This is a genomic window from Yersinia sp. Marseille-Q3913 (assembly GCF_963892745.1).
GTDB lineage: Bacteria > Pseudomonadota > Gammaproteobacteria > Enterobacterales > Enterobacteriaceae > Yersinia > Yersinia bercovieri.
Genome location: NZ_CAWQAF010000009.1, coordinates 1 through 95034 on the forward strand (window position 1 = coordinate 1; position 95034 = coordinate 95034).

The window sequence follows — 95034 nt, forward strand, 5'->3', positions numbered from 1 at the left end:
ACTTTTACACCATAATTCCCCGATCCCTTGGTCTACTTTTGCACAATATTTAACACATATGGTACGTAACAGCCTGAAATACGCGTCCTGGAAGGACTACAAAGCCGTCACCAGCGGACTGAAAGCGGTTTATCAGGCCCCGACCGAAGAGGCGGCGCTGATGGCGCTGGATGCGTTTGCGAGTGAGTGGGACGACAAGTATCCACAAATCAGCAAAAGCTGGCGTGCGCACTGGGAAAACCTGAATACGTTCTTCGGCTACCCTCCGGATATCCGCAAGGCCATCTACACCACGAATGCCATAGAATCGCTGAACAGCGTGATCCGTGCGGCCATAAAGAAACGCAAAGTGTTCCCGACGGACGACTCGGTACGGAAAGTTGTTTATCTGGCGATCAAAGATGCGTCAAAAAAATGGAGTATGCCGATCCAGAACTGGCGACTGGCGATGAGCCGTTTTATTATCGAGTTCGGTGACCGTCTGAGCGATCACCTTTAATACGATGGCAGTTACACAGAATTACGGACAGGCTCGACGAATATTATCTGCTCCGAATTAACCTTTTTTAGTTTTCTCCCATTTTTATCGTCCCCACCACAGAAAATAACCTTTATTTCTTTAAAATCATTCAATCTTAAATTGGAACGATGTTTTGATTGTGAGGTTTGAATGAATGCAGGTCTCTTCGTACGCACTCTCGCACTATCAGCGTTGCTTGCTGCTACAGCTGTGCAGGCAAGTTCAGTGACACATCAAAAAGAAGCCATTACCGAAAATAATCTTCCTGTCTTCTACCCGCAGTTAAAAAAACAGATGACATACCAAAGCTCATGGCTCGCCGGGAAATATACAGATTTCGCGCTATGGAAAAGTGATACACAAAAAATCCTCCGACAAGCATTGCTCACCCCAGACTCAACAATTGCGTTTGCCGCAGAGAAGATAGATCAGCAAGATCGTGGGAGTTATGTCGCTGAAAAAATAGTATTCAACATCACTGACGAAAGTCGTGTTCAGGGATTGCTATTAACCCCTAAACGGCAAGGCCCTCATCCGGCGATTGTTCTTTTGCATGATCACGGCTCTAAGTTTGATATTGGTAAAGAGAAAATGATCCGCCCTTGGGGGGATAGCGCACAACTGGCCTCGGCGCAGGCGTGGTCAGATAAATTCTTTAGCGGCAGGTTTATCGGCGATGAGTTGGCAAAACGTGGCTATGTGGTGCTCTCTATTGATGCTATTGGCTGGGGTGATAGAGGCCCTATGAGTTATGAACAGCAGCAGGCTTTAGCCAGCAATTTCTTTAACCTCGGCCGCTCATTAGCCGGCAATATGGCATATGAAGATATGCGGACTGTTGATTTTCTGGCGACACTCCCGTCAGTTGATCGCCAGCGTATTGGGGCGCTCGGTTTTTCTATGGGAGCATACCGTGCATGGCAACTGGCGGCACTGTCAGATAAGGTGGCCGCAACCGCAGCTGTATCCTGGTTTGGCAACTATCAAGGTCTGATGACGCCGAGCAACAATGTGCTGCGCGGGCAGTCAGCTTTCTACATGCTTCATCCCGGTATCGCCAATAAGTTGGATTTCCCTGATATTGCCAGTTTAGCTGCGCCAAAGCCGATGCTACTTTTTAATGGTGGCAAAGATAAATTATTCCCGTCAGCGGCAGTCGAGCAGGCCTACAGCAAAGTGCATGCCATCTGGTGTTCGCAAAATGCGGAGTCGCGGCTGGTCACTCGCAGTTGGCCGGATCTCGGACATGTATTTTATCAAGAGCAGCAAGACGTGGTTTTTCCGTGGTTAGATCGTTGGTTAAAACCATAAAAAAAGGCCCCGAGGGGCCTTGTCGCGATAAAACTTTATCAGTGAGAGCTACTTTGTGATGCGCCCAAGCCCGTTTGTGAGCGGACAAACTGAGCTTTGAAGAGCAGGCGCTCTTGCTGACCTGCTTCTGAAGTATCGGTGATGGAGAAGAACCAGATGCCGACGAACGCCACTATCATTGAGAACAGTGCAGGGTATTCATACGGATAGATTGGTTTTGCATGTCCCAGAATCGTTACCCAGATGGTGGGGCCTAAAATCATCAGAATAACCGCAGTCAATAGCCCCAACCAGCCGCCAATCATGGCACCACGGGTGGTCAGTTTTTCCCAATACATAGAGATGAAAATAATAGGGAAGTTACAGCTGGCGGCAATGGAGAATGCCAAACCTACCATGAAGGCAATGTTCTGTTTTTCAAACAGAATCCCCAAACCAATAGCTACGAACCCTAACACCACGACCGTGATTTTTGAGACTTTCAGCTCATCGCGCTCATTTGCTTTACCGTTCTTAATCACACTCGCGTAAAGGTCATGGGAGACCGCCGATGCACCCGCTAATGTCAGTCCGGCGACGACGGCGAGAATGGTTGCAAAGGCAACTGCTGAGATAAAGCCTAAGAAGAAGCTACCACCAACGGCATCAGCCAGATGGACTGCCGCCATGTTGTTACCACCCAGCAATGCTCCTGCTGCATCTTTAAATGCGGGATTCGGGCCAACTAATAGGATCGCGCCAAACCCAATAATGAAGGTCAAGATGTAGAAGTAGCCGATAAAGCCAGTGGCGTAGAACACACTTTTACGGGCCTCTTTCGCATCACTTACCGTAAAGAAGCGCATCAGAATGTGGGGTAAACCCGCAGTACCAAACATCAATGCCAGACCAAGCGATAGCGCTGATATTGGGTCAGAGACCAATCCGCCTGGGCTCATGATTGCCAAGCCTTTAGGGTGAACTTTGACAGCCTCGCTAAATAGCGTATTAAAGTTAAAGTTAACTGATTTCATGACCATTAGGGCCATAAATGATGCACCGGCCAGCAACATGACCGCTTTAATAATCTGCACCCATGTGGTTGCCAACATGCCGCCAAACAGCACATACAGCACCATCAAGATACCGACCAGCACCACTGCGACGTGGTAGTTCAAGCCAAATAGCAGCTGAATCAACTTACCTGCACCCACCATTTGGGCGATCAGATACAGGGCAACTACCACTAATGAACCACAGGCGGATAAAGTTCGAATGGGTTTTTGCTTCAATCGATAGGAAGCAACATCGGCAAAGGTATAGCGCCCCAGATTACGCAGACGTTCCGCGATTAAAAACAGAATGATCGGCCAGCCGATTAAGAACCCGATGGAGTAAATCAAACCATCGTAGCCGGAGGTATAAACCAGTGCAGAAATGCCGAGGAAGGATGCTGCCGACATAAAATCACCGGCGATCGCCAGGCCATTTTGAAAGCCGGTAATCCGCCCACCTGCGGTGTAATAGTCCTGTCGGGAGCGGGTCCGTTTTGACGCCCAGTAGGTGATATACAGTGTTGCGCCGACAAACAGAAGGAACATCACGATCGCCTGGATGTTCAGCGGTTGGCGATGAACTTCGCCAGTTATTGCATCTGCCTGTGACAGCGCAGGCAGAGCCAGTAAGGAAAGTGCAGACCAATGGCGGATCTTCATTGCTTCACCTCGCGAAGAATTTCTGCCGTCAGACGGTCAAACTCGCCATTAGCACGAATTACGTAAATACCGGTAAGAACAAAAGAAATAACAATCAGCCCCACACCAACGGGAATGCCGCGAGTAATGCTGGAACCGGCGTAGAGCGGGGTGCCGAGCCATTGTGGTTCGAAAGCAATAAGGAAAATAAAGCCGACATACAGCGCCAAAGTAATTAGCGACAGTAGCCAGGCAAAGCGACCACGCTTTTGCACCAACTCTTTGAAACGCGGGTTATTTTCAATCTCTTGATAAATGCTGTCATTCATCAGAGTTTCTCCTTTGAGGCATTAATTAAGGTTGCCGCCCGCAGGCGACACAATTTACGACGGTGTTTGCATTGATTGTTTTTCTTCCAGTAATTTGTCCACAACACCCGGATCGGCCAGCGTAGAGGTATCCCCTAAGTTGCTGGTGTCCCCCGCCGCAATCTTACGCAGAATTCGGCGCATGATTTTGCCTGAGCGGGTTTTTGGCAGCGAATCCGTCCAGTGCAGAATATCCGGTGTGGCGATCGGGCCGATCTCTTTGCGCACCCAGTTACGAACCTCGGTATAGAGCTCTGGTGTTGGCTCTTCACCGTGATTCAATGTGATGTAGGCGTAGATAGCTTGCCCTTTAATGTTGTGCGGAACCCCAACAACCGCTGCTTCGGCAATTTTTGGGTGAGAGACTAAGGCTGATTCAATCTCGGCAGTGCCTAAGCGGTGGCCTGAAACGTTCAACACATCATCGACTCGGCCAGTTATCCAGTAGTAGCCATCTTCGTCACGGCGGGCACCATCACCACTGAAATACATGCCCTTAAAGGTGGAAAAGTAGGTTTGTTCGAAACGATCATGATCGCCAAACAGTGTTCTGGCCTGACCCGGCCAAGAATCCGTGATGACCAGATTGCCTTCTGCCGAACCTTCCAGCGGATTGCCCAGATTGTCGACGATCGCGGGTTGTACGCCAAAGAATGGGCGAGTTGCGGAACCTGCTTTCAACTCAGTCGCCCCCGGCAGCGGGGTTATCATGAAGCCGCCGGTTTCCGTCTGCCACCAGGTGTCGACAATCGGACATTTGCTATTACCAATCTTGTTGTAGTACCACTCCCAAGCTTCTGGGTTGATGGGTTCACCTACCGAGCCCATGATGCGCAGTGAATCGCGCTTAGTCCCTTCGATGGCCTTATCACCCTCGGCCATTAGGGCGCGGATCGCGGTTGGGGCGGTATACAGAATATTAACCTGATGTTTATCGATAACCTGGCCCAATCGATTGACGCCCGGATAGTTCGGCACACCTTCAAACATCAGTGTAATTGCGCCGCAAGCCAGTGGGCCGTAGAGCAGATAACTGTGGCCAGTCACCCAGCCGACGTCGGCGGTACACCAGTAGATATCGCCGGGGTGGTAATCGAAAACATACTTAAAGGTTAGCGCGGCATAAACCAGATAGCCGCCAGTGGTATGTAATACCCCTTTCGGTTTACCCGTGGAGCCGGAGGTATAAAGGATAAACAGCGGGTCTTCTGCACCCATCTCTTCCGCAGGGCAGTCAGCGGAGGCTTCGTTAATCAGATCATGCCACCACAAATCCCGCCCATCTTGCCAATAACTGGCATTACCGGTGCGCTGGAATACGACCACATTTTTGATACTGGTGATGCCTGGGTTTTTCAGTGCTTCGTCGACATTTTTTTTCAGTGGAATAGCGCGACCAGCACGGATGCCCTCGTCGGCAGTAATCACCAATTTTGAGTTAGAGTCGATGATGCGGCCAGCAACGGCATCTGGTGAGAATCCACCAAAAATAACAGAGTGAACCGCGCCAATACGTGCGCAAGCCAGCATGGCAACAGCGGCTTCTGGCACCATCGGCATATAGATAGCCACCACATCACCTTTTTTGATACCCAGTTTTTTCAGCACATTGGCAAACTGGCAGACATCATGGTGAAGTTGCTTATAAGTGACGGTTTTTGACTGGTTAGGATCATCACCTTCCCAGATAATCGCGGTTTGATCACCACGTTCAGCCAAATGGCGGTCAAGGCAGTTGGCGGCAAGATTCAGCGTACCATCTTCGAACCAGCGGATGCTCACATGGCCGGGATCAAAGGAGGTATTTTTAACGGTGGTATACGGCTTAATCCAATCAATAATCTTGCCATGTTCACCCCAGAATTGATCCGGGTTCTGCACCGATTGTTGATAGTATTGATGATATTGTTCTGGGTTTATCAGGGCATGCGCTGCAATTGCAGTTGGAATAGGGTGCTTATGTATTTGGCTCATAATAGTTCTCCTTGAGATTGTTAATAATATGTCAATCAAAGGTTAATTATAGTGCGAAGGAACGTTTTGTTTCTTTTTTGGGCGACAGATCACGCATAAAGGATGTTGATTTAGAGACTTACTTAACGTGCTGCGTGGTGAATCGATATCTTAATGGTAGGAGAAGGAATTTGAGGCCATGCTATAAAGGAAAGAAATGTGCTAATCAGCTCATTTTTGCTGTGAAAGGGAGATATTTAAGCGCATGTATCATCTAGGGCATTAACGTAGCGTGATTAATGCAATTCAATGCAACTGGTTAACCAAAAAACAGGAATTAAATTTACAATAGCTGAGTCATACTATTTTAATATCGGATGGTAATTAAAGTGAGATATATATTCCAGAGAGAAATATAGATATGGAAATAAAAAATCGAATAGAATAATTATGCATTTCTATATTTCCCTATTTTGGGTCAATTTCAGTCTATGCTTTAAAAAATTATGATTCTAGTTGTAGAATATCTAAAATAAGCGGAGACTTGTGATAGTTGAATTTAACATTAAAGAAACATAACGCGTCAAAAAATAAAACATAAATAGGATTTTTCTTGTTATTTAATTTAGTTTGTTTTTTATACTGACGCACCAAGCTATTATTTGCTATCAAGCTATTTTACTTTTTTAATAACAATTGTTTACTGCATATTGACCGTTTTTTGGGCTGATATTATATCTCGACGCGATGTCGGCTTTGTGTAAACAAGGCTTGCAGAAGCGTGCCCAAAAATGATACTGATTTATAACGTGGACGGCTGGCGGGAGGCCGTACCATAAGCTCCATCAACTATAGCCCCGTATTTAATGATTAAGTATTCCATTTGAAATGCTTGGTAACTTGCATTTCATGGCATTCTTTGAGGGATTTTTAGGGTATGAAAAGTGTAAAAATAGGTCTGGCCTGGCAAATACTCATTGCGCTGGTATTAGGTATTTTGGTTGGTGCGATTCTGCATAATCAAATTGAGTCCAGAGAGTGGTTAGTTAGTAACGTTTTAAGTCCGGCGGGCGATATATTTATCCGCTTAATTAAAATGATTGTTGTGCCCATTGTTATTTCAACCCTGATCGTAGGGATTGCTGGTGTGGGTGATGCGAAGAAACTCGGGCGCATTGGCCTGAAAACCATCATCTATTTTGAAGTTATTACGACCGTCGCTATTATTGTCGGGATCACCTTAGCGAATGTATTCCAGCCGGGGCATGGCATTGATATGTCGGCACTGACCGTGGTGGATATCTCCCAGTATGAAAAAACCACCGAACAAGTACAAAGTGGTAGTCACAGTCTGGTAAGCACTATTTTGTCGCTGATCCCAGCGAACGTCTTTGCTTCCATGGCAAAAGGCGATATGTTGCCGATTATTTTCTTTTCAGTGTTGTTTGGTTTAGGGCTATCTTCACTGCCAAAAGAAACCAAAGAACCACTGTTGAATGTGTTCAAAGCTGTTTCAGAAAGCATGTTCAAAGTCACACACATGATAATGCGTTATGCGCCTATCGGGGTGTTTGGTTTGATCTCGGTGACTGTGGCCAATTTTGGTTTTGCCTCACTCATTCCTCTCGCCAAATTGGTTATTCTGGTTTACGCCGCCATTCTCTTCTTTGCTTTAGTGGTGCTGGGCACCGTAGCAAGATTGTGTAAATTGCGTATTTGGACCTTAATTCGAATTCTTAAAGATGAACTGATTCTAGCCTATTCTACCGCCAGCTCTGAAACCGTGTTGCCGCGAATTATTGAGAAAATGGAAGCCTATGGCGCACCTAAATCCATCACCAGTTTTGTGGTGCCGACAGGCTATTCATTTAATCTCGATGGCTCTACGCTATACCAAAGTATTGCGGCCATCTTTATTGCCCAGCTATACGGTATTGAACTCTCCATCGGACAAGAAATTATTTTGGTACTGACCTTAATGGTGACGTCAAAAGGCATTGCCGGTGTTCCTGGCGTATCTTTCGTTGTCTTACTGGCAACATTAGGCAGCGTGGGGATCCCATTGGAAGGTTTGGCCTTTATTGCCGGTGTGGACCGTATTTTGGATATGGCTCGAACGGCGCTGAACGTGGTGGGTAATGCGCTAGCGGTACTGGTTATTGCTAAGTGGGAACACCAGTTTGACCATAAGAAAGCCAAGGCATATGAAAAAGCGCTGTTTGCTCCGAAGCAGACACCTGTTAGCCAAGACTAATATCAGGCGCGCATCAGTTAGCGAAACATTGATTCATTAAGATTCGCACGATACTGCTCGGCAATGAAACCCCCTATCAGAGTAATACTGATAGGGGGCTTTTGATTACTGTTTATCATCCTACTGCGCAAGTTAAGTTGCTGTGACTATGCATTTAATCCTAAGCGATATGACCAATGAATAAGTTCGGCCACTTTGTGCACATCCAGTTTTTTCATCATATTAAGCCGATGAGTCTCAACTGTTTTTTGGCTGATAGAAAGTCGGTCTGCAATAATACGGTTACAGGCACCTTCGGTAATCAGTTTTAGAATTTGCCGTTCTCGTGGCGTGAGAATGGGTTGGTTGTTCTCGGTATCTTGCGACAGCTTATTTACCAACGTGCTATTTAGCGCAGGATCAATATAGCGCTTACCAGCCGACACGGTTTGAATCGCGGCCATTAGAATCTGCTGCGGGCTTTTCTTTAAAACATAACCTAACGCTCCACTGCTTAATGTTCTGCTGGCGTAATGCTCCTCATGACGTGCCGTTAATGCCAAAATCTTCATGGTTGGCCAGCGGCGAAGAAGCTGGATAATCACGTCAAGACCATCCATACCGGGCAGACCTAAATCAATAATTGCCATATCTGGCTCGGTCTGACGACATAAATTATAGACGTCTAGCCCATTTTCCGCCTGGCCGACAATATGATAGCGCGGATAAGGCGTGAGCATATTTTTAATCCCATTAATAATCAGTTCATGATCATCAACGATCAGTAATTTCGTTTTCATAAAGTCCTTCCTTTTACCTGATGATTAAAATGGAGTTGCAGGAACTCTCATTTCAAAATAGCGAATGAATCATCTCGTCAAGGCGAGTGATATCTTGCTGTGTAATGGTGTTCTGGGCCTCAATGGCTATTTCCAGTTGAATGGCTGCGTCTTGTAATTCAATAAGCCCCGCTTGACCGGCACAGCCTTTTAGCGTGTGGATGATGTGCGATAGGCTGGGAATATGAGTGAGTGATTCGCTTGCCTGCTGCACTAGCACTTTTAGAGACTGAGATAATTTCAGACGAAGTAAGTCATCATCCACATTTAATAGCGGTCTGGGGATTGAGATATGGGGAGAGAGACTGATATCGCGCTCAAGCTGAAATTGTGCTGCCAAATCGAGCACTTCTGCCAATTGGCAAAAAGTGATGGGTTTAGAGAGATAGTGATTCATCCCCGCTTGATAGGCCTTTATTTTTTCGTCAGGGTTAGTATTGGCACTCAGTGCCGTTATCATGCAGCGATTATCACGATTAATCATATCCTCACGCCAACAGCGGGTGGTTGTTAGTCCATCCATACCCGGCATACGAATATCCATTAATACCAGATCAAAACGTTGAGTTTGGCCAAGATGCAGTGCCACTTCGCCACTCTCGGCCAATGTGACTTGGTGCCCCAACTGCCGCAGCATCATACCGGTAATATCACGATTCGTTTCTGCATCATCGACCAACAATATAGACATATGCCAAGGTTGAAGTGGAATGTTTTGCTGTATCTCATGCGCAGATAATTCGGGAGAATTATTATTGCTCAGGTACTTTTCTACTTTGGTATATAAGCGGCCTGGTAGATAGTTCAGCTCTTTATCGGTAAATGGCCCCGACGACGAGAGTAAAGACTCATTATTTTCGGGTAAGCAGAGAATACCCCAGGCAGATAATTGCGGGTGTAATGACGGTGGTGCGCATAATTCGCCTTTAAAAGGCTTGGCTAGGACTATCCCTTGATACGGCAAGCTTAATGTGAAACAGCTACCCTGACCTAATTGACTGAGCAACGTAATCTTTCCACCCATCATTCTTGCCAGATTATCTGCAATTGTTAGCCCTAAACCAGTACCATGTCGATGGTCACACGTTTGGACAAAAGGACTGAATATCGCTTGTTGATGCTGCGGATTAATGCCACAACCGGTATCTTTAACTGTGAAACAGAGATGTTTATCTTGGCGTTCGATATTAAGACTAATATGACCCTGTTGAGTAAATTTAACGGCATTACCCAATAAATTAATCAGAATCTGTTTTAATCGTTGGCTGTCTAATTCAAGTGATAAAGGAACGTCTGAGCTGACATAGGTAGAGAGAATTAGTGATTGACTCAAGACTTGGCTATGAACCGTTAGCATGGCTTGATCCAATAGAGGTAATAGCGCAGTTTTCTCCTGAGACAAGGTCATTTGGCCCGACTCAATGCGAGAGAAATCCAAGAGATTATTGATTATTGCCAGTAGTGATTGTGAACACTGGCGAGCTGTCTCCGCCAACCGATATTGTTCAATGGTTAACGTAGTATTTTGCAATAATTCAACCGCGCCTAAAGCCCCATTTAAGGGGGTACGAATTTCATGGCTAATGGTGGTCAGATGCACGCGCTTGCGGCGATTAGCTTGCTCGGCAGCCTGTTTTGATTTTGCCAGCGCCAGTGTGCGTTTCTTGACTTTCATTTCCAGAGTGTCGTATTGCTCATTCAATGCATCTAGTAACTTATTGTAAGCACAAGCAATTTTACCTAACTCATCCATGCGCTTAACGGGCAAACGCGGTTCCATGGTTTTTGGACCCGTGGCAGCCATAATATTAACGAAGTTCCAAAGGGGGATTGCCAGGTAATAACGCAGCAATAATGAAAGCACTAACGTGAGTAACAGCAAAATAGCGAAGGCAAATGGCAGTTGATGTAAGGCGGGCTTGGCCGCTTCCCAGGCAAAACCAACTCTGGGATATATCACTAATTGCTGCCAACCAGGGCCTTTTAACTGAGTTCTCAAGACCAAATAATCTGACGTCTGTTGCCAGCCATCATGTAACTGACTATTTTTTAGCTGACGAACAATATCATGCAATTGACTTAACGGTATATTCTGTTGGGATATTGGTAATAACTCGCCATTTTTATCCAGCCACATATTAATGTCCCGCTGTCCTATTGGTTGATTATCAGTAAATAATTCATTTAGTTTTAATGAAAAACCGGCTAAGGAGCCTTTTTGATCACATGCGGCAACAGAAACATGCCAGCCATTTTGCGCAGAATAAGTCGGCATACCCCAGAAAATATTGTCGTGACTCGGAAATATTGGCAGTAGAAGCAATTCTTTCCGTCGCTGACTCAAATAATCATTGGATACTGACTGTGGTCGGAATAGAGTGATTCCGTCTTTACGATTAATGGTAAAACTGTCGAGATAATAGGTTTGACCGGAATTGCCGTAAGCTTGAGTGATGGGGAGATTATGCCTGGATTGGATGACACTACAGTTCCCTGAGCTAAAAGGGACACTGTTATCTGCATCACTTTCTAAGTGAGAAATCGGGAGCCGCCAGATCGACTGATAACTTGTCTGGTGCTGGATTAACGACGCCGCATCACGTTCGGCCCCTTCAAATTGGTAATTGCTTAAATCTGCACGTAATGACGCCATATGTGTTAATTCATTCACTAGCCGCTGACGTGTATCCTCATATGAGAAAAATGCCGTAGCCGAAATCGAGATTAACCAAATGGCCATTAATGTGATGCCCAGTATGAGTGTCAATCGAGTGACTAGTGATGATGAATTGTCCATGATGATGAATTGTCCATAAAGTCACCTAACTGTTTTTTTTAGTACGCCACAGTCAAAATTTGATATCAAGAATTACACTGAATTCATCATTACTCGTTATAGATTCATTTAATTATAAAAAAATAAATTCAGGTTTTCGCCTTGTGGCGAATAGTGATATACAACGGATAATAGAACTGTAGTAATGCAGGAGTTATTGTCGATGCTGGAAATTTTGAAAATGCAGCCTTTAATTAATGATATCGACTTATCAGATATTAATATTATTCACTTTACCTTACGAGACATTCCATCTAAGGCAATGGACTATAATCACTCAATTTGTATTGGTGTTTTCTTTATAGACAGAAAAATGATATCTGATGCGATTATTCGATATATCGCCCTTATGTTGGCGTCTCTTGAGGAGTTGCAAGACTTTGCCTTGCAGCTTAGTGATGGTTATTGGTGGCTATGGGGTCGATATACTGTCGATGAACGCGGCACCCTTGATGAGAAGCATCAGGCACTATCGATAAAGTTAGAACAAATTCATTCAATTATTCAGCATCTTAACTCTTTGGTCACCAAAGTTAACTCACCCAAAATAGACGTTCCACTGAAGCCGATAAGAAAAATATGAGGGTGAATTTATGAAAGGAGTAGCAGGTTCAATATTACTTCTGTTCGCGTCACTGGCCAATGGACAAGAGATCCCTTGGCAAGGTGAGCCTTTCTTTATTTATAGCCGGGGTATTGCCGTTTCTGACCTGCTAAAAGATTTAGGGATAAATTATGGTATTCCAGTGGTGGTGAGCCAGGAAATAAGTGAACACTTTAGTGGGAAAATCCGTGATAAAACTCCAGAGGAAATACTGTCTGAGCTTGCCGGGTTGTATAACATAATTTGGTACTACGACGGGGACATTCTCTACTTTTACAAAGCCCAGTCCATTCGACGGGAATTTATATCGCCCGATGGGTTATCGACCACCACGCTCATGAAGTATCTACAAAGCAGTGGTGTTCCGGTGGCTAAAAATTGTGTTGTCAAAGCCGTCTCTCGCCTTGGCGCCATTGAAGTGACGGGGGTTCCTATCTGTATTGAGCGCGTGACCACATTGAGCAAAATGCTTTCTGCACAAATTCGTAGCCAAAATGAAAATAAAGAAACGGTGTCCGTCTTCCAATTAAAATATGCCTCTGCGGCGGATTCAAATTATCAGTATCGTGATCAACAAGTTAAATTACCGGGTTTGGTTAGTGTGTTACGGGAAATGACGATGGGCAATAATTTGCCGCTGGTAGGTGGAAAAGGACAAGAAAATACGCCGACCAGTACGCCACTCTTCTCGGCAGATCCTCGGCAAAATGCCATCATTATTCGAGATCGTCAGGTTAATATGCCGATCTACCGCAGTTTGATTGCACAGTTGGATCAGCGGCCAATTCAAATAGAGATCTCAGTGACCATTATTGATGTTGATGCTGGGGATATCAGCCAACTAGGTATCGATTGGTCAGCGTCTACGTCTATTGGTGGGGCGGGAATTTCACTTAATAGTGGCGCGGGGAGTAGTGGCACAGGCAAAAATAGTGCTGATGGATTCTCTACTGTTATTGGTGATACCAGTAACTTTATGGTGCGGCTGAATGCCTTACAAAAAAACTCCCGCGCCAGAGTTTTATCACAGCCTTCAGTGGTGACCCTGAATAATATTCAAGCGGTTTTAGATAAAAACGTCACCTTTTATACCAAGCTGCAAGGTGACAAAGTCGCCAAGCTTGAATCAATTACATCGGGATCATTATTGCGGGTAACGCCGAGAATGATCGATGCAGACGGTGAAAAAGAGGTGCTACTCAACCTGAATATTCAGGATGGGCAACAACAGGCACCGATCAGCAGCAGTGAGCCGTTACCAGAAATACAAAACTCAGATATCTCGACCCAGGCCACGTTACGTGTCGGGCAAAGTTTACTCTTGGGTGGCTTTATTCAAGACAAGCAAATTGAATCGCAAAATAAGATCCCTTTGTTGGGTGATATCCCGTTATTAGGCGGATTGTTCCGCAGTACGGATAAGCAATCTCACAGCGTTGTTAGGTTATTTTTGATTAAAGCGGTGCCAGTTAACACGGGGGAGTTACATGACCGTAAGCTATAAACTCCGTCTGTTAAGCGGTGAACTTAAGGGGCGTGAACTGAGACTCCCTGAGGGGGAATTTACACTGGGTGAACAGGACTGTGATGTACTATTGCCCCTACCTCAGGGAGAAATATTGACGTTGGTCATCAGCGAACACCAAATAATGATGCAGGTCGCTGGCGAGGTGTGGGTTAATGGTTTACGACATGATTTGCAGCAGGCACTCCCGCTAAAACAGGCGATTGAAACCTCCGGATTGATATTAGTTCTCGGCGAGGAAAATGACGTCTTATGTGGTGTTAAAATTACGTCTCGGGCCGGTTCGCGCTTATTGCTATGGTTATCGGTGGTGACATTGATCCTATTGTCACTACTATTCATATTGATATTTTGGGCTATGCAGCAACCTAAAGCCTTGCAGGCTTATTTTCCCCCCGATATGCCGACACGACTCTCTGAACAGCTGAAAAAACCTGTTTTACAGGGAGTAAAAGGAAGTTGGCTATCGGATGGTAGCCTGATATTGAGTGGCTACTGTACATCTTCTCCCGCGATTATTAATTTGCAGAATTTCTTGGTGTTAAATCATATTGTTTTTCAGAATCAGTTAGTTTGTGATGACCACTTAATCACCAGTATCAACGATGTATTACATCAGTACGGCTACCAAGATATTGACGTTAAAATAGGAGGGGAGCCTGGCAATATTATTCTCTATGGCGCGATTGAAATGGGGGGGCAATGGCTAGAAGTCCAGAAAGCGCTGGCCAGTGTTGCAGGATTAAAAAGCTGGAAAGTTGTTAATACTCACGATGGACAAATTTCGCAATTAGTTGAACGCTTAAGGGAGCAAGGACTGTTAGGTTATCTCAGCATGATGCAAAGTAATAAGGAGGTGATCATCAGTGGAGTATTGTCGCCTGATCAACAGCAGCAATTGATGGGAATGCTGGCAACCTTGGCTCAACAGCAACCGGATTACCTTACGGTGAGCTATCAGAATATCCCCATTTCAGATCAAACCGAGCAGCTACTCCCTGCGGGGATTGTCAGTTATGGCGGGAATCACCATTCAGGTTTTGTGCAGTTGGCAAACGGCTTACGTTTACAGCAAGGAACCGTGCTGGCAAATGGTTATAAAGTGATTTTTATTGGCGAACAGGGTATTTCATTGCTTAAAACTAACAAATTAGTTCATATACCGATGAGCTTTTAAGAATAAGGCGCTGAGCGAATGCAACATATTACTGAGTTGGAAGATGACATTAAGTCTAAATCTAAAAACATTCAGCAGAAGAGAGAGTTACTGAGGAAGGAAAAATTAATTATTGAGTATCAATTATCTCTACAGCAAATACCTGATAACTATAAATATCTTAATGATATAAAATTGGCACTGAGTAGTGTCGAAAAAATTATTGAAACCTTAGTTATTCGTTATGGTCACTAAAATTAATTTACATGTTTGTTTCTTAAAGTAAGTATGTAAATACAAAAGACAGGAGGGAGTGGATAGGTAAGAATGTGTTCAATGGTTAGAAACTATCAAAAGGTGCGTATTATGAATGAAAACGATCCTATTCAATATATGCTAGCTGATCTTCAAGGAAGATATAATAAATTATCTTCTGACTTTAGTAAACTAAAAGATTATCAGCAGCAAATTGAGCTATTAAAAGAACGAGTTAATAATGATATTAGCGCACAGGAAATATTATGCCGCCTAGATGCTGCTTTCCCTAATGGATTGACGCAAGAAAAAGCTAAAATGACGGCCTGTATTTCACAAATGACAATGCAATTTAAGCAACTGGAGACGCAGTTTAAAAATATCAATTCAGGTGAAAACCTGTAGTTAATAGCCCAACCGCAGCGATTTATTCTTTGAATATTGGAGAGTATATATGTCAACCAGTATATATAAAACGCCTATCCCAGAACATTTTTCAACTCATCCAACCAAGTCATCTGGCTATGACGTAGGGAAAAGTTCCTCTCCTGATGCCAGTAATGATGCTGACGATATTTTTAGTCAGGGTTTGAGCGTCCTTTACTCATTTCTTGATGTACTTAAAAACCTTGCCGCGACTGATTTTAAAGGGATGCAGTCCCGCTCAAAATATGCTCGTGATGTACAAGATAATGCCAATCAGGTCGATGAAGTGATTGCTAAAGCCTCGAAAGGTGATGATAAAACCAGAGAGCCACTACCTGATTCAGTTATCAAGTTTATGCGAGAAAATGGCATTAAAGTTGATGGCATGAGTATTGATGATTATTTAAAGAAAAATGGCCCAACATTGGGTAAAGGGGAATTAGAGGCAGTGAAGGGGGCATTAGATAATGCGAAAACCAGTGCGACCGACTCTATGACTCAGGATCAGTTGCAATTACAGAAATTGATGCAGAGTTATAACGTTTGTGCCAATAACATCAGCACATTGCAATCTGGCTTAAAAGATTTACTGATGACTATTTCCCGGAATTTCTGCTAATTAAGACTGTTGTTGTAAGGATCATAGCTATAGGGATCATAGTTTTAAGGACGGTATAAATGAATATTCAACCCACTGATGTAGTGCTTAATTTTATGAGGCGTGGAGGTTCGCTGCATATGCTGGCCAACATGGCCCCAGAGGATCTGGCGTTACTTTATGAATATACCGTACAACTTTGTCAGGGAGGGGAGTACGACAGTGCCAAACGATTATTAAATTTGCTGGTACGGTTTGACCATTGGAATTTCGCTTATTGGATGACATTAGGTTTGTGCTATCAACAAACCGCTGATTTTCATCAGGCGATTTATTGTTTCAGCCGTGCAGGGCAGATTCAGATAGATAATCCACGCCCATCATGTTCGGCAGGAGAGTGCTATTTAGCCTGTGGTAATGCCGCTTATGCTGAAAAAGCTTTCCGAACAGCATTAAATTGGTGCCATACCAATCCAGAACTGGCGCATATAAAGCAACAAGCTGAACGAGGCTTGGCCGCTTTATTACTGGAGGTGCGACATGTCTAACCCTATTTCATTAAAAATAGCTCCGACGGTTAATGGGGCCATGGCAATAGCAGGGAAAACTACAGCTGTATCACTGGCTACAATGCCAGATTGGCGAGCGATCGCGGGGCTACCGCCATCGGTGGATTGCAATATAACGTCACCCAAAGTTACGCAACAAAAAGCCCAGGCCGCATTGGATCGTTTGCTGGTTTCTTTGCCGCAGTCTGGTGCAAAAAAGGGAGGGGATGACCGATTACACCTCGATCGACTCGCGAGCACCGATATGCAACTCATCATTGCGATGGCGGGTAACCTGAATCTGGGCGTTTTTTCTGATTTGTGTCAATCAATTAGCAAGCAGATGGAACGCGCCGCAGAGGTGCAAACTTTTCTGCGTGATAAGCGTGTTGCCGACTATCAACAACAGATTGATAAAGCTGTTGAGCAGGCAGATAAGGCCAAAAAAGCCGGCATTTTCAATGCAGTATGCGATTGGTTTATCGGCGCGGTTGAGGTGATTTATGGTGCAATCAAGGTTGCCGAAGGGGTATTAACCGGTAACCCGGTGGCATTGGCTTCTGGTGCTGCCTATCTGGCGGCGGGCACTGCCGGGCTGGTCAAAGCGGCAGCAGAAACGGCGATGCTATTAGGGGCATCGAAAGAGAAATGCCAGGAAGTGATTGATGTTGCAGGAAAGGTTCAGCTGGGTTGTGAATGTTTTGCGATGGCGGTTGATCTGTTTCAAGCTGGCCGCGCAATTAATGCGGCCCGCGTAGTCACCAAAGGGGCGGGTGATGTACTGAAAGCGGGTAGCAGTGAAGTGCTGCTCGATGCGATTAAGAGTGGTGTTGGCGAAGAGATAGAGCCTTTGATCGAACAGTTTGCCAAGGATGTCAGCAAGCAGGTTAGCACCGAGGTGGCCATGCAAGGGGGGGAGATTGAGATGGTTGAGGCCAGAGATATGGCTTCTGCGGCGGCTAAACAGGCGATTGAAACGGAAATGACCTTGGCGCGCAATATCACCAAATCTTTTACTCACGCAGGTGTAGAGAGGTTGGTAAAAGATGCCACCAAAACATTGGTGCAGGAGGTGATGAAGAAGGGTATCACATTGACAGCAGAAGAGTTTGAACAGCAATGTACCAAAGCCATTATGAAAAAAATGATCAAACAAATAATAAAAGATATCGCGACTTCACCATTACTGATCCTGCAAAAATGTACTCAAGGTGTCAGCCAAATCAATAGTGGGCAGTTGTCTATTCAAAAGTCGGGTCTGCAAAAAGAGATTGAACAGTTACTGCTTAATCAGGAGTTCACCCAATTTATGGATGAGTGGGTAGAAAAAAATAAGCAGCAGCAAACGACACAACTAAAAGATATTTCTCATGATGCACAAGAAACAGTGGGTCAGCTAAACGATAACATTCATCAGAATGGTATGTTGCAGACAAAAATTGCCAACTCATTAATTTAGCGGAGGTAGTTATGGGGATTTCAGTCAGTCACGGAATAAAAGCACTTGAGCAAAATACGCCATCAGTTGATGGGAAGAGTTATCGCGAGAGTAATATTGACGATGTTCTATCCTCTTTATCTGATGTTATTTTTAAGATGTTTGAATTGTTTAAAAAAATGCGGGATTTACTGAGCGCCTATAACCAGAAACAGCAAGAGTTAGGTTGGGATCTACAAGTAAATTCAATGAATCAGAAGCGCGAATCCATTGCCGACACGTACCAGGCATCCATACTTAGTGGGAGCAGTGCTCTACTTTCTGGTTCAGTCGGTATTGCCGGCGGCGTAGCCAGCCTCTCCCCCCTCGGCGAATTAGCCAGCCACGCAGGCACTGGTGCTGGGAAAATCAGTGAAGGTGGCTTTAAAATTGGGGAGGGGGGGTGGACACGCGATGCAGAATTATCCCGCATGACCGGTGATCTACAAAACAGTAACTCACAATCTTATGCCAAAAGCATCAGTGCATTACAAAATAGTCTGAGTGAAAGCCGACAAAGTTCGAAGGAGCTAAGTAAAGACGTCACCAATATCATTAATCAAATCGCCATGGCCGTGAAGTTATAATGTATGGATGCAATGACACTCGCGTTACGTAATAAAGGTTGTAAGATTAAAACTGCCTATTTTGAAAGAAGTGCCATCAAGATAGGCAGTGAGTTTTCTCTTTATGGCTATCGGGTTATTTATCGTATTGAGCATAACGAGCTTATTATTTGTTATCTGGAGGCCATGAATAACGATAAATTTCCCGGTGATTTTTTAAAACTCTTTAATTTCTTATATCATTTAGGTAAAGGGATAACCGAACTTTCAACCATCAGAATGTTAGTGATTGATAATATCGCCAATCCAGCACTGCAACTCATCCGACATCGATTAGTTAAGGTTTTAAGGGCTAAAGGTGCATTCATTAGAAACATCGAGGGTAATGATTGGCTACTATTTGATGTCAGCACCAGGAAATAGAGTATGGGGGCAAAATGGGTGATGTCAGTATCGGCGACTTACAAGCTATCTGTAGCCAAATAAATAGCGTGTTGAAAGAACAAGGTATTATTAACTCAGATATGATGGAGACTCAGCAGCCCGTTAACCAACAGGAGGTGCAGGAGATATATGCGCGCGGTTATCAGGCCTGGCTCGCGGATGACTATATCGCGGCGATGGCTGATTTTTCCTGGCTCACATTACACTGCCCGTTAGAGCCACGATTCCATCTGGCATTAGCGGGAGCACTGCAAATGCAGCAGGAGTATGGGTTAGCGCTGAGTGCCTATGCTTGCGCCCTGTTGTTGGAGGCAAAAGACCCTGATCCTGTTTACCAGATGGCTATCTGTTTGCAGGCCCAGGGAAAGGGGGCCGATGCTAGAGAAGCGCTACAAACGGCCATTGAAATGAGTTATCTGAATCCGGAATACGCCCCTACTGCTGAAAAAGCCTTACAACTATTGGATAGAATATAAAACAGACTCTCAGTCGGTATGGTTAATATTGAAGGAGCAAAATATGAGCGGGGCTTGTAGCGTTAACGTTCAACTAAATATTGCCCAATCTATAATGACAGAAGAGAGTGTGGATAATAATACAAAGCCAAATATCTCATCTCCTAGTAAATTTGAAATTGCTAATGAATCCGCAACAGAAATTAATTATCTTCTTGATATTCAGGAAAATAAATCAGCTGAATTATGCTGTGCCAGAGTTAAGCTGGCCAAAAAACAATTTTTTATTAATATCATTGAGATGACTGCTTCCTTAATTGCTTTTACTGTCAGTGTCGGGATGACGGTTTGTAGTGGGGGGACTACAGCCCCTCTCGCGGTACTGACAGGATTGAATCTTGTGTCATCACTTGCAAATTTAGCCTGTGCTTATCATAACTGGGATTGTGCCAGCAAAGGTAAACCGGAACTGACAATGGGCAATGACGCACTACAACAGCTCGTTTTTATTTTAGCTAAAAATGCCCAGGTATCGCCCTCAAATGCAAAAAAAATTGCTCGCATCACTTCGTATTTGATTAAAACGGGAATATTTGTTGCTTTAGGTGCTGTTGGTTTTGTTATCCATCCAATGATTAATAGTAGCGTATGTTTACTCGCCAGGAATTATGCACCCATATTGACATCTATGCTGAGTACTGCCGCTACGGGTGTACTCAGCACTTGGATAGGTAATAATAATGATGAAATAGAAAGTGCCTTAGATAAGCTAATTGAGAATGAAAAGGAGGTCGTCCATCAAATAGCCTTATTGGAGGGTAAGTTAACTACTATCGTTGGATAATAAAGTTAATCATTTTATTTAAAAATAATCGGTAGAAATGGCTTTGTTAAGAGTTCAGGTCTAAACCGGATACCTGTTTATTCTAATATTTGTCAATCTTGTCTAAGGCTAGCAACATCCTAAGGAATATAATGAAAACAATACAATTCATTCTATTTAGGCAAGAGGGAATATTACGGCGCGAAGGTGAGTGTCACACTGTGTCTGCAGGTAATCTGGTTGTTGCTGATGAGCAGACAACGGTATCTGTTTTTTCGCAAAGTGCTTTTATCTCAATAGTGTGCCACTCCATTGATCTTTTACCCATATATCAAGATCTCGCGAGCCAAATGGTGTCGTCGAATAAGTTCCGTTTGCCCAGTAAGATGTCTGATCACCACAAAATATTGCCAGTAAGCCACGATATTATTGAGGCGGCTGAGCAATTGCTTAATATCGAACGAACCACCGCATTAAGATTTATTTACCTTTACTGTTTAGGTTTGGATTCCGTCTATTTCTCCCGATTATTAGAATCAATCGTAGGGACAAATAATGAATTATTGGAGTTCTTTGAGAAGAATCGCCTCAATCCATGGACAGTTTCACGTTATGCCGATGAATTAGGGATTTCGACCCGTAAATTGAATTTTCTGTTCTACGAGAAGTTCGGAATGTCAGCCAAACAGTGGCTACTGGATCAACGGCTGAAAAAAGGTTGCGAACTGCTGCTCTCAACACGATTACGGGTGGCAGATATTGCCATGGAGTGTGGGTTTAGCAATCACGCCCATTTTTCTGATAGTTTCCGTCGCCGTTTTCAGCAGTGCCCGTCCCATATGCGCTCGCTAATGGAGTAAGGGGGTTGGATGGATATAAACGCGCTAGTTAATGAATTGACACAGAGTATCAATAAGATAGGCCAGGATTTCCAAAGCCAGATGGCCTCAGGCAACCCTTCTGATCCTGAGCATATGTTGAAAATGCAATTTGCCATGCAGCAGTATTCGTCTTACATCAACTTTAGTAGTGCCTTGATGAAGGGGATTAAAGATATGACCAGCGGAATTATTGCCAAAATATGATTTTACTTTCAGCAGCTTGTCGCCAATTAGTGGTTGAAGCCGCCCTGGCTGGAGTGAATCACAGCTTACTGGACGAGGCCCGCAATATCCTTAATGTCCTGCCTCAATTGATACCCGACCCCTCGGTACGTCTGGTCTGTGAGGCGATGCTGCTATTCGGGCTACATCAACAGGATGACGCCCTGGCATTACTGGCAACGTCTCGGTCAGAGGATGCACAGGCGATGCTGGTTTTACTGCAACAAGGTATGACAATGGGCAAGAAGTGACGGGTGCTGACAACAGTGCCGAGTCGTAACATTTTGATCAACAGGAGATTATTGCATGGAAATTGATGCTATTCAGGCTGCGACAACACTGAGTACCTCGTTGCAGCCGCCTGCTAATACCCAACAAATAGCCAAATTTGCGCAGTTGATGCAACAAGCTGAACCCACGGCTCCCATGCTGTCGCCTGATCAATTGCTGGTGATGCAGTCACAATGGACGCACGCCACATTAGCTGTTGATTTAACAGCCAAAGTAGCCGGAGTTGTCGGACAAAACATCAACAAATTGGTCAATATGCAATGAAACAGCTGCGGCGTATGGTCGCGACATGGCTGGTTGTGGTCTCCCTCTCTGGCTGTGGTATGGAGCTGTATAGCGGGCTTTCGGAGGGAGAAGCGAATCAGATGCTGGCGTTACTGATGCTGCACCAAATTAAGGCCGAAAAACAGTCGGATAAAGGGGGGGCGGTCAGTTTGAGTGTTGATAAGAGCCAGTTTATTAACGCGGTTGAACTGTTGCGGCAAAATGGTTTTCCTCGTCAGCAATTCACCACGGTGGATGAGTTATTTCCTTCGAATCAACTGGTGACCTCACCCGGTCAGGAACAGGCCAAAATGGTCTATTTGAAAGAGCAGCAACTGGAGAGCATGTTGAGCCATATGGATGGGGTGATCCATGCCGATGTGACTATCGCCATGCCCGCACCAACTGACGGAAAAAGCAGCGTTCCTCATGCCGCCTCAGTGTTTATCAAGTATTCACCTGAAGTCAATTTGCTGATCTATCAGCCGCAAATCAAAAACCTGATCCGCGATGCCGTGCCGGGCATTGATTACGCCCAGATTAGCCTGGTGATGCAGCCTGCCAATTATCGATTTAGTGCCACCCCGCCGCCGCAAAGTGGCATGGGGAGGGGGCTGCAATGGTTGCTCCGCCATGGCGAAATGGTGCAGATGGTTTTAGGTGCGTTGCTGATTTTGTTGGTGGGGCTGTCGACGGCCGGTTTGGTGCGCTATTTGCGCCGATAAGTGGCTAATGGAGGGAATAAACGATGATATTGCCGCTAACGACTGATATCCGACATCTACATCAGTTAGCCTGGCAACCGGCTAAATTTGCCCACCCTTTATGGCTGGAAAAAATGGGCGTCAAGGCAGAATATTACCACTATGGTCGCAATCACGTGCTGGATAACGCCCTAAATCACGCGCTAATTCGGCAGCGAAAATTTCCCGAACATCCATTGCCTGCCACATTGAGCCAGCAGCAACAGTACCAAATGGCCGGGCATCAACAGTTATTATCTCGCTGTATGGCGCTGGGGTTAGTGCACCTGCAATGTGATGAGTATCTGCGCCTGCGCCACTACCGTGAGGGGTTTTTACCGCTGTTGAATGAGGGAAACATTCGGCAGCTGATGGGGCTGGGCTATCGCGGCCATCTTCCGGCCAGATTAAGCCCCCAACTGCTGCCCAGTGCCGCATTGCGCTTTGGGCATAGTCTCGCGCATCAGGTTCGTCATGACGAAGTGGTCTGGCGGGCCATCTCTATTCAGTTACCGCCCCAGCCCCGTGCACTCTCACTCCCTGCGGCGTTATTGCTCTCGGCTGAACATTGGTTAGCCCGACTGGAGCGTTTGCTGTGAATCCTTTTCATCTCAGGGTCGAGGTGCTCGATTACCCACTGCCGGCGGGCGTGATTATCCCCGCCGCACAGTTGCAAGAAATGGCGCAGTGTCGCGATATTTTGTCTGACGCCCACAGGCAGGCGGCGGAGATACTACAGGCAGCTCGCGCCGAGAAAGCGCAACTATTGGCGCAGGCAGAGCAGCAGGCGGAGCAGTTGATTGATCAGACCCGTAGCCAGATCGAAGCTGATGTGCTGGCGCGGCATATTCGTTGGTTAGTGACCGCCGACCAATTGGCCTCTTCGCTGGTGACTCAGGCTCGTCAGCAGATCTTAACGGCGATCACTTCGGTGGTTACCGCGTGGGCCGGTCAACAAGCCGTGGATCAGATTCTGATCCAGCATCTGCGGGGGCAAGTGGAGGCGCTGGGGCACCAGGATGGCCTGGTTTTGCGGGTTCACCCACAGCACCTTTCGGCGGTAACCGTCGCGCTTGGGGGGCGAGTGCCTTGTCTCGGGGATGAGTGCCTGGCTGAGGATGAAGCGCAATTATCCTCACCTCTACTGCAAATCAGCTTCTCGCTTCGCCGCCACTTAGCGCAACTCTTTCTTTGGCTACAGCTAGCACCCCCACCCCAGCAGGAGCCGACTCATGATCACTGCGAATAATGTCTCAACTGCCACGGTTGCCGAACATTCGCCGGAAAACGGGGCCTTACCGGGGGAGGTCACCCCCGCTAACTCGGTGGTGACCTTAGCCAGCCAGGAGTTGCTTGAGATCCGCCAGGCGGTGTTGGGTGAGAGCATGGAGGAGACGCTGGAGGAGATAGGGCTGAGTCTGGGGTCGCGGCTGAAAGATCAAAAATCGGTTGAGGCCGAGGAGCGCAATCAGCGCCGCCAACAGTTACTGGTGAAGTTGATAGCCCAGCTATCCGACAGCGCCAGCGCCCTGTTGCAGCAGAACATTCCGCCGGATCTGGATATTGCCTTGCTGGTCAGCAAACTCCAGCAAGGGGGGTTATCGGCAGGGCAGCAAATTTTACTTCTCGCCACCCTGCTGGCGAATTGCAAAGGCAATCCGTTACGCCGCCGCAGTTTATCGCAATTACTGGGGCCGCTACTGGAGAGTGAGGGCTGGGAGATAGAGCTATTTGGTTTGCTGGAGTTGGGCAGCGCAGGCAGCCGCTCACTGGGCGCGCTAAAGCAGCTGTTTCAGCAAAGTATTCATCAGAGCGGAGTGTCGGTCACGGAGTGGTTCGAGCGGGTCAGCCGCTGGCCGCAGCGCCAACAACGTGTCCGCGTTTTGATGCGCGCCGTGGCCTTTGATTTAGCCAGCCAGCCACCGCCCAAACAGGGTGAGCGTCTGGCTGCCACCCTAGACCAATTACGCCGCTTGCTGATGTTTCTTGGGCTGGAAGATCACTGCAACTGTGTGGGAAGTAGCTGCGGGGTGGCGGGGGATACCATCCTCAGCGAAGTGCTGGCAGTGGTGGGGCAGCCCTGGCTATTTAATAGCTGGCTAGCGCCACGGGTGGCGATGATAACTGGCCCGGATGCCAACTTGCGGCGGGGATTTATTCGCCGGTTTTATGAGCTGTTCAAGCTGATGCCGGTCGAGTGTTTCAACGATGAGGAGCAGCAAGCACAAATTCTGGCGGTACTGCTGGAGATCTGATTTTACACTTCAGGCGAACGCCCGATAGCCGTAAACCTGTGAGCCTCGTATCTTGTCATTACTCTACTTATCAATAAATTAAGCTAATTACTGACATTGGGTATTAATGGGACACTGGTTATGGAGATGGATTTAGTTGTTACCCGTAACCTACAGCTATTTACCCGCATGACAGAGCTGCCCTGCTCGGTCATCACCACTCGTATGCAGTGGCAGTTAGCGCAGCGGGTGGTTTTTCTTGAGTGGCGATCATCCGCCCTACTGCTGAGTTGCGGTCTACAACATCGGCGCTATAACAGTGATGATCTACTGCGGCTTCAGCAGTGCTGGCGGCTCGAACGATTTAATGGTGTGCCACAGCGCATCTACTTATTGAAAACGGGCATCATGGTCAGTTGCTCGCCGCCCCCACAGACGGGGGCCGAATTTTGGTATCAACTTTATCGCCAACAGTGTGCCTTGTTGCGCCAACTGCCGGGAGAGTGCCCATGAGGGAGTCCGCACTCAAGCGCGGTTTGATGATGATCACTGCGCGGCAGGATATTTTTCTGGCGGTGATGTTATTGGTGGCGATCTTTATGATGATCCTGCCACTGCCCACGGTGATGGTCGATGTGTTGATCGCCATAAATCTGGCCTTCTCAGTCATCCTGCTGATGATCTCCATCTATCTGCGCGATCCGCTCGAATTCTCGGTCTTCCCCTCGCTGTTACTGATCACCACCCTATACCGGCTGGCGCTAACCATCAGTACCACGCGCCTGGTGCTGTTGCAGCATGATGCCGGGCAAATCGTCGAAGCATTTGGTCAGTTTGTGGTCGGCGGTAATCTGGCGGTGGGATTGATCATTTTTACCATCATCACCGTGGTCCAGTTTATCGTGATCACCAAAGGTTCAGAGCGGGTGGCGGAGGTCAGCGCCCGCTTCTCGCTTGATGGTATGCCGGGCAAACAGATGAGTATTGATGGCGATATGCGCGCTGGCGTGATCGACTCTGCCGAGGCGGGTCGGTTGCGGGAGCGAGTACAAAAAGAGAGCCGCCTGTTTGGTGCTATGGACGGGGCGATGAAATTCGTCAAAGGAGATGCGATTGCCGGGATCATTGTCATTCTGGTGAATATCTTTGGCGGCATCACTATTGGTGTACTGCAACATAATATGTCGGCGGAACAGGCGATGCTCACCTATGCGGTGCTCTCCGTGGGGGATGGCCTGTGCGCCCAGATCCCGTCATTGCTTATCTCGATCACCGCCGGGATTATTGTGACCCGCGTCCCCGGTGCTAATAAGCAGAGTCTGGCGAAAGACTTGGCGGTGCAGGTAGGGCGTCAACCTGATGCCCTATGGCTAGCCGCGGGCATCCTGACGGTATTTGCCCTGCTACCCGGTTTCCCCTTCCTGATTTTTATCACACTGGCGCTGCTGGTGGCGGCCCCCGCATTTTTACTCTATCGCAAAAATCACGCCACCCGGCGCACTCATGGGGCTGATAGTGCCGAAGAGAGCGGGGCGGCACCCGCCGATAAAATGACCCCCGGTGCGGTGCCGCTAATACTCTGTTGCGCCCCCAATTTGTACTATCCCCAACTGGGGCTAGATATTGACGGCTTGCGCTGGCGCTGGTTTGAGCACCTTGGCGTACCGCTGCCGGAGGTGATGATCCGTCGTGATCCGGCATTGGCTGAAAATACCTTATCGATCCGCCTCTATCAGGAGTCGGTTTTGACCCTGACACTCCCCTCCGATGAGCTGTTACTGGTTCAACCCACCAGCCAATTAGCAACGCGCAGCCAGAAGTTGGGGGCAAAAATGGGCAGCTTTGAGTGGCTGGCCGCCGAACAGGGCAGTCACGCCAGTACCCTGGGTATCCCTTACGCGCAAGGGGATCAGCGCACCCTTTACTGCCTGACGCGGGTGCTTGAGCGCCATACGGCTGAGTTTATCGGCGTGCAGGAGACCCGCTATCTGATGGATGCCATGGAGGGGCGCTACGGTGAATTAGTCAAAGAGTTACAGCGCCAGATGCCGGTGGGGAAAGTGGCTGAAATACTGCAACGGCTGGTGGAAGAGGATGTGTCGATCCGCGATTTACGCACTATTTTCGGTGCGCTGGTCGCATGGGCACCGAAAGAGAAGGACAGTGTGATGCTGACCGAATATGTCCGCATCGCCCTACGCCGCCACGTGTGTGCCCGCTTTAGTAAAAACAGCGCCTGGTTACCGGTATTGCGGCTGGGGGAGGGGGCAGAGAACTTGATCCGCGAGTCGATTCGCCAGACATCAGCAGGCACCTACTCCGCGCTGGACAATAAACACTCGCGGCTGATCCTCGGCAAAATAACCGCCGCCTTCGCTGAAAACAGTGATGCGGTGCTGCTGACCTCCATCGATATACGGCGTTTTCTGCGCAAAATTGTTGAGCGGGATATTTTCACGCTGCCGGTGCTCTCCTGGCAGGAGCTGGGGGATGAGATGAATATCAGGGTGGTGGATACCATTGAGCTTATCGGCGATGAGCTTGATGAGGGGCCAGGAGGTGAAATTGCTGCAACTACCTGATATCGCAAATTTAAGCGCCCAGTTACAACAACAGTTGCACCTGGCACCCTCTCCGCCAGAGGGCATGGTGTATCGCGGGCCAATACTGGATGTCGGCCCGACTCTGGTCCGCGCCCATCTTCCCGGCGTGGCATTAGGGGAGCTGTGCCAAATCGAATCGCCGGATATGCTAGCGGAAGTGGTCGCCATTGAGCAACAAACGGCGCTGCTCTCCCCCTTTGCCCCCCCTGCGGGCTTGCGCTGCGGCCAGTGGGTGCGCCCACTTGGGCATAGCCATCGTATCCGTACCGGGCCGGATTTGCTTGGGCGAATTCTGGATGGCTTGGGTGTGCCGATCGATAGCGGTCCGCCACTGCGCGGGCATTGGTGTGAGCTGGATAGCGCGCCGCCCGATCCGCTGGCCCGCCAGCCAATAGATCACCTGCTCACTACCGGGATCCGCGCGCTGGATGGCCTCCTGAGCTGCGGTGAAGGGCAGCGGGTCGGCATTTTTGCCGCTGCGGGCGTCGGAAAAAGCACCTTGCTGAGTATGCTATGTGCTGGCAGCAGCGCGGAGGTGATGGTGCTGGCGCTGATTGGTGAGCGCGGCCGCGAAGTGCGGGAGTTTCTGGATCAAGTGCTGACACCCGAAGCGCGCGCCCGCACGGTAGTGGTGGTGGCGACCTCCGATCGTCCGGCACTGGAGCGGCTAAAAGGTATCTATACCGCCACTCGAGTCGCCGAATATTTCCGCGATCGCGGGCTAAAAGTGCTGCTGATGGCGGATTCGCTAACGCGCTATGCCCGCGCGGCCCGCGAGATTGGTCTGGCGGCGGGGGAGCTACCGGCAGCGGGCAGTTTCCCCCCCAGTGTTTTTGCCGCGTTACCCCGGCTTTTAGAGCGGGCAGGCAATAGCGCACAGGGCAGCATTACCGCGTTTTACACTGTGCTGGTGGAGGGGGATGACATGAATGAGCCGGTGGCTGATGAGGTGCGCTCATTATTGGATGGGCACATTGTGCTCTCGCGGAAACTGGCGGGGGCGGGCCACTATCCGGCGATTGATATTGCTGCCAGTGTCAGCCGCATCATGCCGCACATTGTCACTGACGAACATTTGGCACTGGCGCAAAAACTGCGGCGAATGCAGGCCTGCTATCAGGAGATAGAACTGCTGGTGCGGGTAGGTGAATATCAGGCCGGAGATGACCCGCAGGCCGATGAGGCACTCGCGCGCTACCCCACCATCTGTGCCTTTTTGCAACAGGAGAACCGCCTATCGTGCAATCCCGACGCCGTCAGCCTCAGCAGCACACTCGCGCAACTCGCACAGGCGCTGGGCTAAAAAATCCGCAGTTAGTGATGTTGCAGCGCCTGCTAGTGCTGCGGCAACACAAAGAGCGGCGATTGCGCCAGCAATTGGTCCAGCTGCGGCAGGTGTATCAGCAGCGGGAACAGCAATTAGCGGATTGTCGCCGCGAACGGCAGCAGCTATGTCAGCAGCTACAAAAACTGGCGCAGTGGCGCGGTAACTTACTGCCCGCGCAAGCCAGTGCGCAGCGAGAGCGGCAACATGAGTTGTATCAGGCGGAGCGGCAGCGGCAAAAACAGATTGGCGAATGGGTGCTGCTGGGGCAGCAACAACTGGCTGCAATTGAGGCACAACAGGTGCTGTTACGGCGTAATCAACGTGAACAAGAGAAGTTAGGGATGCTAATTAACCATGAGTCGAATCGATATTGAAGGCGCACTATCACTGCTCAGCACGGACCATTTTAGGGGCGATCAGCCGCGTTTAGGCAGTGAGCGGCAACAGCAGCAGTTTGCTCGCTATCTGCCACCACGATTGCGATCCTCGCAAACGATGGCCAATGCCATTGCTTCGGCGAGGGGCGGCAACCCGATGCAGGCAGAGTACGGCATTGTCAGCGGGCCACTCTCCGGCACTCGGGTTAGCGTCACTCTGGCTACCCACGGCCTGAACATTGTGCTCAGCCACACCAATCCTGACCTTGTTGCACGTTTACAGCGGATGCAGGCGCGCTGGCAGCGACAGCTACATACCTTGGGTTTCCCCTGCTTGCTGGAGGTCACTGATGCTGGCGTGTCTGACGGCTGAGTTGCGCCAACTGAGCGCGATGATTGGTCGCGGGCGACAGAGTGCTGGGGTGACGGCCACCTTGATGCTGACCGAGGGCGAGGGGGTCTATCTGCCGCTGAACTATGGTGACCAAGCCTGCGGTATTTGGCTCTCTCGCGCCTGCTGGCAAAACTGGCTGGCCTCGTCACTGGCGACGGATGATCCCCAGCTTCTGGCAAGCGAACTGGTGGTTGCCATGGCGAATTGGGCGCTCAACCCGCTGTTGACCCCACTGCCGGAGCTGGTTATCCACAGCCAACTCCCACAGCCAATGACGCTGTTAAGCCAATGGGCGGTGACACTGGCGTTCGAGCTGGAGGGAGAGCCACTGAGTGCGGTGCTGCTTGATTGGCCGCTGACGGCATTGGCTGACACTTTATCTGAGTGGCAGGGCGAGCAGGCTCCACCGCAAGATATGCAGTGGCAGGCCAGTTTGCTGGTGGGCTGGTGCCGCTTATCACTGAGCCAATTGCAGCAACTCAAACCCGGTGATGGGGTGCGGGTTGCCGCCGCCGCCGCGTTAGAACAAGGAAACTGCTGGTTATGGCAAATGGCCTCGCCGCAGATTTATATCAAGCTGGAGGAGGGGAACCAAATGACCATTCAGCAGATTAATGACGATATCGACCACATGCTGGCACTCGATACCACCGCGCTACCTAAGGAGCCGCAAACCCTGGTGCTCGACCATTTACCGCAAACTCTGGTAATGGAAATTGGGCGGATAGCAGTGCCGCTAGGAGAGATAAAACAGCTGGCTGTCGGGCAAACACTAAATTGCCAGGCCAGCGTCTACGGGGAGGTCAATATTCGCCTCAATGGGCAGCCAGTCGGGAGTGGGAGTTTGTTGCGTTGTGGTGAGGATTTGGTGGTTAGGATCGATCAATGGCACCTTACCCTGCGGCCTTGACGCTACAGCGGTGTTAGCGGCATTCACGCGCCCGAATCACTTACTGGAGTAAGCTCATCGGGACTTGTTCATTTGCTGCCTTGCTGTAACGCCAATGACTTTGGGTACTTCCTGCGGCCTTGACGTTACAGCGGTGTTTTCAGGTCATGACCTGATTCCTGGGAGGATAGACAACAATAATACTGTGGGAACTCATTTTTAACTCAACAGGCCAGCTTCAGCGGAACAGACTATGGAGTTACTGAATTCGTCCTCTCAATTGATTCTGCTGCTTTTTTTTCTATCACTGCTCCCCCTGCTGGTGGTGATGGGGACGTCGTTTCTCAAGTTATCAATCGTCTTTTCATTGCTGCGCAATGCATTGGGGGTGCAGCAGGTTCCCCCCAATATCGCCATTTACGGTCTGGCGCTGGTATTGACCATATTTATCATGGCGCCGGTGGGATTAGATGTACATGCCCGCCTTCAGGATGAGCCGCTACCCAACGACATCGGCGCGTTACTCAAACATATTGATGAACATGCGCTGGGGCCATATCGTGATTTTTTGCAGCGCAATACTGATGCTGAGCAAGTCACTTTTTTTAACGATATCGTCCAAACCAAGTGGCCAGAACGTTTTCGCGATACCGTAAAACCCAGCTCACTGCTGATATTAATGCCCGCCTTTACCCTAAGCCAACTGACGGAAGCATTCAAAATCGGCCTGTTGCTCTACCTGCCCTTTGTGGCGATAGATCTGATAGTTTCCAATATTTTACTGGCGATGGGCATGATGATGGTGTCACCCATCACCATTTCACTGCCATTTAAACTATTGATATTTATACTCGTTAATGGATGGGGGCTGCTGATGGGCCAGTTGGTAGGATCCTACTTATGACCCTCCTCCAGAGACGGTCGCAATGAGCAATGCCATTGTTATTCATCTGGCGACCCAGCTGTTATGGATAGTGCTGCTGCTGTCGATGCCGGTGGTGGTGGTGGCCTCCGTGGTCGGGTTAGTTGTCAGTTTGTTGCAGGCACTCACCCAAATTCAGGATCAGACTTTACAGTTTTTGATTAAGTTGCTGGCGGTATCCGCCACGTTACTGCTTACCTATCACTGGATGGGGTCGACATTGCTCAATTATACCCAGCAGACTTTTTTACAAATCACCAGTATGCGGACCTAATATGCATGATTTCGTGTATTGGCTCGGGGCGCTGGGGTTGGCGATGATGCGCCCCTATGGCATGTTGCTGATCTTGCCACTCTTTACCGCCCGCAGTTTGGGCAGTGCTTTATTGCGCAATGCCTTGATTTTCACCATCGCCCTGCCCATTACCCCCCTCTTTTTTAGCCCATCACTCATGACTCACGAAAGTCTTAGCGCGTGGTTTTGGCTGGTCTGCGCTGAGTTACTGATTGGAGTGATGATTGGCTTTGTGGCCGCCTTACCTTTCTGGGCCATCGACATGGCGGGTTTCCTGATTGATACCTTGCGCGGCGCGACGATGTCGACCCTGTTCAACCCCAGCATGGGCATGGAGTCCTCCATTTTTGGCGTGCTATTTACCCAGCTATTGACTGTGCTGTTTTTGATCTCCGGCGGGTTCAATCTAGTGCTGGGCGCGCTCTATGGCTCCTATGACACCCTGCCGATAGGCAGTGGTATTCATCCCTCATCGGCCATGCTGCCATTTCTACAAAGTGAGTGGCAACTGATGTATGAGCTGTGCCTGAGCTTTGCACTACCCGCGATGATGGTGATGGTGTTAGCGGATTTATCCTTGGGGCTAATTAATCGTTCGGCACAGCAATTGAATGTTTTCTTCCTGGCGATGCCGATTAAGAGTGCACTGGCACTGTTGTTGCTACTCATTAGCCTCCCTTACGCGCTACATCACTACTTGATCGGCATTAACCACACCGAACAGAAATTAAGCACACTGGTGCCACTGATAAGTCAGGCCGCCGATGAGCGGTGAGAGCAGCGAGAAGAACGAAAAGCCGACGGCTAAGCGCCTAAGAGAGGCGCGAGAAAAAGGGCAGGTGATTAAGAGTGTTGAGATCACCTCCGGCGTACAGTTGGTGGTGCTGGTCACTTACTTTCTGCTGACGGGTTACACCTTGGTGGAACAGGCCAAGGTGCTTATTCGCGACACCATCGAGCAGTTACATCAGCCACTGATCATGGCGCTTTCCCATATTGGCAGTGAATGTCTGGCGGTGCTGCTCCACATTATGGGAATACTTGGTGGCGCGCTGGTTTTAGTCACCATCCTCTCTGGTTTGGCGCAGGTTGGGCCGCTATTGGCGACCAAAGCGGTGGAGTTTAAAGGCGAACATATCAATCCCATCAATAACGCCAAGCAGCTTTTTTCACTGCGCAGCCTGTTTGAGTTAACCAAATCACTGCTGAAAGTGGGCGTCCTCACCCTGATTTTCGGCTATTTATTGATGCACTATGCCCCCTCATTGGGTTATCTGGCTTACTGCGGTAGTCAATGTGCCATCCCTGTATTCGCCACATTGATGAGTTGGCTATTGGGCGCACTGATTGCTTGTTACGTGGTTTTCTCTTTGATGGATTATGCTTTTCAGCGCTACAACACCATGAAACAGCTGAAAATGTCTCTAGAGGAGGTCAAGCGGGAGTATAAAGAGAGTGACGGCGATCCGCACATTAAGCAGAAACGTCGGCAGTTGCAGCAAGAGGTGCAAAGTGGCAGTTTCGCAAAAAATGTTCAGCGCGCCACGGCGGTGGTACGTAACCCCACCCATTTTGCCGTCTGTCTGCTTTATCACCCTGAGGACGCGCCGCTGCCGGTGGTGATTGAGAAGGGCCATGGTGAGCGGGCGGCCTTAATTATCAAACTGGCAGAGCAGCAAGGGATCCCGGTGGTGGAAAATATTGCCTTGGCGCGGGCGCTGCATCACGGTGTGACCTGTGGCGAGACCATCCCCGAGCAATTTTTCGAGCCGGTAGCCGCCATTTTACGCATGGCTTTGGCATTGGAGTATCAACCGCCGCAGGACGATGCGCCCTGATCCGCGCGGCATTGTTTCACGTTAGCTCACTCGTTACGTCAGCTCAATTCTTCACGTTATAAGCAATGGGCGCTATCAACTCAATTACCCCATTTTTCAGTAGCTCGACGGGGGGAATGGGCAGCGGCTGGGCGCGTGAAATCAGCACCATGGCTTCGCGATCCAAAATCCTGGCCCCCGAGCTGGAGAATAGCTCGGCGGTTAACACTTTTCCTTGGTGATCAACCACAAAACGGATGTGACTAATCCCCTCCAGACGATAGCGCAATGCCTCGCGTGGGTATCGCTTATAGCGTGAAAGATGCGCCAGTACATCACTTTGCCACGAAGCTTTGCCGCTTATGGCGGCGGCGGCTTCACTGGAGAATGTGGCGGCATTTTTCTGGCTCTCACCCGATAGTGGGGCGCTGGTGGTCGGGGCGGCTTTTTCAGCCACCACTGGCAACGGCGCGTCTGTCCGTGGTTTGACCGGCGTTATTTTCCTCTTCTGCACCACCTTTTCCGGCTTGATGGCATGGGTGCCATTGGGGGCGGCAGTTAGTTTGGGTAGCTCTTCGGGCAGCTTCTCCGGCGGTGCGTCATCCGGTGCGGCCATATTTTGCTGTGGCCCGAGCGGCACATCGAGAGGGGCGGATTTTGCCTGCTGATAGAGTGTCAATTCGATCATCACTGCGGGGGGCAGCATCCCCTGCGGGGCCATTTTTGTGATCCAACCGAGCATCAACGCGGCGGCGAGCATATGCAAGCCGATGCCCAGTAATAAGCTGATACTCCAACGTGTTTTTGGCCGCCCAAGGGGTAACCCCATTTTAATGTTCTGGCGATTTTCTACTGTCGGCATAAGAGTGCCGCTGGCTGCCATCAGGCAGAATAATGTCATTACAGACTCCGCAGGTAATGAGTGATCTGAGTTTATTATTTTGATTAATAACGGTTTTATTGCTTGTTTATGTTTGCGATGTCTCGCAGAAATATTGAATTCTCCGCAGATAATAAGCGACAGATTATACAAATCAATAAACATATTGATAGTTATTGTGATTATCATTTGCATTTGATCGACGTTTTCGCTTATAACCGCCAGCCTTAGAAGTGTGAAGCCGTTAGGTATTCACCTCATATTTTACTCACTGTTTTATTGCTCTTTTTCTTTATTGTTCTTTTTCACCAGCAAGATGTGAACCACTGGATTGATGTACCTGATGCCGCAGGGTTTTGCGTGACTGCCCGCACGCCGACAATCTGAGGCTGTACTCTCTAACGGATGCCTTCATGGATAAACCGCCATCAAACAAAGTGAGTCTGGCTTACCAGAGCACTTATGGTCAGTTGGTCAGCTTCTTTCGCAAAAGGCTGGATAATGCCAGTGACGCCACGGATCTGTCGCAAGATGTCTTTGCGCTGTGGCTAAAGCGGGCGAAAGAGACGCCAGTGGAGCATTCGCGGGCATTTCTTTTTAAGATTGCCCACCGAGTGTTGATTGACCATTGGCGAGCCGCAGGCAAGCAGCGCAGAGTGTTAGCGCAGAGCCATGAAGAGGTGTCACCGGAGCCTCAGATGGCACCGGCTGGCGCAGATCCGCAGCATGTGCTGGAGCAGCAGCAGCGGCTGAGCCGATTGGAAGAGGCGCTAAACAGTCTAAGTCCGCGCCGCCGCGAGGCTTTTTTGATGCATCGCTTTGATGGCCTGTCGCAGATTGAGGTGGCGGAGAGAATGGGCATTTCTGTCAGTATGGTCGAAAAACATATCGCGGGCGCGTTACTGCATTGCAAGCGCCACGTTGCTGAACAGGGGAGTGGGCAACATGATGAGTGATAGTCGTGAAATCGATGAACAGGCGGCGCTGTGGTTCAGCCGCAGTCAGGCGCGGCGCTTAACCAATGAGGAGCAGCGGCAACTGAAAACCTGGCTGCAAAGCTCCCCCTCCCATGCCGAGGCTTTTCGCCAGATGCAGCAGCTGTGGAGTGATTGCGCATTGATCCCTCGCCCCGCCAGCGCCCCGCAACCGAAAAAACACGCCAGCCGTTGGCGGCCCCTGCGCAGTTGTGCCGCTGGGCTATTTTTCCTGTTCGCCCTGCTGCTGCCAATGAGTCAACTGCCGCTGTTACTGACCAATGATATTCAACTGCAAACCGCCAATAACAGCCGCGAAATCGTGCTGTCGGACGGCAGCCGAGTTCATGTGAATCGCCATTCACAAATCCGTGTTCACTACGCGAAAGAGAACCGCCAGCTCTGGCTGGATCAGGGGGAAATCTACCTGCAAGTGGCCGCCAATAAAACCCGCCCCTTCCTGGTGTATGCTGGAGAGAGTCAGGTGAGGGTGGTGGGCACTGCATTTGAGGTGCGTTTTGAGGCGGGCGAAGTGGCGGTGGCCGTCAAGCAAGGCATTGTCGCCATGACCGGAAGACCCAATATGGCGGCGGTGATGCTACACGCCGGTGATCGTGCGCAGCTGTTGCCAGAGAAAAAACGCCTGTTACTCAGTCAGTTGCCGGTGGCTGAAATTGGTGAGTGGCGCAGCGAGCAACTGCTGTTCCGTAACCGCCCACTGGGTGAGTTGCTCGCTGAATTGCGGCGCTATCGGCCGGGCAACATTGAGCTTATTGATGCCAGTTTGGCGCAGTTACCGGTATCCGGTTCGCTGGATCTAAATCGTCCTGATGAGTTCCTCGACTCACTACCGCTACTGTTGGCGGTGAATGTGACTTATGACGGCAAAGGTAACGTGCTGATTTCGCGTGATTTAAATAAAAAACAGTAAAAAGTAAAAAATAATTAATTTTATAGGTGAGGATAATTCTCATTATCACGTCTTCCCTGATGCTGGTGCTTATTGGCATGGCATTGACATTTCTTAGGGAAGAAATAGCGTGATGATAAAAAATAAGAATAAATATTCTGGGATGCCTGTTCTCTCTGCTCTGGTGCTGGCTACGCTATTGGTCACGCAGGGAGTGACGGCGGCGGATTTGCAGCTCAATCTGGTCGCTCAACCATTGGCGAATGCCATTGCCAATGTGGCCCGCCAGGGCCAACTGCATGTTATCTTTGATGAATCTGAGTTGCGTCATCTGCGCGCGCCCGCCTTAAGCGGCAGCTACAGCCCACAAGGCGCATTGCAGCAATTGCTGGCGGGCAGTGGATTGGAGCTGGTCGCCAGTGGCAAGGGGTATGTGATCCGCCCGGTGCAGGCGGCAGGTGTCAATGCCGGCAGCATGGTGCTGCCAACCACCTCGGTCATGGGCGAGGCTGGTGGGCGTGCTGCCGTGGATAACCTGATGTCAGCCCCGCAGCTGGTCACCTCCGAAGAGATCCGCCAGCGCCCGACCGGCAACGGCAATATCACCGAATTACTGCGCACCAACCCCGCAGTTCAATTCTCCAATAGCGGCAACACCAGCCTGACGCAGGGCGAAATCAAACCCGGCGCTATCTCGATTCATGGCTCGTCGAGCTATCAAAACGCCTACAAATTGGATGGCGTCAGCTTCAATAATGACATCGATCCCGCCAGTGATGGCAACGGCGAAACCATTACCCGTGTCGACAGTGGCGATCAGGGGATGTACATCGACAGCCGCCTGATTGATAGCATGAATGTTTTCGATAACAACATTCCAGTGGAGTATGGCGGTTTTACCGGCGGCACTGTGGATGTGACCAGCCGCCGCTGGCGTGGCGAGAACAGCGGGCATCTGTACTACCGTGAAACTCGCTCGGCGTGGAACAAGGTTTTCACTGATCCAGATATGCAGTTCGACAGTGCGAAAAACGATACCAGCCGCCCTGCGCGCTATCAGCCCAAGTACAATAAGCAAAGTTTTGGTGGCTGGTTTGAAGCTGGTATCACCGACAACATGGGCATCGTGTTCTCCGCCTCACAGCGCCTCTCCGATATTCCAAGCTACACTTCCGGCGGCGACGGCTTGCAGTTAGGGCCGAATAATGAGCTGGAGGTGGTCTCCGCGACGCCGGGCTATCGCAGCCAGAAACGAGTGTCGGATAACTATTTTGCCAAGCTATCCTGGGATGCCAACGAGCGCACCAGCGCCCATCTCTCCGCCAACTACTCGGCTTACACCAGCACACTCTTCTCCAGCAGCGTGATTAACTCCGGCTATGACAATGACCATAACGGTTTGAGCACCACGTTACAGTTGGAGCACCGTTTTGATATCGCCAGTCTGGACTTCACCGCCGGTTATCAGCAGTTGACCGACGAACGTACCAATGATGTGAAAGACTTTTATACCCTGGAAGACTACATCACCGATTGGCGTAATCCGCAATTTTATAACAATGGCGGGCAGGGGGATTTGACCACCCGCCAGAACAGCGCCACGGCGAAAGGGGTGCTGCGCTTTAATGAGTTCACCGCATTGGGTCTGCAACACTCACCCAATCTTGGTTTTGAATTCAACAAAACTGACGCCCGCTATACCCGTGATCGCGACTACTACCGCTACAAATTCAGTGGGTCGGCGGATGATGTTGCTTCACTGACTGAGGCCAGTTACATCACCCGTTTTCGCGCCGGTAACTATGAAGCGGGCTACACCAACTACGCGCTGTTTTTGGATGACAGTATGCAGTATGGCCGTTTGACGGTTCGCCCCGGTGTGCGTTTGGATCGCGATGATTTTGTTCAGAAAACCAATATCGCACCGCGCCTGAGCAGTAGCCTCGATCTGTTTGGCACCGGCGATACCGTGCTGATAGCCGGGGCCAACCGCTATTATGGTCGCTCGATGCTGACTTATGCTTTGTACGAAGCGCAAAACGCGGGCATGGAACACTGCTACTACTTCTGCTCGCTGGATCCATCAGAAAATGATTGGGATGGGGTGAAAGATTTTGAAGGTATCGACAGCTTATCGACCCCCTATAACGATGAGCTGAGCTTCGCCCTTCAGCAGCAAGTGATGCAGAGCGTCTGGCGCTTACAGTATGTGCACCGCGAAGGTTACGACGAAGTGCGCAGCCGCACTAAATACCGCAACCCCAATAGTGCGGCCCAGGCTCGTATCCGCACCTTTGATAATGGTGGGCGCAGCAGCAACGACAGCGTTTCACTCTCGGTCAGCAACAGCAAACCCTGGGAGCTGGCCTCGACCACTCATGCTTTTACCGGCTCACTGAGCTGGCAGCAAAGTAAGAGCAATACCCCGAAAGATCAGGGCTATGCCTTCTTTGATCCGAACACCAAGCTGGACTCCGACAAAGTGTGGTACGACGGCAAAGTGATCAATGCCGCCGACCTGCCATCGACCAACTTTAACTCGCCATGGCGGCTCAATCTGGAGCTAACCAGTGAGTGGCAAGAGTACAACCTCACTTTCTATAACCTGTGGCAATGGCGCAGTTCGCGCAGTCAGGCGGTGCGCTATCAAAATGAGTATTACACCGACATCAACACCGGCACGCAGATGCTGAAATATGAGAAAACGCACTTTGCCAGCAACTTTATCTGGGACAGCAAAGTGACCTGGCAGCCTGATTTTGCTTATGGCGTCGGGATCTCGGTTGAGGTGAATAACCTGCTGAACAAACGCAATGTGGCCGACACCTTTGTGTATGGCGACCGCGTGCTGCACTCCTATGATCCGGGCCGTCAATTCTGGCTGCAACTGAGTTACGATCTCTAACCTATTGATAAACAGTGACCTAACCCATCGGGTTGCCCAGATGGCGGCCCGATACTTTTTGTTCTGACGATGCGGAACACATGCTTGCAGTTTATTTATGAAACCCATTTATTTATGAAAGTAATTTATTGATGAAAACACTGAGACAATTCTATTACCTGGCCAGGCCGTTTTGGGGCATCCGCTCAGCACTGCTGGCCTGGCTGTTGCTGCTGGTGGTGTTGGCGCTTAGCCTCTCTTCGGTTTGGTTTAATGTGCAGCTTAACCAGTGGAATGGCGAGTTTTACAATGCATTGCAGCAATTGAACAGTCAGGCGCTGTATCGTTTGCTACAACACTTTATCTTGCTGGTCAGCGCCCTGATCCTGGTGGTGGTGTTTGCGGATTACCTGAAACAGCGACTCATCATGCGCTGGCGGACGGGCATGACCGAGCACATTCTGGCGCGCTGGCTGTCCCATAAAGGCCAGCATTATGCATTGAAAATCAATGCACTGGTGCCGGATAACCCCGACCAGCGCATTGCCGAAGATGTCCGGCTGCTGATTGAGTCCAGCCTGCGCTTGCTCATCACCTTCCTGCACTCCTTGCTCACCCTGATTTCGTTCGCCACCATCTTATGGCAACTCTCCGGCAGCATCAGCTTCTCGCTGGCTCAGCACAGTTTCACACTGCCCGGCTATATGTTCTGGGTCTGCATCCTCTACACCCTGATTGGTATTGGCCTGACGCACTGGATTGGTTATCCGCTGCGCCAGCTAAATATGGATCGTCAGCGGCGTGAGGCGGATTACCGCAGTGGGCTGATTGCCCGCCGCGAAGCCAGTGATGCCATCGCCGGACAGCGGGGCGAGCAACATGAGCGCGGGGCGCTGTTACAACATTTCCGCGCGGTGGCCGATAACTGGTATCAACTGATCCGCTACGAAAAAAACCTCTCATTCTTCACTGTCGGCTATCAGCAACTCAGTGCGCTGGCGCCGATTTTCTTTGCGCTGCCGAAGTTTCTGGCGGGTGAACTGCTGCTAGGCGGATTGATGCAGATCCGCCAATCCTTCGCGCAGGTGGCGGGGGCCTTGGGCTGGTTTATTTTCTCCTATCGAGAAATTGCCGCGTGGCAGGCTACGGTGACCCGCTTATACAACTTTGTGGTGCTGCTGGATGCCGAACCGACCAGCCCGGTGGAGAGTGCGCCGGAGGGTGGTTTGCCGCTGCGGGCCACACTGGATCTGCACACCGCCGATGGCGCGCTGCTGCTGAGCAATATCCGGATCACTGCCACTGCGGGCAGCCTGACGCTGATTCAGGGGCGCTCAGGAATAGGCAAATCCACCTTGCTGCGCACCCTGAGCGGCCACTGGCCCCATTATCAGGGCCGAATTCAGCGCAGTGACAGTGTGAGTTGGCTCCCCCAGCGCCTCTATCTGCCCCATGAGCGGCTGGACGATCTGCTCTCCTATCCGGCGCAGCGCAGTGATTTCAGCACCGAACAACTCCAGCAGGCACTGGTGCAGGTCGGTTTGCCGCAACTGAACTACCAGTTGGCCCTCTCCACTGACTGGCAGCAGCGCTTATCGGGCGGCGAGCAGCAGCGGCTGATGTTTGCCCGCTTATTGCTGAATAAGCCACGGCTGATTTTACTGGATGAAACCACCTCAGCACTGGATGCCGCCAGCGCCTGCCAGCTATTGCGCTTACTGCGGCAACAACTGCCAGACAGCGCAGTGCTGCTGGTGAGTCACCAAACTTTTCTGGCTGAGGTAGCCGACCATCAATACTGCCTCGATGATTTATCCGATGCGATTCAAGGAGTTGCTACACCATGCTTAACCGATTAGTGCGAGTCCACGCCCTTTACCTGTTGTTGGCGTGGGTGATGCTGGCGTGGGGTCTGCCCGCGTCTGCGGCTGAGACTTCAGCGATGCAGGAGCAAAAACTGCCGATGCGGGCCGATCTCCAGCACCTCACGCTGGACAATGGCTTGCAGTTATACCTGCTGCCGCGTGACCAACCCGGCGTGGAGTTGCGCCTGCTGGTCAATAGCGGCTCGCTACAAGAGAGCGAACAACAGCGCGGATTGGCGCATTTTGTCGAGCATATGGCCTTCAAAGGCACGACGCACTTTCCCGGCACCAGCAGCTTTAAATCGCTGGAGAAACAGGGGATTGCACTGGGGAGCCATGTCAATGCTGTCACCAGTCTGAATGCCACCACCTATAAGTTGTCACTGCCGAACGCCGATGAAAAACAGCTCACACTGGGGCTGCGGATTTTAGCCGACTGGGCGCAGGGCATCAGCTTTGAACCGACGGCATTTGATAAAGAGCGGCAGGTGATTGTGGAGGAGTGGCGCTTACGTCAAGGGGTGGGGTTCCGCATCAATCAGGCATTGGAGCGCTTGCGCTATCACGGCAGCCGCTATGGCGAACGTGATCCTATTGGTTTGCTGGATGTGGTGCGGCAAGCGCCGGTCAGTGAGGCGGTCAATTATTATCAGCAATGGTATCAGCCGCAACGGATGGCCTTGGTGGTGGTGGGCCGGTTTGATGTGGATAATTTGCGCCAGCAGATCAAAACGTTATTCGCGATGCCCGCCCCTCAACAGCCCGCGCGCGATGATGCCCACTGGCAGAGTTTTGCCCCACAATCGGGCTTACTGCTCAGCACGGTATTTGATGCTGAGCAAGGGACGCGCATTATTCAACTCGCGCTACAACGTGATTTGGCGGTCCCGCTGAATAGTGCCAATGGGCAGTGGCGCGACCTGCTGGATACCTTGTGGCTGACCATTTTTAACCAGCGGCTATCATTGCTGGTGGATAACGATCTGTTATCGGTCGCGAGTATCAATCAGCAAGGCGCACTACTGGATAACCGCCGCATTCAGCACCTGATGATTGCCCGACCACAAGGCAGCGACTATAACGGCACCCTGCGCCAGCTATTCACCGAGCTGCAACGGATGGCGACTACGCCTGTGAGCGACGCCGAGTTGAAGGCGGCGCGTCAGCAAATCCTAACGAAACTGAGCCAGCAGGCCGCCGGAGAGAGCCGCTATCAGCATGATTATCTGGCGGATAATCTCACCACCGCCATTGAATTTGATCTGCCGATGCTCAACAAACAGCAGCAACTGGCGATGACCAAAAGCTGGCTAGAGGCGATTGACCCGCAACATGTTCAGGCGCAAGTGGCTGAATTACTGGAGAAAGGCTCGGCCCGTTTAGCACTGATTGGCCCTGACAGTGATCAATCGCAGGTGGATAAAAAGCTGCTGGCGGATATGTGGAGCAGCATCCGTCAGAGTACGCCGGGGGCATTCACCCTGAAACCGAAACCGGTCACTCTGACGGTGACACCGCCGACCGCTGGTAAAGTGGTGCAGCGCCAGACCTTGCCGATCCCTGATACCCAGCTCTGGACCCTGAGCAATGGCATTCGGGTGATTATCAAAGCCAATAACCGCCTAAAAGATGACGTGCAGCTATCACTGCGCATCCCTGGCGGGCGGTCACTGGAGGAGGATAGGCATATTGGCGAGGTGAACTGGGCGATGCGACTACCCGAAGTGAGTGGTTACGGCCAGTACAACCCGCGCCAGTTGGCGCAGTTAGCCAAGCAAGCTGAGGTGGCCATCGCACCTTATGATGAGATGCTGTTCCATGGTTTACGCGGCTCGGCACCGGCTGACAAGCTGGAGTCGCTGCTGCAATTGCTCTACCTGAAGATCACTGCCCCTCAGTTTGCCGCAGATAAACTTACGCAGCAAAAACAGTCATTTGCGCTGGGGTTAGAGAAACAGCCAGTCGAGCGCCGCTTCCTCGATAGCATCACCCAGGTTGGCTATCAACATGGCGAACGGCTGCTGGTCACGGCGACGGGGCCGTGGCGTGATTTTACTGTGGCGGGGCTTGAACAGCGCCACCGCCAGCTATTTGCTGCCACGCAGGATATGACGGTGACACTCAGTGGTGCGCTGGATGAGAAACGCCTTCAGCCGTTGGTAGAGAAGTGGTTAGGCGGCCTGCCACGGAGTGAGCAGCGCTTGCACTGGCGCGATTTGGCGATAAAGCCGCTGAATCAGGCGATGAGCCACGACTATCCGCTGGCGAGCAGCCCGAAAACCATGGTCAGTATGCAGTTCTCGGCTGAGGCGCAATGGTCGCAGCCGAATCAACTGGCGTTACAGCTATTGGATAAAGCCGTCACCTTGCGGCTACGTTATGCCATGCGCGAGCAGGCCAGCGGCATCTACACCTTGGGCTTCTCGCAGCTACTGGCAAAACTGCCGCAGCCTTACTATCTGGCGCGACTCAACTTTACGTCAGCCCCTGAACGGGCGCAGGAGATGGCGCAGATGGCGCAAAAAGTTTTGCAGCAAATCGCCGCTGAGGGCGTCACACAATCGGAGCTGGATAAGGCGAAAAAAGCCTGGTGGATTGAGCAGGACGCCAGCCGTACCAGTGCCAGCTATTGGACTGATGCACTGGCGCAGGTCGCCAGTGATGACGGCAACTTTGCACTGTTGGCACAAGAGGAGCCGCAGCTGAAGGCCGTCACCCTCCAGCAGATCAATGAGTTAGCCGCGCAATGGTTGGGGCGTAATCCGAAAGTCTTTAGTTTGAGTCCGGCGAAAACCTAACTAATAAGGGAATAGAGTCTTCCGAAAAATGGATATGTTTTACCCTCGCTAATAAGGGAATAAGAATGTATTGAATCTACCTCTTGACTTAAAATAACCTGTTTTTAATTACTAACGAGTTAATCAATGTTATCAGTTATAGGTAAATTGTCTTGGCTCTTGCCTTTGGTATTATTAGCGGGTTGCCAGCAGCCCGTGAATAAAACGATTCAACCTACCGTTCAGCAGCAAATCAAACAATTATCAGCATTGGTTGCTGGGGCGCATTATCTACAGAAAAATTGTCAGCAAATGGATGTGCCTGATGAGGCGGTGCTGGTAAAAACAGCGTTGAATTTGGCGGTTTCCCGCAATTGGGACATCAACGTACCCGCTTATAAATTGCTTGAAGAGCAGAGCCAGGAGCGCTATCAGGCGCTGGTGAAAGAGAGCGATGCAGAAAAGCCCTTGTGCCCAGAGCTCAACTTATTGATGGTTGATTTTGTGGATGAGGCTCAGCGCAACATCGGATGATGCTGCGCGGTTACCCTGTTAACGGCAGTGATGGAGGAATAGCCGCCAGCCACTGAATGCGAGAAACAGCCATCCGTGGCTGTTTTTTTTTACTGACTGCTAATTCGCCGTCGGTGCGGATCTATTGGTCGCGACTGCCAGTGAGACGCCCGCCGCCCGTAGCCGGGTTAATATGCTGAATAATAAAGCGCTTTTGGTATCGCTTACCATTCGTGGGCTAGGCACCAGGCCCGTGACACTGAGCACAATGCCGTCTGGGCTTAACTGGCTAAATTTTACCGAGGGTGCAGGTGTTGTGAGTATTGATTCGTGCTCTTCGTAGGTTTCAATCAGCAATGCGCGCGCCAGTTCAACATCTAAATCCAGCGGGAAGGTCAACGCGATGGTCACTACCCCTTGGGCATTGGCCATGGTGACATTGCGCACGTTCTGCGAAATCAATTGGGAGTTCGGCACGATAACGGTTGAGCGGTCACTGAGCTGGATTTCAGTGGCGCGAACATTGATGCGGCGAATATCACCCTCCACCCCACTGATGCTGATCAAATCCCCCACTTTAACCGGCCGTTCAGTCAGCAAAATAATCCCGGAAATAAAGTTCTTCACGATCTCCTGCAAGCCAAAACCGATACCGACCGATAGTGCACTAACAATCCAGGCTAACTTATTCCATTGGATGCCGAGCACTGATAACGTCAGTAGGATCACCAGCACGTAACCAATATTACTGAATAGGGTCACCGCAGAGGTTTTTATGCCGTTATCCATCTGGGTTTTGGGCAGGAATTCATTATTTAGCCAGCGGCGTGCCGCTTTTAAGATATAGAGCCCGATAAGCAGGCAAATAGCGGCATTCAATAAATTGGTTGGAACAATATTTAATTTTTCCAGCCCTTCACCGCTTAACAACTCCATGGCTTTTTGCAGCAACGAAATCGGGGTGGTAGAGCCAAAGGTGCCGTTGAGCAGGGCGATGATCGCCAGCAATATCAGGACCACTTTGCTGGTGGCGGATAATAAGGTCGCGGCTTGCGCTAAATGGCGATCGTCAATATTTAGCGATTGCTTAATGGCTTTACCGGCGCTGCTGGTGGGGGAAAAGAGGCTTTCCGCTGAATCAACGAACAGGTGGACTAATAAGTATAAGCAGGCAAGAACCAGACAACTCCACACCAGTTTGTAGCTTAAGAATTTCGCGAGCGCGATATAACCGACCAACAGTGACAATAATATGGCGATAGCCGTAATACCAATGGCGAAATGAATCAGCCCCGCTAAGGTGGAGTAAGCTTCCGGTTTTTCGCCATTGATAATCAGATTACGGCGCACCCGATTGGCCCGTAACGGAATAATCGCCGCAGTGAGTGCCATTAACAGAGCCGAGATGCCATTGCCAAAAATAGCCCCGGAGACGCTGATATTGATCATGTTATTCATCTGATCAATCGCGCCAAAAATCATGATACAGCTGGCTAAGAGCGGCGGGAACAGCTTCAGTGAGACGGCAACTTCATCGGCAATGGCGGGTAAACGCCATGAAGGGCGCTGGTTGGATAAAAATGCTCGCCCCAGACCCGCGACTAACGCCGAGAAGAACATCAGTTGAACAAAAGCCAGCGAAAAATCCATCACTACCTGTGATACATCCGGCGTGCGGGTAAAGGCCCGCGTAATGCATTGCGCCATCGTCACCGTAATCAGCACGGTCGATAAAGTGGTGGCCGACGCCATAAAACTGCGGCGTAGTGGGCCTTGCGGCAGACATTTGGTACAGAACCAGGCGGTCAGGAGATCGAGGGATTTAAAGCCAAATACGCCGATCAGCAGTGTCAGCAGCAGGTACATTGATGTACCAAGCCGCCACTCGGGTTCCCACGCAGCACTCCAGGCATCGCCAAGTTCTTGCATAAAATCTTTTAATCGTTGGTCATCATCGCTATTCGGATTGACAATCGGTGCCCAGAAATTGGTCCCCAGAATACTGCCGGAATTTAAGGCGATTTGTGATTTCAGGGCGGTACGTCGTAACGAGGTAATCTGGGTGGTCAGATTTTCTGCATTGGTTTTAATCGCCAGAGCCTGGTCATTCTGCCCCTCCAACTGCACTTTTCGGGTATTCAGTACCCGCCGCTGCTGGGCCACCACGGGGGTCTCTGCTAATGCACCAGCTGTTGGGGGCGGCCCTAACACATCCAGTTGCGCTTGCAGTTGTTCCCGCTTGGGCTTCAGATCGGCGAGTAGTATATCGGCATCACGAACCAGCGCTAATGCGGTTTCATTTAGCACACTGAGCTGATTATCGGAGGCGCTGACAGAGATACTCTGTTTCAGTTTATCGAGCTGTTTTTGCAAGTTAATTAGCTGCACCGACACCGCCGGTTTAGCCGGCTCTTCACTGCTGTCAGATGTGGCATCTGCGGCTGTGGCGGCAAAGGCCACTCCGGCTGTAGAGGTAAAAACTAGCGCGAGCAGCAGACAGATAAGCGGAGAGTATTGACGCGAAACAACGTACCCAATTTTTTTCATAAAACCGGTTAGCCCGAAAGTGAGTGCCACGATTATCCCAAGAATTTAGTGTAGACCCAGGGTCTGGCGGCCATTGTGGCATACAGAACCTATTCCTGAATAATCTTACTCTGATAATTACTTCTCTAAATCAAATGATAAAGATAATAATTCTCGTTGTAATTATCAGTTCTATTCAATAGATTATTCGCTGCACTGATGGACCCCCACGATATGTGGCGCGCAGGCAAGGGTATTTGCGATGCGGAAATAGCAATGGAAGCTAATTAATAACCCTCTCTTTTATCTGCTTAATTTTCTGGGGAAGATAACGATGCTCTCGGCTTTCATCATCAAGCGCTCTGCTGTTTTGTGTTCATTGGCGATATTTATTCCATTAGCGTCAGTTGCCGACGATACCATAGAAGTGACCGCTAAAGCGGGCCACGCGGCCGATTTACCCACCTCAGGTTACACCGCTACAACCACTAAAGGGGCAACGAAAACCGATCAGCCGTTAATTCTGACGGCACAGGCGGTTTCAGTGATTACTCGCCAGCAGATGGACGATCAAAATGTCGCCACAGTTAACCAGGCACTGAATTATACGCCGGGCGTTTTTACTAACTTCTCCGGTGGCGCGACCCGCTATGACACCATTGCCCTGCGCGGTTTTCACGGCGGTGATGTGAACAATACTTTCCTCGATGGTCTGCGCTTACTCAGTGATGGCGGCAGCTACAATGTGTTGCAGGTGGATCCCTGGTTCCTTGAGCGCATTGATGTGATAAAAGGCCCCTCTTCGGCGCTATATGGTCAGAGCATCCCCGGCGGTGTGGTGATGATGACATCCAAGCGCCCGCAATTTACCTCTGAAGGCCATTTCCGTCTGACAGGCGGTAATAATAATACACAATCTGCGGCATTTGATTATACCGATGCGATATCTGAGCATTGGGCATTTCGCCTCACAGGGATTAGTCGCAACAGTGACACCATGTATGACCATCAGCGCGAAGAGCGCTATGCGATCGCGCCGTCACTGCTATGGCAACCGGATGAAAATACCTCGTTGCTGCTGCGGGCTAACTTGCAAAAAGATCCCTCCGGTGGTTCCCACAGCTCAGTACCGGCGGATGGCAGCATCTACGGGCAGAAGTTGAGTCGTGGCTTCTTTGATGGCGAAAGTGACCGCAATGTATTTAAGCGCTGGCAACAAATTTATAGTTCTGAATTCTCACATAAATTCGATGATGTCTGGTCATTCCGCCAGAATGCCAGCTACACCCATTCCAATACTCAGTTGGAGCAGGTGTATCAAGGCGGTTGGAATAGTGATCGCACATTGATGAATCGTTACTACTCCGGTGAGGACTCCTCACTCAATGCCTTTGCCGTGGATAACCAACTGGAAGCGGATTTTGCCACTGCCGCTGTTGGCCATAAGGTGATGCTGGGCTTTGACTTCCAGAAGTTCAGCAATAATCTGCGCAGCGACAGTGCCTATGCCACCACTCTGAATCCTTACACTGGTGTGTCTGGCGGCAGCACGCTGTATCGCGACTATCTGCTGACCACTCCCGGCATCACCACCTCTTACCTAAACCGCCGCTATGAGCAGAGCGGGGTTTATCTGCAAGATGAGATGACGCTGGATAATTGGCACCTGAATCTATCTGGTCGCTACGACCGAATGAAAACAGAAAATAGTGATAAAACAGCGAATAGCAGTGATGAGCGCACCGATAATCACGCCAGCGGGCGCGCCGCCTTGCTCTATAGCTTTGATAGCGGCATCTCGCCATATGTCAGTTACAGCCAGGCCATCACGCCAAGTCTATTCCCGGATGCGCAGCAAAAATTACTGAAACCGATGACCAGCGAGCAGTATGAAGTGGGTATCAAATACCAGCCGCCGGGCAGCACGTCACTTTACTCCGCCGCCCTATATGACCTGACACAAAATGATGTGGCGAACCGCGCTGTGCCGGCCACCTATTATGTCCCCGCCGGTAGAGTGAACTCGCAAGGGCTGGAGTTGGAAGCCAGAAGCCAAATTAGCGATCGTTTAAGTGTGATCGCCGGCTATACCTATAACCGAGTTAAATTCAAAGATGCCATTGATGGTAATGATGGCAATACGCCAGTGTTAGCGCCATCAAATATGGCGTCGCTGTGGGCGCAATATGAGGCGGGGTATGGCATCAATGTCGGTGCCGGTATCCGTTACATTGGCAAACAGTGGGCTGATGATGCCAATACCTTGCGTGTACCTTCTTATACCCTGGGTGATGCCTCTGTTCGTGCGGATCTTGGCACCTGGGCGGCCACGCTGAAAGGCGCATTTATTCAATTGAATGTAAATAATATCGCAGATAAGAAATATATCGCCGCGTGCTATAACACCTCATATTGCTACTGGGGTGCTGAACGTTCTGTATTAGCAACAGTGGGTTACGATTTCTGATAAAAAATAGGGCTGGCCTCGACACGGGTATTGCGTCGGGGCCAGCCCATTCAGCTTGATGCCAATCATCTCTCCTCAGCGCCAAAACGGGCGGCTGTAATCCCGCTTGATATCTTCCCGCGTCAAGCCGATATCCCTTAATTGGTCTGAACTCAAGCGCGCCATCGTATTGGCTGTTTTGCGCCGCTCATTCCATTGATATCCGAATCTGTATGCTTTCAGCCATAACTGAATAATAATATTGCGGCGGCTCTTTGTTGCTCGCACGGCTGACGAGCAGCACTCATCTATTTGATTTTCAATTATATTATTCATTATTGACTCCCCGTCAGTAGGTGAGCCATTAGCATGATACTTTGGCAAGAAACATTACAGATGCAAATTTGGACTATTATTTCCATACAGATATGAGATATATGATCTGAATGGCGTAAATTTAGGCCATCTGTACTGGCCCACAATAATTTATCAGGTGATTTCGATGACACGTTACCAACAACTGGCTGATATTCTGAGCCAGCGAATTAAAGAAGGGCTGTATATCGCCGGGGAGCGCCTCCCTTCGGTCAGACTATTGAGTGACGAGCATGGAGTCAGCATCAGTACTGTGCAGCAGGCGTATCGGCAACTGGAAGAGTGCCTGCTTATTGAGGCGCGAGCAAAATCGGGTTACTTCGTGCGTTGCAGCTCCAACCTGCCTTCGTTGCCGGCGATATGCAGCCATGCACAACGGCCAGTAGAGATATCTCAGTGGGAGAACACGCTGGCGTTTCTGACCCGAGGCGATCAAGAGAGTGTCATTCATCTTGGGGTGGGTTCGCCTGATCTCTCCGGGCCGGGGCTAAAAATACTCAGCCGCCTTCTTAGCCGTATTAGTCTCCATCAGAGCGAAGAAGTGCTGGAATATGACAATATTTACGGTTCGCCAGTTTTACGTGAGCAGATTGCTCGGCTGATGTTGGACAGTGGCAATCATCAATCAGCAGATAACATCATCATCACCTCGGGGTGCCATGGGGCGCTGGCGGTGGCATTGGGATCGGTTTGTCAGCCCGGCGACATTATCGCCGTGGATTCCCCCTGTTTTCACGGTGCGATGCAAACCCTGAAAGGGATGGGCATGAAGGTGATTGAGATCCCGACTGATCCTATCTCGGGGATCAGCCTGGAAGCGTTAGAAATGGCGCTGGATCAATGGCCGATTAAGGCGGTTCAACTGACGCCGACCTGCAATAATCCGCTGGGCTACAATATGCCAGATGAGCGCAAAAAAGCCCTGCTGACCTTAGCCCAGCGCTACGACATCGCGATTATTGAAGACGATGTGTATGGCGCACTGGCGTATCAATATCCGCGTCCACCGACCATCGCCTCATTTGATGACGACGGGCGGGTGTTGCTGTGTAGCTCTTTCTCCAAGACCGTGGCACCGGGTTTACGTATTGGCTGGATTGCACCGGGGCGCTATTTAGATAAAGCGCTGCATATGAAATACATTTCTGCCGGACGAGTGGCCACATTACCGCAACTGGCGATGGCCGAGTTCATCAAGCAAGGGCACTACATGCAGCACTTGCGCCGGATGCGCCGTCAATATCAGCGTAACCGCGACATTATGACTGGTTGGGTCATGAAGTATTTCCCGCCGAGTACCTGCCTAAGCCGGCCAGAAGGTAGCTTTATGTTATGGGTGGAGCTGCCTCACGGATTTGATAGCCTGCGCCTTAATCGTTGTTTATTGCCGCTGGGCGTGCAGGTGGCGGCTGGGTCTATCAGTTCCGCGTCGGGGAAATATCGCAATTGTTTGCGGCTCAGCTACAGCAAGCCAATGACAGCAGAAATTGAGCGGGCGGTGCAAAAAGTGAGTAAGGCGATTTATGAATTGCTGGCAGAGGGTGACTCTATGGTGGCTGAGAAACAAAAGCAGCGATAAACTGGTTGAGGTTATTGACAAAGTTGTCTGAGCGGAGAGAACGGGTAGATCATCAAGACGCCGTAAATCCTTCCCTGGAGGCTCGAGCCGCGCCATCCCTGGCGTGGACGCTTGACTCTTCCACCCGTCCTCACCGTTCCAAATCGCGTCATCGGAGTTTGTCAGCAGTCTGAACCAGCGATAAGCTGGTTTCAATTTGGGATGCAAGGCAATTTATTGGCGCAGATAAATTTGCGGTAAGGCAGTTTCCGGATGGCGTGAAATTCCCAAATCTGCCTGATACCAGCGGGTCAGTGTTTCGGCATTGAGCACCTCCTCTGGCGTACCACATGCCACCAGTTCACCTTGCGCTAACAACAGAATGCGATCAGCGTATAACGCCGCCAGATTCAAATCGTGGAGCACACAGCAGACTGCCAGCGGCTCCTGATTGGTTAGTTGGCGTAACAGACGCAGTGTGTGCTGCTGATGATATAGATCCAATGCAGATGTCGGTTCATCCAGAAACAGCCAGCGCGGTGCCGGTTCTGGTTGCCACAACTGTGCCAGCACGCGAGCCAATTGCACCCGTTGCTGCTCGCCACCAGAGAGTGCGCGGTAATCACGTTGAGCTAGTGTCAGACAGTCCGTTTGCGCCATAACTTCTTGCAGCGCTTGACGGTTTTGCGCTTTGCCATAAGGTGTGCGGCCCATCTGAATCACTTCGCTGACACTAAAGGGAAACGCCAGATCACTGTATTGGCGCATCACCGCACGGGTACGGGCCAATGCCTGTGGCTGCCAGCTATTCAGGTTCCTGCCGAGTAACTGACACTCACCACCAGAGGGGGCCAGATAGCCGGTCAACAACCGCAGCAGGGTAGATTTACCCGCGCCATTTGGCCCGATAATCGCCACCATTTCACCGCTGGCAATTTGCAGCGAGACGTCATTAATCAGCCGCTGCCCCTGCACATGGTAGGAGAGGTGGTTCGCCTCCAATAACGCAGCAGGTGCTCTGGTCATATCAGCCTTAGCGATGTTCACCTTGGCTAAATTAATCTCCGCCATATCAGCCCCAGTTATATCAACCACTACGTTGCTCCCGCTGACGTAAAATCAGCCATAGAAAATAGGGGCCACCCAGCAAACTGGTGATCAAGCCGACGGGCATTTCCGCCGGTGCGACCAGGGTTCGAGCCAGGGTATCGGCGGTCAGTAATAAGCAAGCCCCACCCAGTGCGGCACCGGGCAGTAACCAACGGTGGTCAGCCCCGATACGCATACGGATAAGATGTGGCACCACCAGCCCGATAAAACCGATAACCCCGCTGACCGCCACCGCTGCACCGATCAGAATAGCGCTGAGTAGCAGTAAACGCAGTTTGGCTTGCCGCACATTGACCCCGAGGTAGTGCGCTTCTTCATCTCCGAGCTGCAACAGATTCAGTTGCCGCGCTTGCATTAATCCCAGCACACAAGCGGGCAGGATAAGTGATGCAGACACCATCAGGGTTGACCACTGTGCCTGACCCAAACTGCCCATGCTCCAGAGCGAGAACTGGCGTAATTGCTGATCATCACTGATATAGGTCAACACGCCGACGGCGGCACCGCACAAGGCGTTGATGGCGATACCGGCCAGCAGCAAACGGGATAAGTTGCCATGGCCCCAGCGGCTGAGGGTGAAGATAATAGCCGAGATGGCCAGACTGCCGATAAAGGCCCCCACCATATGGCTATAAAGCGCCAGTAGCGGTGGCAAGCTGAATGGCATGATGATAATCAACCCGACACACAGGGCGGCACCACTGCTGATACCCAATAAGCCCGGGTCAGCCAGCGGGTTACGAAATAGCCCTTGCATGATAGCGCCGGAGACGGCCAGCGCGCAGCCAACGACCACGGCTAACAGCACACGGGGCAGGCGGATGTTCAGCCAGATATGCCACATGGCATCATCTAATGAGGCATTCCACAGGGTGCGAAACGAGAGGGTCAATGCCCCCATATTGGCCGAGCCGAGCGCTAAGATAATCAGGATCATCAGCAAGATGCTTAGCATCAGACGCGGATGGACACGACTATTCATTGTGCTTGTTCCATGCCTTTGCGCAGTTGCGCCAGCACTTGTGGTGTTTCCAGACCAAAACCAAGTAACGCCATGTCATCAACGACCAACACTCGCTTATGCTTACCGGCTGGCGTCAGTGCCATACCGGGTAATTTCCAGATCCCCTCACTACCTCCCAAGGCTCTTACACCATCACTGGTGATCAGCAATAAGTCGGGTGCACTAGCGATAACACCTTCCTGAGAGAGTGGACGATAGCGACTGAAGCCTTGCATCGCATTACTGCCACCGGCAGCACGGATCATGGCATCTGCGGCGGTATTTTGACCTGCGGCCATTGGGGTTAGCCCACCGTGGCTCATGACAAACAGCACTTTGATCGGCAGTGGCGTGCTGCTCACTGCGGCTAACCGTTGCTGATAGTCTTTAATCAGTTGTTGCCCTTGCTCTGACTGATGAAGTGCCGCCGCGACCGCGCTAATCTTCGCCGTCACACTTTCTGGCGTCGTTTTTCCCGGTATGGTGACCACCTTCACACCACTATCAGCAACCTGTTTCAGGGCCAGTGAGGGCTGCGCCAGTTCGCTGACCAGTAGCATGGTTGGCTTCATCGCCAGAATGCCTTCGGCATTGAGCATACGCATGTAACCGACATCAGGCAGCTTCTGCACTGCCTGCGGTTGTAGACTGGTACTGTCACGGGCCACAATCTCGCCACCGGCACCCAGTGCGTAGGCTATCTCTGTTACATCACCACCAATGGTGACAATACGTTCTGCGGCCGACGTATTCGCAGCCGACGAATTTGCAGCTAACGTATTTAGCGGCAGAATACAGGCGCTCAGCGACAGAATGAAAGGGAGTGACAGTAGCCTTAGTCTCATGCGGCAATATCCTTATTGATCAGGCGAGCAATCTGTTCACGCCATTGATTTTGCTCTGGTTGCCCTTCAGTACGTTGACCATAAAGTTGAGCGAGTTGGGTGCCATCTTCGGCAAACAGCTCTAAACTGGTGACAAAACCGTCTTTGGTTGGCTTACGGGTGATCCAGCTTTCAGCAATGGCGGTTTCAATCAGATGCAGTGTAAACCGCTTGTTGAACACATTAATCCACTCTTGATGTGGGGTGACTTTTTCAATCACACCAGTGAAGATTTGTACACAGCCACGGTTGCCGACGAAAATCATGATTTCGTTCTGATCTTGCAGGGCAATATTGAGCAGTTGTGTCAGTGAGCTGTTGTCAACGCGGTAAGCCAGATCATCACCCACGGCGCGGAATGCTTGCTGACGGGTCAGGTTATTGCGTTTGAGCAACTGGAAGAACTGGTGCACGTCGGTCATGGCGCGCCATTCGGCATCTACCGTGGCATCATCGGCGGTAGGAGCGGTCACTTCAGGGGTGCTAAGAGGTTCTAGCTGCAATGCTGGGTTTTCAGTGCTGACGAATTTCGCCAGTAAGGCTTCCCATGCTGGCATGTCAGTTTGTTCAGTGACATACACTTTGTGTAACGCATCGCCCTGATGGTCGAAGAACTGAATACTGTGGCGGACACCGTGGCGGGTCTCTTCTGTCAGGGTAAATACGCTAGCCCACTGATTGAGGAACAGACGCAGATCCAAATCACGTGGATTGAGGATCAAACCAGCATGGCCATTCAGATGCTGGTTCTCGTAACGGCCCATTTGCTCATGCACGGCATAGGTGTTGCGGGTGATGGCTTTGACTTCACCGACCGCTTCCAATGCAGCCAGCAGTGTGCGGGCATCCGCCTGTAAACGCTTGGCATCGTGTCCGACGCGGCTATGGGTCAGTTCAGCTTCAGAAATACCCATCAGCGTGGCTAAATCGCGTGCGTACTTGCCTGGGTTATCTGCTTTGGCTTGTAAGTATTGTTCATATATTGATTTGCTCATTATAACTTCCTCATTCTATTGATTTTTTATATGCAGGTGACGGATTTAAATCATAACCCGGCAATACTATTTTTGGGTGTGCCGGGTTAATTTTAAGACTATTTTTTATTCCAATGAGTTACCACTGATAGCTCACGAAAAGTTTTGCATTGCGGCCATCCTGTGGCACGCCTTGTGGTGCGTAATACTCTTTGTCGAATGCATTACCCAGCACCACGGTGGTGGTCACGCCTTTCAACTGCTCCTGGCCTTTATAGCTGACATAGAAATCATTGACGCCATAACCGGCTTGCGGTGAGCCAGTGCTGGAAACCCGGCTAGAGCGATCAGCAAATGTCCCAATCCAGCCCACAGCGAAACCACTGTTAGCCACAGGGACGTCGATAGTGCCGGTGACGGTATCTGGATTAATGGAGTTCAGCCATTCATTGGTATTTTGGTTTTTACCACGGGTGCGGTTATAGGCCAGACCCAAGTTAAACCACTGAGTTTGGTAGCTCATGGTGGCATCCCAACCCCAGATTTTTGCCCGATCAATATTGGTTGAGTAGGTAGAGCAGGTTTTGCAATACAAACCACCCGGCCCGAATCCGAAGTCCATGGTGACACCGGTGTCGATATAGTCTTTAGCATTGGTATCGAAGTAGCTGGCTTTGAATTGCAGGTCATCCTCGGCCATCAACAGGTCGTTAAAGCGCAGGCCAAAGCCATACTCTTGCGTTTCGTTGGTTTCTGGTTTCAGGTTCGGATTGGGGACCCAATAGTTAGTCAGGGTGTTACCCATGATATTCATCGAGAAGTGTTTTGAGTCGTTGTACATCTCGCCCATGGTCGGAGCACGGAACGCCTGCGCGTAGGAGCCGAACAGCATTAACCAGTCGGTTGGCGTAATGCTGATTGCACCGCGTGATGACCACTTATCGGCTTCAACATCGGCGTAACCTTCGCTGCTGCCTTTGTAGTTGTCATAACGAGTACCCGCCAAAATAGAGACCGGCAGGTCGCGCAGGGTTATCTCATCTTGCAGCCAGCCGGAACTGAAGCGGATATCTGCCTGCGGGAAGCTTTCAGTCGCACCACTTGGTGTCTGCTCCTGTTTATAGGCCTCAGTGCCGTAAGTCAGCAAGTGTGATGCAAAGCTGTCGGTGAAGAGACGGGTGCGGTTTTCCAGCTTCCCGCCTTTGGTGGTCTGTTCGCGACCCTCCTCTGCTGAGCCTCGTGGCCGCGCATTGATCTCCACTTCGGAGTAGTAAACTTGCGCCGTGGCATTTAGCCACTCTTGATCCAGTGGCTGAATATTGTATTTGAGTTGGACGTCACGTTGGATAGTCGAACGATCTGTCATGACATTGCCGCTAGATGCCGCGCTGGTTTGCGGGTTTTTTGGCTCAAGTGCGCTGTTGTTGTAGTAGCGCAGGTTAGCGCTTAACGATTGAATCTGGTCAATGCGCCAGGTGCCTTTTGCCAGCACATTGCTGATGGTTTCATCATTGGGAGCATTAAAGCCGTCGCTCTGACGAATATTGCCGATATCGCGAGTCCCGAAGGAGAGAATGCCGTCGACATCATCGGTGCGGCCATAGGCACTGGCACCCAGACCAAAGCTGTGATCGCCGGTGGCGGCGGAGCTGTAAACGCGGTAACCGCTGTTTTGTCCGGGGAACAACAGATCAGCGGCATCGACAGTTTCGTAGGCGATAACCCCACCCAATGCACCACTGCCGTACAGCAGAGCGGATGGGCCACGCACCACTTCAACGCGCTTAACCAGCGCCGGATCGAGGAAAGTGGAGTTCAGGTGGCCGGTATCCGTGCCCTGACGAATGCCATCGACCAGCGTCAGTACACCATTCTTGCCGTAGCCGCGCAGTGTGACATCCTGACCATTGACGCGCCCGCTACCGGTGACCGTCAGCCCTGGAATATTGTGCAGCATATCCGCAGCGCTGGTGGCGGTTTCGCTGGTTGGCGTGTTGCCTTCAATCACTGTCACCATCATTGGCGCTTCAAAGCTGCTACGCTCGTTACCGGTTGCTGTCACCACCATGGTGTCGGTGCTGTGCTTTTTGCTACTGGTTTTAGCGGCGGTGGTTTGAGCTGTGGTGGTATCAGCAGTTTGCGCTGCTGTTGTCTCAGCGGCTTGAGCAGCAAAAGGCAGGGTGCAAGCGATTGCGAAACTGAGGGGGGACCAGCGGAAACGGTCGGAAGTGGAACGAGGCATGTCGGCAATTCTCCGTATTTTTTATGCAAATTTTTATATGCAAAAACAAATAGATAGATGCTGGCTGCCTTGATTGACTCATCTGGGTGGCTTGCATTATACCCTTCGTCCATGACGCACTAGCGGCGCGGATCCCGGATATATGTGATGTATATTATTTTGTGAGTATCAGTTTCCCTGCTTTGGTCTGGCGCAGTTGGTAGCTTTCGCCCTGATGGATGATAAAGGCCACTCCGTGCTCCCCCAGCAGTTGCTCGCTGGTGACGGACAGGGGTTTACTTGCCGTCGGATGCTCGACAGCAGCTTCGTCATTCAGCATTGGCGTTTTATTCAACTGTTTGTCCATATAACCAACAAGGTAATGATAATCGATATCAGTATGATAATTATTATCAATCATTGGCGGATGTTACATCAAGAAATATTTATTGTTAATTGATTTTTAATTTGCGAACTAATCCTGGCTCCACCAGAGCATAAGTTTGATGATATGTGGCGGTGTCCTCAATCATCTGGCTGAGGTGGAGTGGGGTTACCAGGCCATGGCTTGCGCCAAAAATTTACCAGGATTTCATGGCGTCTCCCCGGCAGTTTCAGTGGTGAGCTGTTGGGCCAATTGATGGAATGCGGCAAGGCCATCAGCGCGCAGTTGGCGATGTTCGTCACGGCCGATATAGACTTTTAGCATCACGTCACCTCGCTGATTGAAAAATTGCACCGACGCGGTTGCCATCCCCATAAATGGGCGCTCCAGCAGGACGATCGCCTGGCAGTTTTGCGCCCGGAGATGACCACTGAGACCCTGTTTTTCTCGCAGGTTAAAGTAGCCGTGACGATGAAAACCACTTGGGAGTGGGCCTTTGTGCTCCAGAATAATATCGGCGGTATGCACTAAGGTGGTGACATCGCCCCATTCGGTCATGCTGTCCCATATGCGGTCAAATTGGTCGCCATCGACCAATACTCGCTCCGGTAATGCGCGCACCACCTCAAGTGGGCTGACCTGATAATCCTGCGCAATTTGCTCCAGCGTGCCATCTGGTTGAGTGGACAGGAATTCCTTGAGTGATAGTGATGGTGTGCTCATGAGTGATTTTCCGTAGTGATAAGTGAAGGAATAAGCTGTTGCAGCGCTTGCATTATATTGCTGGCCCAAAAACGGCCGCTGTCGGTCAGCCGTAGGCAGAAAGTATTATCTTTCAACAGGTTGTTCTGGTGCCATTGAGCCAGCAAGGGCATTAAGGGATAGGGATTGGCAATCAGTTCGCTTAGATCCAAACGGCCCACTTCAATGCCACTTTGCAGTTTGGCGCGCCATGGGTGTTCACCACTGGCTTGCGTCATCATCATCAGCGGTTTTTGTCCGCTATCGATTAATCGATAGTAGTTATCCAGACTGCGATGCTGCATGTAGGCGTGCCCCTGCAAAGATCCACCGGCCCCGCTACCCAGCGCGAGGCAATCGGCCCCCTGCTTGATCAGCAGGTTGTACAGATTGCGTTCACGGGTGGTGCGCGCCCAGTGACTATTGCTCAGTTGATGCCAACCCGCCTGAGCAAGGCTATCGGCACCGCTACAGTAAAAGTCGCACTGCTGCGCCAGGGTGGGCAGCTCTATCCGATTATTTTCCACCGATTTCGCCAGTGGGGTGGTTGGCAGCAGATTAAGGGCATAGAGATCAATGCCATCCAGTGGCAGCTGGCGCACGATAGCCAAATCTTCCTGCCAGGTTTCGGGGGTTTGATGGGGTAAGCCGAACATCAAATCACAAACGACCGCTGCGCGATCACGGGCCGCCAGATCAGTCAGAAAGCGGATCGCTTGATCGCGATCAGCCTTGCGCCCCATGCGCTGACGAATACGAGTATTGAAGGTTTGCACACCCACCGAGAAGCGGTTGGCCCCCGCCTCTAAGCAGGCATCAATCCGCTCATCATCAAAATTAAAAATGCGCCCTTCAACGGTGATTTCACAGTCCGGTGCTAGCGGTAAGATTTTTCGTAACTCACTGATAATAATGTGTAATTGTTGTGAGGAAAGCGCGCTAGGTGTCCCCCCACCGAAGTAGATGGCATGGATCGGTCCCCCCTGCAGCAGCGGGCTGTTCGCCTCCATGCTCAGTTCACGCAGCAGATAATCGGTATAGCGCGCGGTGCTTTCGGGTTGCAGCGGGTTCTGATAAAAACCACAGAAAGTGCAGTGAGTGGCGCAGAAGGGAATGTGTAAGTACAGCAGACGTTTATTGCGGGGAAGTCTCTTTTGTAACAGTGATTGCCAGCTATCCTGGAGCGATTCTGCGGGGATTGGACGGCTGTCACGCCACGGCATTGTCGCCCATCGCTTGGGGAAGGGCAGTAGCCCCGGTTGTGCATGATAGGGTATCAGATCAATATTCATGGTAATCCCGCTAAGCTGTAGATGAGAAATTAAATGATAATCATAATCACTCAATCAATAGCTAAGGCCAGATGTGTTGATCTAAATCAGAAAAAAAGATGGGAAGTGTTCAAATCAGAGAGGATAGGACATAAGTCCAGCCGTTTGTCAGCAGTCTGAATCGAACGGAGTTCGATGGAGAGTCCAAACGACAAAAAGCAAAAAACCAGCTATTAAGCTGGTTTCTTTAGATATGGTGCCCGGACTCGGAATCGAACCAAGGACACGGGGATTTTCAATCCCCTGCTCTACCGACTGAGCTATCCGGGCAACGGGGCGCATTAAACCGTATTGGCCGCTGATCGTCAACGAATTTATAGCTTAAAACAGTTAAAATTGTATTGATCGCTCTCTTTTCAGACAGAAATCGGTGAAGTCCACCTAAATTGCCATCAAATTCTGTTTTGAGTCGCTAGCTCAGCGCACCATTTTTACGGCATTGCGCGACATCCAATACATCTTCCGCCAACTGTTTAGCCACTTCAACATCCTGTAGCTGGCGCTTAACTAGCAGTTTGCTTAGGCAACCTTCCAGTATCAGCTCCATCTGTTGTGCGACCATGCCCGCATCATCGGCATCCATCTCACGCAATAGCTCTTGCGTATAGTGCAGTGATGCTTGCTTTTGTTGTTCTGCCAACTGGTGGATCGGATGTTCATTATCGGGATAGAAACTGCACGCCGCAATAAACAGGCAGCCGGGGTAGCGCTGATTTTGCACTTGTTCACTGAGAGTTTGGTAGCGCGCCAAGAGCTTTTGTTTCGGCGATAAGGTTTCGTCTAACTGCAACTGACGCCGCCAGGTATCTATCTGCTGAGCATGGTAGCGCAGGCAGTCATAGAGTAATGCCTCGCGATCGGGCCAAAAACGGGTCAGATCACTGACTTCCACCGAGACCTCTTTTGCCAGCATCTCCAGCGTGGTATTTGCCAGTCCTTGTTGCTCTAACAGATTGAGCGCACTGCTTAATACTTGTTCACGTTGCACGTTGCTCTCCTCCACTTCGTCTCTGGCAAGTGTGGTTTACCGCACTCTATTGCGCAACGTAGTTTATCGCGCAATTGGTTCAACAGGGTAAACCACTCAACCGGGGTTGGCTCTATCCACCTGTTGACTCTGTACCTTATCACTACTGTGGCGTGATTTGACCAACTCTTTCGTGACTTATTGCTAGCACCCTAAGTGTGATGCCATTTTCAGCACGCCATAGTCTGTGAAGTAGTCCGCATTATATTGTGCATCTGCCTATAACCATTCACTAATAACTTATTATTCCTGTTCTTTTGCCCGATGGTTTATTGGAACGTGGTTTCTATAATGATTATCGTGAATTGTAGCGATACCGAATCGTACAGAAACAGGCGCAAGATTAAGCAACAAAATGCTTGCCGTGTGCGCTGGCAACCTGAATTGCATAACGTCCTGCATCGAGCCTTCGTTCAGACCGGGCGTTCTATCATAAGGATCGAAAATGAGTCTCCCAAATTATCCTAATCAGTTCCGCCGCAACCTACAGCAGGGGCAAACCCTTATCGGCTGTTGGAGTGCGCTGGCAAATCATATTTCAGCTGAAGTGCTGGGTTTGGCGGGTTTCGACTGGTTGGTATTGGACGGTGAACACGCCCCGAACGATGTCACGACATTTATTCCGCAGCTTATGGCGCTGAAAGGCAGCAACAGTGCTGCAGTGGTGCGCGCACCTTGCAATGAACCGATTATTATCAAGCGCTTATTGGATATCGGCTTCTACAACTTCCTGATCCCTTTCGTTGAGAGTGAAGAGGAGGCTATCCGTGCGGTGGCCTCAACCCGTTATCCGCCAGCAGGTATTCGCGGCGTTTCCGTGTCTCACCGCGGCAATAATTACGGCACCGTGCCGGACTACTTCGCCACCATCAACGACAACATTACCGTATTGGTGCAAATCGAAAGTCAGCTCGGGGTCGACAATCTGGATGCTATCGCCGCAGTGGATGGGGTGGATGGCATATTCGTCGGGCCGGGGGATCTCTCGGCTGCGCTGGGCTATTTGGGGCAACCTAACCACCCTGAAGTGCAAAAAGTGATCCGCCATATTTTTGACCGCGCAAAAGCACAAGGTAAGCCGAGCGGCATTCTGGCACCCGTTGATGCCGATGCCCGCCGTTATCTGGAGTGGGGCGCAACCTTTGTGGCTGTCGGCAGTGATTTGGGCATCTTCCGCAGTGCAACTCAGGCGCTGTGCGACAAATTTAAAAAATAGTGTTGGGCCTGTTTCAAACATTCAGCGTTGCCGTATTGACGGCCTTGCGACTTAAATTGAGGAGTAATAAATGAAAATCGGCTTTATTGGTTTAGGAATTATGGGAAAGCCAATGAGTAAAAATCTGCTGAAAGCAGGCTACTCATTAATTGTCCTTGATCGGGATGCTGCGGCACTGGATGAACTGCTTAGTGCAGGGGCAACTGCGGCGGCGACGCCAAAAGCGCTGGCGGCAGAGTGTGACATTATCATCACCATGCTACCTAACTCACCCCATGTGAAAGAGGTCGTCTTGGGTGAAAATGGGGTGATTGAAGGCGCCAGGCCGGGTGCTGTGTTGATTGATATGAGCTCGATTGCCCCTTTGGTCAGCCGTGAAATTAGCGAAGCACTGGCAGTAAAACAGGTGGCTATGTTAGATGCGCCGGTCAGTGGTGGCGAACCTAAAGCCATTGATGGCACCCTGTCGGTGATGGTCGGCGGCGATAAAGCGGTGTTCGACAAGTGCTTCGATATCATGAAAGCCATGGGCGGCTCAGTGGTGCATACCGGTGATATCGGTGCCGGTAATGTGACCAAATTGGCGAATCAAGTGGTGGTGGCGCTGAATATTGCGGCGATGTCTGAAGCGCTGGTATTGGCGACCAAGGCGGGCGTGGATCCCGATCTGGTCTTCCAGGCGATTCGCGGTGGGTTGGCGGGCAGTACTGTACTGGAAGCCAAAGCGCCGATGGTGATGGATCGCAACTTCAAACCGGGTTTCCGTATTGATTTGCATATCAAAGACTTGGCAAATGCCCTCGACACCTCCCACGGTGTAGGTGCGCAATTGCCATTGACTGCCGCCGTCATGGAGATGATGCAGGCACTGAAAGCGGATGGGTTGGGCGCTGCCGACCACAGTGCGCTGGCCTGCTATTACGAGAAATTGGCTAAAGTTGAAGTGACACGTTAATCAGTGGTGCCGGCACTTGCGGGTGTCGGCCATTGGGTAGCAAAACTATACTGATAAGCATCCCGATATCCTGAGCGGCTGGTTGATAAAGTCTGAGCCTGCGTGACGTCGGATAGCTCATGAGATTGAATCATTTATGAAAATAGTCATCGCCCCGGACTCTTATAAAGAAAGTTTATCCGCGCTAGAGGTTGCGGTGCAGATTGAAGCGGGTTTTCGCACCCAGTTTCCTGACGCGCAATATATCAAGTTGCCGGTTGCTGATGGTGGCGAAGGCACGGTAGAAGCCATGGTCGCGGCGACGACCGGTAGGATTATCAAGGTTGATGTGACCGGCCCGTTAGGTGATAACGTTGATGCTTTTTATGGCATCTCCGGTGATGAGCAGTGCGCATTTATTGAAATGGCCGCCGCCAGCGGGTTAGAGCTGGTGCCACTGGCGCAGCGCAATCCACTGAAAACCACCTCCTATGGCACGGGTGAATTGATTCTTCATGCGCTGAATCAGGGGGTGAAACATATCATCATCGGTATCGGTGGCAGCGCCACCAATGATGGCGGCGCGGGTATGGTGCAGGCGCTTGGGGTCAAACTGCTGAATAAGCAGGGTCAACAACTGGGTTTTGGTGGTGAGAAACTGGCTGAGCTGGATGTGATTGATATTACCGCCCTCGACCCACGTATTCAGCAGTGTCAAATCGATGTTGCCTGTGATGTCACCAATCCGCTGACGGGCAGTGAAGGGGCCTCGGCTATTTTTGGGCCACAGAAAGGCGCGACACCTGGCATGGTAACCTCCTTGGATGAGGGGCTGTTGCACTACGCCGGTGTGATTAAACGTTATTTGGATATTGACGTTGATCAAGTCGAAGGGGCCGGGGCCGGGGGTGGATTAGGTGCGGGGCTGCTCGCATTTTGTGGGGCGACCTTAAGCCCTGGCATCGATATTGTGACGGATGCCCTAGGTCTGGACGCACTGGTTCGGGACGCAACTTTTGTGATCACCGGCGAGGGGCGTATCGACAGCCAAACCATTCACGGCAAGGTGCCCATTGGCGTCGCCAGAGTTGCCAAGCGCTATAACAAACCGGTGATTGGTATTGCCGGCAGTCTGACAGATGATGTGGATGTGGTGTACGAGCATGGTCTGGATGCGGTATTTAGTGTGATCTACAGCATTTGCACCTTAGAGCAGGCGCTGGATAGTGCCGCCGATAATGTGTTCAGGGCCGCGCGGAACATTGCCGCGACACTGGCGATTGGCATGGCAGCGGGCAAAGACTAATTTTCTGTCGAGCAGGGCTGACCATCGATTGGCCCTGACCGCCGGAACGCTCAACATTTTCCCGCAACACCTCGCTTGCATTCGCCATTTTTGTGACCCTCACCGCAACTCTCTCTCTTTGTGATGTAAGTTGGGCATTTGTCCAATGTAATCCCCCATCAGGTCTCATATGCTGGTGCATCAGCCCAGATTGAGGCCCTCTCATGAGTGTATATAATCTTGACCCCCGGCTAGCCCAGGAGATAGTCACCCGTACCATGAAGATCATTGATACCAATATTAATGTGATGGATGGTAAAGGGCGGATCATTGGCAGCGGCGATGAAGAGCGCCTCGGCGAGCTGCATGAGGGGGCGCTATTGTCGCTCTCTCATGGCCGGATCGTCGATATTGATGAAGCTGTTGCTCGCCAACTACATGGCGTAAGGCCAGGGATCAACCTGCCGCTGCGCCTCGAGGGTGAGATAGTCGGCGTGATTGGTTTGACCGGCAATCCGGGCCAATTGCGCCAATATGGCGAACTGGTGTGTATGGCCGCAGAAATGATGATGGAGCAGGCGCGGTTAGTGCATTTGCTGGCGCAAGATAGCCGCCTGCGTGAAGAGCTGGTACTCAACCTAATCCGTACTGAAGAGATATCACCCGCGCTGATTGAATGGGCGCAGCGCCTTGGGGTCGATATCAATGAGCCGCGCGTGGTGGTGGTGGTAGATGTCGACAGCGGCCAGTTGAGTGTCGACAGCGCCATGTCAGAATTGCAGGAGCTACAAACCCTGCTGACGACGCCGGAGCGCAACAACCTGATTGCAATTGTGTCCCTGACCGAAATGGTGGTGCTGAAACCGGCGCTGAACAGCCATGGCCGCTGGGATGCCATCGACCACCGACGGCGGATGGAGTCGTTGCTCTCTCGCATGACGGAACGAGGCCGCCTGCGGGTGCGGCTCTCATTGGGGAACTTCTTTACCGGCTCCGGCAGCATTGCCCGCTCATACCGCACTGCCCGCACCACGATGGCGGTGGGCAAACAGCGGCTGCCGGAGCAGCGCAGCTACTACTATCAGGATCTGGTGCTGCCAGTTCTGCTGGACAGTTTGCGCGGCGGCTGGCAAGCCAATGAGTTGGCCCTGCCGTTAGCTAAATTGCGGGCCATGGACAGCAATGGCCTGCTGCGTCGCACTCTGGCCTGCTGGTTCCGCAACAACGTGCAACCAACTGCCACGGCAAAAGCGCTGTTTATTCACCGCAACACCCTCGAGTATCGGCTGAACCGTATTTCGGAGCTGACGGGGCTGGATTTGGCGAATTTCGATGATCGCCTATTGCTGTATGTGGCTTTGCAGTTGGGTGAGCAAGAATAGTGGCGTGAAGGGCGGAAAAACGGGGAGTGGAGCAAAAAAATGGCCGGATGAGTGACCCGGCCAGCTAGCGATGCGGAAAGTGTTAGGTCACCGGCGCTGGGTTAAACACCGCCAAGGCATTGCGCAGCCCCCATTGATCTGACCAGGTGCGTTTGCGGTCGCTGGCAATATCCAGAATTAATTCAAATAATTGCTGACCGACCTCTTCGATTGTTGCATCACCGGTAGCAATGGTTCCGGCATCAATATCCATCAAATCATGCCAGCGATTCGCCAGATCGGTGCGCGTTGCCATTTTGATCACCGGCACCGCCGCTAAACCATATGGTGTGCCGCGTCCGGTGGTAAACACCTGCACGGTAATGCCAGACGCCAGTTGCTGTGTACCGCAGACGAAATCACTGGCTGGCGTGGCAGCAAAGATCAACCCACGTTTGGTTGGGCGCTGGCCCGGAGAGAGCACTTCCGCAATGGCGCTGCGGCCCGATTTGGCAATTGAACCCAATGCTTTTTCAACCACGTTAGCCAGCCCGCCTTTTTTGTTGCCCGGCGAAGGGTTGGCGCTGCGGTCAGTTTTACCGGTTTCGAGATAGTCGTCGTACCATTTCATCTCTTCGAGCAGTCTTCTACCCACTTCTTGGTTAATGGCGCGTGGTGTTAACAGGTGGATGGCATCGCGCACTTCGGTCACTTCCGAAAACATGACGGTTGCCCCGCAGCGCACCAGCAAGTCAGAGGCGTAGCCCACCGCAGGGTTAGCGGTCACACCGGAGAAAGCATCGCTGCCGCCACACTGCATACCCACCACCAGATCAGAGGCCGGGCAGGTCTCGCGCTGGCGCAGGTTCAGGCGTTGCAGGTGCTTTTCAGCCACTTGCAGGATGTCATCAACCATGGAGCGGAAGCCAACGTGTTTCTCATCCTGTAGGCGCACAATATTGCTCTCATCCAGTGAGATAACCTGCACATCCGGCGTCCCTTCCAATAGACGCTCAGGTTGCAGTTTTTCACAACCCAGGCCCACCACCATCACTTCGCCGCCAAAATTGGGGTTGAGTGCCAGATTGTGAATGGTGCGAATGGGCACCACCGCTGCCGGTGCATTGATTGCCACACCGCAGCCATAGAGGTGATTTAGCGCGACCACGCCATCGACATTCGGGTATTTCGGCAGTAGCGTGCGCTCAATGATATTGACCACATAGTCCACAACGCCCGCCACGCAATGTACGCTGGTGGTAATAGCGAGCAGGTTTTTGGTGCCGACACTGCCGTCTGCGTTGCGGTAGCCCTCGAAGGTATAACCTTCCAGTGGCGGCAGCGGTTCGGGGACGGCGCTGGCAAGGGGCAAGGTTTCCAGCGCCGGTGCGGCAGGTAACTCGACCAGTGATTCATCTATCCAGCCACCACGGGCAATATCACGGACCGCCAAACCAATCACCTCAGCATAGCGAATAATCGCCCCGCCTTTAGGGATATCAACCAAGGCGACTTTATGGCCTTGCGGGATATGCTCAATCAGTTCGAGACCACATTTAAACCGGGTGCCAGCACAAAGCCCATTGTTATTAACTACAATGGCAACGTTATCCGCGTCCTGTACTTTAATATAAAGCGGGTTATCTACAGGAGTGTGACCAATGCTCATAATATTACCCTTATAATATTTATCTCGATAACATAACTGTTACTATTCTAACTGCTGCACTATTTTTCTTATTTTTATTCCATCAAGATGTTTTCAATTCCAGCCGTTTGATATCACCGACGATAAATAAGTAACAGAACATTGCCATAATGGCAGAGCAACCGACAAAGATTAACGCCGCATTAAAGGAGTGCAATTCTCTTACTAAGTAACCGATAACCAAAGGTGTGACGATGGAAGCAACATTACCAAATACGTTAAACAACCCCCCACACAGGCCGACAATCTCTTTTGGTGCGGTATCGGCAATCACCGGCCAACCCAAGGCACCGAAACCTTTACCGAAGAAGGCTAATGCCATCAGCGCTACAACCACAAAGTCGCTGTCGACGTAGTTACACAGAATAATACTTGAGGCTAATAACATGCCTAAAACGATAGGTAATTTACGTGCAAAGGTGAGTGAGTGACCGCGCTTAATCAGTGAGTCAGAGAATACGCCGCCTAATACACCACCGGCAAACCCACACAAGGCGGGAACAGATGCGACCATCCCCACTTTTAGAATAGACATCCCTTTATCTTGCACCAGATAAATAGGGAACCACGTTAGGAAGAACCAGGTGATGGTATTAATGAAGTACTGCCCAAAGAATACGCCTAACATCATTCGACTGGATAACAATTGCTTCATATAATCTAATTTAGGGCCACTTTTATGACCATCTGGTTTCTTGTGATCCATATCAACAACGGCACCGCCTTGTTTTATGTATTCAAGCTCAGAAGCAGACATGTCAGGGTGATCGGTTGGGTTATGAATAAACTTAACCCAGGCAATGGTTAATACAAAACCTAATCCACCCATGACGGTAAATACATGCTGCCAGCCCCAGGCAAAGGTTAAATAACCTAGCAGTGGAGAGAATATCGCTAGCGAGAAGTATTGTGCGGAGTTAAATATTGCTGATGCTGTGCCCCTCTCTTTCGTCGGGAACCAGGCCGCAACAATTCTGGCATTAGCCGGGAAGGAGGGAGCCTCAGAAAAACCCAACATAAAGCGCATGATAAACATGGAGATAGCGGCATAGGCTATCGGGAACATGTCAACAAAGCCTTGCGTAAAGGTGAACAGTGACCAGAAGAACAAACTGTAGGTGTAGACCCGTTTGGAGCCGTAGCGGTCTAGCAGCCAGCCACCGGGTATTTGCATCAACAGGTAAGCCCAACCGAATGCAGAGAAAATATACCCCATGGCAACCGCATCTAATTGTAGCTCTTTTGCCACTTCAGTGCCCGCAATCGATAATGTTGCCCGGTCAGCATAGTTAATTGCAGTCACAATAAAGATAATTAATAATATTATATATCGGACGTTAGTCCGTTTTTCAGGTACAGCGGCTTCCAGACTCATTTTTATACCCTCTATAAATCATTTTTTAAGGTTTCCGCATTTAAATTCGTTATGAATAAGGTGCAGTAACCTATTTTTTATTTGGTGTTATATAACTGCAAAATTCAACTCTCAAAAATGTCTTCGTTAGCGCTATAGACATTATATGGATAAGGGCAATCAATCGCATTGTGCATCGGCCCAAAAAAATGCGGGTAAATTATTTAATTGTTGTGTGGCTGTACAGCTCAATGGGGTTAACATCACAATTAATCTTGATTTAAATAAAATGAGGTTGAATTCTAAAATTAATGTGATCTGGATCGATCTTTAAGGAGGAGTGATTAAGGGAATAATTAATTTATCAATTGGCACTAAACAAATTAATTCTCTTTATAATGGGGGGTTAGTGGGTTAATTCCCTGTTTTGAATATTCTCCTCCCCAATTTAATACTTTTTCACTTTGTGCATTTGCCTGGTTAATTAGACAAAAATATCGGCAATAGCACGATTCTTTTGCATCAAAAATTAATTGTAATAACACAATATCATAGCCGCTATGTTTGTATGGTTAATGAATTGATAGAGTTGTGACGAGTTGTTGCAAATAATAATTATTTATCCAGCAATGGCATGACTTCTGGGAAGAAATAAGATGAATCCATTTATAGTTGCTGACGCCGAAAGCTGTATTGGTTGTCGGAGTTGTGAAGTTGCTTGTGTGGTGGCACATCATGAGGGCAAATTCCCTGAGAAGCCTGAATACTTCACGCCACGGCTTAAGGTATTTAAAAGCCAGCAACTCTTTAATGACACACTCAGTGCGACGGCGGTTTTTTGCCATCACTGTGAAGATGCCCCCTGTGCCAGCACTTGCCCCAATGGGGCCATTGTTGAGATGAATAACAGCGTTCAGGTTATTCAGGAAAAATGTATTGGCTGTAAACCTGCATGATCGCCTGCCCATTTGGCATGATGACGGTGGTGACGGAGACTGTCCAGCCGGCCAGCCATCGTCTGGCCGATGCTTATTTGCGCACTGAAGCGCAGAAATGCGACCTCTGTGTTGACCTGCCGGATGGCCAGCCTGTATCAAAACTTGCCCAACTCAGGCGCTGACACTGGTTGATCAGCATTATCTGCTGAACCATCAGCGGCGGATCCACGAAGCGGCAGAATTATCCCATCAAACCAGTAGTTTGCCGGAGATTTGTGGCCGCGTATGCCCACAAGATCGTCTGTGTGAGCAGGCTTGCACACTGAATGACCACGACGGGGCGGTCACCATTGGTCAGATTGAGCGACATATCACGGAAACCGCACTGGCAACGGGCTGGCGGCCCAATATGTCGCAAGTTAAACCGACAGGTAAACGGGTGGCGATCATTGGTGCTGGGCCGGCGGGCTTAGGCTGCGCGGATATTCTGGTGCGCAATGGCATCACGCCTGTGGTGTTTGATCGCTATCCCGAAATCGGCGGCTTACTGACCTTTGGTATCCCCGCGTTCAAACTGGAAAAAGGGGTGATGAGCTGTCGGCGCGAGATCTTCAGCGAGATGGGGGTTGAGTTTTGTCTGAATACCGAAATTGGCCGCGATATCACCATGGAGAGCCTGCTCAGTGATTTTGATGCGCTTTTCCTTGGTGTCGGCACTTACCGTTCGATGCACTCTGGATTGGAAAACGAAGATGCTTCAGGGGTTTACGATGCATTGCCATTCCTGATTGGTAATACCCAACATCTGATGGGTTATTCCGCCAGCAGCGCTCACCCTTATGTCAGTATGGAAAACCAGCGGGTGGTGGTGTTAGGCGGCGGCGATACGGCGATGGATTGTGTGCGCACCTCGCTGCGCCATCGGGCTGCTAATGTCATTTGCGCCTATCGTCGCGATGAAAAGAGCATGCCCGGCTCCAAACGCGAGGTCAAAAATGCCCGCGAGGAGGGGGCGGAATTTATGTTCAATCTCCAGCCGCAACGGATTGAAGTGGATGAGCAGGGGCAGGTGACGGGCATCAAAATGGTGCGAACCGAAATGGGGCAGGTTGATGCCAAGGGGCGGCGGCAAGCCCAGCCAATCGCCGGTTCCGAACATATCATTCCTGCCGATGCGGTGGTTATGGCATTTGGTTTCAGCCCGCATCGTATGTCGTGGCTGGCCGAGCACAATGTCGTGCTGGATAAACAGGGGCGAGTAGTTGCGCCGACCATCTCCGGTTATCCCTATCAAACCAGCAATCCCAAGATCTTCGCCGGTGGTGATATCGTGCGCGGTGCTGACCTGATAGTGACCGCGATTGCCGAGGGGCGCAAAGCGGCCGAAAGCATCGCTTATTACCTTAATGTTTTGTAGCCGCTAAGCTGAATGAAGTTACTGCCGCTGGTTTTTTAAATGCTGCAAGAATTCAGCAGCATCCATAAAGCCGGTCACTCTGGCGGCGGTTACCTCGTTCCCCTGTGCATCGAAAAACAGGATGGTCGGGAGGCCCAATACATTCAGTTTTTTCAACATCGCCGCATGTTCGGCGCTGTTAGCAGTCACATCGGCCTGAATAAGCACGGTATCGGCTAACTGGCGCTGTACCTGTTTATCACTGAAGGTGTATTTTTCAAACTCTTTGCAGGCGACGCACCAGTCGGCGTACAGATCCAGCATCACCGGCTTGCCCTGTGCCTGGGCCAGTGCGGCTTGCAACTGCGGTAAATTGGCGACGGGATTAAACGCCAAGTGGGTAATTTCACTCTGCGATCTGTGGTCGTTAAAGGCCCAATCCTGTAGCGGACGGGCGGCGATTAGCAGAGCCGTCAGCAGCAATAGCTGGCAAGCCCGCGCCCAACCAGAGTGCGCTTTCAGGCTAAGAACAAAGGCCCAGCCGAAGAAGGCGACGGCCAGTAGGCTCCATAAGCGCAAGCCCCAAACATCCCCTAGCACCCTTTCGAGTAAGAAGACCGGCAGTGCCAGAATGACGAAACCGAAAGCTTCTTTGACATACTGCATCCACGGGCCGCTGCGGGGGATCAGCTTGTTGCCGAACAGTGTCACAATCACCAGCGGAATACCCATCCCCAATGCATACAAATAGAGCGTGCCGCCACCGGCCAGCATATTACCGCTTTGTGCGATATACAGCAGGATGGCGCTGAGCGGGGCGGTAGTGCATGGCGAACAAATCAGGCCCGCCAGTGCACCCATAGCAAAAACACCCGCCAGTGAACCGCCGCGTTGGCTGCTGCTCCACTGTACCAGGCGGGTTTGCAGTGACGAGGGCAGTTGCAGCGAATAGAGACCAAACATCGATAGCGCCAGCAGCACGAACAGCGCCGATAACCCAATCAACACATAGGGGTGCTGTAGCGCGGCCTGGAACTGTAACCCCGCCGCGGCGACTACCAAGCCGAGCAAGGTGTAGGTCAGCGCCATCCCCTGCACATAAATCACCGCCAACAGCAATATCCGCCGCTGGCTATGGGGCTTCTCACGGCCAAGAATGATGGCTGAAATCAGGGGGTACATTGGTAACACGCAGGGGGTAAAGGCGATGCCGATACCAATCAACAGTGCCCACAATGGCGAGAAGGGCAGCTCAGCCGGAGCCGGAGTCAGATCATTTGTAGCAGGTGCAGTGGCTGCGGTCGCGGGTGCAGGGGTTGCTGCGGCGAGAACCGCTGCCAGCGGCACGACTCGTGTTTCCGGCGGATAGCAGAAGCCCGCTTCGGCACAGCCCTGATAGGTCACACTAACACTCGCGCCATCACCCGCCTGCGTAATGGGGATTTTTAGTGCTAATTGCTGCTTGAAAATTGCCACTTCACCATAAAATTCATCATGATGCGCGATACCTTCCGGCAGGGTGAACGCGCCAAGAGTGGCGTTTTGCGGCACAATTTTAATTTGCTGGCGATACAGATAGTAGTCGGGGTGAATCTGCCAACTCAGTGTGAGCTGGCCGCCCTGCTGACGAAAATCAAAGGCAAACGCTTGATCTACCGGAATAAATCGGCTCTGGCTGCTTTTTTGGCCAAAAGCGGCATTTTCACCAAACAGTGAAGCCTGTGCGCTGTGCGGCGCGAGTAAAATGCTGCACAGCAGCAGAATCAGAGTAAGGAAGCGTTGAGCCATGACAGGTAATCTTTATCTCCGTCCCGTACCGGTAACACCAGTAGTTCCGGCGTTTGGTAGGGGTGATGCTGTTTGATAAAACTGAGAAGTGCGTGTTGATGAGCCACATTGCTTTTGAACAATAGCTGGACTTCATACTCTTGCTGGAGCTTGCCTTCCCAGTAGTAAATCGAGGTCGCACCTGGCAACAATGTCGCACAGGCGGCCAGTTTTTCCCCCAGAACCTGCGCGGCTAAATCTTGGGCGCTGGCTTCATCAGGGGCGGTGCACAATACCACAATTGCATCACAAATAGTTGCATCACAATCAGACATCTTAACCTCGTGGGTTGTGTGACTTAGATGAAGAAGTGAACACTATAGCGCGAGCAGGGGCAGGTCAGAAGATGATTTATGTCACGGTGGGATAGGGCCGAGAAAACAGGGCGCATGACGCGCCCCATTGATAGTGGACAAATTACAGAACCAAACCGCCCATCACGAAGCCGAAACAGACGGCCAGTGCTACCCCGATGGTGCCTGGGATGAAGAACGGATGGTTAAACACGAAGCGACCAATACGGGTGGTGCCGGTGTCATCCATTTGTACCGCGGCGACCAGTGTTGGGTAGGTCGGTAGAATGAACAGACCGGAAACCGCTGCGAAAGATGCAATGGCTGCCAGTGGTGAAACGTTTAGCGCCATTGCCATTGGCATCAATGCCTTGGCAGTTGCCGCCTGAGAGTAAAGCAGTGCTGAACAGAAGAAGAAGATAACCGCCAGCAACCATGAGTGAGCTTGAATCAAGCTACCCGCAGTCTCTTTAATCCACTCCAGATTGTGCTGCACAAAGGTATCACCTAACCAGGCTACACCGAGGATACAGATACAGGCACTCATACCGGCTTTGAAAGTACTGGAATTCAGGATTGAATCGGTATCAACCGAGCAGACCAGCGTGGTGATGGTCGCCACACTCAGCATGATGATCAGGATAGCATTGGTGGTGTTCATCAGCGGTGTTGCCACCAGACCGACACTTGGGCTGTTGATGATGGCATAAGCCACAACACACAATACGCCCGCCAGGAACAGCAGCACCGAGGTTTTAGCCCGTGGTTTGATCACTTTTACTGTGTCGCCACGTAACGTCACCAAGCCCTCTTCCAAACGTTTCAGATAGATAGGGTCATCTGACAGTTTGGAGTTAAAGCATAAGGAGACGATAAACGACATCACCAGCACGGCACATAAGGTGGATGGAATGACGATCATCAGCAGATGTAAGTAGCTGACGCCGTGGCCTTCCATGACTGAGGACATATAGACCACTGCCGCAGAAATCGGTGATGCGGTGATGGCGATTTGCGCGGAAACCACTGCGGTAGAGAGCGGACGGCAAGGTTTGATGCCTTGTTCTTTCGCCACTTCTGCAATCACCGGCAGGGCGGATAGAGAGATGTTACCAGTCCCGGCAAAAATGGTCAGAAAATAGGTGACCAGTGGTGCAAGGATAGTGATGTGTTTTGGGTTCTTGCGCAGTAACTTTTCAGTTTGCTGCACCAGATAATCCATACCGCCTGCGACCTGCATCGCAGAGATTGCAGCAATAACGGCCATGATGATTGAAATAACGTCGAAGGGAATGCTGCCGGGTTTGACGCCAATAATCGCCAATACCAGAACACCAATCCCACCCGCAAAGCCGATACCGATACCGCCTAACCTGGCCCCTAAAAAAATGGCCAGCAGAACGATGACTAATTCTACGGCTATCATAGTGTTTACTCCTTGATCCAAATGAAAAATTAAAGTTAAAAAATTGTATTTGCCAGAAAGTAAAAAGGCACGCTGTCCAGAGGAGCATGCGTGCCTTATCGGGCTACCGGATGATTATTTTATTGTTCATTTTCATCGGTATAACGTTTCGCTTTATAGGCCGGATGCATCAGGTTCTCAACAGAGAAAATGTCGTCCAGCTCGGCTTCAGTTAATAAGCCGCGTTCCAGAACCACTTCCCGTACATTTTTACCGGTTTCCGCACAGATTTTGCCCACAATGTCACCGTTATGGTGGCCAATGAATGGGTTGAGATAGGTGACGATACCGATGGAGTTAAAGACGTAACGCTCGCAAACCTCTTTGTTGGCAGTAATGCCGTTAATGCATTTTTCCAACAGGTTGTAACAAGCATTTGTCAGGATATGGATGGACTCAAACATTGCCTGGCCAATCACTGGCTCCATGACGTTCAACTGGAGCTGACCTGCTTCGGCCGCCATAGTAATGCAAGTGTCGTTACCAATCACCTTAAAACAGACCTGGTTAACCACTTCTGGAATCACCGGATTCACTTTAGCTGGCATGATTGAAGAGCCGGCCTGCAACTCAGGCAGGTTTATCTCATTCAAACCAGTACGTGGACCTGATGACAGCAGACGTAAGTCATTACAGATTTTTGACATCTTAACGGCCAGACGTTTCAGGGCACTATGCACCATCACATAAGCGCCGCAGTCGGAGGTCGCTTCAATCAAATCCTCTGCTGGAATACATGGCAAGCCACTGATTTCAGAAAGTTTTTTAATTGCCAGCTCGGAGTAACCCTCTGGTGTATTTAGCGCAGTACCGATAGCGGTAGCACCTAGGTTAACTTCCAGTAACAACTCTGCGGTGCGTTGCAGGTTTTTAGTCTCTTCGTTCAGCAGCACCTGGAAAGCACGGAACTCCTGACCCAGCGTCATTGGTACAGCATCCTGTAACTGGGTGCGCCCCATTTTCAGAATTTTCTCGAATTCTTTAGATTTTCTACCGAAACCTTCGCCTAATTCATTGATCGCGTCGATCAACTTCATAATGGAGGCGTAGACCGCAATGCGGAAGCCGGTTGGGTAGGCATCGTTGGTGGACTGACATTTGTTCAGATGGTCGTTAGGGTTAAGGTATTGATACTCCCCCTTCTGGTGACCCATCAGTTCCAGACCGATATTGGCCAGAACTTCGTTGGTATTCATGTTTAACGAGGTACCGGCGCCGCCTTGGAACACGTCTACCGGGAACTGATCCATACATTTCCCTTTATCCAGAACTTCGTCACATGCCTGAATAATGATGTCAGCAATCTTACGCGGGATAGTGTGCAGCTCTTTGTTCGCCATTGCCGCCGCTTTTTTAACCATAACCATGCCGCGAACAAATTCCGGAACATCACTGATTTTGCTATTACTGATATAGAAGTTTTCAATCGCACGCAGGGTATGAACACCGTAGTAAGCCTCTGCGGGGACTTCTCGTGTACCTAACAGGTCTTCTTCAATACGAATGTTATTTGACATGAGAACCTTCTCTAATGTGCTGTCTTGTTTTGTATTTGTTAACTAAATTATACCGCCGTGGACGCAATATGATGCCGTGTTGAACCTTTCGTGCGGAAAGATTAACCATTCATCTTATTGCTAACAGGATCATATGCTGCTTAGTAATAAAAAGCCTTGAACTAGGATCACTATATGGTCGTAATTAATTGAGATGATCTGATATCTGTGATTTCACTCACAGTTAGACTAATTAGTAATAAAAGTATCTCCTCAGCTTGAAAAGCTTGTCAACAACCACCACTTCATTGAAGTCAACCCAGATTGAAGGGGGAGCTGACGTCTAAATTCGCAACTAAGGGGAAGTAAGGGCGAGTCAGCACCAGTTGGGTTAAGGTTTTCATGGTATCTGTCAGGCAGGGTGACCTGATGAGGGGTACTGAATGATTGGAATAAGGAGAACGCGGTGCGTTGGTTACCGTTAGCGCTGATATTTTTATTGGCATACATAGAAATATCGATATTTATCAAGGTCGCAGCTGTATTAGGTGTCTTAGTGACCCTGCTGCTGGTGATCCTTAGCTCCTGCGTGGGGATATCTCTGGTGCGCAACCAAGGGATCAAAACCTTTATGCAGATGCAGCAAAAACTGGCTGCCGGTGAAAGCCCGGCGGCAGAAATGGTCAAGAGTGTTTCGCTGATTTTAGCTGGCTTCTTGTTACTGATCCCCGGCTTCTTCACCGATTTCCTCGGCTTGCTGCTGCTATTACCACCGATTCAAAAATCGTTGACGCTAAAATTGATGCCACATCTGAACATTTATCGTGGCGGCGGCTTTGGTACAGGTAGCGGCCCAATGGGTGGCGGAAATACCTTTGACGGCGAGTTTCAGCGTAAAACCGATGATCGCTACACCGTAGAGCATCGCCCGGATGAGGATGATAAATCTACAGATAATCGTTTTAAAGATGATAGGTAAGTAGCAGGTTATCGCTAATAGTTTGTTTATTAAATATAAAGTTACCATGTTAATGACAGGTTTTTCTTGAGGGGTAGGGGGGATGAAGTGGATAAAACAATCCACTTTCAGGCGAGAAAAAAATGAAATTTTTTTTGTCCTCTCCCTTGAAGCGATAAGAGATCGCCCCCATTAAGAAAGCCACGGTATCGGTTATGAAGGCAGACCGATATTAATCCTAAATCTGATACGGACCTTCTCATAGGAGAGCTATCAATGAAAATTCGTCCATTGCATGACCGCGTTATCGTCAAGCGCAAAGAAGTTGAATCCAAATCTGCTGGCGGCATCGTTCTGACTGGCACTGCAGCGGGTAAATCTACCCGTGGTGAAGTTCTGGCAGTCGGCAATGGTCGCATCCTGGATAACGGTGAGATCAAGCCGCTGGATGTGAAAGTAGGCGACATCGTTATTTTCAACGATGGTTATGGCGTGAAGTCAGAAAAGATCGACCATGAAGAAGTGTTGATCATGTCCGAAAGCGACATCCTGGCAATTGTTGAAGCGTAATCACGCTCTCTAATCTTCTGAACTGAACGAGTTAAGGGAAATACCAATGGCAGCTAAAGACGTAAAATTCGGTAACGACGCACGCATCAAAATGCTACGCGGCGTAAACATCCTTGCTGATGCAGTGAAAGTGACCCTAGGCCCGAAAGGCCGTAACGTAGTTCTGGATAAGTCTTTCGGCTCTCCAACTATCACCAAAGACGGTGTATCAGTTGCACGTGAGATCGAACTGGAAGACAAGTTCGAGAACATGGGCGCACAGATGGTTAAAGAAGTTGCCTCTAAAGCGAATGACGCGGCGGGTGACGGTACTACTACTGCAACTGTATTAGCTCAATCCATTATCACTGAAGGTCTGAAAGCAGTTGCGGCCGGCATGAACCCAATGGACCTGAAGCGCGGTATCGACAAAGCAGTTATCGCTGCAGTTGAAGAACTGAAAAAACTGTCTGTACCTTGCTCTGATTCTAAAGCTATCGCTCAGGTAGGCACCATCTCGGCGAACTCTGACTCAACCGTGGGTGAGCTGATTGCACAGGCGATGGAAAAAGTAGGTAAAGAAGGCGTTATCACCGTTGAAGAGGGCTCTGGCCTGCAAGACGAACTGGACGTTGTAGAAGGTATGCAGTTCGATCGTGGCTACCTGTCTCCTTACTTCATCAATAAACCAGAAACGGGTTCGATTGAGCTTGAAAGCCCATTCATCCTGTTGGCTGACAAGAAAATCTCTAATATCCGTGAAATGCTGCCAGTACTGGAAGCAGTAGCGAAAGCGGGTAAACCACTGCTGATCATTGCAGAAGACGTTGAAGGCGAAGCGTTGGCGACTCTGGTTGTTAACACCATGCGCGGTATCGTGAAAGTGGCTGCTGTTAAAGCACCTGGTTTCGGCGATCGTCGTAAAGCTATGCTGCAAGACATCGCAACTCTGACTGGCGGTACTGTTATCTCTGAAGAGATCGGTCTGGAACTGGAAAAAACCACTCTGGAAGATCTGGGTCAGGCAAAACGTGTTGTTATCAACAAAGACACTACCATCATCATCGATGGCGTAGGCGACGAAGCCGCAATTCAGGGCCGTGTTACTCAGATCCGTCAGCAAATTGAAGATGCGACTTCTGACTACGACAAAGAAAAACTGCAAGAGCGTGTTGCTAAACTGGCTGGCGGCGTTGCCGTTATCAAAGTGGGCGCCGCAACTGAAGTTGAAATGAAAGAGAAGAAAGCACGCGTTGAAGATGCTCTGCACGCAACCCGTGCCGCAGTAGAAGAAGGCGTTGTTGCTGGTGGTGGTGTTGCACTGATTCGTGCGGCATCTGCTATCACTGCTTCTGGCCTGAAAGGCGACAACGAAGACCAGAACGTAGGTATCAAAGTTGCTCTGCGTGCGATGGAATCTCCACTGCGTCAGATCGTGGTTAACGCCGGTGAAGAAGCCTCAGTTATCGCGAACAACGTTAAAGCGGGTTCAGGTAGCTACGGTTACAACGCATACAGCGAAGAGTACGGCGACATGATCGCGATGGGTATCTTGGATCCAACCAAAGTGACTCGTTCTGCTCTGCAGTACGCAGCCTCTATTGCTGGTCTGATGATCACCACCGAGTGCATGATCACTGACCTGCCACGTGATGACAAAGGCGGTGATATGGGCGCTGGCGGCATGGGTGGTATGGGCGGCATGGGCGGCATGATGTAATGCTCCCAATCTTTTGGTTGCCGTTTAGATAACGGTAACGGAAGGTAAAGCTGTTGATAAAAGCGAGTGGGGTGACCTGCTCGCTTTTATTTTATTCATGATAACTAAATCTGCTATTTCCAAACCTGTCATAACCCCGCCCTAATAGAGCATCATACTCGGTCTTTTCTGATTCAAATTTTGCAACCTTACGCCCTAAAAGCGGTTTTATTTTATTCCGTGCGATGATTGCAGGACTTTATTTAGCTTCTGCGCTAATTTAATGTGTAAACTATTGGCTATCAGTCTCGATATTGGGTATCTGGATAATTTCGGCAACGGATGCCTAAGCGGCGGCGGTGCTTTCTGGTAATCTTTAGCGTGATTCTCAACTTAGAATGGGGAAAAAAATGCGGATTAAAGTGTTACTTGGTCTTTCAGCAGCGTTGTTGCTGGCAGGCTGTAGCTCCACAAACCAATTGAGTTCGGCAGGCGAGCAAGTGAAGTTCTCCGATACCAAACCGGGTAGTGAATGTCAGTTGGTCGGTCAGGTAACTGGGGTTCAGAGCAACTGGCTATCAGGTGGCGGCGGTGAAAGCAGCTCTATGCGTGGTGCAGCAAATGACCTGCGTAATAAAGCAGCGGCCATGGGGGGTAACGTAATTTATGGTGCAACCAGCCCGAGCGAAACCTTCTTATCAAGCTTTGCGCCACTAGACAGCAAAATGGTTGGCGAAGTTTATAAGTGCCCTTGATAGCTTAAGCTTAGGTATTAGTTGAAACCAAGGGATGCCATGGCATCCCTTGGTTGTTCGGTTACTCACTCTGCATTAATCGCAGATCCAGTGGTGTTTTACTGGGTTGCCCGCCGATTTCTCGTGCCAGGCGTGGGACCAAATAACCAGATACACGGCTGAGTAAGCCTTTCATTAATTGTCGCGCTTCATCATCATCGACCATAAAGTGAGCAGCACCTTGCACTTTATCTAAGACGTGAATGTAGTAAGGCAAAATCCCTGCATCAAACAAGGCATTACTTAATATTGCTAGTACATCTGCATCATTATTGACGCCGCGCAGCAGCACGCTCTGGTTTAATAGCGTCACACCCGCCCGTTTTAGCTGTGCCATACTGTCTCGCAAGGGCTGATCGATTTCATTGGCATGGTTTATATGTGTGACCATCAACACCTGCAATCGTGAATCACTCAACCGCTGGCACAGAGCCGCAGTAATTCGGGCAGGGATCACCACCGGCAAACGCGTGTGGATACGTAACCGTTTGATGTGGCTTATGCTTTCTAGTTCATCCAATAACCAGCTTAGCTCACTGTCTTTAGCCATCAACGGGTCGCCGCCCGAAAAGATTATCTCATCCAGCTCAGGATGTTGGCGGATATAATCCAGCGCCTGATGCCAATTGGCTTTATTGCCTTGGTTATCCTGATAAGGGAAATGGCGGCGGAAGCAGTAGCGGCAATTGACGGCACAACCGCCTTTAACCAACAATAGCGCGCGGTTGCGATACTTATGCAATAAGCCGGGCACAACACTGCGCTGTTCATCAAGCGGATCGTTGGTAAAACCGGGTGCAGCGATAAACTCTTCACGGGTGGTGAGCACCTGAAGTAATAAAGGGTCGAATGGATCGCCAGGTTGCATACGTGCGACAAATGCCCGTGGTACTCTAAGCGGGAATAAACGACGTGCCGCAGTGCCTTGTTGCAGGTTAGGGTGTTCATTTAAGAACAGAATTCTTAGCAATTCGTCCGGATCGGTAATTACATCGGCGAGTTGTTGCAACCAATCTTCTCTAATTGGCATGTTTCGGGTTACAATACTTGCCATTTTTTAGGCTTACTACCAGTTTCTTGAGGACCATCATGGCCAGTTATTATAGCAACGATTTTCGTCCCGGTCTTAAAATCATGTTCGAGGGCGAGCCTTATTCGGTTGAGTCCAGCGAGTTCGTAAAACCAGGCAAAGGCCAGGCTTTTGCGCGTGTTAAGATGCGCCGTCTGTTGACTGGCGGGCGCGTTGAAAAGACCTTCAAATCAACAGATTCTCTGGAAGGCGCTGACGTTAACGACCTGAACCTGACTTACCTGTACAATGACGGTGAGTTCTGGCACTTCATGAATAACGAGACTTACGAACAGCTGCAAGCTGATGCAAAAGCGATTGGTGACAACGGCAAATGGCTGGTTGATCAGGCTGAATGTATCGTAACTCTGTGGAATGGCCTGCCTATCGCAGTCACCCCACCAAACTTTGTTGAACTCGAAATCGTTGACACTGACCCAGGTCTGAAAGGTGATACTGCCGGTACTGGTGGCAAACCTGCGACGCTGAGCACCGGTGCAGTGGTCAAAGTGCCATTATTCGTACAGGTTGGCGAAATCATCAAAGTTGATACCCGCTCTGGCGAATATGTTTCTCGCGTTAAGTAAGCTTGATAAATAAGCTGTGCTGAGAATTAAAGAAAACCGCTTAAAAGCGGTTTTCTGCTATCTGGGCTGAGTTGATTTGGGTTGATTGACATCACTCGGTTTTGCCATAGCTTAAACCTGAGAAAGCGCAATGCTGTTTTTATGACTATGCTTATAAAGCGAATATGCACAAAGCTCTATAAGGAACTTTCATAATGGTAAAGAAAAGCATCGCGATTATTTTCTCATTGTTGGTTATCTCTTCATTGAGTGCCTGTAACACCACGAAGGGTGTTGGTAAAGATGTTCAAAGTGCGGGTAGCGCGATTGAACGCAGCGCTGAATAAGCGGTTTTTATGCTGTCATCGGCGGTGTTTCCCGCCGAATTTTTTGTCACAAACGACCCCTTACACATCCCATACCCACGCTGAATATATTGCCGCTTATTATTGATAGTGGTAATTTATCCCTCTAATCTTTCGGCTGTTCGGGACGACCTGAGCACGCATCTGTTTCCCGGGGACGACCCCGCCTGAGCGAGGTGGTTACCATGGCTTGGATTATTCTGGTTATCGCAGGTTTATTAGAGGTTATTTGGGCCATCGGCCTGAAGTATTCCCATGGTTTTACGCGGCTGACACCCAGTGTTATCACCCTTGTGGCGATGGCGGCGAGTGTTTTTCTGTTGGCCTATGCGATGAAGACGCTACCGGCTGGCACCGCGTATGCGGTCTGGACCGGTATCGGTGCGGTAGGTACTGCCATCTTAGGTATTGTGCTGCTGGGGGAGTCCGCCAGCCTGGCACGTGTGTTTAGTTTGGGGCTGATTTTGGCGGGGATTATTGGGTTGAAGTTGGCGTCTGCTTAACCCAGATCAAATCCTCCACCGGGAAGTCATAATTCTTCGCTACGGCGACCAGACGATCGCGTGTTTGGCTATCAATGGTCGGCGTACGGGATAAAATCCACAGATAATCTCGGTTCGGACCAGCAATTAAGGCATGCTGATATTCATCATCTAAATCAATGATGTTGTAGCCGCCATAGAAAGGCCCGAAGAATGAGACCTTAAGTGAGGCTTGTTGTGGGGAGCCAATAAAATAGGCTTTCCCTACACTCTCCTGCCATTGCTGCTTATTTGCGTTATAGCCTCGATTAATCACTTTTACGCCACCATCGTCACGGGGCGAGTAATTGGCGGTGACATGGTCTAGCCCGCGTTCAAAAGAGTGATCCAGTCGAGCAATCTCATACCATGTGCCGAGATAGCGAGGTAATTGGAAGTTATCGACGATTTTTACGTCTTTTGGCGGCGTGACACTGCAAGCAACAGAGAGCAGGGTTGCCATCAATACAGATAATTTTGACCACAGACGCATTGGTATTCCTCATATTTCAGGCGGTAACTTGCCATTGAGAATAGCTATCATCTATGGGGGAAGCAAATGGATGAATCTGAGTTATTGGCAGGGTAGCAAAAAAACGGCCCGCAGAGGCGCGGGCCATTGATAGGGCATTAGTGATTACAGTGTCAGGACACCGATGATAGCAACCACACTCAGAATGGCGGCTAAGCCATAGAACACCCATTTCCCCGCTGGGACGTGGATCCTCAAATCATGCATGGCGTGATGGATACGGTGTAAACCGCACCAGAGTGGCAGAATAATCATCAGCAGCAGGAATATCCGGCCAATAAAACTCTGACAGAACGCCAGAATGCGCTCATAGCTCAGCGCATCACCTGGAAAGGCACCCAGTGGCAGCAGAATAGCGACCAGCAGAATAACCGCAGGTGCAATAATGGCACTCCACATACCGCCAGCACCAAACAGGCCCCAGAAGATAGGTTCATCGGAGCGCTTAGGGACTTGATTCATCTTGTTTTCCTCCGGGTTAGAGTAAGGCAACGGCTAAAATAATCGCGGTAGCCACGACCGTCACAACCCACAGCGCCTTGATAACTGGCTCTGGACCCATTTTTTCGCTATTCACGATAATATTGGCGGCTTTCGGTGCCAGTTCAAACCAGGTTTTGGTATGTAACACTGCGGCCAATAACGTAATGATATTAATCAGTAACACCAATGGGTTTTGCAGGAAGCCGACGAAACCTTCCCACCCAGCGGGGCCACTTTTCAACGCGAATACGCCGTAAATCATCAGAACACTGAACCATACTGTCGGCACCGATGTCCCTTCACGCAACATATAAAAACGATAGAAACCGAGCTTTTGCCACCAGTTAGGGGCCATGGTGCGGACATAAGCTTTACGTTTAGTCATCATTATTGTCTCCCCTCCCTTATTGTGGTTTCAGCATGGCGATCATGAAGTCTTTGGCACTCTCGACCTTGCCTTGCTGGATAGCAGCAGCCGGATCAACGTGTTTCGGACAAACTTCAGAGCAGTAACCGACGAAGGTACAGCTCCAGACACCATTTTTACCGTTAAGCTGAGGCATACGCTCTTTCTTGCCGTGGTCGCGGTTATCCAGATTGTAACGGTGAGCCAGCGTGATAGCAGCCGGGCCGATAAATTCTGGATTCAAACCAAACTGCGGGCAAGCGGCATAACACAATCCACAGTTGATACAGCCAGAGAACTGATGGTATTTCGCCATCTGAGCCGGAGTCTGCTTATTCGGGCCATCTTTCGGCTTCCGCTCGTTGCCGATAATATAAGGTTTGATGGCTTCCAGGCTTTCGATAAAGTGAGTCATATCAACCACTAAATCGCGCTCGATTGGGAAGTTGCCCAGTGCCTCGACCTTCATCCCGGCGGTATATTCGCGCAGGAAGGTTTTACAGGCCAGCTTCGGCACTTTGTTGACCATCATGCCGCACGAGCCGCAAATCGCCATCCGGCAAGACCAGCGATAAGAGAGATCCGGTGCCAGGTTATCTTTGATATAGCCCAACGCATCCAGCAGAGAAGTTTGCTCATCGTAAGGTACTTCAAAGGTTTCGAAGTGAGGTTCGCTATCACGTTCTGGGTTGTAGCGCATGACCTCCATTTTCAGGACTTTCATATCAGTCATTCGCCTGCTCCTTATCCTTCAAATCTTTTGCATCTTTCGCATCTTTCGCATCTTTCGCATCTTGTGCTGTGGCTTCACCACCATAAACACGTTTTGCCGGTGCCAGCTTGGTAATTTTCACGTCGCTGTATTCAAGGCGTGGTGCGCCGCCTGGGGTATGGAAGGCCAAAGTATGCTTGAGGAAATTAACATCATCGCGCTCGGTGCAGCCTTCATCCAGACGCTGATGTGCGCCGCGGGACTCCCTACGGTTCAGTGCTGAGTGAGCCATACATTCAGCCACATCCAAGCCATAACCTAGCTCAATGGTGTACAGCAGATCTGTGTTGAAAACACTAGAGTTATCAGTGATTTTCACGCGTTTGAAGCGCTCTTTCAGCTCAGCCAACTTATCCACGGTTTTCTGCATCAGTTCCGGTGTGCGGTAGATGCCGCAACCCTCTTCCATCGACAGGCCCATTTCATCGCGGATTTTGGACCAATTTTCCGTCCCTTCCTGTTTCATCAGGTTGCTCAGGCGGGTTTCGACGTCACGAGTTTGGGCATCCAGCGCGCTGCCGTTTGCCGGGCCAGTTTCCATGGCGCGCAGTGCAGCTTGCTCGCCCGCCACACGGCCAAAGACCACCAGTTCTGCCAGTGAGTTGGAACCTAAGCGGTTAGCACCGTGCAGACCAACAGAAGAGCATTCGCCGACCGCGAACAGCCCCTTGATGCGAGTTTCGCACTGCTGGTTGGTTTCAATGCCGCCCATGGTGTAATGCGCGGTTGGGCGCACCGGGATTGGTTCTTTTACCGGGTCGACACCAACATAAGCTTTTGCCAATTCACAGATGAATGGCAGACGCTCGAGCAGTTTTTTCTCGCCCAAGTGGCGCAAGTCCAGATAGACCACATCACCACGTGGTGTGGCGATAGTGCGGCCAGCCCGCCATTCATGCCAGAAGGCTTGCGAAACTTTATCGCGTGGGCCTAATTCCATATATTTGTTTTTTGGCTCGCCAAGCGGGGTTTCTGGCCCCATGCCGTAATCCTGCAAATAGCGGTAGCCATCTTTATTAACCAGAATACCGCCTTCACCACGACAACCTTCGGTCATCAGGATGCCAGAACCCGGCAGGCCGGTAGGGTGATATTGCACAAATTCCATATCCCGCAGCGGAACGCCGTGGTGGAATGCCATCCCCATACCATCACCGGTAACAATACCGCCGTTAGTGTTATAACGATAAACCCGACCCGCGCCGCCGGTGGCCATGACCACGGCGTTCGCCCGGATTTGCACGCGGGTGCCCTCCATCATATTCATAGCAACAACGCCGCGCGCTTGACCATCATCGACCAGAATATCCAGGACGAAATGCTCATCAAAACGCTGAATTTGCGGGTATTTCAATGAGGTTTGGAACAGGGTATGCAGCATGTGGAAGCCGGTTTTATCAGCGGCGAACCACGTACGTTCAATTTTCATCCCACCAAAGCGGCGAACGTTAACTGAGCCATCAGGTTTGCGGCTCCACGGGCAGCCCCAGATTTCCAACTGCGCCATCTCTTCCGGGCAGCTGTGGACAAAATGGTCAACAACATCTTGTTCGCATAACCAGTCACCACCGGCTACGGTGTCGTGGAAATGATAGTCAAAGGTATCGTGGTCCTGCGTGACGGCGGCTGATCCCCCTTCGGCAGCCACAGTATGGCTACGCATCGGGTATACTTTCGAGATCAGAGCAATCTTCAGCTGAGGGTTGGCTTCCGCTGCGGCTATTGCTGCACGTAAACCAGCTCCCCCGGCTCCGATAATGGCAAGATCGGCGTTAAAGGTTTGCACTGCGCTTCTCCATTGTTCAAGTGAAAATCCTATACCCTTCGCCGTTGGCGGCACAGCGATGTTAGCTGCAACTCCAACAATTCTGGGTATATAAAGTGAATCCCTATTCTTAATAATTTTTTTATATTATTACCGTGCTAACTTATTAGCCGGTAAGAGGATCATGGTATTAAGAATAGCTATTTCTTACTTTTTGTATGGGAATAATTATACCCAATGCTAAGTAGTAGAAATTTGATGTGATCGATTGTTTTGTTTTATTTGAACCGCCTCAAGGGCATTACTAACAAAAACGTGATCCCAAACAGGATCTGCTGGGTAGATAAGTTTTTTGCAGAGTGAAATGCTGAATTCGTCGGGGAAAGCACCGGGAGGGGGGACAGATTTGTCTGAGGGAGTAGATGCGAGTAGACTGCATCCCCTGTTTGATTTCGGAGTTAACCACCATGAGCGAAACGGCAAGCTGGCAGCCGAGTGCACCTATCGCCAATTTGTTGAAGCGCGCAGCAATAATGGCAGAGATCCGGCGCTTTTTTGCCGATCGTGGCGTATTGGAAGTTGAAACGCCGACCATGAGCCAAGCGACAGTGACGGACGTTCATTTAGTCCCATTCCAAACCCGGTTTGTTGGCCCGGGCGCTGCCGATGGTGTGACGCTGTACATGATGACCAGTCCGGAATACCACATGAAGCGCCTGCTGGCGGCGGGCAGTGGCTCTATCTATCAGTTGGGCCGCAGTTTCCGCAATGAAGAAGCTGGTCGTCATCACAATCCTGAATTCACCATGCTCGAATGGTATCGCCCACATTATGATATGTATCGCTTAATGAATGAGGTTGATGACCTGTTGCAGCAAATTCTGGATTGCAATAGCGCGGAAACCCTCTCTTATCAGCAAGCTTTCCAGCGCCATCTCGGCATTGACCCGCTCTCGGCAGATAAAGCGCAATTACGTGACGCGGCGGCAAAATTGGATTTAGGTAATATCGCCGATACCGAAGAAGATCGCGATACACTGCTGCAACTGCTGTTTACTGTCGGGGTCGAGCCACATATTGGCCGTGATAAACCCGCTTTCGTTTACCATTTCCCAGCATCACAGGCTTCCCTCGCCGTGATCAGTACTGAAGATCACCGTGTAGCCGAGCGTTTTGAGGTTTACTTCAAAGGTATTGAGCTGGCGAATGGATTCCATGAGCTGACAGATGGTGATGAACAGTTGCAACGTTTTGAGCAAGATAATCGCAGCCGTGCTAAACGTGGTTTGCCGCAGAACCCAATCGATATGAATCTAATTGCCGCTCTGAAGCACGGCTTGCCGGATTGTTCTGGCGTGGCGCTAGGGGTTGATCGTTTGGTGATGCTGGCGTTGAATGCGGAAAGGTTGAGTGATGTGATTGCGTTTCCGGTCAATATCGCCTAGTTGCCCCTCTAACTTTGGGTAAGATTCTGCTTACTAGGCCTGACTCTATAAAGAATCAGGCCATTTTTATTGGATTACATACGTTACAAACTGCCCGGCGTGCGGCCACGGCCAGAGGTTATAGTGCGGCCAGCGCCACGCCCCAGAGTTTCCAGACGCGCCTGGAATGGTGGGAATGGCAGGGTAATGCCATGCTCGCGATAACCGGCCAGAATCAGCTGGTGGATCTCATGGCGCAGCGGCATCCGGTGGCCCATTTCGGCGGCGTAAATTCGCAGTTCGAAAATCTGAATCCCCTGCTGGAGATCGACCAAATAGACCTCCGGTGGCGGGTTATCCAATACCAGCGTACAGCGGCGCGCAGCGGTCAGTAACACTTCTGTCACCTCCTCACTGCTGGTTTCAGCCGGTGCGGGCACTGTCAGTACCACACGGGTAATCGAATCTGACAGTGACCAGTTAATAAATTGTTCAGTAATAAACGCCTTATTCGGCACTATGATCTCTTTGCGGTCCCAGTCAGAGATGGTGGTGGCGCGGGTATTGATTTTGGTCACGCTCCCGGTGAGATCACGGATAGTCACGGTATCGCCGATACGGATCGGTTTTTCGAACAAAATGATCAGGCCAGAGACGAAGTTGGCGAAAATCTCCTGCAAACCGAAGCCCAACCCCAAACCCAGAGCGGCAACCAGCCATTGGAATTTCGCCCACTCGATCCCCAGCATTGAGAAACCGAGTAACCCGCCAAACAGGATCAGCAAATATTTGGTGATGGTGGAGATGGCATAGCCCGTCCCCGGTGTCAGATCCAAATGCTGCAATAGCGCCAGTTCCAGCAGGGCGGGTAGATTGCGCACCAACTGAGTGGTGACAATCATCACCAAAATGGCGATCAGCAGTGATCCCATGGTGATCGCCTGCACTGACTCAATACCGTTAATGGTGGATGAAACATCCCACAGGCGAATGTTTTCCAAAAAACCAAACGCGGAGTGAATCTCAGACCATAGAGCAATCACGGAAACCAGGGCGATCATGGTGAGGATTGATCGCACCAGCCGCAGTGACTGGGCGCTGATCACATCCAGATCAATGACCGGCTCTTCGACATCAATGGAACCTTCGGTGCTGTTATTGTGCGGCGTGTCATCTTCGCCCCGCGCACGCTGCGCCAAAATATCAGCTCGCCGCTGTTTCGCGCGGTCAAAGGCAATGCGGCGGCGCTGGATCAGCATCCAACGGCGAATAATATGGTAAACCACCAATAGGAAGAACCAGATGGCGACCGAGGTCTCTAAACGCGCCAGTAGCGCTTGTGAGGTGGTGAGATAACCGAGTGCTGATGCCAGCGCGGCAATCAATGGCGCGGACAGCAACAGCCCCCACAGCGCTGAGTTAACAATGTTTTCGCCTGACCCTTTTTTATCCAGATAGAGCGGGATACCTGCCCGTTTCAGGCTGTTGGTTACCAGGCTCAAGGCGATACACAGCAAGATAAAACATAACCGACCGAGGGTGCCGGCGAATTCACGGTCGTTATAATTCTCAAAAGTGATCAGGGCCATCATCAATGGAATAATCAACCATACCGACATGCGATAGAAGCGCATTGCTCGCCCGACTTGTGCCGGTGACCAGCGGAAATGGGTGATAAACAGGCCAAGAGGATGGGCAAATGCGGCACTGATCATAAACACCCACAGCACTGGTACAGTGGCGGTGACAGCATTACCAATGGCGATCGCCATTGGGTAGGACCAGGCATTTTGCAGCCCATAACCGAGGGCCGCCCATAACACCGGCAGCGGCAGGGCCATCAGAATCGACCAAAATACGGTACGTAGCGTCAACGAGAAGTGGTCTTGCGTGACCTTACCTACCCGGCTACTGGCGCGCTCAAGGAAGGCATGGTAATGGCGGCGCGAACTGATACTGAAGCCGACAAACAGCAGGGCGGCAATAATCGGCAGCAATGTCTCTTGGCTGGTCATCATCATGACGAATGCGCCGCTCAGCTGTGAAAGGGTATCCAGCGACAGCAGGCGGGTCAGATCATGGGCAACGTTAATCGGGTATGAGAGTGATATCGGACTGACATCCGCGACCCAGAACAGATAACGGTGCGTAGCCTCGCGCACTTCACTTAGCGCATCCACCAACTGACTGTTCGCCACTTTCAGCTTGGTAAGCTCAAGAATCTGCGAGTCATAGCCAGAGAGCAGAGAGTTGAGCAATTCATGCTGGGTGCGCCACTGGGCATCCAGAATGCGCTGCTGCTCGGTGGTTAGTGGTGTGCCATCATCTTGTTTTAACTTGGTATTTTGCTGCTGTAACTTATCCAGCATATCTTCATATTGCAGACGCTGAACCCGCAGTTGTGCCATATCACGATCCAACTGCTGCGATTTCGGTACATCAGGCAGCCTGGCGACCTGCGCACGTAATGCTTCGCCCAATGCGGTTGAAACGCCCAACCACTGGGCTTGCTCACGAATGGTGCTGAGTGCCTGCCGGACTTGCTGCGTCTGAGATACCGCCTGGCGTTGCTGCGAAGAGATAAGGTCAATGCGCTGCGCTTGCTGATTCAGTGCTTGAGACAACTCACGGTTTATCTGCAACTGCTGGATAATGGATTCAGGTAAATCACCGCCTTGCTCGGCCAGCAGTTCGGTGCGCTCCAACGCCTGTTCTGCTGCCTGCTGGCGCTGATTATTCAATGTATTACGTAAAGCCTGAAGCTGGGCATCCACCCGTTCTTGGCGCTTTTTGTACAACTCAGCCCGCAGCCGTGACAACTCCTGCCGGTTATTGGCTGAAAGCTGAGAAAGCTCTAACTCATTGGCTTTCGCTTTGCGCGCCACGGCTTCTGCCTGCAATAACGCCAGCTGTGCCTGTGCGGCGGGGTTTGCTGGGTTACTTTGTGCCTGAAGCCGCGTGCTGATTTCGGCCAGAATGCGCCGCGCTTCTGATTGCTGCTGCGGCAGTTGGTTGAGTGACTCACTGATCTCGCGCGCGCGATCCTGCTCTTGCTGCGACAGGCGGTTCAATTCCAGTAATTGGCTGCTGACTTGCAGTACTTGTTGTTCTAGCTCGGAGGTGGACAAATTGCTGGGCACAGGCAGGGGTTTATCCCCCTCTTGCGCCAGTTCCTGACGTAACTCGCGGGTCAGTTTGGGGAAGTCATCAATCGCTTTTTGATACTGCTGGGCGCGGATGTCAGACTCTTTGGCATCCGCCAACCAGCTTAAAGCCCCTTGCAGCGCCTGAATAATTTCTGCCTGATTGGCCATCCCTTTATTCGCTTCAGCCTGCTTTAGCTCTTGCCGGAGCTGATCTTCATTGGGCTGGGTTGCCGCATGAAGCGGCAGGGAGAGCAACATGATAAATGACAGTAATACGCCAAAAATCATGAAGTTACTGAAGGAGATGAGCTTGGCAAAAGGCCGAGAAATTATTGGGCGCACGTAAGGGTTCCTTAACATCAGCATCAGTTACGTCGTCAGCAGAAAACTATATCCTTCGTACTTGAAGCCGCAGGGGTGTTAGCTGCTCTCATTCACCCGAATCACTTACTTGAGTAAGCTCATCGGGATTTGTTCGCTTGCTGCCTACCTGCAACTCCAAGTTCTTTGGATCGGGTGCGGTAGAGTTACTTAGGGACGGCTTCGGCCAATACTTCACCCATGCGGGTGATAGCGCCGCTGTTTAACTGTGACGCTAAGTACACTTTGCCTTCAGCGAACAGATTAATCACCGTAGAACCTAACTTAAAGCGGCCCATTTCTTGCCCTTTTTCCAGTACAACCGCGCCTTCATTGCCTGCTTGCGGGTATGTCCAGCGGCGAATAACACCCTCGCGAGGTGGGGTAATGGTGCCTGCCCAGACGGTCTCTATGCTGCCAACAATAGTGGCACCGACCAGAATTTGTGCCATTGGGCCAAAATCAGTATCGAAGATGCAGATCACGCGCTCATTACGGGCAAACAGATTCGGCACATTCGCTGCGGTCAATGGATTGACCGAGAACAAATCGCCTGGCACATAAATCATTTCACGTAACACACCATCACACGGCATATGTACGCGATGGTAGTCACTCGGGGCCAGATAGGTCGTCACAAACTGACCATTCTGGAACTCAGCGGCTAGCATATAGTTACCTGCCAACAGAGCCTCCAGACTGTAGTTGTGGCCCTTGGCCTGCAAAATTTGCCCATCACGAATCGCGCCTAACTGGCTGATTGCGCCATCCGCAGGTTGGGCCAAGAGGTTATCTTCCGCCACTATTGGGCGTACACCTGCCCGTAGCGGGCGAACAAAGAATTCGTTAAAGCTGCGATAAGCGGAGAATTCAGAGTCCTGCGCTTCTTTCATATTAACTTTGTAGTAACGGGCAAAGGCTTTGATCACCAGTTGAGTCAACCAGCCGCCTTGTTTATCTGCACCCCAGCCAGCCAAGCGGGTCAGGCCCTGTTTTGGGAGCAAATATTGTAATCTGATTTTGATACTGTCTAGCACGTCGACCTCATTAGATAAGTACGCTTTTACTTGGTGTTGCCGCACTGTTAGCAGCAACACCAATTATTTTGGGTTATGGGTATCACAGGGGAGACCCGCGATTAACACATCATTTCTCGTCGCTATCTGATGTCTTACGAGGTTTCGCCTGCTCCATACTTTCCAGAATCCGATGATAATTATCAAAGCGCTCTTCGGCAATTTTGCCTTGTTCCACCGCTTCACGCAGTGCACAACCAGGATCATTGGTATGGCTGCAATCACGGAATTTGCAATGACCGAGATAATCACGGAATTCGACAAATCCTTGGGTGATTTGTTCCGGAGCCAGATGCCAGAGGCCAAATTCACGCACCCCTGGTGAATCAATCACATCGCCGCCATGCTGGAAATGATATAAGCGAGCAGCGGTAGTGGTGTGCTGGCCCAGACCGGAGTTATCCGAAACGGTATTCACCAGAATTTCGTTATCCGTTGGTGGTAATAGGGCATTTAGCAGGCTGGATTTACCCACACCAGACTGACCGGCAAAGATACTGATTCGCCCAGCCAGCGCCTGCTCAAAGGCCTCCATCCCTTCACGGGTTTGGCTAGAGACTTCGAGCACGTTGTAGCCAATACGACGATAAATATCCATCATGCCATCAACGAATTTACGCCCATCGGCATCCAGTAAATCGATTTTATTCAGCACGATTAATGGCTCGACATCCAGTGTTTCACAGGCCACCAGATAGCGATCGATAATATTAAGAGAAAGTTCAGGTAAGATCGCCGATACGATCACGATCTGGTTGATATTGGCGGCGATCGGTTTCACGCCATCATAAAGATCAGGGCGTGTCAGAACCGAGGTCCGTTCATGCACAGCTTCGACAATACCTTTAACCCGCACACCTTCCTGCGCTTGCAGACCAGGGCGCCAGACCACACGGTCACCGGTCACCAGTGACTTGATGGTGCGGCGGATATTACAACGATGCTGAACGCCATCGGCGGCTTCGACATCGGCATGCTGACCGAAACGACTGATTACGATACCTTCTTGCGCATCGCCAAGCTGAGAGTCATCTAACTCAGGTTTTCTATCAGTGCGTAGCCGGCGCTGATGGTTCGCCTGCACACGGCGTTGTTGACCTTTGGACAGTTTATTCTTACTCACTGTGCCTCACTTGATTTCGCATATATCGCTGGTTGCGACCAAAAGGGCTATGATACACATAATTTTATCAATTAACCCTTTGTTCGGTCGACTCACCCGTTAACAGGCAGGAAATAAAATGGCAGAGAACCAAAATAATTTGATCTGGATTGATCTGGAAATGACCGGTCTTGATCCTGAACGAGATCGGATCATCGAGATCGCAACCCTGGTCACCGATGCTAATCTTAATATCTTGGCAGAAGGCCCGGTGCTGGCGGTTCATCAAACGGATGAGCAGCTTGGGCTAATGGATGAGTGGAATGTACGTACTCACACCGGCAGTGGTTTGGTTGAGCGGGTTAAAGCCAGCCCATTCAGTGACCATGATGCTGAGCTGCAAACCATTGAGTTCCTGAAACAGTGGGTACCCGCAGGTGTTTCACCGATTTGTGGTAACAGCGTGGGTCAAGACCGCCGCTTCCTGTTCCGCTACATGCCGGAGCTTGAAGCCTATTTCCATTATCGCTATCTGGATGTCAGCACGTTAAAAGAGCTGGCGCGCCGCTGGAAACCTGAAATTCTGGCCGGTTTCAAGAAGCAGAACACCCATCAAGCACTGGATGACATTCGTGAGTCGGTGGCAGAGCTGGCCTACTATCGCGAGCATTTTATCCAATCCTAATCAACCGGTGCTGGTAAAAACACCACATTGCTGTTTTAATCAGCACTTAAACTAAAAAATGATTTTTTTGCTTTCAGGGGCTTGCGGCAAAACGGATTTCTCGTATAATGCGCACCCCGTACCGATGAAGAATTCGCAAGCCTGCGCAGACAGATTCAGTATAGAAAATATAGTATCCCGAGCGGGAATAGCTCAGTTGGTAGAGCACGACCTTGCCAAGGTCGGGGTCGCGAGTT

Annotated in this window: 86 protein-coding genes, 1 tRNA gene and 1 pseudogene; 55 read left to right on the top strand and 33 right to left on the bottom strand. The window is 50.4% G+C overall.

Going from position 1 to position 95034, the window contains the following annotated elements:
- The coding region (locus AACW11_RS04345; RefSeq protein ID WP_212586106.1) for a transposase at window positions 1-499 on the top strand (499 nt) is incomplete at its 5' end.
- A 171-nt stretch (window positions 500-670) separates the two neighbouring features.
- Window positions 671-1831, top strand: coding sequence for a dienelactone hydrolase family protein (locus tag AACW11_RS04350; protein WP_283050449.1), 1161 nt, complete (start codon window positions 671-673; stop codon window positions 1829-1831).
- Window positions 1832-1869: 38 nt separating this feature from the next.
- Here the strand turns inward: AACW11_RS04350 and actP are convergent, their stop codons facing one another.
- Genes actP through acs form a run of 3 tightly spaced genes read right to left on the bottom strand, consistent with a single transcriptional unit; the run spans window position 1870 to window position 5846 of the window.
- A complete protein-coding gene (actP, locus tag AACW11_RS04355; RefSeq protein WP_212586107.1) occupies window positions 1870-3525 on the bottom strand; it encodes a cation/acetate symporter ActP in 1656 nt (551 codons plus the stop codon).
- Window positions 3522-3833 carry a DUF485 domain-containing protein gene (locus AACW11_RS04360; protein WP_004874055.1) on the bottom strand — a complete coding sequence of 104 codons (312 nt, stop codon included), beginning with the start codon at window positions 3831-3833 and terminating at the stop codon, window positions 3522-3524. The genes actP and AACW11_RS04360 overlap by 4 nt, the downstream gene beginning before the upstream one ends.
- 54 nt (window positions 3834-3887) lie before the next feature.
- A complete protein-coding gene (acs, locus tag AACW11_RS04365) occupies window positions 3888-5846 on the bottom strand; it encodes an acetate--CoA ligase (protein ID WP_212586108.1) in 1959 nt (652 codons plus the stop codon).
- Window positions 5847-6762: 916 nt separating this feature from the next.
- Between acs and gltP the strand changes: the two genes are divergently transcribed.
- A complete protein-coding gene (gene gltP / locus AACW11_RS04370) occupies window positions 6763-8079 on the top strand; it encodes a glutamate/aspartate:proton symporter GltP (protein ID WP_212586109.1) in 1317 nt (438 codons plus the stop codon).
- A gap of 146 nt (window positions 8080-8225) precedes the next feature.
- Here the strand turns inward: gltP and AACW11_RS04375 are convergent, their stop codons facing one another.
- Window positions 8226-8858: a two component system response regulator gene (locus AACW11_RS04375; RefSeq protein ID WP_212586110.1), complete on the bottom strand. Its 633-nt coding sequence runs from the start codon at window positions 8856-8858 to the stop codon at window positions 8226-8228.
- A 52-nt stretch (window positions 8859-8910) separates the two neighbouring features.
- Window positions 8911-11694, bottom strand: a complete 2784-nt coding sequence (locus tag AACW11_RS04380; protein ID WP_212586111.1) for a two component system sensor kinase — start codon at window positions 11692-11694, stop codon at window positions 8911-8913.
- Window positions 11695-11896: 202 nt separating this feature from the next.
- Between AACW11_RS04380 and AACW11_RS04385 the strand changes: the two genes are divergently transcribed.
- From AACW11_RS04385 to AACW11_RS04530, 30 genes are all read left to right on the top strand, one after another.
- Complete coding sequence (locus AACW11_RS04385; protein ID WP_212586112.1) at window positions 11897-12316, top strand: hypothetical protein; 420 nt, start codon at window positions 11897-11899, stop codon at window positions 12314-12316.
- A 10-nt stretch (window positions 12317-12326) separates the two neighbouring features.
- A complete protein-coding gene (locus AACW11_RS04390; RefSeq protein WP_212586113.1) occupies window positions 12327-13841 on the top strand; it encodes an EscC/YscC/HrcC family type III secretion system outer membrane ring protein in 1515 nt (504 codons plus the stop codon).
- Complete coding sequence (sctD, locus tag AACW11_RS04395; RefSeq protein ID WP_212586114.1) at window positions 13825-15039, top strand: type III secretion system inner membrane ring subunit SctD; 1215 nt, start codon at window positions 13825-13827, stop codon at window positions 15037-15039. Before AACW11_RS04390 ends, sctD begins: the two co-directional genes overlap by 17 nt.
- Window positions 15040-15057: 18 nt before the next feature.
- The gene (locus AACW11_RS04400; RefSeq protein WP_212586115.1) at window positions 15058-15273 is read left to right on the top strand and encodes an EscE/YscE/SsaE family type III secretion system needle protein co-chaperone; all 216 of its coding nucleotides are present in this window, start codon (window positions 15058-15060) and stop codon (window positions 15271-15273) included.
- A 111-nt stretch (window positions 15274-15384) separates the two neighbouring features.
- Entirely contained in the window at window positions 15385-15678 is a 294-nt protein-coding gene (locus tag AACW11_RS04405) for a chromosome partitioning protein ParA (protein WP_212586116.1), read from the top strand.
- Between the two features lie 49 nt (window positions 15679-15727).
- A complete protein-coding gene (locus AACW11_RS04410; RefSeq protein ID WP_212586117.1) occupies window positions 15728-16318 on the top strand; it encodes a chemotaxis protein in 591 nt (196 codons plus the stop codon).
- A gap of 59 nt (window positions 16319-16377) precedes the next feature.
- Entirely contained in the window at window positions 16378-16845 is a 468-nt protein-coding gene (locus AACW11_RS04415; protein WP_212586118.1) for a SycD/LcrH family type III secretion system chaperone, read from the top strand.
- Window positions 16838-18304 carry a type III secretion system translocon subunit SctE gene (sctE, locus tag AACW11_RS04420; RefSeq protein ID WP_212586119.1) on the top strand — a complete coding sequence of 489 codons (1467 nt, stop codon included), beginning with the start codon at window positions 16838-16840 and terminating at the stop codon, window positions 18302-18304. Before AACW11_RS04415 ends, sctE begins: the two co-directional genes overlap by 8 nt.
- A gap of 11 nt (window positions 18305-18315) precedes the next feature.
- Window positions 18316-18909, top strand: coding sequence for a chemotaxis protein (locus AACW11_RS04425; protein WP_212586120.1), 594 nt, complete (start codon window positions 18316-18318; stop codon window positions 18907-18909).
- A 3-nt stretch (window positions 18910-18912) separates the two neighbouring features.
- Window positions 18913-19311, top strand: coding sequence for a pathogenicity island 2 effector protein SseE (locus AACW11_RS04430; protein WP_212586121.1), 399 nt, complete (start codon window positions 18913-18915; stop codon window positions 19309-19311).
- 14 nt (window positions 19312-19325) lie between these two features.
- The gene (locus AACW11_RS04435) at window positions 19326-19808 is read left to right on the top strand and encodes a SycD/LcrH family type III secretion system chaperone (RefSeq protein WP_212586122.1); all 483 of its coding nucleotides are present in this window, start codon (window positions 19326-19328) and stop codon (window positions 19806-19808) included.
- A gap of 43 nt (window positions 19809-19851) precedes the next feature.
- Window positions 19852-20631, top strand: coding sequence for a hypothetical protein (locus AACW11_RS04440; protein WP_212586123.1), 780 nt, complete (start codon window positions 19852-19854; stop codon window positions 20629-20631).
- A gap of 131 nt (window positions 20632-20762) precedes the next feature.
- Entirely contained in the window at window positions 20763-21470 is a 708-nt protein-coding gene (locus tag AACW11_RS04445; RefSeq protein WP_212586124.1) for a helix-turn-helix domain-containing protein, read from the top strand.
- Between the two features lie 9 nt (window positions 21471-21479).
- Complete coding sequence (sctF, locus tag AACW11_RS04450) at window positions 21480-21695, top strand: type III secretion system needle filament subunit SctF (protein ID WP_005278146.1); 216 nt, start codon at window positions 21480-21482, stop codon at window positions 21693-21695.
- Window positions 21692-21964: an EscG/YscG/SsaH family type III secretion system needle protein co-chaperone gene (locus AACW11_RS04455; RefSeq protein ID WP_212586125.1), complete on the top strand. Its 273-nt coding sequence runs from the start codon at window positions 21692-21694 to the stop codon at window positions 21962-21964. Before sctF ends, AACW11_RS04455 begins: the two co-directional genes overlap by 4 nt.
- A 55-nt stretch (window positions 21965-22019) precedes the next feature.
- On the top strand, window positions 22020-22268 hold the full coding sequence (gene sctI, locus AACW11_RS04460) for a type III secretion system inner rod subunit SctI (protein WP_212586126.1): 249 nt from the start codon (window positions 22020-22022) through the stop codon (window positions 22266-22268).
- Window positions 22265-22993, top strand: coding sequence for a type III secretion system inner membrane ring lipoprotein SctJ (sctJ, locus tag AACW11_RS04465; RefSeq protein WP_212586127.1), 729 nt, complete (start codon window positions 22265-22267; stop codon window positions 22991-22993). The genes sctI and sctJ overlap by 4 nt, the downstream gene beginning before the upstream one ends.
- A 23-nt stretch (window positions 22994-23016) precedes the next feature.
- Entirely contained in the window at window positions 23017-23610 is a 594-nt protein-coding gene (locus tag AACW11_RS04470) for a type III secretion system domain-containing protein (RefSeq protein ID WP_212586128.1), read from the top strand.
- Complete coding sequence (sctL, locus tag AACW11_RS04475) at window positions 23607-24260, top strand: type III secretion system stator protein SctL (protein WP_212586129.1); 654 nt, start codon at window positions 23607-23609, stop codon at window positions 24258-24260. The genes AACW11_RS04470 and sctL overlap by 4 nt, the downstream gene beginning before the upstream one ends.
- Window positions 24244-25266, top strand: a complete 1023-nt coding sequence (locus tag AACW11_RS04480) for a TyeA family type III secretion system gatekeeper subunit (protein WP_212586130.1) — start codon at window positions 24244-24246, stop codon at window positions 25264-25266. The genes sctL and AACW11_RS04480 overlap by 17 nt, the downstream gene beginning before the upstream one ends.
- Before the next feature lie 120 nt (window positions 25267-25386).
- On the top strand, window positions 25387-25758 hold the full coding sequence (locus AACW11_RS04485) for a type III secretion system protein (protein WP_212586131.1): 372 nt from the start codon (window positions 25387-25389) through the stop codon (window positions 25756-25758).
- Window positions 25755-27827 carry an EscV/YscV/HrcV family type III secretion system export apparatus protein gene (locus AACW11_RS04490; RefSeq protein ID WP_212586132.1) on the top strand — a complete coding sequence of 691 codons (2073 nt, stop codon included), beginning with the start codon at window positions 25755-25757 and terminating at the stop codon, window positions 27825-27827. The genes AACW11_RS04485 and AACW11_RS04490 overlap by 4 nt, the downstream gene beginning before the upstream one ends.
- Window positions 27814-29151, top strand: a complete 1338-nt coding sequence (locus tag AACW11_RS04495) for an EscN/YscN/HrcN family type III secretion system ATPase (RefSeq protein WP_212586170.1) — start codon at window positions 27814-27816, stop codon at window positions 29149-29151. The genes AACW11_RS04490 and AACW11_RS04495 overlap by 14 nt, the downstream gene beginning before the upstream one ends.
- A gap of 17 nt (window positions 29152-29168) precedes the next feature.
- Window positions 29169-29549: a type III secretion protein gene (locus AACW11_RS04500; RefSeq protein ID WP_212586171.1), complete on the top strand. Its 381-nt coding sequence runs from the start codon at window positions 29169-29171 to the stop codon at window positions 29547-29549.
- Window positions 29530-29925 (top strand): hypothetical protein, encoded by a 396-nt coding sequence (locus AACW11_RS04505; RefSeq protein WP_212586133.1) that lies wholly within the window; start codon window positions 29530-29532, stop codon window positions 29923-29925. Before AACW11_RS04500 ends, AACW11_RS04505 begins: the two co-directional genes overlap by 20 nt.
- A complete protein-coding gene (locus tag AACW11_RS04510; protein WP_212586134.1) occupies window positions 29903-30856 on the top strand; it encodes a YscQ/HrcQ family type III secretion apparatus protein in 954 nt (317 codons plus the stop codon). Before AACW11_RS04505 ends, AACW11_RS04510 begins: the two co-directional genes overlap by 23 nt.
- 232 nt (window positions 30857-31088) lie before the next feature.
- The gene (gene sctR / locus AACW11_RS04515; RefSeq protein ID WP_212586135.1) at window positions 31089-31739 is read left to right on the top strand and encodes a type III secretion system export apparatus subunit SctR; all 651 of its coding nucleotides are present in this window, start codon (window positions 31089-31091) and stop codon (window positions 31737-31739) included.
- Between the two features lie 22 nt (window positions 31740-31761).
- Entirely contained in the window at window positions 31762-32031 is a 270-nt protein-coding gene (locus tag AACW11_RS04520) for an EscS/YscS/HrcS family type III secretion system export apparatus protein (RefSeq protein WP_212586136.1), read from the top strand.
- Between the two features lies 1 nt (window position 32032).
- Window positions 32033-32827, top strand: a complete 795-nt coding sequence (locus AACW11_RS04525) for an EscT/YscT/HrcT family type III secretion system export apparatus protein (RefSeq protein ID WP_212586137.1) — start codon at window positions 32033-32035, stop codon at window positions 32825-32827.
- Window positions 32817-33890 carry an EscU/YscU/HrcU family type III secretion system export apparatus switch protein gene (locus AACW11_RS04530; RefSeq protein ID WP_212586138.1) on the top strand — a complete coding sequence of 358 codons (1074 nt, stop codon included), beginning with the start codon at window positions 32817-32819 and terminating at the stop codon, window positions 33888-33890. Before AACW11_RS04525 ends, AACW11_RS04530 begins: the two co-directional genes overlap by 11 nt.
- Window positions 33891-33933: 43 nt before the next feature.
- On the opposite strand, the gene AACW11_RS04535 is transcribed toward AACW11_RS04530, so the two are convergent.
- Window positions 33934-34698 carry a TonB family protein gene (locus AACW11_RS04535; protein ID WP_212586172.1) on the bottom strand — a complete coding sequence of 255 codons (765 nt, stop codon included), beginning with the start codon at window positions 34696-34698 and terminating at the stop codon, window positions 33934-33936.
- 464 nt (window positions 34699-35162) lie between these two features.
- Between AACW11_RS04535 and AACW11_RS04540 the strand changes: the two genes are divergently transcribed.
- From AACW11_RS04540 to gspS, 6 genes are all read left to right on the top strand, one after another.
- Window positions 35163-35705: an RNA polymerase sigma factor gene (locus tag AACW11_RS04540; RefSeq protein ID WP_212586139.1), complete on the top strand. Its 543-nt coding sequence runs from the start codon at window positions 35163-35165 to the stop codon at window positions 35703-35705.
- The gene (locus AACW11_RS04545) at window positions 35695-36654 is read left to right on the top strand and encodes a FecR family protein (protein ID WP_212586140.1); all 960 of its coding nucleotides are present in this window, start codon (window positions 35695-35697) and stop codon (window positions 36652-36654) included. Before AACW11_RS04540 ends, AACW11_RS04545 begins: the two co-directional genes overlap by 11 nt.
- A 112-nt stretch (window positions 36655-36766) precedes the next feature.
- Window positions 36767-39538 (top strand): TonB-dependent receptor, encoded by a 2772-nt coding sequence (locus AACW11_RS04550; protein ID WP_212586173.1) that lies wholly within the window; start codon window positions 36767-36769, stop codon window positions 39536-39538.
- Window positions 39539-39669: 131 nt separating this feature from the next.
- Entirely contained in the window at window positions 39670-41376 is a 1707-nt protein-coding gene (locus tag AACW11_RS04555) for an ABC transporter ATP-binding protein/permease (protein WP_212586141.1), read from the top strand.
- Window positions 41361-44180 carry a M16 family metallopeptidase gene (locus AACW11_RS04560; RefSeq protein ID WP_445285801.1) on the top strand — a complete coding sequence of 940 codons (2820 nt, stop codon included), beginning with the start codon at window positions 41361-41363 and terminating at the stop codon, window positions 44178-44180. Before AACW11_RS04555 ends, AACW11_RS04560 begins: the two co-directional genes overlap by 16 nt.
- A 126-nt stretch (window positions 44181-44306) precedes the next feature.
- On the top strand, window positions 44307-44693 hold the full coding sequence (gene gspS, locus AACW11_RS04565) for a type II secretion system pilot lipoprotein GspS (RefSeq protein WP_212586142.1): 387 nt from the start codon (window positions 44307-44309) through the stop codon (window positions 44691-44693).
- 99 nt (window positions 44694-44792) lie between these two features.
- On the opposite strand, the gene AACW11_RS04570 is transcribed toward gspS, so the two are convergent.
- Window positions 44793-47219, bottom strand: coding sequence for a DUF3772 domain-containing protein (locus AACW11_RS04570; RefSeq protein WP_249192883.1), 2427 nt, complete (start codon window positions 47217-47219; stop codon window positions 44793-44795).
- Between the two features lie 313 nt (window positions 47220-47532).
- Between AACW11_RS04570 and AACW11_RS04575 the strand changes: the two genes are divergently transcribed.
- Window positions 47533-49665: a TonB-dependent siderophore receptor gene (locus AACW11_RS04575; RefSeq protein WP_212586144.1), complete on the top strand. Its 2133-nt coding sequence runs from the start codon at window positions 47533-47535 to the stop codon at window positions 49663-49665.
- A 75-nt stretch (window positions 49666-49740) separates the two neighbouring features.
- On the opposite strand, the gene AACW11_RS04580 is transcribed toward AACW11_RS04575, so the two are convergent.
- Window positions 49741-49980: a DUF1127 domain-containing protein gene (locus AACW11_RS04580; protein WP_212586145.1), complete on the bottom strand. Its 240-nt coding sequence runs from the start codon at window positions 49978-49980 to the stop codon at window positions 49741-49743.
- Between the two features lie 166 nt (window positions 49981-50146).
- Between AACW11_RS04580 and AACW11_RS04585 the strand changes: the two genes are divergently transcribed.
- Window positions 50147-51598 (top strand): aminotransferase-like domain-containing protein, encoded by a 1452-nt coding sequence (locus AACW11_RS04585; protein WP_212586146.1) that lies wholly within the window; start codon window positions 50147-50149, stop codon window positions 51596-51598.
- A gap of 213 nt (window positions 51599-51811) precedes the next feature.
- Here the strand turns inward: AACW11_RS04585 and AACW11_RS04590 are convergent, their stop codons facing one another.
- The 10 genes from AACW11_RS04590 to AACW11_RS04635 all read right to left on the bottom strand — a co-directional run bounded on the left by AACW11_RS04590 (window position 51812) and on the right by AACW11_RS04635 (window position 61214).
- Complete coding sequence (locus AACW11_RS04590) at window positions 51812-52603, bottom strand: heme ABC transporter ATP-binding protein (RefSeq protein WP_212586175.1); 792 nt, start codon at window positions 52601-52603, stop codon at window positions 51812-51814.
- A gap of 61 nt (window positions 52604-52664) precedes the next feature.
- Window positions 52665-53669, bottom strand: a complete 1005-nt coding sequence (locus AACW11_RS04595; RefSeq protein ID WP_212586147.1) for a FecCD family ABC transporter permease — start codon at window positions 53667-53669, stop codon at window positions 52665-52667.
- A complete protein-coding gene (locus AACW11_RS04600; RefSeq protein ID WP_212586148.1) occupies window positions 53666-54535 on the bottom strand; it encodes a heme/hemin ABC transporter substrate-binding protein in 870 nt (289 codons plus the stop codon). The genes AACW11_RS04595 and AACW11_RS04600 overlap by 4 nt, the downstream gene beginning before the upstream one ends.
- Window positions 54532-55569 (bottom strand): hemin-degrading factor, encoded by a 1038-nt coding sequence (locus AACW11_RS04605; RefSeq protein WP_212586149.1) that lies wholly within the window; start codon window positions 55567-55569, stop codon window positions 54532-54534. Before AACW11_RS04605 ends, AACW11_RS04600 begins: the two co-directional genes overlap by 4 nt.
- A gap of 118 nt (window positions 55570-55687) precedes the next feature.
- Window positions 55688-57790, bottom strand: coding sequence for a TonB-dependent hemoglobin/transferrin/lactoferrin family receptor (locus AACW11_RS04610; RefSeq protein ID WP_212586150.1), 2103 nt, complete (start codon window positions 57788-57790; stop codon window positions 55688-55690).
- A gap of 154 nt (window positions 57791-57944) precedes the next feature.
- Window positions 57945-58136, bottom strand: a complete 192-nt coding sequence (hemP, locus tag AACW11_RS04615; RefSeq protein ID WP_445285802.1) for a hemin uptake protein HemP — start codon at window positions 58134-58136, stop codon at window positions 57945-57947.
- A 225-nt stretch (window positions 58137-58361) separates the two neighbouring features.
- Window positions 58362-58877, bottom strand: a complete 516-nt coding sequence (hutX, locus tag AACW11_RS04620; protein WP_212586152.1) for a heme utilization cystosolic carrier protein HutX — start codon at window positions 58875-58877, stop codon at window positions 58362-58364.
- A complete protein-coding gene (hutW, locus tag AACW11_RS04625; protein ID WP_212586153.1) occupies window positions 58874-60187 on the bottom strand; it encodes a heme anaerobic degradation radical SAM methyltransferase ChuW/HutW in 1314 nt (437 codons plus the stop codon). Before hutW ends, hutX begins: the two co-directional genes overlap by 4 nt.
- Before the next feature lie 233 nt (window positions 60188-60420).
- Window positions 60421-60496, bottom strand: a tRNA-Phe gene (locus AACW11_RS04630).
- A gap of 142 nt (window positions 60497-60638) precedes the next feature.
- Window positions 60639-61214 (bottom strand): transcriptional regulator, encoded by a 576-nt coding sequence (locus tag AACW11_RS04635; protein WP_212586154.1) that lies wholly within the window; start codon window positions 61212-61214, stop codon window positions 60639-60641.
- A gap of 484 nt (window positions 61215-61698) precedes the next feature.
- On the opposite strand from AACW11_RS04635, the gene garL reads away from it, so the two are divergent.
- The 4 genes from garL to AACW11_RS04655 all read left to right on the top strand — a co-directional run bounded on the left by garL (window position 61699) and on the right by AACW11_RS04655 (window position 66070).
- The gene (garL, locus tag AACW11_RS04640) at window positions 61699-62469 is read left to right on the top strand and encodes a 2-dehydro-3-deoxyglucarate aldolase (RefSeq protein ID WP_212586155.1); all 771 of its coding nucleotides are present in this window, start codon (window positions 61699-61701) and stop codon (window positions 62467-62469) included.
- A 70-nt stretch (window positions 62470-62539) separates the two neighbouring features.
- Window positions 62540-63424, top strand: coding sequence for a 2-hydroxy-3-oxopropionate reductase (garR, locus tag AACW11_RS04645; protein WP_212586156.1), 885 nt, complete (start codon window positions 62540-62542; stop codon window positions 63422-63424).
- 136 nt (window positions 63425-63560) lie between these two features.
- Complete coding sequence (locus AACW11_RS04650) at window positions 63561-64709, top strand: glycerate kinase (protein WP_212586157.1); 1149 nt, start codon at window positions 63561-63563, stop codon at window positions 64707-64709.
- A gap of 203 nt (window positions 64710-64912) precedes the next feature.
- Window positions 64913-66070, top strand: a complete 1158-nt coding sequence (locus tag AACW11_RS04655) for a CdaR family transcriptional regulator (protein WP_212586158.1) — start codon at window positions 64913-64915, stop codon at window positions 66068-66070.
- A gap of 82 nt (window positions 66071-66152) precedes the next feature.
- Here the strand turns inward: AACW11_RS04655 and garD are convergent, their stop codons facing one another.
- Both garD and AACW11_RS04665 read right to left on the bottom strand, forming a co-directional pair.
- The gene (gene garD, locus AACW11_RS04660) at window positions 66153-67718 is read right to left on the bottom strand and encodes a galactarate dehydratase (RefSeq protein WP_212586159.1); all 1566 of its coding nucleotides are present in this window, start codon (window positions 67716-67718) and stop codon (window positions 66153-66155) included.
- Between the two features lie 82 nt (window positions 67719-67800).
- Window positions 67801-69132 (bottom strand): MFS transporter, encoded by a 1332-nt coding sequence (locus AACW11_RS04665; RefSeq protein ID WP_212586160.1) that lies wholly within the window; start codon window positions 69130-69132, stop codon window positions 67801-67803.
- Window positions 69133-69767: 635 nt separating this feature from the next.
- Between AACW11_RS04665 and AACW11_RS04670 the strand changes: the two are divergent.
- A pseudogene (locus tag AACW11_RS04670) lies at window positions 69768-71466 on the top strand (FAD-dependent oxidoreductase).
- A gap of 18 nt (window positions 71467-71484) precedes the next feature.
- On the opposite strand, the gene AACW11_RS04675 reads toward AACW11_RS04670, so the two are convergent.
- The 4 genes from AACW11_RS04675 to aspA form a co-directional block, all read right to left on the bottom strand.
- Window positions 71485-73233, bottom strand: coding sequence for a protein-disulfide reductase DsbD (locus AACW11_RS04675; RefSeq protein WP_212586161.1), 1749 nt, complete (start codon window positions 73231-73233; stop codon window positions 71485-71487).
- Complete coding sequence (gene cutA, locus AACW11_RS04680; RefSeq protein WP_212586162.1) at window positions 73209-73547, bottom strand: divalent cation tolerance protein CutA; 339 nt, start codon at window positions 73545-73547, stop codon at window positions 73209-73211. Before cutA ends, AACW11_RS04675 begins: the two co-directional genes overlap by 25 nt.
- A 142-nt stretch (window positions 73548-73689) precedes the next feature.
- Window positions 73690-74991, bottom strand: a complete 1302-nt coding sequence (locus AACW11_RS04685) for an anaerobic C4-dicarboxylate transporter (protein WP_004873952.1) — start codon at window positions 74989-74991, stop codon at window positions 73690-73692.
- Window positions 74992-75110: 119 nt separating this feature from the next.
- A complete protein-coding gene (aspA, locus tag AACW11_RS04690) occupies window positions 75111-76547 on the bottom strand; it encodes an aspartate ammonia-lyase (RefSeq protein ID WP_004873951.1) in 1437 nt (478 codons plus the stop codon).
- A 445-nt stretch (window positions 76548-76992) separates the two neighbouring features.
- On the opposite strand from aspA, the gene AACW11_RS04695 reads away from it, so the two are divergent.
- From AACW11_RS04695 to AACW11_RS04710, 4 genes are all read left to right on the top strand, one after another.
- Window positions 76993-77505 carry an FxsA family protein gene (locus AACW11_RS04695; protein WP_212586163.1) on the top strand — a complete coding sequence of 171 codons (513 nt, stop codon included), beginning with the start codon at window positions 76993-76995 and terminating at the stop codon, window positions 77503-77505.
- Between the two features lie 255 nt (window positions 77506-77760).
- Window positions 77761-78054: a co-chaperone GroES gene (locus AACW11_RS04700; protein ID WP_004391824.1), complete on the top strand. Its 294-nt coding sequence runs from the start codon at window positions 77761-77763 to the stop codon at window positions 78052-78054.
- A 46-nt stretch (window positions 78055-78100) separates the two neighbouring features.
- Window positions 78101-79753, top strand: coding sequence for a chaperonin GroEL (gene groL / locus AACW11_RS04705; protein ID WP_032813274.1), 1653 nt, complete (start codon window positions 78101-78103; stop codon window positions 79751-79753).
- Window positions 79754-80142: 389 nt separating this feature from the next.
- Window positions 80143-80487, top strand: coding sequence for a DUF4156 domain-containing protein (locus AACW11_RS04710; protein WP_032898200.1), 345 nt, complete (start codon window positions 80143-80145; stop codon window positions 80485-80487).
- A 61-nt stretch (window positions 80488-80548) separates the two neighbouring features.
- On the opposite strand, the gene epmB is transcribed toward AACW11_RS04710, so the two are convergent.
- Window positions 80549-81580 (bottom strand): EF-P beta-lysylation protein EpmB, encoded by a 1032-nt coding sequence (gene epmB, locus AACW11_RS04715; protein ID WP_212586164.1) that lies wholly within the window; start codon window positions 81578-81580, stop codon window positions 80549-80551.
- Between the two features lie 35 nt (window positions 81581-81615).
- Between epmB and efp the strand changes: the two genes are divergently transcribed.
- The 3 genes from efp to sugE all read left to right on the top strand — a co-directional run bounded on the left by efp (window position 81616) and on the right by sugE (window position 83029).
- Entirely contained in the window at window positions 81616-82182 is a 567-nt protein-coding gene (efp, locus tag AACW11_RS04720) for an elongation factor P (protein WP_032898198.1), read from the top strand.
- A gap of 194 nt (window positions 82183-82376) precedes the next feature.
- Window positions 82377-82508 (top strand): entericidin A/B family lipoprotein, encoded by a 132-nt coding sequence (locus tag AACW11_RS04725; protein ID WP_048618983.1) that lies wholly within the window; start codon window positions 82377-82379, stop codon window positions 82506-82508.
- Window positions 82509-82711: 203 nt separating this feature from the next.
- Window positions 82712-83029, top strand: a complete 318-nt coding sequence (gene sugE, locus AACW11_RS04730; protein WP_212586165.1) for a quaternary ammonium compound efflux SMR transporter SugE — start codon at window positions 82712-82714, stop codon at window positions 83027-83029.
- Here the strand turns inward: sugE and blc are convergent.
- The 5 genes from blc to frdA all read right to left on the bottom strand — a co-directional run bounded on the left by blc (window position 83001) and on the right by frdA (window position 87026).
- Window positions 83001-83540, bottom strand: a complete 540-nt coding sequence (gene blc, locus AACW11_RS04735; RefSeq protein ID WP_212586166.1) for an outer membrane lipoprotein Blc — start codon at window positions 83538-83540, stop codon at window positions 83001-83003. The two genes, sugE and blc, sit on opposite strands and share 29 nt — an antisense overlap.
- 144 nt (window positions 83541-83684) lie before the next feature.
- A complete protein-coding gene (gene frdD / locus AACW11_RS04740) occupies window positions 83685-84041 on the bottom strand; it encodes a fumarate reductase subunit FrdD (RefSeq protein WP_004873939.1) in 357 nt (118 codons plus the stop codon).
- 16 nt (window positions 84042-84057) lie between these two features.
- A complete protein-coding gene (gene frdC / locus AACW11_RS04745; RefSeq protein ID WP_005275791.1) occupies window positions 84058-84450 on the bottom strand; it encodes a fumarate reductase subunit FrdC in 393 nt (130 codons plus the stop codon).
- A 16-nt stretch (window positions 84451-84466) separates the two neighbouring features.
- The gene (locus AACW11_RS04750) at window positions 84467-85201 is read right to left on the bottom strand and encodes a succinate dehydrogenase/fumarate reductase iron-sulfur subunit (RefSeq protein WP_032898196.1); all 735 of its coding nucleotides are present in this window, start codon (window positions 85199-85201) and stop codon (window positions 84467-84469) included.
- The gene (gene frdA / locus AACW11_RS04755; RefSeq protein ID WP_145491191.1) at window positions 85194-87026 is read right to left on the bottom strand and encodes a fumarate reductase (quinol) flavoprotein subunit; all 1833 of its coding nucleotides are present in this window, start codon (window positions 87024-87026) and stop codon (window positions 85194-85196) included. The genes AACW11_RS04750 and frdA overlap by 8 nt, the downstream gene beginning before the upstream one ends.
- 446 nt (window positions 87027-87472) lie before the next feature.
- Between frdA and epmA the strand changes: the two genes are divergently transcribed.
- The gene (gene epmA / locus AACW11_RS04760; protein ID WP_212586167.1) at window positions 87473-88450 is read left to right on the top strand and encodes an elongation factor P--(R)-beta-lysine ligase; all 978 of its coding nucleotides are present in this window, start codon (window positions 87473-87475) and stop codon (window positions 88448-88450) included.
- Between the two features lie 83 nt (window positions 88451-88533).
- Here epmA and mscM read toward each other — a convergent pair whose 3' ends face one another.
- The 3 genes from mscM to rsgA form a co-directional block, all read right to left on the bottom strand.
- Entirely contained in the window at window positions 88534-91863 is a 3330-nt protein-coding gene (gene mscM, locus AACW11_RS04765; RefSeq protein WP_212586176.1) for a miniconductance mechanosensitive channel MscM, read from the bottom strand.
- A 239-nt stretch (window positions 91864-92102) separates the two neighbouring features.
- Window positions 92103-92972, bottom strand: coding sequence for an archaetidylserine decarboxylase (gene asd, locus AACW11_RS04770; protein ID WP_212586168.1), 870 nt, complete (start codon window positions 92970-92972; stop codon window positions 92103-92105).
- Between the two features lie 109 nt (window positions 92973-93081).
- Window positions 93082-94134, bottom strand: a complete 1053-nt coding sequence (rsgA, locus tag AACW11_RS04775; RefSeq protein WP_005275771.1) for a small ribosomal subunit biogenesis GTPase RsgA — start codon at window positions 94132-94134, stop codon at window positions 93082-93084.
- A 118-nt stretch (window positions 94135-94252) separates the two neighbouring features.
- Here rsgA and orn point away from each other — a divergent pair, with 118 nt between their 5' ends.
- Window positions 94253-94798 carry an oligoribonuclease gene (gene orn, locus AACW11_RS04780; RefSeq protein ID WP_005275770.1) on the top strand — a complete coding sequence of 182 codons (546 nt, stop codon included), beginning with the start codon at window positions 94253-94255 and terminating at the stop codon, window positions 94796-94798.
- The last annotated feature ends 236 nt before the right edge of the window (window positions 94799-95034 follow it).

Excerpts from the sequence above, each read along its gene's own strand:
- AACW11_RS04375 (WP_212586110.1), bottom strand. The coding sequence starts at position 8,858 with ATGAAAACGAAATTACTGATCGTTGATGATCATGAACTGATTATTAAT.
- AACW11_RS04570 (WP_249192883.1), bottom strand. The coding sequence starts at position 47,219 with ATGAAAAAAATTGGGTACGTTGTTTCGCGTCAATACTCTCCGCTTATC.
- sctE (WP_212586119.1), top strand. The coding sequence starts at position 16,838 with ATGTCTAACCCTATTTCATTAAAAATAGCTCCGACGGTTAATGGGGCC.
- sctD (WP_212586114.1), top strand. The coding sequence starts at position 13,825 with ATGACCGTAAGCTATAAACTCCGTCTGTTAAGCGGTGAACTTAAGGGG.
- AACW11_RS04600 (WP_212586148.1), bottom strand. The coding sequence starts at position 54,535 with ATGAGACTAAGGCTACTGTCACTCCCTTTCATTCTGTCGCTGAGCGCC.
- cutA (WP_212586162.1), bottom strand. The coding sequence starts at position 73,547 with ATGTCTGATTGTGATGCAACTATTTGTGATGCAATTGTGGTATTGTGC.
- AACW11_RS04750 (WP_032898196.1), bottom strand. The coding sequence starts at position 85,201 with ATGACTGATATGAAAGTCCTGAAAATGGAGGTCATGCGCTACAACCCA.
- garR (WP_212586156.1), top strand. The coding sequence starts at position 62,540 with ATGAAAATCGGCTTTATTGGTTTAGGAATTATGGGAAAGCCAATGAGT.
- AACW11_RS04655 (WP_212586158.1), top strand. The coding sequence starts at position 64,913 with ATGAGTGTATATAATCTTGACCCCCGGCTAGCCCAGGAGATAGTCACC.
- AACW11_RS04405 (WP_212586116.1), top strand. The coding sequence starts at position 15,385 with ATGAATGAAAACGATCCTATTCAATATATGCTAGCTGATCTTCAAGGA.
- AACW11_RS04535 (WP_212586172.1), bottom strand. The coding sequence starts at position 34,698 with ATGGGGTTACCCCTTGGGCGGCCAAAAACACGTTGGAGTATCAGCTTA.
- AACW11_RS04505 (WP_212586133.1), top strand. The coding sequence starts at position 29,530 with ATGAGTCGAATCGATATTGAAGGCGCACTATCACTGCTCAGCACGGAC.
- AACW11_RS04380 (WP_212586111.1), bottom strand. The coding sequence starts at position 11,694 with ATGGACAATTCATCATCACTAGTCACTCGATTGACACTCATACTGGGC.
- orn (WP_005275770.1), top strand. The coding sequence starts at position 94,253 with ATGGCAGAGAACCAAAATAATTTGATCTGGATTGATCTGGAAATGACC.
- AACW11_RS04560 (WP_445285801.1), top strand. The coding sequence starts at position 41,361 with ATGCTTAACCGATTAGTGCGAGTCCACGCCCTTTACCTGTTGTTGGCG.
- blc (WP_212586166.1), bottom strand. The coding sequence starts at position 83,540 with ATGCGTCTGTGGTCAAAATTATCTGTATTGATGGCAACCCTGCTCTCT.
- AACW11_RS04675 (WP_212586161.1), bottom strand. The coding sequence starts at position 73,233 with ATGGCTCAACGCTTCCTTACTCTGATTCTGCTGCTGTGCAGCATTTTA.
- AACW11_RS04430 (WP_212586121.1), top strand. The coding sequence starts at position 18,913 with ATGGATGCAATGACACTCGCGTTACGTAATAAAGGTTGTAAGATTAAA.
- AACW11_RS04590 (WP_212586175.1), bottom strand. The coding sequence starts at position 52,603 with ATGACCAGAGCACCTGCTGCGTTATTGGAGGCGAACCACCTCTCCTAC.
- hemP (WP_445285802.1), bottom strand. The coding sequence starts at position 58,136 with ATGGACAAACAGTTGAATAAAACGCCAATGCTGAATGACGAAGCTGCT.
- AACW11_RS04385 (WP_212586112.1), top strand. The coding sequence starts at position 11,897 with ATGCTGGAAATTTTGAAAATGCAGCCTTTAATTAATGATATCGACTTA.
- AACW11_RS04485 (WP_212586131.1), top strand. The coding sequence starts at position 25,387 with ATGGAGATGGATTTAGTTGTTACCCGTAACCTACAGCTATTTACCCGC.
- AACW11_RS04700 (WP_004391824.1), top strand. The coding sequence starts at position 77,761 with ATGAAAATTCGTCCATTGCATGACCGCGTTATCGTCAAGCGCAAAGAA.
- AACW11_RS04400 (WP_212586115.1), top strand. The coding sequence starts at position 15,058 with ATGCAACATATTACTGAGTTGGAAGATGACATTAAGTCTAAATCTAAA.
- efp (WP_032898198.1), top strand. The coding sequence starts at position 81,616 with ATGGCCAGTTATTATAGCAACGATTTTCGTCCCGGTCTTAAAATCATG.
- AACW11_RS04595 (WP_212586147.1), bottom strand. The coding sequence starts at position 53,669 with ATGAATAGTCGTGTCCATCCGCGTCTGATGCTAAGCATCTTGCTGATG.
- AACW11_RS04685 (WP_004873952.1), bottom strand. The coding sequence starts at position 74,991 with ATGATAGCCGTAGAATTAGTCATCGTTCTGCTGGCCATTTTTTTAGGG.
- AACW11_RS04525 (WP_212586137.1), top strand. The coding sequence starts at position 32,033 with ATGCATGATTTCGTGTATTGGCTCGGGGCGCTGGGGTTGGCGATGATG.
- AACW11_RS04610 (WP_212586150.1), bottom strand. The coding sequence starts at position 57,790 with ATGCCTCGTTCCACTTCCGACCGTTTCCGCTGGTCCCCCCTCAGTTTC.
- sugE (WP_212586165.1), top strand. The coding sequence starts at position 82,712 with ATGGCTTGGATTATTCTGGTTATCGCAGGTTTATTAGAGGTTATTTGG.
- AACW11_RS04665 (WP_212586160.1), bottom strand. The coding sequence starts at position 69,132 with ATGAGTCTGGAAGCCGCTGTACCTGAAAAACGGACTAACGTCCGATAT.
- AACW11_RS04520 (WP_212586136.1), top strand. The coding sequence starts at position 31,762 with ATGAGCAATGCCATTGTTATTCATCTGGCGACCCAGCTGTTATGGATA.
- mscM (WP_212586176.1), bottom strand. The coding sequence starts at position 91,863 with ATGATTTTTGGCGTATTACTGTCATTTATCATGTTGCTCTCCCTGCCG.
- AACW11_RS04500 (WP_212586171.1), top strand. The coding sequence starts at position 29,169 with ATGTTGCAGCGCCTGCTAGTGCTGCGGCAACACAAAGAGCGGCGATTG.
- sctF (WP_005278146.1), top strand. The coding sequence starts at position 21,480 with ATGGATATAAACGCGCTAGTTAATGAATTGACACAGAGTATCAATAAG.
- AACW11_RS04725 (WP_048618983.1), top strand. The coding sequence starts at position 82,377 with ATGGTAAAGAAAAGCATCGCGATTATTTTCTCATTGTTGGTTATCTCT.
- hutW (WP_212586153.1), bottom strand. The coding sequence starts at position 60,187 with ATGAATATTGATCTGATACCCTATCATGCACAACCGGGGCTACTGCCC.
- garD (WP_212586159.1), bottom strand. The coding sequence starts at position 67,718 with ATGAGCATTGGTCACACTCCTGTAGATAACCCGCTTTATATTAAAGTA.
- AACW11_RS04480 (WP_212586130.1), top strand. The coding sequence starts at position 24,244 with ATGATCACTGCGAATAATGTCTCAACTGCCACGGTTGCCGAACATTCG.
- AACW11_RS04445 (WP_212586124.1), top strand. The coding sequence starts at position 20,763 with ATGAAAACAATACAATTCATTCTATTTAGGCAAGAGGGAATATTACGG.
- garL (WP_212586155.1), top strand. The coding sequence starts at position 61,699 with ATGAGTCTCCCAAATTATCCTAATCAGTTCCGCCGCAACCTACAGCAG.
- AACW11_RS04410 (WP_212586117.1), top strand. The coding sequence starts at position 15,728 with ATGTCAACCAGTATATATAAAACGCCTATCCCAGAACATTTTTCAACT.
- AACW11_RS04490 (WP_212586132.1), top strand. The coding sequence starts at position 25,755 with ATGAGGGAGTCCGCACTCAAGCGCGGTTTGATGATGATCACTGCGCGG.
- AACW11_RS04545 (WP_212586140.1), top strand. The coding sequence starts at position 35,695 with ATGATGAGTGATAGTCGTGAAATCGATGAACAGGCGGCGCTGTGGTTC.
- AACW11_RS04550 (WP_212586173.1), top strand. The coding sequence starts at position 36,767 with ATGATAAAAAATAAGAATAAATATTCTGGGATGCCTGTTCTCTCTGCT.
- acs (WP_212586108.1), bottom strand. The coding sequence starts at position 5,846 with ATGAGCCAAATACATAAGCACCCTATTCCAACTGCAATTGCAGCGCAT.
- AACW11_RS04510 (WP_212586134.1), top strand. The coding sequence starts at position 29,903 with ATGCTGGCGTGTCTGACGGCTGAGTTGCGCCAACTGAGCGCGATGATT.
- AACW11_RS04650 (WP_212586157.1), top strand. The coding sequence starts at position 63,561 with ATGAAAATAGTCATCGCCCCGGACTCTTATAAAGAAAGTTTATCCGCG.
- sctR (WP_212586135.1), top strand. The coding sequence starts at position 31,089 with ATGGAGTTACTGAATTCGTCCTCTCAATTGATTCTGCTGCTTTTTTTT.
- epmB (WP_212586164.1), bottom strand. The coding sequence starts at position 81,580 with ATGGCAAGTATTGTAACCCGAAACATGCCAATTAGAGAAGATTGGTTG.
- AACW11_RS04455 (WP_212586125.1), top strand. The coding sequence starts at position 21,692 with ATGATTTTACTTTCAGCAGCTTGTCGCCAATTAGTGGTTGAAGCCGCC.
- AACW11_RS04440 (WP_212586123.1), top strand. The coding sequence starts at position 19,852 with ATGAGCGGGGCTTGTAGCGTTAACGTTCAACTAAATATTGCCCAATCT.
- epmA (WP_212586167.1), top strand. The coding sequence starts at position 87,473 with ATGAGCGAAACGGCAAGCTGGCAGCCGAGTGCACCTATCGCCAATTTG.
- AACW11_RS04530 (WP_212586138.1), top strand. The coding sequence starts at position 32,817 with ATGAGCGGTGAGAGCAGCGAGAAGAACGAAAAGCCGACGGCTAAGCGC.
- sctI (WP_212586126.1), top strand. The coding sequence starts at position 22,020 with ATGGAAATTGATGCTATTCAGGCTGCGACAACACTGAGTACCTCGTTG.
- AACW11_RS04585 (WP_212586146.1), top strand. The coding sequence starts at position 50,147 with ATGACACGTTACCAACAACTGGCTGATATTCTGAGCCAGCGAATTAAA.
- sctJ (WP_212586127.1), top strand. The coding sequence starts at position 22,265 with ATGAAACAGCTGCGGCGTATGGTCGCGACATGGCTGGTTGTGGTCTCC.
- AACW11_RS04710 (WP_032898200.1), top strand. The coding sequence starts at position 80,143 with ATGCGGATTAAAGTGTTACTTGGTCTTTCAGCAGCGTTGTTGCTGGCA.
- gltP (WP_212586109.1), top strand. The coding sequence starts at position 6,763 with ATGAAAAGTGTAAAAATAGGTCTGGCCTGGCAAATACTCATTGCGCTG.
- hutX (WP_212586152.1), bottom strand. The coding sequence starts at position 58,877 with ATGAGCACACCATCACTATCACTCAAGGAATTCCTGTCCACTCAACCA.
- AACW11_RS04470 (WP_212586128.1), top strand. The coding sequence starts at position 23,017 with ATGATATTGCCGCTAACGACTGATATCCGACATCTACATCAGTTAGCC.
- groL (WP_032813274.1), top strand. The coding sequence starts at position 78,101 with ATGGCAGCTAAAGACGTAAAATTCGGTAACGACGCACGCATCAAAATG.
- AACW11_RS04605 (WP_212586149.1), bottom strand. The coding sequence starts at position 55,569 with ATGAGCAAATCAATATATGAACAATACTTACAAGCCAAAGCAGATAAC.
- AACW11_RS04575 (WP_212586144.1), top strand. The coding sequence starts at position 47,533 with ATGCTCTCGGCTTTCATCATCAAGCGCTCTGCTGTTTTGTGTTCATTG.
- frdD (WP_004873939.1), bottom strand. The coding sequence starts at position 84,041 with ATGAATCAAGTCCCTAAGCGCTCCGATGAACCTATCTTCTGGGGCCTG.
- aspA (WP_004873951.1), bottom strand. The coding sequence starts at position 76,547 with ATGTCAAATAACATTCGTATTGAAGAAGACCTGTTAGGTACACGAGAA.
- gspS (WP_212586142.1), top strand. The coding sequence starts at position 44,307 with ATGTTATCAGTTATAGGTAAATTGTCTTGGCTCTTGCCTTTGGTATTA.
- AACW11_RS04425 (WP_212586120.1), top strand. The coding sequence starts at position 18,316 with ATGGGGATTTCAGTCAGTCACGGAATAAAAGCACTTGAGCAAAATACG.
- AACW11_RS04415 (WP_212586118.1), top strand. The coding sequence starts at position 16,378 with ATGAATATTCAACCCACTGATGTAGTGCTTAATTTTATGAGGCGTGGA.
- frdC (WP_005275791.1), bottom strand. The coding sequence starts at position 84,450 with ATGATGACTAAACGTAAAGCTTATGTCCGCACCATGGCCCCTAACTGG.
- AACW11_RS04390 (WP_212586113.1), top strand. The coding sequence starts at position 12,327 with ATGAAAGGAGTAGCAGGTTCAATATTACTTCTGTTCGCGTCACTGGCC.
- AACW11_RS04555 (WP_212586141.1), top strand. The coding sequence starts at position 39,670 with ATGAAAACACTGAGACAATTCTATTACCTGGCCAGGCCGTTTTGGGGC.
- actP (WP_212586107.1), bottom strand. The coding sequence starts at position 3,525 with ATGAAGATCCGCCATTGGTCTGCACTTTCCTTACTGGCTCTGCCTGCG.
- AACW11_RS04350 (WP_283050449.1), top strand. The coding sequence starts at position 671 with ATGAATGCAGGTCTCTTCGTACGCACTCTCGCACTATCAGCGTTGCTT.
- AACW11_RS04540 (WP_212586139.1), top strand. The coding sequence starts at position 35,163 with ATGGATAAACCGCCATCAAACAAAGTGAGTCTGGCTTACCAGAGCACT.
- AACW11_RS04360 (WP_004874055.1), bottom strand. The coding sequence starts at position 3,833 with ATGAATGACAGCATTTATCAAGAGATTGAAAATAACCCGCGTTTCAAA.
- AACW11_RS04435 (WP_212586122.1), top strand. The coding sequence starts at position 19,326 with ATGGGTGATGTCAGTATCGGCGACTTACAAGCTATCTGTAGCCAAATA.
- AACW11_RS04580 (WP_212586145.1), bottom strand. The coding sequence starts at position 49,980 with ATGAATAATATAATTGAAAATCAAATAGATGAGTGCTGCTCGTCAGCC.